Here is a 115,343-nt window from a genome sequence, read left to right as displayed (position 1 = left end):
GCTTTGGGCGTTGAATACCAATAGCCCAAGCCCATAAATAACACCCCAGAAACTAAATTACCTAATGATACCCACAGTAGATTATGTCCAATACCACCTAATGTATAAGCTTCGCTATGATTACCGAACCATGACAGCGCAAAAAGCGTCATATTGGCAACGGAGTGCTCATAACCACACGCAATAAAGGCCAGTAAACACCACCAGATTGCGATGAATTTTGCTGAGCCTTCAACACGGTTTGCCATCCAAATGGCTAAGCACACTAGCCAGTTACACAAAATGCCTCTAAAGAATAATGCGGTAGCTGGTGCTGATGTTTTTGCCAATGCGGCGGTGTGGACTAAACTGGTATCGGTTGATAATAGTGGACTTGCTCCCCAAAAGAACAGTGCCGCTACAAGTATTGATCCTAGCAGGTTACCAAGCCAAGTTTGCGGTAGTACCATCCACATTTGACCTTGCGTTATCGTTTTCGCTTTAACGCCAAACGTTAAAAACATGGTATGACCAGTAAATAATTCTGAACCGGCAATGACCACTAACGTTAATGCGATACCAAATGTGGCCCCCATTACGAGTGGACGGATGCTGGGATCAAGTAAATTACCTAATGTAAAAATTAAGATGATCCCGAGCCCAACATAAGCCCCCGCCATGGCAGAACTAATCCAAAATCCAAATGGATTGGTTTTGGCAAAACGGACTATTCGTGCAGCATTTGCTGCACACTTGTTAATCGTTTCTGTGTACATAGTAGTTATCCTATTAAAAATAACGCTAGTTTGATTGCACTTGGACTACACCATCGTCGTTCACTTTCACGGCATAATGAGGTATAGAGTAGTGTTCATCTTCAAGGCAATAGCCGTCTTTTAAGCGAAAACGTTGTTTTTTAAGTGGACTAGCAACCCAAAGCTCATTTTCATGCTCGGCGACAATTCCACGGGATAAAACACTCGCTTCAGCAAATGGGTCGATATTGCTGATGGCATATAATTCGTCGCTATCATAAGGACGAAAGATAGCAACATGCTTATCACCCACTAAAGCACAGATACCTGTTTCAGGTAAGATTTCATCAAGTTTACAAATTGTTATCCATTGACTCATTGGTTAGCTCCTTACATGACTTTACGTTCTGCAGCAGTCGCAGGGCGATGCTGATCGCGTTCAGGAACGATTTGGACATTTTCATCACGTTGTGGACTGTTGATAAAATGTGCAAATCGGCGTTGATTTTCTGGGTGATCGACGGTTTCTTTCCATTCACACACCACTAATTTACGAATACGAGCAACTTCGCTTTCAAGTTCAGCATTAATGCCTAATTTGTTATCGATAATCACACTACGTAAATAATCAACACCACCTTCTAAGTTTTCGAGCCATACTGACGTACGTTGTAATTTGTCTGCGGTACGAATATAGAACATCATAAAGCGATCGAGATATTGAATCAGCGTCTCTTTATCCAAGTCAGCGGCTAATAAATCAGCATGACGCGGTTTCATCCCACCATTACCACACACATATAAGTTCCAGCCTTTCTCGGTAGCAATGATACCCACATCTTTACCTTGTGCTTCCGCACACTCACGAGTACAGCCTGACACCCCAAATTTCATTTTATGTGGAGTACGAATACCTTTGTAACGGTTTTCTAATTCAACCCCAAAGCCAACACTGTCACCCACACCATAACGGCACCATGTGCTACCTACACAGGTTTTTGCCATACGTAATGCTTTAGCATAAGCATGACCCGTTTCAAAACCGGCTTCGATAAGCGCTTTCCAAATGGCGGGTAAGTCATCTTTTTGTGCACCAAATAGACCAATACGTTGTGAACCGGTAATTTTTGAATAAAGATTATATTTTTGCGCGACTTTACCCACTGCAATTAAGCCTTCAGGGGTAATTTCCCCGCCAGCACTACGCGGAATAATTGAGTAAGTCCCATTTTTTTGAATATTGCCTAAGAAAATATCATTACTGTCTTGTAGTGGTACTAAATCTGGTTTAAGGATGTAGTCATTCCAACATGATGCAAGTAAGGAACCAACGGTTGGTTTACAGACTTCACAACCATAACCTTGACCATGTTTTTTAATGACTTCATCAAAAGATTTAAGCCCTTCGACACGAATTAAATGATAAAGCTCTTGGCGAGAATATTGAAAGTGTTCACATAACGCGTGACTGACTTCAATCCCTTGTTTCGCTAATTCTAAATTCAGAATTTGTGTGACTAGTGGAATACAACCACCACAGCCTGTCCCCGCTTTTGTTTCTGCTTTGATTGCAGCAACAGTGTGGCAACCGGCACTAATGGCATTAACAATTTTTTCTTTTGTGACGTCAAAGCATGAGCAAATTTGTGCGGAATCAGGCAGTGCATCAACTCCCATGGTTGGTTTAGCACCAGCATGAGCAGGTAAAATTAAGGTATCTGGATGATCAGGCAGATCCATATTATTAAGCATAAGTTGCAATAAATTGCTGTAATCAGAGGTATCTCCAACTAGCACGGCACCTAATAATTTTTTGTTATCACATGAAACGACTAATCGTTTATAAACCGGAACACTTTCATCTAAATAGACGTAACTGCGGCAACCTGATGCACGACCTTTTGCATCACCAATACTTCCTACATCAACGCCCATTAGTTTGAGTTTAGCGCTCATGTCTGCGCCTTCAAATTTCGCGTCTTCGCCGTTTAAGTGCGCTAAAGCAACCTGTGCCATTTTATAACCTGGCGCAACTAAACCAAATACACGACCTTGCCATGCAGCACACTCACCGATCGCATAAACATCCGGATCTGACGTTTGGCAGTAATCGTTAACCACAATACCACCGCGTGGTCCAATGTCTAACTCACAGGCTTTTGCCAGTTCATCATGTGGACGGATCCCGGTTGAGAACACAATAAAGTCAACTTCAAGTGCGCTACCATCCGCAAACTGCATCACTTTACCATGCGGTGTATGGATAATTTCTTGGGTGTTTTTACTGGTATGAACACCCACACCCATCTCTTCGATTTTACGGCGTAATTGTTCGCCACCCATAACATCAAGCTGTTCAGCCATTAGCACTGGGGCGAATTCAACAACGTGGGTTTCCATACCCAGATTTTTAACTGCTCCAGCAGCTTCAAGCCCAAGCAGACCGCCACCGACAACGGCACCACTTTTACTTCGGCTTGCACACTCTTTGATGGCATCAAGATCTTCAATCGTTCGATAAACAAAACATTCTGGGCCATCCGAACCTTTAATAGGCGGCACCCAAGGGTAAGATCCTGTTGCAATCACTAACTTATCATAACTGACAATGCGACCCGTTTGAGAATGAACTTCTTTACGTTGGCGATTGATTAAAATAGCACGTTCGCCCATGAGAATATTAACGTGATTTTCTTGATATAATCCTTCACGAACTAATGATAATGCTTCTGCGGTATGCCCTGAAAAATAGGACGAAAGATGTACGCGGTCGTAAGCAACACGTGGTTCCTCACAGAAAATAGTAATATTGAATCGATCAGACTGCATTTTGTCGATTAACTCTTCGACAAAACGGTGCCCAACCATCCCATTACCAATGATAACGAGATTCGTTTTGCTCATAGGAATACTCCAATTGTAATTTTAAATTTATATCTATTTTTTAATTCTAATTTTAATTACCGACATTGTATGAAACCCTGCATAGAATATAATTACTCTTAGGGGTTACTACTTTGGAGGTATTTCCTATAAATTTATACCAAAACAATAGGTTATGTTTTTAAGAAATTTATTCATGTATTTTTTTTACATATTTTTGTTAACAAGATCACTTCATCGATATTTCACAAAGCGGTGTTAGGCTGTTTCTCATGATTTTTTGTACTGAAAAATAAACATCACGATGCGAAAACCTTTATCCCAATATCATCCTATTCTTTACTGGCTACGCGTTTGGCAACGACGTATTGGTCGTTACATGGTCTGGTACTTTGGCTCCCGTAAATTTGCCACACAGCGTCAAATTACACAGCCACTTGCTTATCGCTATAAAAAGCACACCTCAAAGCTGATTCGCCGATTGGGTGAGAGTGATATCCAGTTGCAGTACAATAAGGTGATTAATCTAAAATTAGCGGTTAAACAGCTCACTGGCATCATGATTGAACCTGGACACTATTTTTCATTTTGCCGACTCGTTGGCCGACCCACAACACGTAAAGGTTATGTCGCTGGGATGCAGCTCTCGTTTGGTGAAGCACGCAGTGGAATCGGCGGGGGCATTTGCCAAATCAGTAATTTAATTCACTGGCTGGCTCTGCATTCTGAACTGCAAGTGGTTGAGCGGGCAAATCACAGTTTTGATCCCTTTCCTGATGAAGGGCGTATTTTGCCGTTTGGTTCTGGCGCGGCGATTTTCTATAATTATATTGATTTAGTGTTGTATAATCCAACCCCAAAAACCTTCCAAATCACGTTAAATGTGAGTGAGCACCAACTGGAGGGGGAGCTATTATGCAGTGAACCAAGGCAATACAGTTACCATGTGTATGAGCAGGCTCATGCCTTTACCCGTGAAAATGGTAACACCTACCGTCATAATGAAATATGGCGTGATGTATTAACCAAATACAATGTTGGTGATAGACCTAAATGTTTAAGTTCAACCAAGCTGTATCAAAATCATGTTGTGGTAAAATATCCCGTTGCAGAAGGCGTGATTCAAACCCATGAAAAAAGTTAGTATTCACTTATTTTGTCTTATTTTGGCGCTGTTTTGCACGGCGTTTATGAGTTATGCAAAGCCTAAAGTTATCCGTGTGGTGGTTGCACTGTGCGATAATCAATACCAAAACATTGCCCCTGTACCTACAGCATTGGGGAATGGTCAAGATCCTAAGCATAACTTGTATTGGGGGGCGGCGTATGGTTTTAAAACATTTTTTGCCAAGCAAAAAGAGTGGCAGGTTGTACAGACTCATTCATCACCTAATCCATACATTTTAGATGAGATTATCTACAAGCATCGTACGCAAGATGTTTATATCATTGCTCAAGCTTATAACGGCAAATATATCGATGATACGATCCGCGACTTTATGGCGTACTCTGCATGTCAGCAGCCACTCACTTTTGAGGTTAATCATACGACGATTAATGCTGGTGGACGCGCCGATTTAGTCGTTTATATTGGTCATGATGCGTTAATGGAATGGGCTTGGCAAAACGATTTGCCGGATGATTGGCGTTTTCAAACCCTCGCAAAAGTGCAACAACAGCAACAACAATCCCGTTATGCGGCAGTGTTTGCCTGTCAAAGTCGTCAATACTTTTCCCCAGCGCTATCAGGCACCGGAATCAGTCCATTGATTTTGACCACACAAAATATGGCGCCTGAAGCATACAGTGTACATGCGATGATCGATGGTTGGGTAAATGGATTATCTAAATCACAAATTCGCTACAATGTTGCGGCCAGTTATAGCCAATATCAAAAATTAGCGAAGCCGGCATTAAGTTTGTTTGCTACCGAATATTAGGTGAAGTTTCGTTAAAAAATTATCATAAGGTATAATTCTAGTGTAAAAATCAAGTTTAAAAATTGGTTTAATCAATCTCAATAATAAATTATCAACCTTTTGTTGATTCTTTGAATGATCGTTATATTATTATTCATATCACAATAACGGAGTTTCATAATATGTTAAAAACGATCAATCCTACTCAGACAGCTGCATGGAAGTCATTACAATCACATTTTGAACAAGTCAAAGACACCACGATCAAATCGCTGTTTGCTGATGACCCCAAACGTGCTGAAAAATTCTCACTGACTTTTGAAGATCAAATCTTACTTGATTATTCAAAAAACCGTCTTACTCAGCAGACATTAGATACACTTCAAGCCCTTGCTAAAGAGTGTGGTTTAGCCGATGCGATTAAATCAATGTTCCATGGTGAAAAAATTAACCGTACGGAAGATCGCGCTGTTTTACATATTGCATTACGTAACCTATCGAATACCCCGATTTACGTTGATGGTAAAAACGTGATGGATGATGTCAATGCCGTTTTGGCTAAAATGGAGTCATTTAGCCAGCGAATCATCAGCGGTGAGTGGAAAGGCTATAGCGGAAAAGCAATTACTGACGTAGTCAATATCGGTATCGGTGGTTCAGATCTTGGGCCATTTATGGTGACAGAGGCGCTACGCCCTTATAAAAATCATTTAACCATGCATTTTGTATCGAACATTGATGGTACACAAATGGTTGAAACTTTGAAAAAAGTGAATCCAGAAACGACGCTGTTTTTAGTCGCATCGAAAACCTTTACCACTCAAGAAACAATGACGAATGCACAAAGTGCTCGGGATTGGTTACTCAAATCTGCTAAAGATGACAAAGCCGTTGCTAAACATTTCGTGGCGTTATCGACCAATACCAAAGAAGTCGAAAAATTTGGTATTGATACGGCTAACATGTTTGAGTTCTGGGATTGGGTTGGGGGTCGTTATTCATTATGGTCAGCGATTGGCCTATCGATTGTTCTATCCATCGGTTTTGATAATTTTAAACAGTTACTCGCTGGAGCTCATTCGGTGGATCAGCATTTTGCTCATACTGCACCTGAAAAAAATATTCCCGTAATTTTGGCATTAATTAACTTATGGTATAACAACTTTTTTGATGCGCAAACCGAAGCAATTTTGCCGTATGACCAATATTTACACCGTTTTGCGGCTTACTTCCAACAAGGAAATATGGAGTCAAATGGTAAATATGTGGATCGCAATGGCCATAAAGTTGATTATTCAACGGGTCCTGTGATTTGGGGTGAGCCGGGGACCAATGGTCAACATGCGTTTTATCAGTTGATTCACCAAGGGACAAAATTAATTCCGTGTGACTTTATTGCACCAGCGATTAGCCATAATCCACTCGGTGATCATCACGAAAAACTATTATCTAACTTCTTTGCTCAAACTGAAGCGTTAGCGTTTGGTAAAACCAAACAAGACGTCGAACAAGAGTTTTTAGCCGCTGGCAAAAAATGGGAAGACGTTAAAGATGTGGTGCCATTTAAAGTGTTTGAAGGCAATCGACCAACGAACTCATTTTTAGTGAAAGAGATGACGCCTTATACCTTAGGGGCATTGATTGCGATTTATGAGCATAAAATTTTCACCCAAGGTGTGATTTGGAATATCTTTAGCTTTGACCAATGGGGTGTTGAGTTAGGTAAACAGCTTGCAGGTCGTATTCTACCTGAGCTTGAAAATGACGAATCAATTCATTCTCATGATGTTTCAACCAACCGTTTAATCAATCAGTATAAAACTTGGCGTTAATTGTCGTCGAGAGATAAAAAAAACCGCCAACAGGCGGTTTTTTTATGGGATTAATCGGTTTTATTTTTTGACCTTCATAATCGGTGTTTTGCCTTCTTCAACAGAACCGGATAGTTTAATCAGTTCGTGAATGCTATCCATATTCGATATGACAACCGGCGTTAATACTGATTTGGCTTTACCTTCAAGTAGGGCTAAATCAAATTCAATAATGGTATCACCAGCTTTGACTTGTTGACCTTCTTCTGCAACACGCGTAAAACCTTCACCTTTAAGTTCTACTGTGTCGATACCGAAGTGGACAAAAAGTTCAATACCTTCATCGGATTCGATAGCAAAAGCATGGTTTGTTTCGAAAATTTTACCAATCTTACCGGATAACGGAGCAACAATTTTGCTTCCTTTTGGCTTAATTGCTACGCCATCACCAACGATTTTTTCTGCAAATACGACATCTGGAACATCTTCAATTTTAACAATTTCACCTGTAATTGGGGCTAAAACTTCAATGTAATTTTGATCATCATCAGAAACAAATTGTTTTAATTTATCGAATAAACCCATGGTTTTCTCCTAGCAAACTTGCTTTTCAGCCGTAAACTTTTCAAGTAAATCAGTAATTTCTTTAGCCGTTGCTTTTTGCAGCGCTTCATCAGCCAGCTTTTTCGCTTCGCTAAAGTTAGTATTACGAATGATTTTCTTAATTTTTGGAATTGAGATTGAGCCCATACTAAACTCATCTAAGCCCATACCGAGTAACAATACGGTTGCGCGCTCATCACCACCAAGCTCACCACACATACCTGTCCATTTACCTTCTTGATGCGATGCATCAATCACATTTTTGATTAAGTTTAACACAGATGGTGACATTGGATTGTAAAGATGTGAAATCAATTCATTACCACGGTCAACCGCTAATGTGTACTGTGTTAAGTCATTAGTACCGATACTTAAGAAGTCAACTTCTTTGGCTAAATGACGCGCAATAACTGCTGCTGATGGTGTTTCAACCATAACACCAATCTCGATGTTTTCGTCAAACGCTTTACCTTCCGTTTTTAGTTGCTCTTTAAGAATATTTAATTCCGATTTTAAGATTCTGACTTCTTCAACCGAAATGATCATTGGGAACATGATACGTAATTTACCGAACGCGGATGCACGTAAAATCGCACGTAATTGAGCATGTAAAATGTCTTTTTTATCCATACCAATACGGATTGCACGCCAACCTAAGAAAGGGTTTTCTTCTTTTGGTAAATGCATGTAAGGCACATCTTTATCGCCACCGATGTCCATAGTACGAACAATAACCGGTAAACCATTGGTTGCTTCAGCCACTTCTTTATAAGCTTTGAATTGTTCATCTTCATTTGGATACGCATCACGATCCATGAATAAGAACTCAGTACGGTAAAGACCAACACCTTCGTAACCATTACGCTCAGCACCAGCAATATCACGCACGGTACCGATGTTTGCACACACTTCAACTTGGTGGCCATCTAATGAAATAGCGGGTAAGTCTTTTAATTTAGCAAGCTCTTCTTTATCTTCAAGATATTGTTTTTGAACTTGTTTTAATTTTTCGACAGTTTTGTCGTTTGGATTAATATAAATTTTGTTATTAATCGCATCTAAAACAATAAAATCACCTTGTTTGATCGCTTTCGTTGCATTGGTTGTACCAACGATAGCTGGAATCTCAAGTGAACGAGCCATGATTGATGTGTGTGAGGTACGACCACCGATATCAGTGATGAAACCTAACACCATTTCTAAATTTAACTGTGCGGTTTCTGATGGCGTTAAGTCTTTAGCAACTAACACACACGGTTCTTTGATCGCACTTAAATCAACGATTTCCATGCCAAGCACGTTTTTAAGTAAACGCTTACCGATATCACGAATATCAGCGGCACGTTCTTTTAAGTATTCATCATCAAGACCTTCTAACTCTTTTGCCTGTGCTTCAAATACTGAATGCACCGCAGAATCCGCCGCAGTATGTTTGGTTTTGATGCGTGTGATCACTTCACTCTCAAGATCTTCATCTTCAAGTAGCATGATATGACCTTCAAAGATTGCGGCTTTATCTTCACCTAACGTTGTTTTAGCACGTTCCATAATGGCGTGTAATTGTTGGCTAGATTTTTCACGAGCGTCTTTAAAACGAGCAATTTCTGCATCAATTTTATTATCTGGAATTGGTCTAGTATTAAGAACAATTTCATCTTCTTTTAATAGTAAGGCTTTTGCAAATGCAATACCTGGGGAAACGAGTATACCTGAAACCATAATATTGATCCTTATCTGATGATATTACAGAGATTTAACATTTTTAATTCGGTGGGGGGTTATTCTAGCTCTGGAATGAGCTTCACTAGATGGTCTATGGCTTCTTTTTCATCTTCGCCATCTGCAATGATGGTGATTACGGTGCCTTGTGTTAAACCAAGTGTTTGTAATTTAAATAAACTTTTAGCACTGGCACTTTTGCCATTAGATGTAACAGTGATTTCTGAATTAAATGCTTTTGCTTCTTTTACAAACTGAGCGGCAGGACGAGTATGTAGACCGTTTGGCGCTGTGATTGTAACATCTTGCTTATACATATTAATTTACCCCTAAAAATTATTATAAATTGTGCCCAATATAAATAAATTTGGACAAAAAAACCAGTTAGTTTTTTGCTCTAATCTGGTAATTGGTTATTTTCAATTAGTCCGCTATTATGGCGAGGAATTTAAATTGAGACAAGTATAATTATTAATTGATTGTATTATATCAATTAATTCTATTTAATATCGTCGATTTTTAACTTTTTAGCGTTAAGGTATTGGGATTAAATTCACTTTTTGATGTATCATTTTATCTACTTTGGTATGACCAAACTTTGCCGTATTGTTGTTGATTAACGTCAATAAACCGTTTCATTTTACATGCATCAATATAAAACAAATGTGTTAACGACAACCGTCATGAAAGTCGCTAAAATTAGTGATAAACTGATACTAAAGATGTCTCGAACCCATTAACATGTCATCACGTTATTTTAGATAGTAAAAGATGGATCTGTTGAATAGATTAAAAGTTAGATGAGCAATCAATATGAAACAAGCACTATGGCCCCAATTAATTGAATTAGTAAAACAACACGTAAAACCTGCTTTAGGCTGTACTGAACCTGTTTCAGTCGCGTTAGCCAGTGCGATTGCGCGTCATCATTTATCAATGACACCCGATCATATTGACGTGAAACTATCTCCCAATCTTTACAAAAACTGTATGGGCGTTATTGTGCCAGGTACAGGCGTTGCGGGCGCGAATATTGCGGCGGCTGTGGGGGCGCTAGGCGGCAATCATGAGGGGGGGCTTGAAGTATTAAAAGATCTTTTACCGCAAACGGTTGAGCACGCTAAGGCGCTAGTTGCCGCCGACAAAGTGAGTGTTTCGATTGCCAACGATTGCCATAAAGCTTTATATGTTGAAGTCACCCTGACCGCTAATGGTCAAACGGCGCTTGTTATCATTGAAGATGGCCACATTAATGTCACTACCATTAAACGCAATGATAAAACGATTTTTGCACTTGCTGAAAAAGCCGCCATTGAGTCGTGTGATTTAATTAAAAGCCAGGGCATCAGCTTTAAAGATATTTTTGAGTTCTCGCTTCATGTGCCATTTGACGATATTGCCTTTATTTTACAAGCAAAAACGCTCAATAATCGCTTATCAGAAGAAGGCTTGCAAAACGTGTATGCCATGCAAATTGGTAAAAACTTACAAGCCCAGCAGCAAACAGGGTTATTAGATTCAGGTTTATTAAGTAATATTATTATTCGCTCATCGGCAGCTTCTGATGCGCGTATGGGCGGCGCCGTTTTCCCTGCAATGAGTAATTCTGGATCAGGTAATCAAGGTATTGCCGCGACCATGCCTGTTGTGGTCGTTGCTGAAAAGTTTGCGGCAAATGACGATGAGAAACTGGCTCGTGCTTTAATCTTATCGCATCTTTCAGCTATTTATATTCACTTAAAATTACCTGCGCTTTCGGCTTTTTGTGCAGTGAGTACGGCATCAATGGGTGCGGCTACCGCGATTGCATGGCTCATTACCGGTAAATATGATGTAGCAGAAAAAGCAATTACCAATATGATAGGTGATATTTCAGGGGTTTTTTGTGATGGCGCATCAAGTAGCTGTGCATTAAAAGTTTCCACTGCGTCAGCAACGGCTTATAAAGCGGTACTCCTTGCGATGAATAATAGTGTTGCTACCGAAAGCGATGGGATTGTGTCACAAGATATTGAAAGCACCATTAACAATTTATGTTATATCGCAAGTCAAGGTATGCAACACACTGATCAATTAATTATCCAAACGATGTACGAAAAGCATAAATCAAAGCAACAACCGGTTTAATTGATCGGGAATGAGGGTGTATTTTATCACAAAATACAGGGGTTAATTTGAACGGTGATTCGGGTTGATTTATCGCAAAATAGCCCAATAGTGTTTTATATATAAGCAATCGAACCGATTTTTTAAAAAATATGCTGGACAAAATATAGAGAAATGCGTAATATTGCGTCCTGCTTATATGGTGGCTATAGCTCAGTTGGTAGAGCCCTGGATTGTGATTCCAGTTGTCGTGGGTTCGAATCCCATTAGCCACCCCATTAAGCCTAACGGCGAGTAGCGCAGCTTGGTAGCGCAACTGGTTTGGGACCAGTGGGTCGGAGGTTCGAATCCTCTCTCGCCGACCAATTTAGAAGAAACCGACGTAAGTCGGTTTTTTTGTACCTAAAATTCATCAGGATGAGAACCTCCGAAGGAGGTTGACAAATCGTAGGAACGATTTGCACAACACGAAGTGATGCTCATAGGGCGAGTATCATGGATGATACGAGTGAATCCTCTCTCGCCGACCAATTTAAAAGAAACCGACGTAAGTCGGTTTTTTTACGTCCACATTTTATTTAGACGCAAACAAATTGGGGTTTGTTGCGCCTTATGATTTTCAATATTAATCTAGTCATAATGTTTAGGATGGATAGTATTTGTTAGATAAATACTATTATCATCTTTATTTATCATCCCTTGATGTCTGACAGTATAAACAAAAGAGAATATTGCAGAGCGGGTAATTTGTAATAACTGCTCTAAGTGCTTAATAAATTCACTCTCTTTGATAAATATAATATCTTTCATGTAATTATATGATTTATAAATATCATTTGGTTTCTCTGTTCTATACACTACTAGAAACTCATGTTCTAATTTGTTTCTCCATTTTTTGAAAAAGCTTAATTCTCCTTCTTTTTTTTCATTTAAGTCAGTAGCTATGCTGTATAAAGCGAGTAAACCTGGAGATTTTATTTTCTCAAATAATGCTCTTCTATTGTTTCTATCTAGTTGCCAGAAATTTTGAAAATATATTTTTTTATCTTTGGATGGATATAGGTCATATAATTCACAAATAGCCACACCAATTTTATCCAAAATACCAAAACATAAACGAAATGCAGACCGTAATTTCTCTACTTTAATACCAAGCAATTCATCGTTGTATAATTCAGCAAAGTAAGATTCATTAGATATTACATAATCTTCTTCATGATCATGATAATACTCACGATACAGTTGTCGGGCAAAAATAAATTCTGATTTCAAACGATTTAAAACAGTTTCCATTGGAGCAACAAAGTCCCCAACAATGCCTTCTGTTGTCATTGGAATTGTTAAGTTATCTTTAGAACTACCAATACAAGGACAATATAAACTATGTTTAGAAAGTGTTAGTTTTTTTATTAAAGAAAATTTTCTATACTCACTTAGTTCATTATATTCTTTGGTTGTCATCTCATCATCTAATAAATCACTTTCATCTTCTGTAAGTGATTGTTGAGATTCAGTTATTTTTTTTATCCATTGCTCTTCTTGTGATGCCCATGAGATTTTCCACTGAGGCGGAACCGAATTTGAATTTAAAGCATTTGAAAATCCTTTTTTAATTTCTTTTAACATTTTGATAGAGTAGGTATTTGATATCATATTCAACATTATTAAAGCATCAGAGCGGTTAACCCAAGCTTGAGGTATGTCTAAATTTAAAGAGATAACTTCATCATAATATTTTATAGATTCAACAAGACGAAATTGTTTTTTTAATGCATTAGCTAAATTAACGAGATGCTCTGCCTTTTCTGAATTAGAACTAGTAACAGACTTCCAATAGTAATTTTTTAATTCAACAAGTTCTTCTATGGATGCGAAATCGTTATCAAAAGGGAAGCTAACGCTAATAAGGCTTGCTTTTGCATTTGCAAAATTGTAATAAAAATCACTTTCACCAATAATTTCAATGAAATTCTCTTTATTATCTTTCATCAAATTGAAACCTATTCTTGAGGCTTCTATATTTTTCCCCATCGAGCCAAGGTCTACGAAAAAACCTGCTATATTTGATAATAATGTATAGTAAATAGATTCTTTAGTTTCAATATTATTTAGTGTATTAAGTGACTCTTTTAATAAATTAAAAGCATTATTAAATTCCCCTCTATCGATAAGGTCTGAACAATACTGTATTTTTTCAACAAATTTTTTGTCTATTTTCATATTAAAATTTCCATTTGTTCATATTCTTATTAAATTGGTTCATTAATATAATGTTAAGAATACAATTCTGACTATAATTATATGAATAATATACGAATCAACATAATTTATAAATGTTTTCCACATATCGTTCAAGACGATCACCATGATCCAAATCTATGGAAAATAAAGCCTTTTTCTTCATAGTGCCTTAAAGCTCTTTGAATATCTATTTGCGTTATCTAATCGAGAACGAGTGGTTTGCTTGGTCTACGTTTTTAATCAAACACTCCCCTAATGGCTGATCAGTGATAATCGTTGATTCTGTCCACCTACATGGCCGTTACCCATTTTAAAATAGAGCGAATAGCCGTGATTTAATTTTCAGTTCATATATCAAATTCATTATAAAAAACAATTAGAATCAAACGTTTCGTGAGTAAGATCACAAAATTAAATCTTTATTAAAATTTTACTTTTTAAATTATTTATAACAATGTTAGTGTAATGACCAATTATTGGATTGTTACTGTTTATCAAGGATATACAGGCAAAACCTAAATTCCTCACTGTAGTAAGGGATTTAGGTTTTTTTTTGCCTTAAAAATAGGATGCGCAATGAAAAAAGGACAATTTGCCAAATTACAGATGACGCTAACGGCGAGTAAAAGCCTGATTTTTCATTTTATATATGATGTCAGCACTAGCGGTTTGGCAACGCGATTTTGCACAACATGGCAGGTCGTGACAATGAAAGCCCAGCAAGCGGTGCGTTTGAATCATCCGTTTGATGTGGATTGCAATACGTCTCATCCCGTTGAGCAACGCATGACTATGAATCAGCCGCCTGTTGGCGTTGATCAGTTACTTTCCCCGATTCACCCAATCATTATAACAACCTGAGATCTCAGTCATTTTAATTATTAATAAGGAATAAATATGGATAATATAAAAAACATAACAACCCCATCAATCATGACTAAACGGAGCAAGCCCAGACGAATTATTGTATTAATGCTATTGGGGTTGGCTTACCCAACATTTGCTTGGTCAGCAACCAATCAGGATTTAGAAGAACGCATTGCGTTATTGGAACAAAAATTATTAAGCTTAGCTAGCGAGTCAGTTGAGTTAAAAAAACAACTGATTGAATCAAACAAACAGATCACGTTACTTAGTCAGCAACAAAAACACGATAATGTCACACCAGCACCAAAAGCGCTGGTAAAAAGTCAGCAAAATATCAGCCCTTCTTTGCAATCAACACGTGATGTTAACAATCATGCTGTGGATCAGTCACACGTTGTGACGTTAATTGACGATTCAGCCAATGGGATAACAACACAAGCTAATGATGGTGCAACCTATAGCGGCCACTCACCAACACCATCAAGAGCAATAACGTTAACGGATTTTAAAAACTACTTAAAAGAAGAACTGGGCTTTTCATACACAGGATATTTCCGCGCGGGCTGGGCAACCTCAACTAATGGTAAACCGGTTAATTACGCTGAAGGTGCATTAGGGCGTTTTGGTAATGAATACAGTGGTTGGTATGATTTGCGTTTTGCACAAAAGGTTTACGACCAAGATGGCCGACGTGTTGATGCTATTGTGATGATTGATGGTAATGTGTCTACAGCGAAATCATCGGGTTTATTTAATACCCAAGATGATAACTATATGCAATTCTCTGATGTGTATTTATCCACACAAGGTTTTGTGCCGAACTTCCCAGAAGCCAACTTATGGGTTGGTAAGCATAATTTACCTAATTACGAAATCCAGATGCTGGATTGGAAAACACAAAAAACCCCAGTCGGCGGTGGTGTTGGTATCGAGAAAATGAAACTTGGGATCGGTGAGTTGGATATGGCGCTGACCAGAGCCGATGTTGATACTCAAAACGATGACGTGAATGTGAATGAACTTGAATTGCGCTACCGTGATATTCCACTATGGCAAGATGCCACATTGGGCATTACCGGGCGTTATTCAATGGCAAATAAATCGTCTAACCAAGATAACCTAATCGTCAAAAATGCGTGGTTAGCGGGGTTGATTTTCCGTCAAAATAATTTCTTCAATGGCTTTGAAGAGTTGACATTACAAGTTGCAAATAACTCGGTAGCGAGCCAATTAGCCAACATTAATACCAACAATCCGACATTCTCGTCGAATGGTAATGACTATTTTGGTGAGCATACTGGCGGTACCGCGTACCGTATTGTGTCTCAAGGTGAAGCGTATCTTGCCGATAATGTGATTATGGCACATGCGATGGCGTTAACAACCGGTCATGATGTTTATTCGTATGATATGAAAACGGCACACACCGATTTTTATAGCTTTAAATCTGCGATTCGACCCGCTTATATTTGGAATCAGTATAATCAAACAGGGATTGAGTTAGGTTACTTCCAACAACGCAATGAAGTCAATAGCCGTAAATATAAAGAGCAAGGTTATAAAACAACATTATTCCATTCATTTAAAGTGGGTGAAAGTATCTTAAATTCACGTCCAGATATTCGTTTCTATGCGACTTACTTACGCATTTTGGATAATGAAATTAGTCATTCACAATTAAATGGTAAAGATCATCAGATCAGTGTTGGTGTGCAAACTGAAGTATGGTTTTAGTGCTTACTGTGTTGGGTAAATGACGTTTATTGTTTAAAACGTGATTTGTAAAATGCTTGGCGTGCATTTAAATGATTTAAATGCACGCCTTTTATTTTAGTCATCACTTTTCAAAGAAGGTAAATGTACGTTAATCACCTTGACACGATTACTTTAAATACGAGCGCAAAATACCAATCAACAGATCCGTTTCAGATTGGCGCTGTTCACGAGAAATATCATCAAGATTAAGATGCTCTTGAATATGGCCCTCTAACACTTCCATCATTAAACCGTTTGTTGCCCCGCGAATCGCGGCAATCTGTTGCAAAATCGACGCGCATTCGCTGCCTTTTTCTAATGCCTTTTCTAATGCTTCGGTTTGGCCTTTGATGCGCCTAACGCGAGTTAATAGCTTTTTTTGGTATCGAATCGTGTGTGACATCATGAGCTCCAATTTACATCGATAATATACTGGGGTATAGTATATAAAAATATCAGGAGTCACCGTCAATGTCAATGGAACACAATATCAGCCCAAATCAACATTCGCATATCTTTAATGAAGGTAATCCACTTGCTGAGAAGAAAACCAAACTCGCCGTATTATTAACGGTCATTATGATGATCGCCGAAATTAGTGGCGGTTATCTTTTTAATTCGATGGCATTATTAGCGGATGGCTGGCATATGAGTTCACATGCATTAGCATTAGGTATGTCAGTATTAGCATATGTGTTTGCAAGGCGCTATTCGCGTGATGTTCGTTTTACCTTTGGCACATGGAAAATTGAAATTTTAGGCGGCTATACCAGCGCAGTATTATTGGTGCTCGTTGCTGTATTAATGTTGTTTCAATCGGTTGAACGATTAATTAATCCGAGTGACATCCATTATAACCAAGCAATCAGTATCGCGATTTTAGGTTTGGGGGTGAACTTGATGTGTGCCTGGTTATTAAAAGGCAATGATCACCACCACCATCACCATGATGAACATCATCATCACGACCACCAAGATCTTAACCTGCGCGCGGCTTATGTCCATGTGTTGGCTGATGCTGCAACGTCAATTTTGGCGATTATCGCGTTATTTGCAGGCAAACTATGGGGAGCATTATGGCTTGACCCGGTGATGGGGATTGCGGGTGCCGTGCTTGTTTCGGTGTGGGCATATGGTTTAATCCGCGATTCCGGTAAAATTTTGTTAGATGCTCAAATGGATGCCCCAGTAGTACAAGAAATCAAAGATGTGATCGAACACAGTGCGGTGCAGGCCACATTATCGGATTTGCATGTGTGGCAAGTGGGGCGGGGTCAATATGCATGTATTATTGTGCTTGATAGTGATGACAAGGTGTCAGCGGATTACGTTAGGCAATTATTAGCTATTCATGAGGAGTTAGTGCATATTACCGTTGAAATTAATCGCACGTCGCCCATACCTAATCGATAACCTACCGCGCATTATCTGACTGATGATGCGCGTATTTTTTACACTATAATTGCCTATTATGATAATTATTTAACGAAAACTAGCGCGGCTTATTGGCTAAGTTTTTGCGTGCTTGTACACGTGCTATCGCGTCGGCAATCTGCTGTTTACGCAGATCTTGAGTATTGGGTGATGGCGTATGGACCATCACCGGATTTTCGATTTTAATGGCGATGGGTTTAGTGGCTGATAAGCGATGCTGTTTTTGCATTTTTAACTGCTGCTCACGCTCGGCCGTCATCGGTTGATGAGGGGTTTTCAAACTGATGCAATCTGTCGGGCATGCATTAACGCACTCTTCGCAAGATGTACACAGTTGTGGGATAATCGTATGTAAAACATGCTTTGCACCCACGATAGCATCGGTGGGGCAAACGCGAATACATTTGCCACAGCCAATACAGTTACTTTCATCAACAAACGCGGTAAATATCTGAGTCATTAACTTAATCCAACAATATTACCATTATCATCAATATCAATATGACGATAAGAGGGATTGGTTCCCAGTCCCGGCATGGTCATGATATTACCTGCATAGACACGAATAAATCCTGCGCCTGCAGAAACAGCAAGGTGGCTAATATCGATATCAAAATTGGTTGGGACATTTTTAAGGTTAGGATCGGCACTGATTGACATCGGCGTTTTCGCCATACATAGCGGTAAATGATCCAATTTTAACTGCTCAATATCGGCAATATCTTTTTGTGCTTGCGCAGATAAGTTGGCTTTATTTGCACCGTATTTTTTTGCCATGAGCTGGATTTTATCGGCTAATTTATCCTGATCTTGATACGGTAATTTGACTTGGCTTGCTTGTTCACAGGCTTTAACGACATGTTGTGATAATGCTTGTGCACCGAGTCCCCCTTTCATAAAGACTTCACTGACTTCACAAGCAAATGCACCTTGTTGTAACGCATATTGCTGTAAGAAGGCGAGTTCTTCATCACTATCATGAGGGAAACGGTTAATGGCAACAATCACTGGCATGCCATAGCTTTTTGCATTTTGAATGTGCCAGCCTAAATTGGCCGCCCCGATTTTGAGTAATTCAACATTTGATTCAGAAATCTCTTTTGGAATCGGTTGCCCCGGTTTAATGTTGTATTTACCACTATTGGATTTCAAGCTACGTACCGTCGCCACGAGCACCACACATGATGGGGTGATCCCTGATTGGCGATATTTGATATTAAAGAATTTTTCCATTCCCATATCAGATCCAAAGCCTGCTTCGGTCACAACATAATCCGCTAAAGGGAGTGCAACACGATCAGCAATGACCGATGAATTGCCGTGAGCAATATTAGCAAATGGCCCAGCATGGATTAATACAGGCGTGTTTTCAACCGTTTGCATCAGGTTTGGATTGATGGCATTTTTAAGTAGAACGGTCATGGCTCCGGCGACTTCAAGATCTTCTGCGGTAATGATATTACCGTCAGTATTATACGCAAGAATAACGCGACCAATACGTTTACGCATATCATGTAAGTCGTTAGCTAAAGCCAAAATGGCCATTAATTCAGAGGCAGCTGTGATTTCAAAGCCGTCGCTACGTTCAACGCCATTGAGTCCACCACCGACACCTACTGTGATATGACGTAAAGCGCGGTCGTTGTGGTCCATTACGCGTTTCCAAATAATTCGATTTTTATCGATATTTAAGCGTTTTAAACCCGTTTGCGCGGTAAAGTCTTCACCAAGACGTTCTTCATGATAAAGTCTTGAATCCAGCGCGGCCGAGGCTAAATCATGGGCCGCTGTGATTGCATGGATATCACCCGTTAAATGTAAATTTAGGGTTTCCATGGGTAACACTTCAGCTAGCCCACCACCCGCAGCACCACCTTTGACGCCAAATACGGGCCCTAGGCTTGGTTGACGAATGCAGGCAATGGCTTTTTTACCAATATAGTTTAAGCCTTCGCTAAGGCCAATTGTATTGACGGTTTTACCTTCACCTAAGGGGGTTGGTGTGATGGCAGTCACCAGGACCAGTTTACCTGCTGGCTTATGTTTATTCGCTTCAATAATCGATAAATCAACTTTTGCAACGTATTTGCCATGAGGAATTAAATATTCATTATCGATACCACATTTTTGCGCTATTTGTTCAATAGCCAGCAATTGATCAGACTTTGTCATAATGGTTTTCTCATATTAAAGGAATAAAATAAAGCACATAGGTCGCATAGTATAATAAAAATTGGCGCAAGATTCTAATAACAAATGCAATATTGATAATTTGAGATCAAATTGACTTTCAATATTATCGTTTATAGACTAGCGACGGGAGAAAGGTCTTTTTAAAACTCACCATTCGATGATGCAATTAATAATAAAAAAGAGAATAATCATGGATATACTAAAAAATACACACTATGTGCCAAGTCATCAATACCAATTATCATCTGCAATTTTATTTACACTATTCGGTGTCATTCTCGCTATCCCGGTTGGTGCAATATATGCGGTGATATCTAATTACTCACCCATTATTATTTTAGATCTTGTTTTAATCGTGGGGCTGGTTTTTGTGCTCGGTTATATCATTCGTCAATTGATTGAACGGGCAAAAAGCCGTAACCGCATAGTGAATATGGTCATGGCCATATTGGTTGGCTTATCGGCCTATTATGCCAATCTTGTCATGTTTATTACACTGCAATTTGAACCGGGCTCTGACTTTATATTCTACTGGTTAGAACTCTACATTGATCCGATGGCAATATACCACATTATGTTAGAAGACATTATTCCTTACCGTGAAATCACGATCACCAGTTCAAGTAGTGGGCGACGCAGCAGTGGCTTAGTGATTTCAGAAGGATTACTCGCATTGGTGTATTTTGTTGAATTGATTGGGTTTTTAGCACCAACCGTCCTTGCCACAAAAGTGAACTATTTTTGTGAAAGTTGCCAGCAATGGTACAAAACGTTTTCATTTATTACACGAGATGATGAAGCGTTGACGCAGCAACTATCTAACCGTCAAGTTGGTCACTATGCGGATGCTTTACAAGATGTGCAATTTTACAAAAATCACAAAGTACTGGCCGCGACACTTGATGCTGACACCAAAAGTGTTAATGTGCTGACCTATGAATACAATCTATGTCCAGATTGTTTGCAACAGAGTATTTTAAATATCAAGCCTGCATTGTTGAAAAAAGAGAAAAAGAATTTTGTATTAAAACCACTGCGCAGTAAACCGTTGGCACAAGATGTGTATATTGATCGTCCAACGGATGAATTCTTTAACCGTTTGAAAAATAATTTATATTAATTTTCGGTCTTTTTAGAGACATTAATGGCAAAATAACCCGATTTATTTTGCCTTTTTTTTCTCAATTTTTACCTAGTATAAAGTAAAAAAATCGCTAAATTCATTACATTAAAGCTAAATCTGCTATGATATGAGATTATTTATTGTTTAGGATGACATGAATTATGGAATGGTTTTTACAATACATTGTTTTTTTAGCACAAACAGTGACCGTTGTTATTGCAATTTTAGTGGTATTTCTGTTTATTTTGGTTCAACGAAAAAAATCAGCACCGCAAGGTAGCCTTGAGATCAAAGATTTAACACTTGAGTATCAAGATGTGAAAGAGAATATGCAGCTTAGCATCATGAGCGAAGCTGAAGCCAAACAGTTTCATAAAACCCAAAAGAAAACCAAAAAACGGGAAAAGAAACAGGCTAAGCAAGCACAAAAAATCCCGACTCAAGCGCAAGATACGGATGCAGATAACCCGCCAGAAAAATCAACCTGTTATGTCTTATCATTTAATGGCAGTGTCGATGCCCACGAAGTTGAAGATTTAAGGCAAGAAGTCAGTGCGGTGTTATCTGTAATTAAACCGCAAGACAAGGTTGTGTTAAAACTTGAAAGTCCTGGCGGAGTCGTACATGGGTATGGTCTTGCCGCGTCACAACTGATGCGCTTTAGACAACGGGATATTCATTTAACTGCGATTGTCGATAAAGTTGCCGCAAGTGGGGGGTATATGATGGCATGTACCGCTAATAAAATTATTGCCGCGCCATTTGCGATTGTGGGATCGATTGGCGTGGTTGCCCAAATTCCAAATTTCCATCGCTTACTGAAAAAGAACGAAATTGATGTTGAGCTACAAACTGCTGGACAATATAAGCGCACCTTAACCATGTTTGGTGAAAACACAGAAGAAGGTCGTAAAAAATTCCAACAAGAATTGGAAGAAACTCACCTATTATTTAAAGATTTTGTGGCCGAGAATCGACCTAATTTAAATATTGATGAGGTTGCAACCGGTGAACATTGGTTTGCACTGCAAGCCAAAGATAAAGGGTTAGTCGATGAGATCGGCACCAGTGATGATGTGATTTTGTCGATGATTGAGCAACATAAAATTATTGCCGTCAAATATCAAAGACGCAAGAAATTAGCTGACCGATTTGCGAAAAATGTGGTGAGCGGCGTTGAAAAACTGTTTTTTAGAAATAGTCGTACCATTTACTAAGGTCGTGAGTATAAGATGTCGCAAGATACGGTATTGTTAGAACAATTTTTAGATTCGTTGTGGCTTGAGCGCAATCTGGCCGACAATACCATTGCGTCTTATCGTTTAGATTTACAAGCGTTAACGAAAGCATTTTCTGATCTTGGTGTGACATTTTTAACGGCACAAACGATGCACTTACAGGATTTTTTATTGCAGCGCGTTGAAGAAGGTTACAAAGCAACCAGTTCAGCGCGCTTATTAAGTGCCATTAAGCGCTTATTTCAATACCTTTATCGTGAAAAATACCGTGAAGATGATCCATCAGCCTCGTTATCGTCACCTAAATTACCCAAGAACTTGCCGAAAGACTTAACGGAATCACAGGTAGAAGCCCTGTTACAATCGCCAAATACAGAAGACCCACTTGAAATCCGTGATAAAGCGATGCTCGAATTACTGTATGCAACTGGGTTACGTGTATCAGAACTGGTTGGCCTTGAACTGAATGATGTCAGTTTAATGCAAGGGGTTGTGCGCATTATTGGTAAAGGGAACAAAGAACGCTTAGTCCCGTTAGGGGAGGAGGCCGTTTATTGGTTAGAATATTATTTAAAATATAGCCGTAATGATCTGCTAAAAGCGGGCCCCACTGATACGCTATTCCCGAGTCGGTTAGGCAATAAGATGACGCGGCAGACGTTCTGGCATCGAATAAAATATTATGCAATACTAACGGGCATTGATACGCAAGCATTATCGCCCCATGTTTTACGCCATGCATTTGCAACGCATTTACTTAATCATGGCGCTGATTTACGTGTTGTGCAAATGTTACTTGGGCACAGCAGTTTATCAACAACACAAATTTATACTCATGTAGCAACCGAGCGTTTAAAACAGCTACATAGAAAACACCATCCACGGGCGTGATTAGCGCAAATGAAGACACACAATAGGACTCATTTAATGAAAAAACTAACGATCACTTTAAGCATATTATCAAGTTTATTAATCGGCCAAGCTCACGCATCAGATGCGGATATTATGTCGACTCTCGAAAAACTCGGTTACAGCAAAGAGAATATCCAAATCACCAATACGCCAGTTGATAGCATGAAAAGCGTGACCACGCCAGACGGTGTGTTTTATGTGACTGAAGATGGTAAATTTTTAACACAAGGCCCAATTTATGATATGCGTGGTGCTACACCACAAAATATCGCTAATGCGGACAATTTAAAATTAATCTCAACGATTGAAAAAGACGCGATTGTTTATCAAGCGAAAGATGAAAAATACGCGATTTATGTCTTTACGGATTATACCTGTAGCTATTGTAAAAAATTGCATCAAGAAATCGACAGCTATCTTGATTTAGGTATTTCGGTTCACTATTTTGCGTTCCCACGACAAGGTCTGGATTCACAAGTGGCTAAAGATATGCAGTCGATCTGGAGCACTAAAGATCGTAAAGAAGCTTTCGATAATGCTTATAAAGGCGGTAAAATTTCACCCGCATCAAGCATGGTGCCTTATGTTCAAATGCAATTCAATGTGGGACGTAAATTAGGTATTTCAGGTACGCCAGCCATTATTTTACCTAATGGTCAGCTATTATCCGGTTATGTACCAGCAAATGAATTAATTAACATTCTCAACAGAAATAGCAAATAATCATTTTGATTTGTGATAAATTAAATAATAGAGCTTGATAACAAATTGATAGCTCTATTTTCATAATGATTAAAGATTAAGTAGATTATGAGCGATATTGTAATAAAGCAGCGAGCCGTTCCCACAAAAGACATTCAATTAACATCGATCAATCATCCTTTGTTAGAACGTATCTATATTGCGCGGGGCATTACCTCGGCTGAACAGTTAAACCATTCAACTCAAGCGTTACTCAATTATGGGCAGTTATCCGGCGTGGATAAAGCGGTTGAGATTCTGTATCAAGCAGCAGTAAATGAAAAACGCGTTTTAATCGTTGGTGATTTTGATACTGATGGGGCAACCAGTACGGCATTAATTGTGACCGCCTTAAATCAGTTTGGGATTAAACATGTCAGTTATATTATTCCGGATCGGTTTGAAGATGGCTATGGGCTGAGTGTATCCGTCGTAAAAAGGGCACTTGAAAAGCAAGCTGATTTAATTATTACGGTTGATAACGGTGTGTCTGCGGTTGAGGCTGTTACATTTGCAAAACAGCATAATATTCAAGTAATTATTACCGATCACCATTTAGCGCCAGATGTGTTACCTGATGCCGAGGCGATTATTAATCCCAATTTACCACATTGCCCGTTCCCATCAAAATATTTAGCGGGTGTGGGGGTTACATTCTATTTTATGCTTGCTTTCCGAGCGCATTTAAGGGCGCATGATTGGTTTAATCAACGCCGATTGAAAGAGTATAACCTAGCCAATCTACTTGATTTAGTGGCATTAGGAACCATCGCAGATGTGGTTGATCTCGACCAAAATAATCGCATATTAGTGCAGCAAGGATTGGCGCGAATTCGAGCTGGTTGCTGCTGTGCAGGCATTAAAGCGCTCGTTGCGATTACCAAAAAGAATTTACAACGCATCACGTCGCTGGATTTATCGTATTACTTATCTCCACGCATTAATGCTGCAGGCAGAATGGAACACATGTCATTAGGGGTTGAATTACTGTTAGCAAAAGACGACCAAAATGCCTATGAGTCTGCCGAAATTCTTGAAAACCTTAATATTGCCCGTAAAAATGTTGAGCAGAATATGCATCAAGAAGCCTTGGCATTTATTCAACAGCTTGAACAGCAAACCGATGTCGTACCCAATAGTTTTGTGATTTATCACCCAGAATTTCATCAAGGGGTGATTGGCGTACTGTCTTCTCGAATTAAAGAGCGATTTTACCGCCCCGTGATTTCATTTGCGCGAACCGACGATGGTTACTTAAAAGGGTCAGGGCGCTCTGTGAATGGAATTCATTTACGCGATATTTTAGAACGGGTTAATTTGCGTGATAACAAACTGATTGTATGCTTTGGTGGGCATGCGATGGCCGCAGGTTTAACCATCGCAGAGCAAGACTTGGCCACCTTTACTCAGTACTTTACCGAAGAAGTGGCAAATGTACTCAATAATATTGCGTTAGAAAATGTGGTTGAAACCGATGGTGTCGTTGAAAAAGCATTTTTAAATCTTACAACGGCAAAACTCTTAAAAGACAGCGGACCCTGGGGAGCAAGTTTTCCTGAGCCAGTCTTTGAAGGCGAGTTTAGAGTACATCAACAAAAATTGATTGCTGAAAAACACCTCAAGTTAGTATTAGAGCCACTTGATGGCGGCCCATTAGTTAACAGTATCGTGTTTAATATTGATCGCGGCGTATGGCCCGATCAGTCAGTCAAAAAAGTCAAAATTGTTTATAATCTTGAAATGGACGAATTTAGAGGAAATCAGAGTCTCTCGTTGTTAGCAAGACATCTTTGGGCAATCGATTAAGAAGTAGTACTCAAGATAAATTTGAATGAGTATAATAAGCTTAATAATGATATAACAAGAAAAAAGGAAATAACAATGCACATTCATATTCTGGGTATTTGTGGTACGTTTATGGCAGGAATTGCACTGATTGCTCGTTCATTAGGGCATAAAGTCACGGGATCAGATAAGAACGTTTACCCGCCAATGAGCACGCTACTTGAAAAAGAGCAAATCCAAATTATTGAGGGCTATGACCCAAGCCAATTGTCGCCAGTGCCTGATTTGGTGATTATCGGTAATTCGTTATCACGCGGTAATCCTTGCGTTGAATATATTCTTGATAACAATATGAATTATATTTCAGCACCGCAATGGTTACACGATAATGTTCTTAAAGACCGTTGGGTCATTGCTGCCGCTGGTACACATGGTAAAACGACGACAGCGGGCATGGTCAACTGGATTTTAGAGCAGTCTAATTATCAACAAGGCTTTTTAATTGGTGGTGTACCAGGTAATTTTGAGGTCTCTGCGCGCCTTGGTGAAGGTAACTTCTTTGTGATTGAAGCGGACGAATACGATTCGGCGTTTTTTGATAAACGTTCGAAATTTATGCATTATTGCCCTAAGACATTGATTTTAAATAATCTTGAATATGATCATGCTGATATTTTTGATGATTTAAGCGCAATTCAAAAACAATTTCATCATTTAGTTCGATTAGTGCCAAGTAAAGGATTAATCATTTCGCCGCAAGATGACGTTAACTTGAAACAAGTCTTAGCTAAAGGCTGTTGGAGTGAACAAATTCAAACCGAGTCAACAACCGGTTGGAAAGCTCAAAAAATCAGTAATGACGCAAGTCAATTTAATGTGTATCTGAATAATCAATTAGTGGGTGAGGTGAATTACCAACTGGTTGGTGAACATAATATGCATAATGCGCTAATGGCAATTGCCGCCGCGCGTAACGTGGGGATTCCAATTGAAGATGCGTGTAAGGCTTTATCTTCATTTAATAATGCTAAGCGACGTTTAGAGTTATATGGGCAAGTCGATAGCGTGCAGTTATATGACGACTTTGCTCACCATCCAACCGCTATTTTAGCGACACTTGAAGCCTTACGCAGTAAAGTGGGCTCGAACAAGCGAATTTTAGCCGTCCTTGAACCCCGCTCTAACACCATGAAACTGGGGGTGTGTAAAGATGAAATCGCGCCTTCATTAGGACGTGCAGATGAAGTCTTTATCTATCAACCCGAACATTTACCTTGGTTAGTTTCGGATGTTGTCGATGAGTGTATTCAGCCTGCCCACTGGTCGGGTGACATTGATTTATTGGTTGATATGATTACTAAAACGGTCAAACCAAATGATGTCATCTTAGTGATGAGTAATGGCGGTTTTGGCGGTATCCATAAAAAAATTATTGATAAACTGCTTAAAGAAAAAGCGAAAGCACAAGAGAAATTATAACGGGCTTAAACCGTTCTCATTAGACGGCAAACCACATGGTTAGGAGCTAGATATGGAACGACTTGTTACCGCACATGAAATGCAGCAGTTTGATGCTTATACTATTAACAAGGTCGGTTTACTGTCCTTGGTATTGATGGAACGAGCTGCGTTAGCCTGTCTTACCCAGCTTGAACAGCAATCCATCAATTTAAGACATGTCGCCGTATGTTGTGGTTACGGTAATAATGGTGGCGATGGCATTGCCATTGCCCGTCTACTCAAACTCAGAAATATTGATGTAACCCTCTATTTGATTGGCGATCCAACGCGAAGCACTGCCGAAGTGGTCAAGCAGCTCAACATTGCCAAAGCTTATCACGTTCCCATTATGACGACATTACCTAACGATTTGAGTCAGTATGATGTGCTGATTGATGCCTTATTTGGGGTCGGCTTATCGCGTGATATTGATGGTGATTTTGCAGCAATGATTCATACGATAAACCAAAGCGGTGCTTTTGTGATGTCGGTAGATATGCCATCTGGGATTTCGGCTGATACTGGCCAAATATTAGGCGTTGCCGTTAAAGCTGACATGACAGTGGCGCTTGCTTATAAAAAGCTAGGCTTAGTGCTTTACCCAGGGGCGCAGTATGCTGGCAAAGTGATGTTGGCGGATATCGGGATTTATGCAAATCCGTCTCAGGCAAGTTATTACAGCTATTTACCGTGTGACCTCGCTGAAAAATTGCCTAAACGCGCTGACTATGCCAATAAAGGGACATTTGGCAAAGTGCTGGTTATAGCAGGGTCGAACCATATGAGTGGGGCAGCGTATTTTTCAGCTAAAGCGGCTTATCGAACAGGGAGCGGCTTGGTGCACATTTACACGCCACACGCCAATCGTGATATTTTATCAACACAATTACCTGAAGCATTAATCAGCACTTATCAACCAGACCATATTGATACGTCAAAACTGAGTGAACTTATTCAGTGGGCAAACGTTATTGTCGTAGGTCCAGGTATGGGGGTGAGTGCGGCAACTCAGCAGATCTTAACGCAGCTTTTAGCCATGGCAGACCAACCTATCATCATTGATGCAGATGGCTTAAATGTGTTAGCTCAAGATTTAACATTGTTGGATAAACACCGCGGCCCCATCTTTGTTACCCCACATTTAGGTGAAATGGCGCGTTTACTCAATACTAACATCAAGGGGATCGCAAGCCATTTAGTCGCTTCAGCCATGCAGTTTAGTCAACATCATCAAGTGACCTGTATTTTAAAAGATACACGCACCGTCATTACGTCTGCAGATAATTGTGCTGTCTATATTAATCAAAGCGGGAATAATGGCATGGCGACAGGCGGGAGTGGGGATGTCCTAACCGGTATTTTAGCAGGTCTAATTGCACAAGGAATTGACCTTGATATTGCCGCCCCAGTGAGTGTTTACTTACATGGTTTAGCCGGTGATCATGCTGCTAAAAAGCACGGTCAATATGCGATGCTCGCCAGTGATATCATTGAGCACTTGAGCGATGTCATGACACAATACACATAATTTTTTTATGGATTTGTATAACGAAGCACCAACTGCCATCATTTATCCGAAATAGCAGTGATTTATATCGCTAGCTGTGGTAAAATGGCAGTGATTTTTATAACTTTATGATTAAATAAACTTTTTTATAAAAAATATTATGTTTTTACTCAGAGCGTCAACATTTGTATTTTACATCTCGTCTATCTTAGCTGGTGAATTCCACTGGCGGTCTAAGCTTTAGCTCATTTATTACCTCATTTTTAATGACCGATTTCGATTAGCGATCATAATCTTATTTGATCATTACAATAATTCGCTATTGAAATCCTTTTCTCATTGAATGAATTAAGGAACTATCATGATTTATCGATTATTTTTATTATTAGCTATTATTTTTGAAATTACAGGTACCGTTTCCATGAAATATGGTAGTGATCATGGCGGATATTTTGGTCATGCCATCATGTATATTGCAATTACCTGTTCCTATATTTGTTTAGCCATTGCGGTTAAACGTATCGCATTAGGGGTGGCTTATGCACTCTGGGAAGGTGTTGGTGCATTGTTTATCACTTTCTTTAGTCTGGTTTTATTTGATGAACCAATGAGTGTATTAAAAGCGATTGGCTTAGTCATTTTATTAATTAGTATTGGTCTGGTCGAGTCAGGATCAAAAAAACCAAAAAAGACGGTTGTGCCATCTAAAGCAGGAGGTACAGTATGTTAAATTTTGATTGGTATCACTTTTCATTTTTATTGCTTGCGGCAGTGTTAGATATTGTGGCAAATATTTTCTTAAAATACTCTAACGGTTTTAAACGCATGGGCTTTGGTATTTTATCGATTGTGTTTGTGCTAGCTGCGTTTAGCTGCTTAGCAGAAGCCGTCAAGGGCATTGATTTATCCGTTGCTTATGCACTATGGGGCGGTTTAGGTGTTATTGCAACGGCGACTGCCGGTCTGATTTTATTTGGTCAACAGCTTAATTGGCGTGGTTGGCTTGGTATGATTGGATTAATTATTGGTATGGCAATGATTAAACTTGCTTAACATAGAAAGGCCGAATGATTCGGCCTTTTTTATTGATGTTAAGATGATTATTTGATAACACGTTTATATTTAGCGCGTTTGGGTTCTAATGCTTCAGCACCCAGTGTCCGTTTTTTCCATTCTTCATATTCGGTGAAGTTACCTTCAAAGAATTCAACGTGACCTTCATCTTGATAGTCGAGAATATGCGTTGCAATACGGTCTAAGAACCAACGGTCATGGGAAATCACCAACGCACAGCCAGGGAACTCTAATAATGCATTTTCAAGTGCACGTAGCGTTTCAACATCGAGGTCATTGGTCGGTTCGTCAAGTAATAGTACGTTACCCCCCACTTGCAGTAATTTTGCTAAATGAACACGTCCACGTTCACCACCCGACAATTCACCCACGCGTTTTTGTTGATCAACCCCTTTAAAGTTAAAGCGACCAACGTAGGCACGGCTTGGGATCTCGAAGTTACCAATACGCATAATATCTTGACCGTGTGAGATTTCATCCCAAACGGTTTTTTTGTCATCCATGCTATCACGGAATTGATCGACGGAGGCCAGTTGTACTGTTTCACCTAGACTAATATTACCTGAATCGGCTTGTTCTTTACCCGATAACATTCTAAATAGGGTTGATTTACCAGCACCATTTGGCCCGATGATTCCAACTATTGCCCCTTTGGGAATGCGAAATGAAAGATCATCAATTAAGACACGATCACCATAAGATTTGGTCAAGTGCTCAACCTCAATCACTTTATCACCCAATCTTTGCCCTGTTGGAATAAACAGTTCATTGGTTTCATTACGTTTTTGATATTCACTACTATTAAGTTCATCAAATCGTGCAAGACGTGCTTTGCTTTTTGCTTGACGACCTTTTGGATTTTGGCGAACCCACTCAAGCTCTTTTTCAATCGATTTACGGCGTGCTGATTCCGTTGACGCTTCTTGTGCCAAGCGCTGATCTTTTTGTTCAAGCCAAGATGAGTAGTTACCTTCCCAAGGAATACCTTCACCACGGTCAAGCTCTAAAATCCAGCCTGCTACGTTATCTAAGAAGTAACGGTCATGGGTAACCGCTACAACGGTACCTTCATAGTCGTGTAAGAAGCGTTCAAGCCATGCAACCGACTCGGCATCCAAGTGGTTGGTTGGCTCATCAAGGAGTAGCATGTCTGGTTTTTCAAGTAACAAACGGCATAGTGCGACGCGGCGACGTTCCCCCCCAGATAAATGCTCAATTTTGGCATCCCAGTCTGGTAAACGCAAGGCATCAGCAGCGCGTTCTAATTGGCTATTGAGGTTATGCGCATCATGGGTTTGAATGATGGCTTCAAGTTCGGCTTGCTCTTTCGCGAGTTTATCAAAATCCGCATCCGGTTCTGCGTAAGCCGCATAAACTTCATCAAGACGAGTTAGTGCATTTTTCGCTTCACCCACCGCTTCTTCTACAGCTTCACGTACGGTTTGCTCTGGATTGAGTTTAGGTTCTTGTGGTAAATAACCAATACGTAATCCCGCTTGTGGTACTGCTTCACCTTCGATCTCCGTATCTAACCCTGCCATGATTTTAAGCAAGGTTGATTTACCTGAACCATTAAGACCCAAAACGCCGATTTTTGCGCCATGGAAAAAACTTAACGAGATATTTTTAAGGATATAGCGCTTAGGTGGAACAATTTTGCCCACTCGATTCATTGTAAAAACATATTGTGCCATTGTGTTTTCCTGTCGTTAACATGACAATTGATGGCGTATATTGTAGCCATTTCGCCATTTGAATCTAGTAATATTTTATTATAAATTATTTATCGGTTTTTAAATAATAAAGCCAAATGAATATGCCAAGACAAGCCAGTACACAACCTGCACTGACCACAGCCAACCAACCATAGTGCGCAAATAAATAGGTTGAACTTAATGACCCGAGCATACCACCCGTAAAATAACTCAGCATATAACCGGCATTCATGCGAGTTCGGATTTCAGGCTTACCTTGGTAAATGGCATTCATACACGAAACATGGGTCACTTGCACGGCCAAATCAATCAAAATGACGCCCACCACCAATGCAATAATGGATAGTTGCGCAAGCGATAACGGTAACCACGATACGAGTAATAATGCCAGTCCAATCGAGGTGACTAACCTGCCTTTGCCTTTATCTGATAGCTTGCCGACAATCGGTGAGCCCATTGCACCAGCTGCTCCAGCTAGGCCAAATAGCCCGATGATAACATCAGAATAATGGTACGGATCGGTGCTTAACAAAAATGCCAGTGGCGTCCAAAGTAATGAAAATAATGCAAAAGCGATACCCCCAATCAGGGAGCGAATACGCAGCACGCGTTCTTGATGATATAAACTAAAAATTGAGCCAATCAATGTCCAGTAATGAATGGTATTTTGATTCGAATAACGGGGGAGTGAAATACACAAGAGTATACTGACAATGCACATCATGGCGGCAGCAACTAAGTACACCATACGCCAATCTGCCATGCTCGATACGCTACCGGCAAATGTTCGAGCCAATAATATTCCCAGTAGCATGCCACTCATTAAAATGCCGACCACTTTGCCGCGTTGATTTGGTAAGGCTAGCGTTGCAGCAAAGGGAATGAGTACTTGAGCTACCGCGGAAAATAGACCCGCAATCGCGGTACCCAGCAATAACATGTTTTTTGAATAGGATAAGCCACTGATAATAAGACCTAATGTCGTTAATAGCATTAAAATCATAATCAGTTTTTTACGCTCAATTTTATCACCTAATGGTGCAATAAATAACAGGCCTAAGGCGTAGCTAAATTGTGCGGTTGTGACAATCACACCCGAGCCTTCCATTGAAAGCTGTAAATCTTGCGTGATGGAGTGTAATAATGGCTGAGCATAATAGTTACTGGCAACAGAAATCGCGACAGCCATTGCCATTAAGACTGTCAACCATAGCGATAATATAGGCGATTGTGATGTATTCATTTAATCAATATAATAATCAAGCATCACGGTATTATAATACATGGCACAACAAGTACAATTATATAAAATAACCGATATAAGGAATGATGAATGAAACTATTGCCTCTATTCGCTCTATTAGTCTTTTCATTTTCAGCAATGGCAGAAGATAAAACCAATACGGTAAAAGATGCTGTATCAAATGTGGTATCCGGTATTGTCTCTTTTAGTAAGGATGCGTTAAGTGGTGTTAATGATGGTGTGGAAGAAGGGCGACAAGATGGTGAGAGTATTGATGGTGCCAGAATCATTAGTAGCCAACATACCCTCGCAAAATACAATATTGTGTTATCTATTAGCAAAGTTAATCATATTTCGGCTGAGCGCTATGAAGTTGTGATGGTCATTCGTAATAATGAGGCAGAACCGGTTCGCTTTATTAATCTCTTTGATTCACTTAATGTTATCTTACTTGATGGGGACGGTTTTTCATCTAATTTAGCAAACAATTATCTTGATATTACGGTGCCGGCTAAAGCCGCGATTAAGTCATCATGGCAATTTGATGGTGTTGAAGGTAAACCCGATATATTGCGCATCTATGATCAAGAGATTAAAGTGCCTCACGTTACACCATAATTTGAATTTATATTCATAAATAGTGAATAAATATTTACATCTAAACAATTTGGTTTACAATACAAATTATTATTAAAATGTGTTATCAGGACAATGTTATGACCCAAAAAGAACAATCCCCTATTACGCGAGCCATGTTTGATCAGCTTATTCTGCCGGTTTATGCACCAGCACAATTTATTCCCGTGAAAGGCAAAGGTAGCCGCGTCTGGGATCAAAATGGCGATGAATATATTGATTTTGCAGGCGGTATTGCGGTTAATGCGTTAGGCCATTGTCATCCTAATTTAATCAAAGCGTTACATGAGCAAAGTGAAAAACTGTGGCATGTCAGTAATGTGTTTACTAATGAACCAGCATTACAATTAGCACAGCGGTTAATTGATCATACTTTTGCTGATCGTGTGTTTTTTGCGAATTCTGGTGCCGAAGCCAATGAAGCGGCATTAAAACTTGCGCGTCATTATGCGATTGAAACATACAGTCCATATAAAACGAAAATCATTTCTTTTCATCACTCTTTCCATGGTCGAACATTTTTTACTGTTTCAGTGGGTGGGCAAGCTAAATATTCTGATGGATTTGGTCCAAAACCTGCTGATATTGTGCATATTCCCTTTAATGACCTTGATGCAGTTAAAGCGATCATCGATGATCATACTTGTGCTGTCATTTTAGAACCAGTACAAGGCGAAGGCGGCTTAACGTCGGCAACACCTGAATTTCTAAAAGGTGTGAGAGAGCTGTGTAATCAGTTTAATGCATTATTGATTTTTGATGAAGTGCAATGTGGTATGGGACGGACTGGTACACTATTTACCTACCAACAATACGGTATTACACCTGATATTTTAACTTCAGCCAAAGCGTTAGGTGGCGGTTTTCCGATCAGTGCAATGTTAACAACTGAGGCGATTGCGTCGGTAATGCATCCTGGCGTTCATGGTACAACGTATGGCGGTAATCCATTAGCGTGTGCCGTAGGCTGTGCGGCGTTTGATACCATTAATTCACCGGAAGTCTTGCAAGGCATTAATACCAAACGAGCGCTATTTATTGATGAGTTAGAAAAGATAAATCAGCAGTTTAATATTTTCAGTCAGTATAAAGGCAAAGGGTTGTTATTTGGTGCTGAATTAACTCAGCCATATCACGGTAAAGCACGTGATTTCTTAAATGTGGCTACTGAGTTTAAAGTGATGATTCTTAATGCTGGAACCAGTGTATTAAGGTTCACGCCTTCATTAGTGATCTCGGATGAAGAAATTCAAGAAGGTATGCAGCGCTTTGCTAAGGCGGTCGCGAAAGTAGTCGCGGCTGGCTAAGTCTTGTGTAAAGGTGGCGCAGGTCACCTTTGCTTTATTGGTCAATTATTCAGGCTTAAGTAGGTTTTAACCCATTTAGAGTGCCGTTATGTGCCGAGTTATCGTGCACGCTTTTTTTGCAACTCACATAAGTAGTGGCACTTTTGCTAAAATCATGTCATCATTTGTTCCCATAATGTGTTACGTTTACTCTGTACAATAATGGGTAACAATCGTTTTAATCGTTTAACGTCTGCGTTCTTGCTCAAATTATCTCTCGTTTGTCAGGATAATCGCGATAGTTAACGACAATTAGAGATCGTTGAAAGGCTCATCATGAATCAAAATACTCAACTTAAAGGTGCGACATTATGACCGCTACACCTTTAAATTATGCGAAAACTTATTTTGTCACCAGCGCACCGGATATTCATCATCTACCGGAAGATAGCGGTGTGGAAATTGCTTTTGCCGGACGTTCTAATGCCGGAAAATCGAGTGCATTAAATACATTAACTAATCAAAAAAGTTTAGCCAGAACCAGTAAAACGCCGGGACGAACTCAGCTTATTAACTTGTTTGAAGTTGAACCAAATTGTCGTTTAGTCGATTTACCGGGTTATGGTTATGCACAAGTTCCTGAAGAAGTAAAACGTAAATGGCAAAAATCACTTGCTGAATACTTACAAAAACGGGAGAGTTTAAAAGGGATTGTGATTTTAATGGATATCCGCCATCCTTTAAAAGACCTTGATCAGCAAATGATTGATTGGGCAGTGCAGTCACAGTTATCCGTGATGCTACTTTTAACCAAAGCCGATAAATTAGCATCAGGTGCACAAAAGAAACAACTGAATATGGTCAAAGAGGCCATTTTACCGTTTCAAGGTGATATTACGGTAGCGACCTTTTCATCATTAAAACGTACTGGACTTGAGCAATTAAAGCAAAAGCTCAATGAATGGTATCACCAACAAGAACTAGAACTGTAAGATCACATCTTGCGTTGCCAGCAAGTCGTTAATGGCTTGTTGGCTAATCATCTGCGTATTAATAACCAAATTTTGATGGTGTAAACCACGCTGCTTAAGCGATGTTTCACAGGCATAAATATCAGTAATATCGTACAAGTCCAACATGCCCAGTGTGGCAATATAATCGCGCATTAAGATTTTCTCAGGCTGTTGGTCACGCAATAGATGAAACACACCATCATGGATAAAAAAAACGCTAACGTGATTAATGTCAGAAATGGCTAATGATAGGTCTAACGCTTCACGACCTTTTGCATTTCCATGCGGTACTTGGTTGAACACGATCGCCACGTTTTTCAAAGTTATCCCTCTTAAAATTGAATCACTCTATCGCTTTTTGCAATCGATTCACTCAGCTCACCAAGGCCAACTAATTCAAATTGGGCGGCGATATTATCGCTGGTCGATTCTTGAATCACGCCGCGTCTTTGCGCTGCTGCAATACATAATGCAAGTTTAACTTGATGGGTTTTTGCCAGTGTTTGCCAAGCATTAACGAGATCAAATTCATCATTGGAAGGGTTGGTAAAACCATTGGCATTATAAACACCATCGGCATAAAAGAAGATCGAATTCAGGGTGTGCTCTGAATTAAGCAATGATTGACAAAATTGATAAGCACAATACGCAGCTTGGGTCCCATAAGCGGGACCCATTACAACAACCGTATAATTGAGTCGTTTCACGTTCACTCAATCAAATCTACTTATTGTTGAGCGGCAGGTTGGTCGTCATTAATACCGAATAGTTCCACTTCGAATACTAATGTTGATGCCGGTGGAATACCAACATTACCACCATAAGATGGTTTTTCTTCATCACCATAAGCCAGTTCTGGTGGAACAACTAATTTAATTTTACCACCAACCCCGATTAATTGAATACCTTCTGTCCAACCTTTGATCACGCCAGATAATGGAAAACGGGTTGGTTCGCCGCGATCATAAGAGCTATCAAATTTTTGACCATCAACAAGGGTACCGGTGTAATGTACGATAACCACATCGTCAGCCGTAGGGTGTTTACCTGTACCTTCATCGATAATTTGGTATAGTAAGCCCGATTCAGTTTGTTTTACACCTTCTTGTTTAGCAAACTCTTCACGGTATTTATCACCAGAAGCTACACTAGCTGCTTTTTCTGTTTCAAAACGATCTTTTGCTTCCGTTTGTAAACGTTTATCCAGCTCAGCTAAGATGAATTGGATTTCTTCTTGAGTATATTTGGATTTGTCGCTAAATGCATCATCGAAGCCTTGAATGACTTGTGCTGAGTCTAACGTGACTTTACCTCTTTCAAGGTTACTTTTTAGGTAGTTACCAAATGATGCGCCCACTGCATAAGCTTCTTTTGATGCATCGACTTCAATTTTTCCATCAGTAGCAACGGCTTCAGTTGGTGTTGGTTGCGCCGCAACTGTATTGTCTTTTTTATCATCGCATCCTGCTAATGCAAAAACAATTGCACCGCCAATTAGCGTCATTTTTAGTAATGATTTCATTCTTAATTCTCCAAATATTATGAATATATTTTATTTTCTTATTAGAAAAGCAAAACTTTTACATTATATACAAATATAACACCGATAGTATGTAATTTACAAAATCCTGATGGTTTTTATAAGTTATTATTAAAGGGATAGGGGAAATAATGAGTTGAAACGATTCCCCCAAGGCTTAACATCAGTTATAATGCAACCAGATATAATTATATCATATAGATAAGGATGAATATTTTGAGTACTGAATTAAATTCCCTTGATATTGAAGAGATAATTCATTTATTGCCACACCGTTTCCCATTTTTGATGGTTGATCGTGTTGTCAGTTATGAAAAGGGTAAAACACTTCGCGCGATTAAAAATGTGTCGGTGAATGAGCCTTTCTTCCAAGGTCACTTCCCAAATAAACCGGTGTTTCCTGGTGTATTAATCCTTGAAGCAATGGCACAAGCAACCGGTATTTTAGCATTTAAAAGCATTGAAGAGCTGACACCTGGCCAACTTTATTATTTTGCGTCAGTGGATAAAGCCCGTTTTAAACGCCCTGTTGTGCCAGGTGATCAAATGATCCTTGATGTAACCTATATTAAAGAGCGCCGCGGTATCGCGTTGTTTCACGGTATTGCAACGGTTGATGGTAAACTGGTTTGCGAAGCTGAAATGATGTGTGCGCGTAAATAGGTCATTAGTGAAATCTCGATATTAAGGAATAGTTATGGCAATTGATAAATCTGCTGTCATCCACCCAAGTTCAATTATTGAAGATGGGGCAATCATTGGTGCTAACGTTAAAATTGGCCCATTTTGTTATGTTGGTCAGCATGTCGAAATAGGTGAAGGCACTGAGCTAAAATCACATGTGGTTATCAATGGTCATACGAAAATAGGTCGAGACAACCAAATTTATCAATTCGCGTCGATTGGTGAAGTAAACCAAGATTTAAAATATCAAGGTGAGCCGACACGAACTGAAATTGGCGATCGAAATCGCATTCGTGAAAGTGTGACAATCCATCGCGCTACAGTTCAAGGGTGCGACGTGACTCGAATTGGTAGCGATAATTTATTCATGATTAATGCGCATATTGCACATGACTGTCAAATTGGTGATCACTGTATTTTAGCTAATAATGCAACATTGGGTGGACATGTGGAACTTGATGATTATGTGATTATCGGCGGTATGACTGCAGTTCATCAATTTTGTGTTATCGGTGCTCATGCCATGGTTGGCGGGTGTTCTGGCGTGGCACAAGATGTCCCACCTTATGTCATTGCACAAGGTAATCATGCGACCCCTTACGGTGTGAACTTGGTTGGTTTAAAACGCCGCGGATTTAGTAAAGAGGCATTACAAGCCATTAATAACAGTTACAAAATTTTATATCGTAATGGGCTCTCTTTTGATGATGCGAAAGTCAATATTAGTGATATCGCCCAATCGCATCCTGAAGTCAAATTATTTATCGATTTCTTTACCCGTTCAACACGCGGTATTATTCGTTAATCATAATGCATCGCTTAGCGATGCATTATTTATTTTATCGCCCATAAATACTTACAATTAAACCCATCATGAATGATCAACAGCAACCTATTTTAACTATCGCAATCGTCGCCGGTGAAACGTCCGGTGATATTCTTGGTGCAGGCCTTATCCGTGCATTACGTGATCGTTATCCGAATATTCGATTTGTCGGTATTGCCGGTCCTAAAATGCAAGCTGAAGGCTGTGAAGCTTGGTACCAAATGGATGAGCTTGCAGTCATGGGCATTGTTGAAGTGCTTGGCAAGTTAAGACGAATCTTAGCAATCCGCAAAGATATTACCCAACGAATTAAAGCATTAAAACCGGATCTCTTTATTGGTATTGATGCACCTGATTTTAATCTATCGCTAGAAGGCAAATTAAAACAAGCAGGGATTAAAACCATTCATTATGTGAGCCCATCGGTTTGGGCATGGAAACAAAAACGCGTCTTTAAAATTAAACGCAATACCGATTTGATTTTAACCTTTTTGCCGTTTGAGAAAGCGTTTTATGACAAGTACGACGTTCCGTGCCGGTTTATTGGTCATAAAATGGCTGATGATGTGGCACTATTCCCAGATCAAAATAATATGCGTGAAAAGCTGGGTATTCCGCCTGGTCAACGCGTGTTATCTTTACTACCTGGTAGTCGGCATGCCGAAGTGACGTTACTATCGGCACCATTTTTACAAGCCGCGCAATTAGTCAGTCAATCGATAACCAATTTGCACATTGTGGTGCCACTTGCTAATAGCAAACGTCGACAAGAGTTTGAACAAATCAAAGCACAAATTGCACCTGAGCTCAATGTGCAATTGTTAGATGGCCATGCGCGTGAAGCCATGATGGCCAGTGATGCCGCTATTTTGGCGTCGGGCACCGTCGCTTTAGAATGCATGTTAGCTAAATGCCCAATGGTTGTGGGTTATAAAATGAAGCCATTCACATTTTGGCTAGCCAAAAAATTGGTTAAAACGCCGTATGTGTCATTACCCAATATTTTAGCGGGTAAGCAAATTGTACCAGAATTGCTTCAAGATGACTGTACCCCTGTCAATATTGCTAATCATATTACCACCTTATTGACGAGTGATAATTCATCATTAAAAGAGACGTTTTTAGCGCTACATCAACAAATTCGTTGTCAGGCTGATGAGCAAGCTGCCAAAGCCGTGCTTGATGTGATTGGAGTCGTGCAATGATATTTATCTATCCTGAAAACGCTGGATTGATTGCTGGTGTTGATGAAGTTGGTCGTGGCCCGTTATGCGGCGATGTGGTAACGGCAGCCGTCATTTTAGATCCCAATAAACCGATTACGGGACTTGCAGATTCGAAAAAATTGACTGAAAAGAAACGTGAATACTTATTTGAACTGATCAAAGAACAGGCGTTAAGTTGGTGTATTGCCAGAGCGAGTGTGACTGAAATTGATCAGTTAAATATTTTGCATGCAACCATGCTTGCGATGCAGCGTGCGGTTGCAGGCTTATCGATAAAGCCTGATTTGGTTTTAGTTGATGGTAACCGTACGCCTGATTTTGGTATTAAAGCGCAGCCTGTTGTAAAAGGTGATAGCTTAGTACAAGAGATTGGCGCTGCATCGATTTTAGCCAAAGTCACGCGTGATCGTGAGATGGCTGATCTTGATAAATTATACCCACAATATGGATTAGCAAAGCATAAAGGTTATCCGACCAAAGCGCATTTAGAGGCGATTATCGCGCATGGTGTGAATGATATTTATCGTAAGAGTTTTGCGCCTGTCAGGAACCTACTTTGTCGCTAACCACTCGATAGCAAAGACTATTTTCGGAGAGTTTAGCTTGACGGTTTGTCATAGTAATCGTGTATCCATGTGGCAATTTTGCTCATTTTTACACTATAATTATACCTTATGACAATAATTTAACGAAAATCGCGCCTATTTTCATTAAAAAAAGCCCGATAGGTATCGGGCAATGTGCATTAATTTCAAATGTAGTATCACAATGTGAATCACTTCAACGAGACGGTTTTGACAAAAAACGTCAGTACGGCTGATGCGATAAGCGCAATCACCATAAACATAAAGGCATTGTTGTAACCGCCCGCTGCTCGGTCGATTAAAAACCCAATAATAATTGGAGAAACCACGCCAGCAACTTGTCCGCCAAAGTTAACAATACTTGATGCCCGTCCCATAATCACGGGTGGGATCAGGTGCATTAACATGCCCCAGAATATGGCGAAGGCAATAAACATAAAGAAGGCAGAAATACATTGGAATGTGATGGCTGTTTCAATACTGTTTACGTGGAACATAAAAAATAAGAAGATACCCGATACAATTGAAGTTAAACAATAAATCAGTTTTAACTGTTTTTCAAACTTGTCGGCTAAGTAGCCCCCAGTTAGTGTGCCTAATGCCCCAAATAAAAAGGGGACTGCGGCCCAAATCCCCGTTTTCGCTAATGACAATTGCCGCACTTCTAAAAGGTAGCTTGGTAACCAGGTTGTAAATCCCCAGAAGGTAATATCAAATAAGAACCAAATCAGTGAGAGTTTCCATAAGATTGGCATTTTCAATACTTCAACAAAGCTTAACGTTTTATTGGCTGAGCTTTTTGCGGCTTCACGTTGGGCATCTCGCTCTAATTCAGCCAATTCTTGTGGGCTGATTAAACGGTTATGTTCCGGCTTATTTAAAACGAATCGGTAAATTAGCATCCCTAAAATAAGACCTGGGATACTTAAAAAGACAAACACTTCACGCCAACCAAACATTTCAATGATGGTTGCGGCAACCAGTACCGAGATGGCAGGCCCTAAAGTATTTACTGACGATTGAATGGCGGTTGCTCGACCTCGTTCGTTTGAAGGGAAATAGGTAGAAATGGTTTTCCATGATGAAGCAGGGAAACAGCCTTCGCCGGCGCCAAATAAAAAACGCACAATCAATAATAAGGGTAACAGATAAATTAAACCGGTGATTAAGGTGAAAATTGACCACCAAATAATCGCAAATGCCATCACCTTCCTTGGTCCAAATCGATCAGATAAATATCCGCCCGGAATTTGAAATAGTGCATAACCGATAAAGAAAGCACTGATGATGGTACCTTGTGCCATTTTATCTAGCCCAAGATCATGACCAATAAAAGGCAGTGAAACATTCATTACCATGCGGTCAAGGAATGATAATAACCAGCCAGACCAAAGCAGTAATAAAATGGTGTAACGACCTTTCCATTTCTTAGGAGCTGGCGCCGGAATAGGTTGTGTTGTTGAATTATTCATACAGATCCCTTGCATAAAAATTGATGAAAGGTCAGAGGGGTGTTGTGCTAAAGGCTTATACGAAATAAGCCTTTAGAAAAGTTAAAACCTTACTTTTGTGCTTTACTATAAATATCCCAAGCCGCTTGTAAGCCTGCGCCTTGTACTGTTTTGAAACCAACTTTATTAAGAACCGCTTCAAAGGCACTTAGGGTTTGCATCACACAATCTTTACGCGCGTTATAGCCCATTGTACCAATACGCCATACATTGCCTTTTAATGGACCAAATGACGCACCGATTTCGATAGCAAAGTCATTGAGCATTAAGCTGCGAACTTCCATATCATTGATATGTTCTGGACGCATTACCCCAACAACGTTATTCATTTTGTGTTTAACATCACCAAAGATTTCAAGGCCCATTGCTTGTAAACCGGCTAGCATTGCTGCACCATTGGTTTCATGACGTTTAATAACATCATCAAGACCTTCTTGAAGAACAATACGAGCACATTCTCTTGCTGCAAATAGCATGCTTGTTGCTTCTGTATGGTGGTTAATACGCTCAGCGCCCCAATAACGAATAATCATGTCGAGATCAAAGTAGTTTGAATAGATGATTTCATCTGTACCATCGACATCGTTTTCATTACGAATACCGGATTCAACGCATTTACGTTTTTGAATCACGTCTACCATTTTGTCATTAAGCGTAAGTGGTGCGACACCTGGAGGACCACTCAAACATTTTTGTAGACTGACGGATACACCATCAAGTTGCCATTTATCAACTTGTAAGTCATTACCAACGATTGACGCAGTTGCATCAATGTAGCTTAATACGCCATATTTGTTACAAATTTCACCAATTTTATCTAAGGGTTGTAACATGGTTGTTGATGTATCACCTTGTACACATAAAAGTAAACGTGGTTTGATTTTTTTGATGGCATCTTCGATAACGTTTGGATCAAACACTTGACCCCATGGCACTTCAATTGTATGCACTTCAGCGCGACAACGTCTTGCAATTTCACACAGGAGTAAACCAAAACGACCAAAGTTTGGTACTAAGACTTTATCACCAGGGCGAATCGTTGACATTAAAACCGCTTCAATACCGGCACGTGCTGTACCATCGATCACAAAAGTCTGTTGGTTTTGGGTCTTGAAAATTTCACGATATAATGCCATGGTTTGGTTCATATAATCGGTCATAACAGGATCAAATTGACCAATTAATGGTGCAGCCATTGCACGGGTGACTCTTGGATCCGCATTAATTGGTCCTGGCCCCATTAATAAACGGTATGGTGGATTAATCTGATCGTATTGTGTTATGTCTAACATTCGATTTTCCTTAATATCTGTTAACTAATTTTTTTATCTATATTTTTTAAAAATGGATGCGTTATGGGGTGGTGGTTCCTAAATAGTCCCACAATTTCATTCATGACTTTACCCATATTAGCTTTTTTCCACGCTAATGACAATTGGGATGGTTTCCTTTCATTAACTACATCACATTTTATCAGTTCACCTTTATCAACATACGGCTGGCAAATTGTTTTGGGTATAAAGCCAATACCTAAGCCTTTCAAGTGACATGCTACTTTGGTTTTTAAACTGGGTACAATAATTTCACTTTGTCCTGGCAGCAACCATGCAATTCGCTTTGTCATATGGGTTGATGTATCTTCGACATTGATTGCAGGATAATTACGTAGTACATCGTTGGATAGTTTACCATTGATACGCGTTAATGGATGATTTTTTGCAACGACAAATTCCCAGCTAACCTCGCCAAATGGATATATGTTGATCATATTATCGAGTGATTCCCAGCCAGTGGCGCCAATTGCCATATGAAACTCACCATGCAACAGGGAATCCCAAACCCCCATGTACACTTGCCTAGTAAGATTAAATTGCGTAAAAGGGAAACGCTCTTTGAAGTGCACCAGTAAATCAGCAACTGCATCGGGATCAAAGAGCAGATTGTTAATCGCGATATTAATACGCCTTTCAACGCCATCACTGATTTGTTGTAGTTCTTCAGGCATGGTCGTTAGCCAAGCAAGCCATTGACAGCATCGCTCGTACAGATGTTGTCCTGCAAGGGTTAGGGATACCGTCCGTGTGGTGCGTTCAAAAAGCTGGGTACCAAGTGAGTCCTCAAGCGATTTTATTCGGTAGCTAATGGCGGCAGGCGTTTTATAAAGCAGTTTAGCGGCTTTTGAAAAGCTATTACACTCGACCACCTTCGTAAACGTGCGCATTGTTTCAAGATCTAACATGTTACTCCACCTCATTGTGATGATAGTCTTGCTCTAAAAGCAGCGTACCTATCCAAATACCAAGCAACAAATCAGCTCCTGAACTATGTCCATAGCTGAGTAATTTTTTCATTGCTAAAGTGTTTTGATTATATTGCCTAATTGATGAGATGACTGCAAGTAGATTTAGCGTAAAAGTCCCTTTAAATGCACATGTTAAAAATGCGGCACTAACTTTTGTGGTTAAGGTTTCAAGTTTAGATTCTGGTAAATAGGTGTGCATGTTGACTAATTGTGGGTGCCGCGAGCGGTCGGTATAGAGTGCAGCAAAAATCCCCACTAATATATCGTCGAAGGTTGGTGTTAGCCCTGGCCCTAATCCAATAAAGGGTTCTAAATTAAAGGGTTGATTAGTAAGGAATCGACTAATTTGCTCATAAAATTGCTGTAGTTCTGCATTCAGTGGCTGATTGAGTAGGCTTGCCAGATCACCAAATAATCCTGTTGAATGTTTCAGTGGTGAAAGTAAAGTATAAACAACGTTTTTTTGCAGTGTAAACGGCTGCTGGATAGTAAGATTTAATTGACGGGCTTGACGACACAACGTCGTATCACCAAAAACTAAATCCCCACAGTTTGTTTGTGATATTGCCACATGATCGCGTTCAATGAGATCATAGATATACCAAAAGTCGTCTTGTCTTAATGACCACCCCATGGGGCTTAGACCATTATTAAACGAATGTAATGTAATGATTTGATTATTATTATCGGTTAAATTAATGACTTTGTTATGCAGACTAAAACAAAAAACCTCCCCCGGTGCACACGTAATGTGTGCACTAACGGCAAGAGGTTTTACAATATTACTCATTCACTAGTCAGTGATATTCATCTTTTTAGCTAATGCTTCAAGTGCTTTTTCAAAGCAAGCTAATGGTGCACGTACTGTACCGGCACCGATTTGACCAATACCTGCTTTTTTATGAGCAATCCCGGTGTTGATTAATGGGGTAATTCCCGTTTCAACCACGCGACGAATATCTAAACCTAAACAGCACCCTTGGAAATTCCATGATGGAATTTGGAATAATGGGTTATGTTCTAAGTAGATTTCGCTCATTTCATCAGATGTTTCAATCGCAGCTTCAACACCACCTGCGCCGACGAAGCGGGTTACGCCAGGTGCGGCAACCATAGCGGCGCCACCAATACCGAATGCTTCGGTAATCGCACTGTCACCGATATCTGAGTTAGCTTCATCTTGTGAATAACCCGTAAAGAATAGACCTTGTGGTGTATTAACCGGTGCAGTAAACCATTGATCACCCAGACCACTCACTTTGATACCAAAGTCTTTACCGTTACGTGTCATCACCGTTACGATTGTGCCTGCTTCAATTTGTGCGGCACTGTCCATTGCGGATTTACAAAATGCCATTGCCACGTTTAAGAAGAACTGGTCAGTCACGCTTAAGAATTCAAAAATTTTCGCCATTTCAGCTTTATCACGGTTTAATAATGCTAATTTAGGTGATAAGGTTCTTAATAATAGCGCTGATGCAGCAATGTTACGTTGGTGGAATTCATCACCCATTGTAATGGCTTGGGCCATTAATGCGGTAAGATCAATACCTTTATCAAACAGTTGTAATGCTTCATTTAATGCAGGGCCTAATGAATCACGCATCCAACGGTGACGCGCTTGAACATCTTCACCATAAGCACCAAAACGCATCACTTTACCGATACCTTCGTTCAAGTTACAGTATGCACGGTTACCTTGCGTGATATTTTCAACAACCACAACTGGCATATTGGCAGAGGTAATCCCACCCATTGGGCCAACAGCACTCACTGAGTGACATGGGATAAATTCCACTTTACCATTTTTTAGTAATGTAACGGCTTCATCTTCATTTTTTGCCCAACCTTCAAATAAACATGCACCAATACAAGCACCTTGCATTGGACCTGTCATATCATCCCAGACAATAGGTGGACCAGCATGCAGTAATTTTTGTCCTGTTTGTAGTGTAGGAATGGCTTCTTTAGCTGGAATAACGCCAAGCCAATGTGGTCTGGCTTCTTTGATTCTATCAAGAACGGCTTGGTTTGCTTCATTAATTGATGCGTACATATCTAAACCTCTTACTGTAATTTTTTCAAAATGTTAGCGAGTTTCTGGTTGCCACCTGCAATAGGTGCCCATTGGTAATGAACCACTGGAGTACCTGCAGATTGCAGATCCTCGGCAAAACTACGTAAACCTACATTAATAACACCCACTTTGTCTAATAGCGGGTAAGTTTTACCACTAGATAAGACTTGTCTTGGTGTAATGAGTTTGCTTGCGAGTAAAATCGCTTCCGGTAGATTGTCCATAACAATAATCCCGGCATTTTTAAGTGCTTCAACTTGTGTTGATCGAACTTGTGGGTCTTGTTCTGAACCGGTAACGGTTGCAATCACAACCAGTGGATTGTCCGCTGAACGTTTTTGTCGTGCTTTTTCAACGCCGACGGTTACGGATTCAGCTGGATTGGCATTGGCACCATAACCAATCACCAGATCCAACAATAAAACACCGATGTCATTTTTGGTGCCAAGATTAGCAATTTCTTGTTCACGAATTGATGGATCAATCATTGGGTGAGGACGGCCTACGGTGTAGAAGTCATCACCAAGGTCAATAATTTTATGACCTTTGGCATCTAACATAATACCTTTATCGTGATCTTTGCTGACTGCAACATCCAATTTTTCAGCAAGTAGCATTGCCGCTTCAGAAGCAAGGGTTCCCCCTGTGTACAGACCTGAAATATGTTTATTTGCAACTGATGGCGCTAGGCTCGCTTCTTTTTCAACTTTAGCCAGTTGGGCAGAAATACGCGCTGCTTCATCAAGTGTATTGGCAAAATAGATATTATCATCGTGTGGTTTATCCGCTTTAGCCCCTAAAAAGAGCGCAACGATCGGCTTATGAATTTTCTTCATTGCTTCGATGACTTTGATTCGGACACTTTCCGCTGGCGGTTTTGACACAAACGTAATAACTTGGCTTTGTGCATCGGCATCAAGCATTTTTAAGGCTGTTAGTGCACTGATGCCACCAACATCGGCTGATAAATCACGTCCACCTAAGCCAATGGCTTGTGTGATACCTTGTCCAAGTAGAGCGATTTGAGAAATTACTTCTTGGATACCCGTACCCGATGCGCCAATCACACTAATGTTACCTTGTGGGATGACGTTGGAAAAGGCTAGTGGGGCACCCGCAATAATTGCGGTACCACAGTCTGGACCCATGACGATAAGATCCTTTTCTGCCGCTTTCTGTTTTAATCGAATTTCATCTTGCACAGATACGTTATCTGAGAAAATCATCACGTTTTTGTCATTGTCTAATGCCTGTTCAGCAAGACCCGGCGCATATTCACCCGCAATAGATATCAAGACTAAATTGGCATCTGGCAGTTTTTGTTTAGCACTATCAAAACGACGCGCTTTGAGTAACCGTGCGCCCCCTTGTTGCTGTTGAGCAATATTTTTCAACGCTTCTTCCAAAGAATCGCTGATTAATTTAACGACATCACCCGAATCATTTGTCTTAATGGCAACACAAATGTCGTTAGGGGTCGCGTCGTTAAAAATATCGCTCCAAAAACCCGTATTAGTCAATAATGACTTGTTGGCCGGTGTGCCCATCATGACTGAGACTTCATCGACCTCATCTAAATTACTTAGTTTCTTAGATATCAGCATAAGACTAACTGAATCTTGGAAACTCCCTTTTTTTATAAAAGCTTGAATCATGAGAAATGGCCTCTCAATGTTAATAAATTTATGTAAAAGTATTACTAACGCTAATGTAATTGGACTGTTTATTCTATATTACCGAAAAAAATATAATTAGTTTTGAATGATGTCACAAATTGCCTAATTCCTATTTTAGCAAAAATTATTAAAAATTAATTATTTATCTTTTTATTAAAAATTCTTTCACAAACGGTTGTAATTAGTTGAATTTAATTTTATAAAAAAGAAATAGTTAATTGGATCACAGTATTCTCTGCTAATAATAAGTATGTTATTAAGCGAAACTAATGTGTATGATTGACTGTTTTTAGTAGGGTTCGCTTTAATTTGTATTAGATGAATGATTATGCTTTTGATTTAATACAAATTAATGGTGTTATTTAAGATTCAACACAAGATAGGTAAATAATTATGAATATCTTATATGATGATGTCGCTGACATAGTAAAGTGGATATCAAGTTTTGGTGGTTTAGATAATGGCGGTACAACACGCTTACTTTACTCTAAAGAGTGGCTCGATGCACAAAATGCATTAAAAGAGCGAATGACCAATATCGGTATGACGACCTATTTTGATGATATTGGTAACTTATATGGTCGCTTTGAAGGTAGCAAGCATAAAGACGAAGTGGTGATGTCTGGTTCACATGTCGATACGGTGGTGAACGGTGGTAAATTAGACGGTCAACTTGGTATTGTCGGCGCATTCTTGGCGATGGCTTACCTAAAAGAAAAGTATGGTCAACCACTGAGAACGCTTGAATTGATTTCAATGGCCGAAGAAGAAGGCAGTCGTTTCCCGTTTGTATTTTGGGGGAGTAAAAACGTATTTGGTCTTGCTAATACGAAAGATGTTGAAAATATCAAAGATGCTGAAGGCATCAACTTTGTTGAAGCAATGAAATCATGTGGTTTTAAATTCAACACACAGCAACCACGTAAAGATATTAAAGCATTTGTTGAGTTACACATTGAACAAGGTGGCGTATTAGAACGCGAACAAAAAAGTATTGGTGTTGTGACCAGTATTGTTGGTCAACGCCGTTACAATATTCGTTTAATTGGTGAAGCTAACCATGCGGGAACAACGCCAATGGGATACCGCCGTGATGCAGTCTATGCATTTAGCCGAATCTGTTATGAATCAATTAATAAAGCCGTTGCTGTTGGTGATCCATTAGTGCTTACATTTGGTCGCGTTGAACCAAAACCAAACGTGGTGAATGTCGTCCCAGGTGAAGTGCTCTTTACAATGGATTGTCGTCATACAGACCAAAACGTGATCACCTCATTTACCGAAGAAATCGAAGCTGATATGAAACGTATTGCTGATGAACTCGGTCTTGAGATTGAAATCAACCGTTGGATGGATGAGCCGCCAATTCCAATGGATGCAAAATTAACCAAAATGCTAGAAGAGCAATGCCAAAAAGCGAACTTAAATTTCCGTATTATGCACAGCGGTGCAGGACACGATTCGCAAATTTTTGCACCACGCGTGCCAACAGCAATGCTTTTTGTGCCAAGTATTAAAGGGATTAGTCATAATCCAGCCGAAGAAACTAAAACTGAAGATTTAGTCGAAGGCATTAAAGCGTTAACGTATGCGCTTTACCAGTTAGCTTATCAAGAATAGAAAAACAAAGGAGAGTTGCCATAATGACAACGTCAAAAACAAGTGGTATTCAGTATTGGCATAAAATCGTCGTATTATTGTGTCTGGGTTGGATGGTAATGTGGATTTACCGTCCTGTATTAACTGCAATTTTTCCAGAAGTACAAGCAACGATTGGACCTCAGTCTAATACTGCTTTAGGTTTAATTGCGAGCTGTTATTTCTTTGCTTATACCGCAATGCAAATTCCAGCAGGGATGCTCGTTGACCGTTTTGGTAAAAAAGCGGTTGTGATTCCAGGCTTTACACTTTTTGCAATTGCCGCACTGTTAATTGGTAATGCAACTGACATCACGATGATTTATGCAGGTAGTTTACTTGCAGGTCTTGGTTGTGGTTCTTATTATGGCAGCGCTTGGTCTTTGTCTGCTGAAAACATTCCTTCAGAACACCGTAGCTTTGCTTCGGCGATTATCAATACCGGTTCTGCACTTGGTATGGGGATTAGCTTACTTGCAACAAGCTTCTTCGTTAAATCTTGGGGTATGCCTTGGGAATACATGCTTTACATTATCGCAGCATTACTACTTTGTTTAGTTGCTGGTTTTGCGATAATCATTAAAGATGGTCCGAAAGCAAAACCGGTACAAGAAGCGAAAAAAGCAGAAGAGACAGCAGCAGTTGCTGATGTTTCAGCTAAAAAACACAGCTTCTTTAGTGGTCAAATGATCGCGTCATATATCATGTATTTTGCAACGTGTTATGGTTATTACATGATCGTGAGCTGGTTACCTAACTTCCTTGAAACTGAACGTGGTTTTACCGGTGGTAGCATTGGTTCTGCTTCGTCATTAGTTGCCTTTGCTGCGATTCCGGGTGCGTTAATTATCGCAAAATTTGCTGATAAATTTAGAAGTAAACGTCTACTGTTTATCATCGTACTTGAAATCATTGCTGCCTTTACATTATTAACAGCAGTACAAGCTGCAACAGTTTCATTATTACTAGCTGGTCTTATTTTCTATGGTTTATTTGGTAAGTTAACGGTTGAGCCAATTTTGATCTCTCACGTATCTGATACTGCACCCAAAACTAACTATGGAACAACATTTGGTGTGTTTAACTTCTTTGGTATGAGCTCTTCAGTTATTGCTCCACCATTGACTGGTTATTTAGCTGATGTAACAGGTACTAAAATTACGGGCTTCTATGTGGCTATCGCTATTTTGCTTGTTGCTACAGCAATATTCTTTATTACCAATATGCGTAAAAAGAGTAATTAGTCCTAATTAAGCAATGAATTCCCGTAGGAGAGAATAATGGGTTATATAAATAATAATACTGGTTATCCAAAAGACTTATTAGCATCAAGAGCGATAATCAAACGGAATAATTATGCAGTTATTCCGCCTGATGGATTAGTTAAAAACATCATTCCAGGGTTTGAAAATTGCGATATCACAATTCTTTCGACACCGAAGCTTGGTGCTTCTTTTGTTGACTATATGGTTACCATGCATGCAAATGGCAAAAATGAGCAAGGTTTTGGTGCTGATGGCATTGAAGTGTTTGTTTATGTCATTGAAGGTGATGTTACGGCAAGTGCAGATAAAGCTTCTCATCAGCTAAAAACTGGCGGCTATTTATACTGCCCTGCGGGTGTTAAACTGTATCTGAAAAACAACAGCCAAACATCACGTTTGTTTTTATACAAAAGACGATATCAACCTTTAGCGGGCTATACGCCATATGTGGTTGCCGGTAATGTTAATGATCTGGCTAAAATCAACTATGAAGATATGGACGATGTTATCATTCAGGATTTACTACCCAAAGAACTCGCCTTTGATATGAATTTTCACATTTTGACCTTTAAACCTGGTGCAAGCCATGGTTATATCGAAACACATGTCCAAGAACATGGTGCTTACTTATTGAGTGGCCAAGCTATGTATAACTTGGATAATGATTGGGTGACGGTCAAAAAAGACGATTATATCTTTATGGGGGCTTATGCATTACAGGCATGTTATGCAGTGGGTCACGAGCCTTTAAGTTATATTTATTCAAAAGATTGCCACCGCGACGTGGAACTTTAAGTAAACATAGCTATTAATTTATTCGCTTAATTAATCAATATGATAGAGCAGCATTATGCTGCTCTATAGGCGAGTTTTACCTTTTTTAGACACATGTTATAGGAAAATATTATGGAACTGATTGTTATCGCGTTAGGTGGAAATGCGATTTGTAAGCGCAATGAGCAACTATCGGTTGAAAATCAATATCGCAATATTGATGCAACAACACAATTAATCGCTAAATTAGCGGGTAAGTATCGTTTAGTGATTGTGCATGGTAATGGGCCTCAAGTCGGTTTACTGGCTCTCCAAAATGCCGCTTACCCGAAAGTACCTGCTTATCCATTAGATATTTTAGTGGCAGAAACCCAAGGTATGCTTGGTTATATGATTGGTCGCAGCTTACAACAACATGAAAATGTTAAAAATGTCGTGACATTATTAACACAAGTTGAAGTTGATAAAAATGATCCTTCTTTTAAAGATCCAACTAAATATGTTGGACCGGTTTATCAACCAGAAGAAGAACAAGCGCTTAAGCAACAGTATGGCTGGCAGTTTAAAAAAGACGGTCAGTATTTACGCCGTGTGGTGCCATCACCTAAACCAAAAAATATCCTTGAAATTGATACCATCAAAAAATTGTTAACCGATGATGCCATTGTGATTTGTAATGGTGGCGGGGGTGTTCCGGTGATTAAGGATAATCACGGTTATAAAGGCGTTGAAGCGGTTATTGATAAAGATCACTCTGCTGCGCAATTGGCAATTCAGTTAAAAGCAGATCATTTAATGATTCTAACCGATGCTGACGCGGTTTATGAAAATTGGGGCACACCACAACAAACCGCGTTACATAAAGTGAATACTGAACGTTTAAAACCATTAGCTGTTGATGATGGTGCAATTGGACCAAAAGTGAAATCAGTCATTGAATTTGTTGAAGAAACCGGCAATAAAGCGTATATCGGGACCCTAACGGATATCGAAGCATTAATGGCTGGCAGCAAAGGTACGATTGTCAGTAAAAATTAATAAGTGAGTTTTAATAATTCATGATGATTAATTAAAATTGATTGAATTAATAAAAAATATTTAACTTGATCACAGAATGAATAACTAATTCCGCATATCTTAGAGGGATTATACATGCGGAATTCTTACTAGGAGTTATTGATATGAGAGTTGATAAAAAAACGTTACATGAATTGATTGCAAATAAAATGCACAAAGCGGGTTTAACCAAAGAACACGCGGATGTTGCAGCAGATGTATTAACCTTTGCTGACTTACGAGGTATTCACTCTCATGGCGCTGTGCGTGTTGAGTATTATTCTGAGCGTATTGCAAAAGGTGGTATCACACATAATCCAAATGTGACGTTTAACGAAACCGGTCCATCAAGTGCGATTTTAGATTTCGACAATGGTTGTGGACTTGTTGCGGCAAAAATTGGTATGGATAAAGCCATTGAAATGGCGAAAAAGAATGGCGTTGCAGTTGTGGGTGTTCGTCGCATGTCACACAGTGGTTCGTTAGGTTATTTTACTGAAATGGCTGCTGAGAATGACTTAATTGCATTTTCAGTATGTCAATCCGATCCAATGGTCGTGCCTTATGGCGGTGCTGAAGAGTTTTTTGGTACTAACCCAATCGCGTTTGCTGCGCCAACGGCTGATGATCGTATTGTTTCTTTTGATATGGCAACAACGGTACAAGCATGGGGTAAAGTCCTGTATGCGCGTTCTAAAGGCGAACCAATTCCATCAACTTGGGCGGTAGATGAAAATGGTGAACCAACAACCGATCCCCATAAAGTTAATGCATTGTTACCAATCTCAGGGCCGAAAGGTTATGGTTTGATGATGATGGTCGATATTTTCTCAGGTATTTTACTTGGCTTACCATTTGGTAAACACGTATCATCAATGTATGCTGATTTGTCTAAAGGACGTGAATTGGGTCATTTACACATTGTGATTAACCCAGCGTTCTTTATCGGCTTAGAGCCATTTAAACACGCTATGTCAGCAATGCTTAATGAGCTAAAAGAAGTGAAACCAGCAAAAGGTAACGCAGAAGTTTATTACCCAGGTGAACGCGGTAAAGCGCGTGAAGCCGCTTACCTTAAAGATGGCATTGAAATTGTTGATGATATCTATAATTACTTAGTGAGTGATGATATTCATTATAATCGTTACGATCACAAAAATAAATTTGCTGAATAATCACCGTCAATTTCGTTAAATAACAAAAAAGCCACTTAGTGATAAGTGGCTTTTTTATTGACTGAGTAACACTCAAAAAATACCGACAAATGATGCCGGTATGTGAAAGAGAATGTATTGGTGATTTAATCCGTCTTTTTAGGGCCTTCTTTAACAAACGAGATTGCGGTAATTCCAATTAATGTGATAAATGCGGCAAAATAGAAACCGCTATTTAAGCTACCTGTTTTATCGGCAATAAGTCCTGTGACATAAGGGGCACAAATCGATGCAGCCATACCAAAAAAGTTATACAAACCAAATGCAGTACTTAGCGAGGCTCTCGGTGCATTGTCTGCAACTAAGGCTATTAGCACTGGGTTAAGGCTAATTTTACCAATAAAGCCATATAGAATTAACACGGCAATTAAAACCGCATATGAGTCGGAATACACAATACCAAAAATGGCAACCAGTGATAATGGCATCATAAAGAGGACAACCGGTTTACGGCGACCTAATTTGTCCGAGACATAACTACACAAAATGGTACCAATGATTGAAATCCACGGCACGATAGAGGCAATTTGTGACGCTTCAATCTTATCCATTCCCCTTTCTGCTTCTAAATAGTTTGGTAACCATGTGATGATAACGAAAAAGCCATAAATTGAGCAGAAAATCGTGATATAGGCAAGGACAAGGTTACGGTTTTTAAACAGATCTGCAAAATTTCCTTTCGGTGCCATTTGACTATTCGCGGCGTTGACGGGGGTAATTCTTTCGCGGACAAAAAACAGCATTAATAAGGTGACAATCACAATCGGGATGGCGACCAGCACGAAAGGCATTTTCCATGAGGTATGATAAACCGAGACCATCACACTTGATAGGTAATAACCCATTGCAATACCAAATGACATACCACTTCCAATGATGGCACTACCGACGGTAATCCATTTTTTAGGAATCGCTTCTGATGATAAGGCATATTGTGGACCGTAATAACACCCTTGCGCGGCACCTGCTAGAATCCATAAAAATAAGAATACAGCAAATGAGGGGACAAAATAGACTGATGCAATAAAGATAGCGTATAAAGTAAAGCCGGTTACTAATACGCGCTTACGGCCAATTTTATCGCCCAGAATCCCAGATGGGATTTGTAATAGCGTATAAGCCAAGAAGAACAAGCTCATGATACCGCCTGTCTCAGCTTTCGATAAGCCAAAAGCAGTTTGTAACTCCCCTACAATTGGGCTTAAAACGGAACGACCCGCATAAATCACGACCCAACCTAAAAAGAAAATAACGACGATTCTTATCCAATAAGATGTAGGAATATTTTGTTGCGAAGAGGACTGCATATAAGAACTCCTGTTTTGATGAAATGTGGTGGAGAACTGTTTCAACCAAACTGCTAATGAGCATGGACTGATATACCTTATGATTCCTCTATTATTAAAGCGCTAATTGTCTTCTCTGTCATTAATTATTGCGCTTTTTTAGAAATATTTATTAATGTGAAGACAATATGTTAAATAAAATCAATTTACCGCGATTTTTTATATTGGATAGTGTCAATTTGTACGATTTTTATTACTTGACTAGCTATTTATTGGCCGTTAGTATCCGACAAATTGAGCAGGCTCTGCTCGTTCTAAAAAAATAAACATAACCAAATAATAAATGACAACTCATGATGGAAATTAATATGCTTAGGCGATCTTATCCCCCAAAATCTTTAATTCATTGTTTACTGCTTTCCGCATTGACTTCAGTTGGTATATCAAAAGTCCATGCTGAACAAATTAATATTTATGATGGCCAACCAGGACATGTTGTTGATGGGCAACAACTTGATGGCATTTCGGTTTCCCAAGATGGCACGGGTATTCAAATTAAAGACACCACGGTTAATGGTCGTGTTTCGATTATTAATGGCGCCAATGCTGAAATTGATAATTTAACCCTAACTTGCACAACATCGAATTGTGTCGGGGTCCACATTCAGGGGGTGGGGCATATTGTTGGCAGCGCAGGAACGACAACAGACTTTATTGGTCGTGGTTTAAATATTGATTCAAATGGCACGGGTTTAGCTAGCAGTGGATCGGCGAATATTGATTTAACGGATGTCACGATTAATGCGACAGGTAATGGATTAGATCTTAATGGCAGTGTAACTAAAAACGATATTGCAAACATTACTAAAATTGATGATTTTGATATTACTGCGGGTGCTCACGGTGTGTATGCTTTTTTTAGTGCTGAAGTCTATTTATCCAATGGTACGATAACCACAACATCGGATAATGGGATTGGCGCTTATCTTGGTGGTGCCAATAATACTGGTACAAGCCCGGTTCAAACGAGTGTCAATGCAAATAATGTCACCCTGCATACAAAAGGCGATAATGCCTATGGTATATACAGTGTACAGATGGGGGGAACGAATGGGCAACCAGCTCGCGGTGCCGTTTCCAGTTGGAATAATTCTTATATCATCACCGAAGGTACCGGTAGTTCAGGTGCTATTGCGAATTATAGTTGGAATACGATTGAATTATTAAATGGTTCAACGGTGGCAACGTCAGGGGATAATGCATACGGTTTATGGTCTCGCGGTGGTGCAAAAATTTCGCTAGATAATAGCCGTGTAACAACGCAAGGCACTGGTTCAGTTGGCGTGTATAGTTATCATTATGGTAATAATTACCTAAAAAATGGCTCATCGATTGAAACCTCTGGTCAGGGGGCTCATGGTGCAATGGTCCAATATGCCGGGTATATCTCTTTAGAAGATAGCTCAATCCTGACAAAAGGCACTGATGCTCATGGTATTTATATGTTAGTGGGGGTTGCTGAGAATGGGGGGAGTCGAAACGGTTCTAAAGTTGATTTACAGCGTTCAAGTATTGTGTCTGAAGCGGGATATGGCATCGCTGCACAAGGTGGTACTTTGCAGGTAAATGTGCTTGATGGTAGCTTGTTGTCTGGTGAGTCGGGTTTACTCAAAGTTGAGGATTATACAGGATCTGGGTCACCTTCATGGGATCAGGGTATTACGACTGTCGATATCGTTGTCGATGGTAATTCAACTATATCGGGTCATACTGAAAAAGCAGATACCGCTATCGCCAATATTACATTAAAAAATGGATCATTATGGCAATTCGATAGCGACTCTAATTTAACTGATCTGATTAACGATAACTCAACCATTACATTTTTATCAAATTCGGGATCTCAACGTGCTAACCGCTTTACCACATTAACCGTGGAAGGTAATTACAGCGGAAATGATGGTTTGATTATCATGAATACGGCGTTAAATGGTGATGATTCACTGACCGATAAGTTGATTGTGAATGGTGATACGTCAGGTCGTACCTATGTTCAAATCAATAATGCGGGTGGCCTTGGTGACCAAACAATTGAAGGTATTGAGGTCATTCAAGTGAAAGGTGATTCGTCAGGGAGTTTTGAACAACAAGGTCGTATTGTCGCTGGCGCTTACGATTATACCTTAGCGAGAGGAACGACTGATTCAAACTCAAACAATTGGTATTTAACCTCAAAATTAACAGGTGATAGTGATGAAAGTATATTACGGCCTGAAGCTGGATCCTATTTAGGCAATCTCGTTGCAGCAAATACCATGTTTAACTTGCGGTTGCACGATCGCCAAGGTGAAACATCTTATATCGATTTTATAACTGGTGAACATAAAACGACGAGCATGTGGCTACGTTATCAATATGGGCAAAATGAATTTGGTGCAAGCAGTCAACTTGATGTCACCAATAATTGGTATGTCACACAATTAGGGGGCGATATTGCAAATTGGTCACACCAAGGTGTAGATCGTCTACATGTCGGTATCATGGCTGGATATGGGCGTAGCACTAACGATGTTGGACCTAATAAGCTTGGGAACAGTTCATCCGGTAAAGTTGATGGTTACAGTGTTGGCTTATATGGCACGTGGTATGAAAATGATCTTAACAGAACCGGTCTGTATGTTGATAGTTGGCTCATGTGGAACCATCTGAATGGTAAGGTTAATGGTGAAGGGCTACAATCGGAAGAGTATAAACTAAAAGGTTTTACTGCTTCACTTGAGGGTGGGTATACGTTTTTAGCCGCTGAGTCAGAGTATTATCATTTATGGTTACAACCGCAAGGTCAACTAACTTGGATGGGCGTTGATGCGGATAATCATACTGAGCGAGAAGGTTCAAAAATATCGGGTAAAAGTAATAATCTTCAAACACGATTAGGTTTAAGAACAATTCTTGATTCGAATAGCCCAGTACAAGATTTTAGTGGACAAATCTTTATTGAAACCAACTGGCTTTATAATACCCAACCTTTTTCTATCAAAATGAATGGTGATCGCGTTTATCAGTCAGGTGTGCGTAATCTTGCTGAAATCAAAGGGGGCATTGAAAGTACCCTTCACAAAAATAGCAACATCTGGATTAATCTTGGTTACCAGTTTGGTGAACATGATTATCGTAATATTGGTTTAACTCTCGGGATGCAAGTGCGTTTCTAATTTCGGTTAGACCGATTTCCCAAAAGACTGATAACCACTTCACCGACAAGTGGTTATCAGTGATAGCTTTATCACTTTCTCTCTTAATGTTTTTTTATGATTTAACAAACCCCATTAGTCCCTCTCTTTATCGTCAATATGATGCGCAAAATAACGGATATTATTTGGTACCAATATCATTAGTTTATTTGTGGCTAATTGCCTAAAATCAAACTCATCAGAACGGATAACAACACCGAGTCAGTGGTGAGGATATTAAAAATTTGATTTAGGAGACAGCTATGGGCAAAAATTCAACTAGCGATATGTTTTTTGAGGAGCTTATCTTCTTAGACAAAACATTCCACAATGCTAATGAATTTTTTGATTTTATTTATCCGATTTTACATGACAAAGGATATGTAAAAGCATCATTTTTACCAGCAATTAAAACACGAGAAGCGGCTTACCCTACCGCTTTGCCTACCGAACCATATGTTGTTGCTCTGCCGCATACTGATATAGAACATATTATCAAGCCGTTTATCTCAGTCACTCGTGTTAAGGGCACCGTTGATTGGCATGAAATGGCCAACAATGACCAAATCCTCAATGCTCACTTTATCTTTCTTCTCGGTTTTGTCGAGAAAGATGGCCACATCAATTTATTACAAACATTAATGGCATGTTTTAGTGAAAAAACGTTTTTAGAGCAACTTCATGAAGCCAAAACATGTGATCAGTTTATGCAACTACTCAACTCAAAAGTTAAGTTTTAAAAAGGAGACTGAAGTATGAAAAAAATTATTGTCGCTTGTGGCAGTGGTGTCGCCACGTCACAAACCGTTGCCAGTAAAGCTATGAGACTATTAAAAGAAAAAGGTTATAACGATATTAAAGTCGAAGTGGTCGATTTAAAGTCAGTTGATACACATATGAAAGATAGTGCAGCTTATATCGCAATCACCAAAATTGATAAGGAATATCCTATTCCGGTGATCAATGGGATTGCATTTTTAACAGGCATAGGCATGGATGCTGAATTACAAAAAATTATTGATGCCTGTAAATAATAACTCAATGTAGGAGAACGATAATGGATTTTCTTAGTTCTGTAGTTAGTTATATTTTAAATTTAGGGGCGCCGGTTTTTGTGCCATTTATCATGTTACTTGCGGGTCTCATTGTACGTATGAAATTTAAAGATGCAGCCTCTGCCGCTATCACATTAGGGGTCGCATTTGTCGGGATGAGTATGTTGATTGGTTTTATGGTGGGGGCCATTGGTGCCGCTGCTCAAACCATGATGGAGCGCACGGGTTTAGAACTGAGTATTATTGACGGCGGTTGGACAACCATGGCCAACGTATCATGGGCTTGGCCATATGCTTTCTTAATGTTCCCTTTGCAAGTCGGGATCAATATTTTCATGTTAGTCATTAAAAAGACGGATACCTTTAATGCCGATTTATGGAACGTATGGGGTAAAATTTTCACAGCGTTTATTGTGCTTGCTGTTGCATCACCGATTTTTGGTTCAGTCACCGCATTAGTACTAGCCTTCGTCATTGCCTCATTCCAAATTATTATGGAACTTAACTCTGGTGATATCAATCAGCATCGTATTGAAAAACTTACTGGTATTCCAGGTATTACCTGTACCCATAGAATGTTATTTTTTGCTGCCATCTATTACCCGTTTGATTTACTGTTACGTAAAATACCAGCGTTAAATAAACCGATGGATGCGGCAGCCCTGCGATCAAAAATTGGGGTGTTTGCAGAAAACCATGTGATTGGCTTTATCCTTGGTGTGACCTTCGGTATTATTGCCGGCTATGATGTGGCAACGATTTTAATGCTAGGGGTACAAGCGGCAACAGCGCTGATGCTGTTCCCAATGATTTCGAAATTATTTATGCAAGCACTATCACCGATTTCTGAGGCGATCAGTGATTACATGAATAAACGTTTTGCAGGCCGTAAACTGTTTGTCGGTTTAGACTGGCCGTTTATGGGGGGCTCAAGTGAAATTTGGTTTACCGTCATCGTCGCCATTCCTTTTACGTTGATTTGGGCTGTGATTTTACCAGGAAATAAAATCCTGCCATTTGCCGGTATTATTAATATTGCACTGGTGGTGCCTGCTTATATCTTAACCAATGGTAATACGTTAAGAATGGTTATATTAGCTATCATTGGTGTACCGTTCTTCCTGTTTGTCGGCACGCAGTTTGCACCGATGATCACCGATTTAGGTCTAGCAACAAAAGCGATAGATATCCCAGCTGGTCAACTGATCTCAAATAGCTCAATTGATGCGCCTGTATTTACTTATGCCTTCTCATTTATCACGCAGTTTATGCAAGGTTACTTTATTCCGTTAGCACTTGCTGCATATTGGTGTGTCGGCTACTTCTTTTATGCCAAAGAACTTAGAAAAGAAACAGCTCAAGCACAAACTCAAGATAATACGAATTAAACGTAATTAGTCTAAAAGCTGGTAACACGATGTTACCAGCTGATAAAAGAGGTTTATTCATGGTTGTAGATAAGCGAATTCATCAAGTGTTAGATGCGGTTGTTCAAAATCCGAGTATCACGGGGATTGAACTGGAGGCCAAATTTAGTCTAACACGCAAACAATTAAGTTATACGCTGCAAAAAGTGAATGATTTTCTTGAATCAAATCATCTTGAGCCGATTAAACGTTTTAAAACGGGTAAACTTGGTGTTCCCAAGCTTGTTATCGAAACCTTTCGCCAAGCCGAAGATCCCCTTGCGGTTGGGCGTTATATTTATTCAGAAGAAGAACGTACAAATCTGATCATTTTCTATTTACTCACGCGTATTGAGCGGTTGTCTTTAATCCATTTATCTTCCGCTTTGATGGTGAGTCAAAATACGATCATCAATGACATTAAAAAAGTCCAAAAAGTCATTGAACCCTTTGATTTACAGGTCAATTATGATCGTGAAAATGGTTATCGTGTGATGGGCAGTGAAATCAATAAACGCTATTTACTGTTAAAAATTATTCGCAAAATCATTGTGATGCCGATTGCGCAAAAAGTCTTTTTTGAAAATAACAACATTACGCTAGGGCGACTTGAACACGTTGGGCATGTTTTTAGCGAAATTGAGAAGAAACTGAAAATTTTATTTACCGATGAGCAGTTGCAAGAGTTAACGTACTTTATCTGTTTTATTTTGCATCGTATTGAAACCAATAAAATGATTAAAGATCTGCCAGACAATTATGCGGAAGCAGCGAATAGTCGTGATTTTTTGTTGATGCAAAAATTGATTGAAAAGTTTGGTATTAAAGATCGTAATGAACAGATTTTTTTAACCGTTTTAGTACAAAGTTCTAATATTCAAACTATTGCCGATAAATATTTCCATTTAGATGCCATATTGCTTGAAAGTGCTGTCAAAGTCATTGATAACTTTGAGCAAATCAGCTGTGTGACGTTTAAAGATAAAAATGAATTGATTGAACGGATATATCAACATTGGAAACCCGCCTATTATCGTATTCGTTATCATATCTCTAACATTAACAGTGTCTATGATATTGTTTTGCAAGAATTTGGGCACTTACATGAGATCGTCCGTCGCGCCGTTGATCCCTTTGAGCGCTTATTGCATTGTAAAATGCCTGATGAAGAAGTGGCGTTCATTACTGTTTTATTTGGCGGCTGGTTAACGCGAGAAGGGATGATTAACCAAATTAAAACCAAAAAAATCGCCATTGTCGTGTGTGAAAACAGCGCCACCGTGTCGACATACCTTTATTTGACCTTACAGGTGTTATTGCCCGAGTTACATTTTGCTTCAGCGATGTCAAAACGCGAGTTTGAAAAATACAATCGTTATTACGATATTGTTTTTTCAACATCACACTTAGCTACCAACAAGATGTTATTTGTGATTAATCCTTCGCTCAATAACTTTCACAAAAATGCGTTTCGTAATCAAGTTATCGGTGCCTTACAAGGGGTCGATCCAAGCATTATTCAAGTGGAAGAGTTGCTGTTTATTATTGAAAAGCATTGTCAAATTAGTGATCGTAAGGCATTACAAAAAGAGTTAACAGAATACTTGTATAACGACAGTGATAGCGATCATGCATTACGATTGTCGCAATTAACCACGCCATCGCTGGCTGATTTAATGCCTAAAACGCACATTAATCTTTCTCATACTGCGTCGATTTCATGGGAAACGGCAATCGAAATTGCCGCGCAGCCACTGTTAGATGAACAACTGATTGAACCTTATTATACTGAACGGATGATTAACAAAATTCAGATCGATCAACCTTATATCATGTTGGTTGATGGTTTGATTATTGCCCATGCAGGTATTGATGATGGAGTTAATCAAGTTTGTATGTCCTTACTAAAATTACCTGAACGTATTGATATTTGTGGCTATATGCAAGCCGATTTAATCGTTGTATTAGCGACCAATAACCCACAGAAACATTTAAAAGCATTAGCACAGTTAAATGAATTTTTAGAGTGTCAGCATGGCGCTAGCCGTATTCGTGCAGCGAGTAGCTGTGATGACATTTATTCTTTATTTGCACATTACCAGTAACCGAATCATTAAACAGGAGCATGACTATGTTAGATATACAAAAACAAAATGTTGTTGATATGGCAAAAAAGGCAGCCGCTTGGGGACTTTGTAAGCACAAAGCGGGTAACTCAAGTGTACGTGATAAAGAAACCGGTTATGTGCTTGTCACGCCAACCACCATTGATAAAGAACTGCTCACAACTCGTGACATAGTGGTCATGGATTTGGATGCAAATGTGATTGAAGCTGAATCCGGTTTACGCCCAACTAGCGAATGTTTAATGCACCTTGAAATTTACAAAGCCCGACCGGATGTGTTTGCGGTATCACATACCCACTCTATTTATGCCACGTCGTTTGCTGTACTAGCAAGACCGATTCCAGCGGTCGTGTATGAGTGTGCGATTTTGAATTTAAAAGATGGTGTGATACCTGTTGCACCATACGGCAGACCCGGTACCCCCGATCTGTCGAACAGTGTGATTGAGCCGATCAAACGTGCTGATGCTATCTTAATGGAAAAACATGGCGCAATCGCCGTTGATAAGGACCCGTATGAAGCCGTATTGAAAGCCGCCTATATCGAAGAGATGGCTGAGATTTATTACCACGCATTATTGATCAATGGTGGACGCGATCCTGGTGGCTTCCCTGCGGAAGAGTTAAAAAGCTGGGCTTACCCTACCCAAATTAAATTTAAAAAATAGCATGAACTCACTGATGGCATGGCGGGTGTTATGCCATCAGTAGGGATAGTCATCATCAAGCACGCTGATTTGATATTGAGTTTAAGCGTTTTAAAATCTTGCAAGCGATGGTTATATCGTATTGGAGCAACAACGATGAAAAAAATAATTAATAAGCCAGAAAATTTTATACCTGAGATGTTAGAAGGGATCTATGCCGCACATCCTCATGATGTGACCTATGTGAATGATGATTTGCATTGTTTAGTTACTCAGCACAAAGTGGCGGGTAAAGTCGGGATTTCAACGGGTGGCGGTTCCGGACATTTACCCCTATTTTTAGGTTATGTTGGTAAAGGTATGCTTGATGGTTGTGCGATCGGTGATGTCTTCCAATCACCAAGCGCCGAACAGATGTTTGAAATTACCAAAGCGATTGATGCAGGTGCCGGTGTTTTATATATCTATGGTAATTATAACGGTGATATTTTTAATTTTGACATGGCGGCTGAAATGGCGGATTTTGAAGCCGATATTCGTGTTGAATCTGTCGTAGCTGGCGATGATGTGGCTTCTGCGGCGGCGGTTAATGCCGGGCAAAAAAACACGCGACGTGGCGTGGCCGGCATCTTTTTTGTGTATAAGTGCGCAGGGGCAGCGGCGGCAGAAATGATGGACTTAGACAATGTGAAACGCATTGCTTTAAAGGCATGCCAGAACGTTCGTACGATGGGCGTAGGATTATCGCCATGTATCGTCCCTCGCGTGGGGAAACCGGGTTTTTCAATCGCTGAAGATGAAATGGAAATCGGCATGGGGATTCATGGTGAAACAGGGATTCGTCGCGGTAAATTACTGAGTGCAGATGAAATTGTGAATGAAATCCTCCCGCAAATACTAGACGATATTCCGTATCAAAGTGGGGATGAAGTTGCCGTATTGATTAATGGACTTGGTGGCACACCATTGGAAGAACAATATGTGGTTTATCGCCGTGTACAGCAAATCTTGCAAGCTGAAAACATTAAAGTCTGTCATACCTATGTCGGCGAATACGCAACCGCGATGGAGATGTCCGGTTTATCAATTAGTGTGTTAAAGGTGGATGATGAATTAAAACGCTTACTGAAAGCACAAGCGGATACGCCATTTTTTAAACAGTTCCAATTGTAAGTAAAAGGAGTGCATGATGCAATTTACGACCGCTGATTTAAAACCGTTATTTGCAAACTGGGCACAGATTATGCAAACTCAGCGAGAGACGCTGATCGATCTCGATAGTGTTGTGGGCGACGGTGATTTAGGGCTAACAATGAGTGATGGTTTTTGTGCTGCCTATCAAGCCATCAAAGACAGCGATGAAGCTGATATAGGGAAGTTTTTTTACTTGGCAGGCAAAACGATGTCAACGGCGGTGCCGTCAACAATGGGCACATTAATGGCTTCAGGGTTAATGCAGGTGGGCAAAGTGTTTAAAGGTAAAACAACCATAGAGAGTCATGAATTTGCCGATATTTTTGTTGCCTATTTCGATGGTGTACAAGCACGCGGTAAAGCAAATGTTGGAGATAAGACATTTTTAGATGGCTTGTATCCTGCCGTTCAAACATTAAAAAATGCAGGTGAATCATCTTGGCAGGCACTTGCAAACAAGGCTTATATCAGTGCAGAGCAAGGGGCTAAGGCAACGCAAACGATGCTTGCGGTGCATGGGCGAGCTGCAACCCGTGGAGAAAACTCGCGGGCACTTCTTGATCCCGGCGCGTATGTTGCTCAGCTATTATTGCAAGGGTATTCGGAATTCGCGGCTGGGCACATGACAGCCTAGTTTTTACACTATAATTGCCTATTATGATAAAAAAATAACGAACATTGCCAGCGTATCTTGCTACAAATAAAAAATGGTCATTCACATGACCATTTTTTATTACAACATCAAGCTACTGATTAAGATAATCACTCATATACTGTAAAATATATGCCATAGACACCGAACCGGGATCAACATGACCAATTGCGCGTTCACCGAGGTTTTTTGCTCGTCCAAATACCGCAATCATCTGTTTTGTTTGTTCAGCACCATCCATTGCTGCTTTTGCAATTTGTGGAAGGGCTTGCTTTAACGGCTCATCTTGGGTTTTTTGTGCGGTTTCGGCTGCGGCGGCTAATGCATCAACCATCGTTTTATCGCCGGGTTTGGCATTACCACGTAGATATACTGCTTGCCAACCATCATTAAGCAATTTACAAAGTACATTGCTGTTTAAGGTCATTTCACCGGTAATACTTTTACCACCAGCTCGAAATAAGGTACCAAAAATGGCTCCAGATGCCCCGCCCATTGACGTCATGAGCTTTGTTCCGACTTGTGTAAAAAAATCACCAATATCGTTTGCATGAAAGGCGGGATCTTGCAGTTGTACCATTACGGCGGCAAAACCGCGTTGCATTCCGATACCATGATCGCCATCCCCAATCACTTGATCCAATGCGGTCAACGTTGGTTCACTTTCCACCATTTTTTCTGCGGTATAAAGCATCATTGCTTTGGTTTGTGCTACATTCATATTATTTCCTCCAACCTAACGTATGACATGGCAAGTCATAAAGTGCTTGTAATTCATTATCGAGTTTTAGAAAACTGATTGAGAACCCTGACATTTCAAGTGATGTACAAAAATGACCGGTCACGATATCGTGAGTAATGATGCCTCGCTGTTTTAGCTCTTCACCGACCTTTTTGGTGGCAATTAACAGTTCGGTATTGCTTAAAGCACCTAAATTATTGATCGAGACGCAAATCTTATCGCCAGCGTGATAGGGCAAATCGGTACAAAGTCGATCAACCATTTCTGCAACCGTCTCATCCATGGACGTGATCTTTTGACGGCGTAAGCCTGCTTCACCATGAATGCCAATACCCATTTCAATTTCATCATCAGCCAGTTCAAAGTTAAACTTGGCGGATTGGGGCAGGGCACAGCCATCAAGTGCAACACCAATGGTACGGGTGTTGTGATTGGCTTTTTTCGTTACTTCATAAAGACGGTTTAAATCATATTTTTTAAATTGCGCTGCACTGCCGGCTATTTTGTAAAGGAACATAATCCCAGCAACGCCACGGCGATCGGTGATTCTTTCTAACGGGGCGGAGGCAATATCATCTGTTCCTCTAACCGTTAAGGTTTGAATTCCTTCTTCGGCAAGAATTTCCGCTGCAATATCAAAGTTCATGCCATCACCGGAGTAATTACCGTATAGGAAAAGCACGCCTTGATGGTTATGAGCGGCTTTTGTCACTTCAATAATTTGATCCGGTGATGGAGAGGTAAAGACTTCACCTAGTGCACACGCATCAATGCCACCTTCTCCAATAAAACCGGCAAATGTCGGTTCATGGCCGCTACCGCCACCACTGACAATAATCACTTGTTCACGATCGATAGGTTGGCGATATACTGCGCAATACTCATCAATTGCGTTAAGTTTGCCGTTATATGCATACACAAGCCCATCCATGACTTCACGTCTGACATTATTTGGATCATTGAGTAATTTTTTAGGTTTTCGCATTACTTTCCCTCTTTAGATTGATTTCAGTATCGACTGAAAGATATTTTAAGGAAAGTCAGCATAATGAACGATGATAATTGATAACAAATAGTATCCCATTGATTGCACATCAACGGGATAACCATTTTATCAAGATTGAGTTGGTGTTAGCTCAGCTAAAGAATCAAGAATAAAACACTGCGGATCTTTATTACCATAGCAACAGTCAGCTAAATGATGTAGCGTTTGACACATTGCTTGCATCTGTTTAATTTTATCTTCAAGCTCTGCAATATGCCCTAAGACTAATTGTTTGACATCTTTACTGGCACGATATTGGTTATCCCATAATTTTAATAATTGTTTAATTTGTTCTAATGGAAATCCCAACGAGCGTGCTCGTTTAATTAATATCAGCATTTGGATATCTTGAGCAGAGTAAATACGATAATTAGAGATAGTCCGCTTGGCTTGTGGTAATAAGTCTTTGGATTCATAATAACGAATCATTTTTGCATTAACGCCACTGAGTTTAGCGGCTTCACTAATTTCATAAAATCCGTTTTGTTTTGCTGTATTAAGCTCGAGTTTAAGATTATTTTTACTCATAGTAATCGATAATGGTTTGGTAGATACCCTCAATATAACAGCTAAATGTGTAAAATCAAAAAACGATATTTTTTATTAAGTAGCGACGATATACGCTTAAAATAAAATGCTTTACTGGCCTATTATAATAACGTTTGAACTTTATATTTTATGGTTATAAAAATATAGGTCATTATTCCGTAACGCCATTTTTAAAAATGGCCAGTTCTTTAAATTCATTGCGTTCATTACAACTTGGTCTACCATTGGCAATTTCAACAATTAAGTTAATAAATTGAGCTAATAGCTCATGCATAGGTAGGCCATCAACTAATTGCCCTGCATTAAAATCGATCCATGTTGGTTTTTTATTGGCTAAGGTGCTATTGGTTGCCACCTTAACGGTTGGGACGAATCCACCATAAGGCGTCCCTCGACCCGTTGAAAATAATATCATGTGACAACCAGCTGCAATCAGTGCGCTCGTGGCAACAGCATCATTACCGGGTGCAGATAATAAATTAAGCCCGTTTTTGCTTAAACGTTCACCATACGCTAAAACATCGACCACTTGGCTGTGACCTGCTTTTTGCGTGCAACCTAATGATTTGTCTTCTAATGTCGTAATGCCTCCGGCTTTATTGCCGGGAGATGGGTTCTCGTAAATTGGTTGATCGTAGGCCATAAAATAACGCTTAAAATCATTGATCATTTCGACGGTTTTATTAAACGTGATTTCATCAATACAATGTGACATTAAAATGGTTTCTGCACCGAACATTTCAGGCACTTCGGTTAATACTGTAGTGCCACCATAGCTGATGACGTAATCTGAAAACTGACCCAGTAAGGGGTTAGCTGTAATACCCGATAAACCATCAGAACCACCACATTCTAGACCAAATTTTAGTTCACTTAATTTACCAGTGACCCGTTTGTCATTTTTGAGGTGTTGGTAAAGTTGATTGAGATGTTTGACTCCTGTAGTAATTTCATCGTTTTCTTCTTGTAATATCATAAATTTAACACGCTCAGGAGAATATTCGCCCAAGGTGTCGCGAAATACATTAAGTTGATTATTTTCACAACCGAGTCCAATCACAAGAACGCCACCGGCATTAGGATGATTAACCATATCTTGTAAAATGGTTCGTGTATTTTGATGGTCTTGCCCTAATTGTGAACAGCCATAGGGATGGGTGAGCACGTATACATCACTAAAATTTTCAGTATGTTGTGCTAGCTGTGTGATAAATTTTTTAGCAATTTGTTGGGCAATACCGTTAACGCAACCGACGGTTGGAATAATCCATAATTCATTACGAATACCAACGGAGCCGTTCTCTCGGCGATAAATTTGTATTTCTCGGTCATCATATTGGGTTTTTATTGTAGGACGATTGGGTTGATATTGATATTCATCTAATTGCCCTAAATTAGTTGTAAGATTATGTGTATGAACATGTTCTCCGATCTGTATTGGGGCGGTTGCATGACCAATAGCAAAACCATATTTGATGATATTGTGATTTACAGCTATCGGCTCAATGGCCATTTTGTGACCCTGCGCAATGGCATGTTTAGCCGTAATATGATTTTGCTTAACAACCAAAACATCACCTTGATTAATGGGTTCAAGAGCGATAATCACATTATCGTTATCATTAATATGGATAATCTTTTTCATCTTCACTTCCCCAATATTGTACAAAGGATTGCTTGGTATCTTGGTGTTAAATATCGGTGATATGACGCGATCTGATGTGTCATGCAAGATGTCCAATATCACACTTATCGCTATCTATTATGGTGATAATTAGGTGAATAATCTGTCACTCTTAAGACATTTGCGGGGTGCTTTTTGATGAATGATCGATTATGAAGATGGCATTATGTTACTAAAGTCGGATTTTAGATAAGATCATGAAAAAATATATTATTGATTATCAAAAGGATAAGGTGTTTTATCACATTTATTCGATTATCGATTAAATTAACCACTCGACAACACAAGCTAAAATGGCTATATTCAGGTATCTAGACGTCTAAACGTTTAAATGGATAAATTGATAACATAAAATTAGATTAAGGAGCTCATTTATGCCTATTTGTATTCCTGATACGTTACCTGCGGTAGATGTGTTACGTAATGAAAACGTGTTTGTTATGGCCTCAAGCCGTGCTAAAACTCAGGAAATTCGACCATTAAAAGTGCTGTTCCTTAATCTCATGCCTAAAAAAATCGAAACTGAAAACCAATTTTTGCGTTTATTGTCAAACTCGGCACTTCAAGTGGATATTCAATTATTGCGGATTGATCAGCGTGAATCAAAAAATACCCCGATAGAACATTTAGATAGCTTTTATTGTGATTTTGAAGACATTAAACATCAGAACTTTGATGGCTTAATCATTACCGGTGCTCCACTGGGTAAAGTACAATTTGATGATGTTGTGTACTGGTCAGAATTAGCAAAAATCATTGATTGGGCAAAAGAACATGTCACCTCAACACTATTTGTTTGTTGGGCAGTGCAAGCGGCGCTTAATATTTTATATGGTTTGCCAAAATTGACCCGAGAACATAAGTTATCGGGTGTGTATTGGCATAATATCACTGATCCCAATGCGATTTTGACCCGTGGTTTTGATGACACGTTTTTAGCACCACATTCACGTTATGCGGATTTCCCGAGTGATATTATTCGACAAAAAACCGATTTAGTGATTTTAGCTGAATCAGCAACGACGGGCGCTTACTTGATGGCGACCAAAGATAAGCGTATGGCATTTGTAACAGGACATCCAGAATATGATTCGTTTACTTTAGCGAATGAATATTTCCGTGATCTCAATGCGGGATTAAATCCCGATATTCCTGAAAATTATTTCCCTGATAATAATCCGGATCACCAAGCACGTTCAACGTGGCGTAGTCATGCTTATTTACTGTTTAGTAACTGGCTCAACTATTATGTATACCAATTAACACCGTTCGATCTTAATACGCGTGATTTAACGATTGATTAAGTCTCACCCATATCCCACAGTATGATTACCGCGGGATTACCCATGTAAGGTGCGATTTTGAGTGATCGTTATGTGACGTTTTTAGGTCACAATATTAGTAAGGCAATACGCGTTTATTTTTCTCACCACCAACTTCTCGAGCAAGTTTGGGTACCAAGTAACCTGAAACTTGTGTTGCTAGCTGTCGCATGAGCGTTTGTGCGGTTTTATCATCCACCAAAAAGTGTGCGGCACCTTGTACTTTATCTAGGACGTGTAGGTAGTAAGGCAAAATACCGGCACTGAACAGTTTATTGCTTAAATCAGCCAATACCTTAGCGTCATCGTTAATGGTTCTAAGTAGCACACTTTGGTTGAGTAATGTCACCTGATGTTGTTTGAGTTTTTGCATCGCGTTGATGACGGTTTGATCAATTTCATTAGGGTGATTGATATGGGTGACTAAAATCGTATCTAAACGGCTTTGCTGTAATAGCTGACAAAATACATCTGTAATACGATTTGGAATCACAACCGCTAGGCGAGTGTGAATACGTAGTCGACTGACATGGGGAATCGCTTCGAGTTGTTCGATTAACCACTGTAATTCATGATCTTTCGCCATTAAGGGATCACCACCTGATAAAATGATCTCATTTAGCTGTGTGTGTTGGCGAATATAATCGAGTGCGCGACTTAGATTGGTTTTATTACCGCTATTTTCTTGATACGGGAAATGACGCCTAAAGCAATAACGACAATTAATTGCACAGTTTGTTTTGGTAATAAGTAGCGCCCGATTATGGTATTTATGTAAAAGTCCAGGCACTTCATTACGTTGCTCTAATAATGGATCTGCACTATATCCTTCAACGATATTCATTTCCTGTGCATCACATAATACTTGCCGTAACAGCGGATCATCAGGATTGCCTTTTTCCATTCTAGCAATAAAGCTTAGTGGCACACGTAAGGCAAATTGTTTTTTGGCGGCGAGCATCTTGGCAGATATGACGTTTGTATCGAGTGACAATTGAGATAGCAAGCTTTCCAAGTCGGTGACAACATTGGCTAGATCACAAATCCATGTTTCTTTATTTTGCTGCTGATAAATTTGCTGTATAATGTGGCTCATTTTTTGGGTATTCAGAATTTTTGGAGCTTGTATGGCATCTTATAGTACTAGTGAGTTTAAAGCGGGTCTTAAAATAATGCAAGATGGTGAGCCATGTGCAATTATTGAAAATGAATTTTATAAGCCCGGTAAAGGTCAAGCAATTAACCGCGTTAAAATCAGAAAATTACTTTCGGGTAAGACCGTTGATAAAACATTTAAGTCAGGTGAAACCGTTGAATCTGCCGATGTAATGGATATGAATTTAACTTATCTTTATACTGATGGTGAATTTTGGCATTTCATGAACAATGAAACATTTGAACAATTATCGGCGGACAGTAAAGCTGTTGGTGATAATGCAAAATGGTTAATTGAACAAGCCGAGTGTATTTTAACATTGTGGAATGGTCAGCCGATTGCGGTAACACCACCTAACTTTGTTGAGTTAGAAGTGATTGAAACTGATCCTGGATTAAAAGGGGATACTGCCGGTACTGGTGGTAAACCTGCAACATTATCCACCGGTGCGGTAGTCCGTGTGCCACTATTTGTTCAGATTGGTGAAGTATTAAAAGTTGATACGCGTTCTGGCGAATACGTTTCTCGCGTTAAATAACGCGCTATTGAGCTGCTTTATTCCTTAAGGCAGCTTTCATTTACTCATAGCATGAGTATCAAAGTATTTCCTTCTTTCATTGAATTTGCCGCTAATTTTAGGGGTAGTTTTAATATTGTAAAATTAACGTTAATTTTTTGAAACGATTTAGTTAAAAGCTAATTTTGTATTAGATTTAACCTATCGAAAAACCATCCGCTTTTTTATTGAGTAATGATACTGATTAAATTGTTTGGTAGTCCAATTGGCGCCATGATTCATAAATCGCGACAGCAACCGAATTAGATAAGTTCATGCTACGGCTATTGGCTAGCATTGGAATCCGAATTTTTTGTGTTGCTGATAAGTTGTCTAAAATCGAGGTCGGTAATCCACGCGTTTCTGGACCAAATAATAAATAATCATTTGCCTTGTAACTGACGTCACTGTGTGGTCTTGAACCTTTGGTTGTCATTGCAAATAAACGATTGGTATCATTCAAGTTTAATTGATTGAGTGTTAGGAAATCATTGACGTTTTTATAGCGTTTCGTTTCGACGAACTCATGATAATCAAGTCCCGCTCGTCTCAGCTTTTTATCATCCCAAAAAAAGCCCATTGGTTCAATGATATGCAATTTAAATCCTGTATTTGCGCATAACCGAATAATATTACCCGTGTTGGCTGGGATCTCGGGTTCAAAAAGGACAATATTTAACACTGTAATTCTCTTATGACTTTTTATAAAGTGGTAATTTTATCACAATTCTTAATCCACCAAGATGGCTTTTTTGTGCGTGAACTTCACCATTGTCTTGCGTGATGGCATTCGCGACAATTGCCAATCCTAAACCCGTACCTCCTGATTCGCGATCTCGAGCTTCACTTGTGCGGTAAAACGGTCTAAAAATTTGTTCATATTCGTTTTCGATAACGCCTGGTCCATCATCATCAACCGTAATATATAAATACTGATTGATAACTTGAAAGTTCACTTCAATTTGATGATGAGAATAGCGAAATGCATTACGTATAACGTTTTCTAATGCGCTGCATAGTGCCTGTGGATAACAGAGGATCGCACTATCATCAGGTTTGCTGATAATATAAAACTGTTTACCAATTTGCTCTGCTTCAAATTTTGCATTTTCAAGCACATGCTTCCATAACTTATCAATTTGGTGTGGGGCTTTAACTTCATTATTGGCATACTGCTGTCTAGCCAAGGACAGTAAATCACCAATCATTAGATCAAGTTTTTTACCTTCGATTTCAATGCGCTCTGTTTCTTTTGTTTCACCATATTTTCGCCGTGATAATGACGTTGCAAGTTGTAACCGTGTGAGGGGAGTTCGCAGTTCATGAGAGATATCCGATAATAAACGTTGCTGTAGATCTTGCATACGCTTGAGTTCGCGCAACATATGGTTAAAACTCGCGCCTGTGGCTTTAAATTCTGATGAACCAAATTTTTCAAGTTCAGGCCATTGTTGAAGATTTCCCCTCGCCACTTGGTCAGCCGCTTTTTTTAATCGCCTTGCTGGTTTTGCAAGGCTCCATGATAACCACAGTAAAAAGGGGGTACTTGCTAACATCGTCAACGCTAACAATAAAAAGGGGTGATCAAACACAAGATTAGCAAATTGCGACTGAGTATCTGAAGCCGCTTGCATAATATAAAGATGATAAGGTTCATTGCTATAGTGGAGCGTAAAAGGACCGATAATCTCATAATTATTGTAGATTTTTTTGGCAGGATCATCTGATTTATTCGTGAGTTCAGTGAAATTACGCACCAGATCAACGTTATTGGTATCTGACGTTATGATTTGTTCACTTGGAGTTAAAATATAGAGTGATTGCCCGGGACGCCTCAAGTTATCCATGACGACGATAAAACGCATCCACCAACGAAAGCTATTTTTGGGTACGTTCGTGAGCTCTTTTTCGATTGATGTGGCCAGCGACATTCCTATCTCCTTTTCTTTGGCCGAGAGATAGGTGAGGTTTCTGGAATCAAGGTTGGGTATGGTGACAATAAGGGCGAGAAATAAGGCGACGGTAAATAAAAAAATAGTGAATATCCTTATGGTTAACCTATCAAAAATCCACATTTTTTATCGCCTATTTTGCCAGCACCTGGTTACATTAACTCTTTATCAATGACAAATAAATAGCCTTTTGATCTCAAGGTTTTAATCCATGGTAAGCCATCTTTTCGTGATGGTAATTTTTTACGTAGATTAGACACATGAACATCGATTGAACGCGCAAAAGGAAGAAATTCTTTACCTAATACGGATTCACTGAGCGTATCTCGTGAAATAATATTACCGGGTTCTTCAAGTAATCTTAGTAGAATTTGGAATTCGGTGCCTGTTAAGTCAATATATTTACTATCAAAATACACCGCTTGTTGGCGAACATTAACTTTTAGTCCATCAACATTATACTCTACCGGCGCTGATTCATCTTGTTGACTTGGTGATATATCCCAGTATTTGCGACGTAAAATCGCTCTAATTCTGGCAATTAATTCCCGATCATTAAATGGCTTAATAATATAATCATCGGCACCAAGTTCTAAACCGATTACTTTATCCAATTCATTATCTTTTGCGGTAAGCAAAATAATTGGAACGGTATATTTTGTTCTCAATTGAGTTAGTACACTTAAGCCGTTGATATCCGGCATCATGATATCAAGTAAGATTAAATCAACTGAATTATCAAATTTGGTTAGTGCCTCAGCACCATTGTGCGCTACTTCTACACTAAAGTTTTCTAACTCTAATAATTCTTTTAATAGTGAAATTATCTCGACATCATCATCAACTAGCAGTAACTTTTTGTTCATTACTATCCCCTGCGACAGTGGTCATAAAAATGACATTTTTTATTTCTTATCTCATTTACTTGGTGAATCTTTTTTTATATTTATATGTAAGTTGTTTTATTTTCGTAACTTTACAAGCGGTATTATATATATAAAGCACACTATTAGAAAATAGAATTATATATTTCTCAATAAAATAACTAAATTGTGCTAGTATAAGTCGGTGTTTTTTTTACGCTTAAATGTGAGCATACATGAGCCGTCTCTATGAAAAACTAGTCAAAAAAGCTACTTATTTAGCGGTTATTTTTGCATTAATTTTAATAACAATTAAATTGTTTACCTGGTGGATTACGGGATCAGTCAGCTTATTAGCCTCACTTTTCGACTCTTCGATGGATTTATTGGCTTCGGGGATGAATTTTATTCTTATTCGCTACTCTTTAAAACCGGCTGATGATGATCACCGTTTTGGGCATGGGAAAGCGGAGTCATTAGCTGCGTTGGCGCAAAGTGCCTTTATTATTGGCTCGGTTGTTTTTTTACTGTTAAATAGTGTCAAACTATTGACTGAGCCTGTTGAGGTGAGTTACCCATTATTAGGGATTGTGATTTCGGCGATTTCTGTCCTTTTAACGTTAGGGTTGGTGTTATATCAACGTTATGTGATCCGGCTTACTGATAGCCAAGCGATCAAAGCTGATATGTTGCACTATTCATCAGATTTGTTAATGAATAGTGCCGTGGTGATTGCTTTGCTATTAAGCTGGTTTGGGATTATCTATGCGGATGCCATTTTTGCGTTATTAATTGGCTGCTACATTTTATATAATGCACTTAAGATTGCTTTTATTGCGATTCAAGACTTACTGGATAAAGCCCTACCAGAAAGTGAAAACGAGCGTATTTTAGATATTGCCTCATCATTGCCAGAAGTGCATGGTATTCACGATTTAAAAACACGCCGTTCAGGTCCCATGACTTTTGTGCAGTTACATATCGAATTGGATGATGATATGCCGCTAGTTAAAGCGCATGCGGTGGCAGATAAAATCGAAAAACTTATTTCACAACAATTTACGCCAGCAGAAGTTATCGTTCATCAGGACCCACTTTCTGTTGTACCAAAAGAAAAATCAAGATTGCGAGAGAAATTTAATTGATCAGCACAGCTAGCCTATTGAGCGTGGTAAATTAAGTCTCTATAATAGTTATAAAATCTAATAATTGAGGTTATTTTATATGGTGAAAAAAATAGGTGTACTAACAAGTGGTGGAGATGCGCCTGGTATGAATGCAGCAATCCGTGGTGTTGTGCGAACGGCATTGACAGAAGGATTGGAAGTTTATGGTATTAATGATGGTTATTTAGGGTTATACGAAAATCGTATTACACAGCTTCATCGTTATAGTGTATCTGACATTATTACACGTGGTGGCACATTCTTAGGTTCTGCTCGTTTCCCTGCCTTTAAAGAGAAAGCAACGCGTGAAGTCGCGATTGAAAATCTTAGAAAAAACAATATTGATGCACTAGTGGTAATTGGCGGTGACGGTTCTTATATGGGGGCAGTACGTTTAACCGAAGAAGGTTTCCCATGTATTGGTCTACCTGGTACCATTGATAATGATATTCGCGGCACTGATTACACTATTGGGTATTTCACAGCATTACAAACGGCAGTAGAAGCGATCGACCGTTTACGTGATACGTGTTCTTCACATCATCGTATTTCGATCATTGAAATCATGGGTCGTGGATGTGGTGATCTGACCTTAAATGCAGCGGTTGCTGGTGGTTGTGAATTTATGATCCTGCCAGAAGTTGCTTATACAAAAGAAGATCTTATTGAAGAAATCAAACTTGGTTTTTCTAAAGGAAAACGACACGCGATTGTTGCTGTTGCTGAGCATATGCTTGATGTAAATCAATTAGCAAAAGAGATCGAAATTGCGGTTCATCATGAAACTCGTGCTACGGTACTTGGGCATGTACAACGTGGTGGCTCACCAGTTCCTTATGACCGTATTTTAGGTTCAAGAATGGGTGCTTACGCGGTAGAATTGTTAATTCAAGGTCAAGGTGGACGCAGTGTTGGTGTGCAAAATGGTAAGTTGGTTCACCATGATATTATGGATGCACTTAACAACATGAAACGCCCATTTGATATGGATCTTTATAATACAGCTAAGCGTTTATTCTAACACACTGACCGTTAAGATTATAAATAATATAGAGAGGGTATTATGCAATTTTTAGAAGGCGAAAGCCGTTTTTATGTCCCCAATCCTGATGGTGGTGAGGATATTGCAGAAATGACTTACACTCGAATTGGTAATGATAAAGCATCGATTGATCATACTTATGTCAATATCAACTATCGTGGGCAAGGAATTGCCGATCGTTTATTTGAGCTGGTTATCGAGAAGATGCAGCAAGAAAAGCGTAAAATTATTCCCGTTTGTTCGTACGCAGTTGCTAAGTTTGAGCGTCGCGCTGAGTTACAAGCACTTAAAGCTGAATAATAATCTTAACTCGGTATTTAAAAAATAGGGAAATTGCGTTTGCATTTCCCTATTTTCTTTATTGACTTTGTTGCTCAATATCTTGATCATGCTAAAATAGCCAGCCATTATACGATAATGTATTTAGGAATTATTCCATGAAAGTTAAAACGCGTTTTGCCCCAAGTCCAACCGGTTATTTACATGTCGGTGGCGCCCGTACTGCACTCTATTCTTGGCTTTATGCTCGTCATGCCAAAGGAACATTCGTTTTACGTATTGAAGATACCGATTTGGAACGTTCAACACCAGAAGCGATTGATGCGATTATGGAGGGGATGAATTGGTTAGATCTTTCCTGGGAAGAAGGGCCTTACTTTCAAACGAAACGATTTGATCGTTATAACCAAGTCATCGATGAAATGTTAGCTGCTGGTACAGCTTATCGCTGTTATTGCTCAAAAGAGCGCCTCGAAAAATTACGTGAAACACAAATGGCTAACGGTGAAAAAGCCCGTTACGATGGTCATTGTCGTTGTGCCGATGTTCAAAAAGCCCATGATAGTCGTGAACCGCATGTGGTGCGATTTGCCAATCCAACCGATGGTAGCGTTATTTTTAATGATTTAATCCGTGGACCAATTGAGATTGCTAACAAAGAATTAGATGATTTGATTATTCGTCGAACAGATGGCTCACCAACTTATAACTTCTGTGTCGTTGTTGATGATTGGGATATGGAAATTACCCATGTGATTCGTGGTGAAGACCATATTAATAATACACCTCGTCAAATTAATATATTAAAAGCATTAGGTGCACCGTTACCTCAGTATGGTCATGTATCAATGATATTGGGGGATGATGGTCAAAAATTATCAAAACGACATGGTGCGGTCAGTGTCATGCAATATCGTGATGATGGCTATTTACCCGAAGCATTACTCAATTACCTAGTGCGTTTAGGCTGGTCACATGGCGATCAAGAAATTTTTACTATTCCTGAAATGATTGAGTATTTTACGCTTGATGCAGTAAGTCGTTCTGCAAGTGCATTTAATACTGAAAAATTATTATGGCTAAATCATCATTATATTAATCATTTAGATGCTGACTATGTTGCACAACATTTAATGTGGCACATGCAAAAGCAAGGTTATAATCTTGAACAAGGTCCAGACTTAATAACGATTGTTAAATTATATGCTGAACGTAGTAAAACATTAAAAGAGATGGCTGAATCGTGTGCTTATTGTTATATCGATTTTGATGAGTTCGATGCCGATGCTGCTAAAAAACATTTACGCCCTGTTGCTAAAGAGCCATTAGAATTAGCAAAACAAAAAATAGCGGCGATTGATGAACTTGATTGGCAAATTGAAACAATCCATCATGCAATTCAAGCAACCGCTGATGATTTATCCGTAGGAATGGGTAAAGTTGGGATGCCGTTACGTGTTGCGGTGACTGGGAGTGGGCAATCACCTTCGGTTGATGCTACGATTCATGCTGTCGGTAAACAGCGAGCATTGGCACGTATAGATAAAGCACTCGCTTACATCACAGCAAGAGCAGATCAGTTATAGCGCAATAACGGCTTATTTATGTGCATTGCGCATCAATGTAGTGCGTTAACCGATGGATATGCGGTATTAGTCATTAATCCGTTAATAAATCATTTCAATTGATGATTAGCACTTGTTTTTGTGATCAATATCACATATGTTATAGAAAATAGTACCAGTTAAAGCATTTTTAATTAAGAAATGGGTGAGTATTGTGAAATCGCTTTTTTTTAGTTAGATACACGATTTCTGGTATATTGTTTGCATACTTATTGTTTATTTTTAGATATACATCTATCGCTGAAGCGATATTTATTGGAGAAACTCAATGTGTTCGATTCTAGGTATTCTTGATATTAAATCAGATCCAGAAGCGCTACGAGCCAAAGCATTAGAACTATCTTGTTTAATGCGTCATCGTGGCCCTGACTGGTCTGGTATTTTTGCCTCTGACAAAGCCATCCTTGCTCATGAACGTTTGTCGATTGTTGATGTCAATACAGGTGCACAACCATTATATAATAAAAATAAAACCTTGGTTTTAGCTGTAAATGGCGAAATATACAATCATCAAGCTATCCGTGATAAATACAAAGACCGTTATGAGTTTCAAACAGGTTCTGACTGTGAAGTTATTTTAGCACTTTATCAAGAAAAAGGTGTTGATTGTCTTGACGAATTACAAGGTATGTTTGCCTTTGTCCTATATGATATTGAAAAAAATAGCTATTTTATTGGTCGTGATCATATTGGTATTATTCCTCTTTACACTGGTCATGATGAAAATGGTAACTTCTACGTTGCTTCAGAAATGAAATCATTAGCACCTGTTTGTAAGACATTAGCGCCGTTTCCACCGGGCAGCTATCTATCAAGCACTGATGGTGAGATTAAAACTTACTATCAACGTGATTGGATGGAATACGATAATGTAAAAGACAATAAAACTGATATTAATGAATTGCGTACTGCACTTGAAGAGTCAGTGAAAAGCCATTTAATGTCTGATGTGCCTTATGGAGTTTTACTTTCTGGTGGTTTAGATTCATCGGTTATTTCAGCAATTACTAAAAAATATGCATCACGTCGTGTTGAAGATCATGAAAAAACAGAAGCTTGGTGGCCACAGTTACACTCATTTGCAGTAGGTTTACAAGGTGCTCCCGATCTTAAAGCCGCGCAAGAAGTGGCAAACCATTTAGGAACGGTGCATCATGAAATCAACTTTACGATTCAAGAAGGGATTGATGCCATTCGTAACGTCATTTATGCGATTGAAACATATGATGTCACGACAATTCGCGCATCAACACCAATGTATTTGATGGCGCGTAAGATTAAAGCAATGGGCATTAAAATGGTGCTTTCTGGTGAAGGTGCTGACGAAGTGTTTGGTGGTTACTTGTACTTCCATAAGGCGCCAAATGCGAAAGAGTTTCATGAAGAGACCGTGCGTAAATTAGCTGCATTACATATGTATGATTGTGCGCGAGCCAATAAAGCGATGGCGGCTTGGGGTGTGGAAGCAAGGGTGCCTTTCCTTGACAAAAAATTCCTGGATTACGCAATGCGCATTAATCCAAAAGATAAAATGTGTGGTAGTAACGGCAAAATTGAAAAACAAATTGTACGTGAAGCTTTTGAATCGTATTTACCTGCTTCGGTTGTGTGGCGACAAAAAGAGCAATTCTCTGATGGTGTTGGCTACAGTTGGATTGATACATTAAAAGAGGTTGCAGAGAAGAAAGTTACGGATCAGCAATTAGAAAACGCGAAGTTCCGTTTCCCATATAATACGCCTGCTTCAAAAGAAGCTTACATGTATCGTGAAATCTTTGATGAGTTATTCCCATTAGCCAGTGCGGCAGAAACGGTACCAGGTGGTCCTTCTGTGGCATGTTCAACAGCAAAAGCGATTGAATGGGATGAGTCATTTAAAAACCTAAATGATCCATCAGGCCGTGCAGCGGTTGGCGTGCACAATGATGCTTATAAAAAATAGGCTCAAACTCATATAGTGTAAAGCGGCGTAATGCCGCTTTTTTTACACGATAATCATCGCGTATGATAATATTTTAACGAAAAAAAAGAGAACATAACGTTCTCTTTTTTATAGGGTGAATTGCTATAGCACCATTCTGACAATGTCAATATCGCCTAATTCTTTATAAAGACTCTCGACTTGTTCAATATGTGTTGCGTTAATTGTCACCGATACTGAATGATAGTTACCCTTGCTACTTGGTTTGATCGACGGTGTATAGTCACCAGGGGCGTGACGCTGAATAACCGTAATGACTTTATCAACTAATTCCGGCTTAGCTTCCCCCATCACTTTGTAAGTGAACGAACAAGGAAAATCGAGTAATTCGTTTAATTTAGTTGGTTGCATAATATTCTCTTTAATTTTGACACGTTATATTTAACTTATCTCTTTATATGGTGACAAATTTTATTTTATCAAGAGAGAGGCAAATAAGGTGGAATTTATCCACCTTATTGAGTTCACTATAACATAGATTTAGTTAAACCATTGATGAAATTTAAGTTTAATATAATCCCAAATGCTACCAAAGAATCCTGTTTCATCAACAGCCTCGAGTGTTACTAGCGGTCTTTCAGCAATCACATTACCATCAAGCATAAATTGGATTTTACCAACTTCTACCCCTTGTGCAATTGGGGCACTGAGGTACTGGCCGTTAAGTTGCTGTGTAACGGTGAGATTCGCCGCTTGTCCTCGTGGCACCGTAATATGGATATCTTCGAGTGAACCAAGTTTGACTGAATTATTTTCACCATACCAAATGGTTTCAGTAATCAGCGGATTATTGGCTTTTAATGGGGTCGCTGTTTCAAAGAATCTAAAGCCCCACGTTAGCAATTTTTTACTCTCTTCTTCACGGCCTTTAAAGGTACGCCCACCTAGTACTGATGAAATTAAACGAGTGTTACCTTCAACGGCAGATGCCACTAAGTTGTAACCCGCTGCATTGGTATGACCCGTTTTAATCCCATCGACAGCTAATGATGTATCCCACAAAAGACCATTACGATTGGTTTGTTTAATATTATTAAATGTAAACTCTTTTTGTTTATAAATAGCGTATTCTTCCGGCAAATTTTTGATTAATGCGCGACCTAGAAAAGCCATGTCTTTTGCCGTGGTATATTGACCTGGTGCATCAAGACCATGTACGGTTTGAAAGTGAGTATTGGTTAAACCTAATTGTGCACTATAGTTGTTCATCAGGTTAACAAATGAATCTTGGCTACCTGCAACATGTTCAGCCATTGCAATACAAGCATCGTTGCCCGATTGAATAATGATACCTCGATTTAAATCGGCAACAGAAACTTTATCACCCGGTTTTAAGAACATCACTGATGAGCCTTTTAATACGGGGTTACCAGTCGCCCATGCATCTTTACTAATGGTGACAATATCATTTTCAGCAATCCGTTTTGATTTAATCGCTTCACCAACTACATAGCTGGTCATCATTTTTGTTAAACTCGCCGGGTCACGTTTTGTCTCTGCATTATATTGCGCTAAGATTTCACCTGAATTTGCATCAATGAGTACATAAGCTTCAGCATCAATCTTTGGTGCATCTGGTATAGGGAAATTAATATCTGCATGGGCAGTACTTATTGATAAAGCGAGCAACGCTAGCGAATATTTTAATTTGAGTGATAACTGTTTTTTCATTATACAAACCCGACTATTTAGAGATAAAAAATCATATGTTCTTCGATAACATATTACGATGAGTATGAATTGACATAATAATGCCAAAACCTGCCATTAAAACAACTAATGATGAACCGCCATAACTAATTAATGGTAATGGTACTCCAACCACAGGTAAGATTCCACTGACCATGCCAATATTGATAAAGACATAGATAAATAACACCAGAATCAATCCACCAGCTAAAATTCGGCCAAATGTGGTCTGTGCTTGTGAAGCAATAATCAATCCACGACTGATCAGGCATAAAAATAAAACCAGTAGGACAATTGCACCAATAAACCCAAATTCTTCAGCGATGACTGAAAAAATAAAATCGGTATGGCGCTCTGGAATGAATTCCAGTTGTGATTGGGTTCCTTCTAGCCAACCTTTTCCCCACAGTCCACCTGAACCAATCGCCGTTTTTGATTGTAAAATATGGTAACCTTTACCCAACGGATCTCGCTCAGGGTTGAATAATGTTAAAACCCGCTCGCGTTGATAGTCATGCATCAAAAAGTACCACATGATTGGGATAAAGGCACCGATTGCCGCAATTGATGCTGCAATAAATTTCCAACTAATGCCCGCCAGAAAAATAATAAAGATCCCCGACATGGCAATCAATATTGCTGTGCCCAGATCGGGTTGCATTGCGACTAATAATGTTGGCACAGCAATAATAGCTAATGTCTGTACTGTCGTTTTTAGTGGTGGAGGGCAACCTTCTCGGTTGATGAATTTCGCGACCATAAGTGGTACGGCTATCTTGGCAATTTCAGAGGGTTGGAATCGAATAAACCCAAGATTTAACCAACGCTGAGCGCCTTTACTGGTATAACCAAATACATCAACGATAACCAACACAATTATACAGGCAATATAGAGATAAGGTGCCCATTTTTCGTAAAAACGTGGTGAAAATTGTGCAAAGACTAGCATGACGATAATACCGAGTATTATTTGGGTAACTTTACGTTCGGTCATGGCAAGATCTTGCCCACTTGCACTCCACATAATATATACGCTGTAAGCGAGTAATAATAAAATAAAAAATAAAAATAATGGATCGATATGTAATCGTGTCCAGATAGGGATTTTTTTGCTATGGATCATTAATCTCCCTGCCTCATATTTAATATTGCCTCAGATATTTTAGTCGATTCATCACCGAGTAAATAGTAGTCTAGAATTCGTTTAGCAATCGCCCCACCATTGGTACTACCACCACCACCATTTTCTAAAACGATAGCTAAAGCAATAGTCGGCTTGTCATAAGGCGCATAAGCGATAAATAACGCATGATCGCGTAAATGTTCAGGAATATTATTAGCGTTATAAACATCATCTGCTTTTAAACCATAAACTTGTGCCGTGCCTGATTTACCTGCGGCCTTATAAGTGGCATCAGCGTAAACCTTACGAGCGGTACCTCGTGAACCAAACATCACTTTATACATGCCTTCTTTAGCGATTTGCCAATATTTAGGATCAACCAGTTGTGTTAAACTGGTGTCTTCTACCATGGGTTTTGACATCGGTTGTGGTAACTCATTATCTAACATTGTACTGCGTTTTTGTTTTAACAAATGTGGTGTGTAGGTTTTACCATTATTAATCATGATAGTAAGGGCTTTAGCCATTTGCAGTGGGGTCGTTGTCCAATAGCCTTGCCCGATTCCGACAGGAATGGTATCACCAGGTAACCAAGGCTGTTTGTGCCGAGACATTTTCCACTCTCGATTTGGCAAAATAGCTACACTCTCTTCACTTTTAGAGATATCAATTCCGGTGCGTTGACCATATCCAAATTTGAGCATCCAATAATGTAACCGATCGATGCCTAAATCATAAGCTACTTGGTAATAATATGTATCAACCGATTCTTCAATCGATTTTACCACGTCGACTTTACCGTGTCCCCAACGTAGCCAGTCTCGATACCGTTTTTCGGTACCCGGTAATTGCCAATAACCGGGATCTGACACAATGGTTTTAGGGGTGATGACACCTTCACTTAGTGCGGATACCGCAATAAACGGTTTTACCGTTGATGCGGGCGGGTAAGTACCGAGGGTTGCGCGGTTATAAAGGGGCTTGTTCGGGTCTTCTAGTAGTGCATTATATTTTGCAGAGGAAATACCTCCAACAAACAGATTTGGATCATAACTTGGACTTGAAACCAGCGCTAATACTTCACCAGTATTAGGGTCAATCGCCACCACAGCGGCTCGTCGGTCACCCAGTAAATTTTCAATATAACGCTGTAAGTTAAGATCGATGGTTAAATAAATATCTTCGCCAGCAACAGGGGGGTTATGGTTTAATTGACGAACAATTTTACCTCGATTATTTACCTCAACCTCTTCATAACCGGGGGAACCATGTAACATATCTTCATAAAACCGTTCAATACCGATTTTACCAATATTAAGTGTACCGACATAATCACTGAGTTTATCGTCTTCCTCAAGCCGAGCTTTATCTTGGTTATTAATTTTTGATACATAACCAAGTACATGAGTTAATGTTTTGCCGTAAGGGTAGTAGCGATGCTGGGTTCCAGTAATATTGACAAATGGAAAACGGTGTTGATTAACTACAAATTTTGCAATTTCTTTTTCGGTCAAGTTGTCTTTTAATGGCACAGGGCGATGTGCTTTATAACCGCGGCGCTCTTTTTGAAAATTTTCAATTTCTTCATCGGTCAAATTGACTAATGTCTTAAGCTCATCTAACTGTTGGTTTAGGTTGCTAATTTTGTCTGGGATAATATTGAGTTGGTAAATGGTATTATTAATAGCTAACGGTACACCATTACGATCATAGATAATTCCCCGATTAGGGGGAATGGGGATGATTTCAATACGATTGTTATTCGATTTGGTATTGTAGTAGCCAAAACTTAGAATTTGCAGGTGAGCAAGCGTGACCAATAAGATAACGACCATAAGCAAAATTACCGCAAAAGCAACCAGTGCTCTACGTAAAAATAAATTGGTCTCTGCGCTATGATCGCGAATCTTTGCGCGATCACGCCGATTTAGCTGTTGTATAGCTCGCTACTCCTGATTCGTATTATCATGGGCGCGCTTTTTTTCAGCTCTTTGCTGTTCTTCATTGCGTTCCCATTTTTCATAGGCATTGACAATGCGTGCGACCACGGGATGTCTGACCACGTCTTCACTTAAGAAAAAGTTAAAACTAATGTCATCAACGTTATTCAATACTTCAATTGCATGACGTAAGCCCGATTTTTGATGACGAGGTAAGTCAATTTGAGTAATATCGCCAGTAATCACGGCTTTAGAATTGAAGCCAATTCGTGTTAAGAACATTTTCATCTGTTCAATAGTGGTATTTTGGCTCTCATCTAAAATAATAAATGCGTCGTTTAGCGTTCGCCCTCGCATATAAGCCAGTGGTGCGACTTCGATAATGTTTTTTTCAATCAATTTTTCAACTTTTTCGAAACCGAGCATCTCAAATAGTGCATCATAAAGCGGTCGTAAATAAGGGTCGACTTTTTGGCTTAAATCACCTGGTAAAAAACCTAACTTTTCACCAGCTTCTACTGCTGGGCGGGTTAATAAAATACGTCTAACATGTTGTTTTTCTAATGCATCAACAGCCGCCGCAACAGCCAAATAGGTTTTTCCTGTTCCAGCAGGACCAATACCAAATGTGATGTCATAATTCATCACATTGGCAATATAGCTTGCTTGATTTGGGGTGCGGGGCTTGATCACACCCCGTTTCGTCTTAATCATGACTAATTTACCGCCATCATAAAGCGCATGTGCTGGTAAATGTTGTGCCACTTTTTCAAGCGCGCCACTTTCTTTTATCGCTAAGTGGATTTGCTCTGGTTCGATATCAACAAGCTGCTGTTTGTGTTTAGTCAGCTTATAAAGGGATTGTAGAATTTCATCAGCTGCTTTGACGCAGATTTCGTCCCCAACCAAAGTAAACTGATTACCACGGTAGTTGATTTCAATCCCTAAACGTTTTTCGAGCTGTTTAATATTATCATTATAAGGACCACACAGACTATTTAAACGTTCATTCTCTGCGGGTTCCAATATTGTCTCATGAGTAATAATATTCAAATCACATCCTTTAAAGTAGCGTTGATAAATTAAGGGCGATAAATCCCTACACCTAATGCATCTTCTTTTTGTGTTCGGGCAATAATCGCACTTGGCGACTCATTGACTCGTAGATCCATTTCATCTTCAGTTCGGACAATTTTACCACGTAGCGAGTTTGGATAAACATCGGTAATTTCAACATCAACAAAGTTACCAATCATATCAGGTAACCCTTCGAAGTTAACGATTCGGTTATTTTCAGTACGACCAGTAAGTTCCATCAGATCTTTTTTCGATGGTCCTTCAACTAAGACACGCTGAATTGTTCCGAGCATTTTTCGACTGAATTGCATAGCCTGTTGATTAATGCGTTCTTGCAAAATATAAAGACGTTGTTTTTTCTCTTCTTCAGAGACATTGTCTTCCATATCCGCAGCAGGGGTACCTGGTCTTGCTGAGTAAACAAAGCTATAACTTAAGTCAAAATTGACATCAGCAATCAGTTTCATGGTTTGCTCAAAGTCTTCTTGGGTTTCACCAGGGAAACCGACAATGAAATCTGAACTAATTTGAATGTCTGGTCGAACTTTACGTAACTTGCGAATGATCGATTTATATTCAAGCGCAGTATGTGTTCGTTTCATTAAATTTAATACACGATCTGAACCACTTTGCACGGGTAAGTGCAAGTAACTGACTAATTCAGGTGTATCTTGATAGACTTCAATAATATCATCTGTGAATTCAATCGGGTGGCTGGTTGTAAAACGAATACGATCGATTCCGTCAATCGATGCAACTAAACGTAAGAGTTGAGCAAAAGTACAAATATCATCATCAAAAGTGGGACCTCGGTAAGCATTCACATTTTGACCAAGTAAATTAACTTCACGTACGCCTTGTGCGGCAAGTTGCGCAATCTCATATATCACGTCATCACAAGGTCGGCTCACTTCTTCACCTCGTGTATATGGCACTACACAGTATGTACAGTACTTATTACAACCTTCCATAATTGATACGAATGCAGTTGGTCCTTCGCTTCGAGGCTCTGGTAAGCTATCAAATTTTTCAATTTCAGGAAAACTGACATCTACAATATGTGCATTTTCACTACTGCGAATGCGGTTGATCATTTCTGGCAAACGGTGGAAAGTCTGCGGTCCAAAAATAATATCAACAAACGGGGCTCGTTTACGAATATGTTCGCCTTCTTGTGAGGCTACGCATCCACCCACACCAATAATCACATCGGGATTGTGTTTTTTAAGATTTTTCCAGCGACCTAATTGGTGAAACACTTTTTCTTGTGCTTTTTCGCGAATTGAACAGGTATTGAGTAATAATATATCTGCTTCATCGGCATCATCAGTAAGGGTTAAACCGTGGGTTGATTCAAGGAGATCTGCCATTTTAGATGAGTCATACTCATTCATTTGGCAGCCCCAAGTTTTGATATGTAATTTTTTGCTCATCAATAACTCAGCTATTTGTAATTGTTAAAATGAAAACGGCTTTAAATCCGTGATTTTAGCGAGCTATATTGTAATGCTTTGCTGACGTAGGATCTAGTTAAAAGAGATAATAGTTTGATAAAAATATGTTAAAACGCGCATAAATCGTTTCTTCATATTAATCATCATGCTATTTTCAGCTTTATCACTGAAAAATAGCATGATAAATGGGGGGAATGAGGTTATGTTATTCCTTCAGATTTATGTGATTTGCCATGCAGTGGACGCACAGCATCAATACTGCGTTCAAGTTTGATTTTTGTTCCGCCATAGTCTTTGGTTATCATGGCAATAAACAGGACATCGAGTAAGGTTAATTGAATGATACGAGCCACGGCATTTTGCCCCAATATTGGGCCATTACGCGCAGGACTAAAAATTGATAAGTGTGATATTTCAGCTAATTCCGCCTGATGGTTATTGGTAATGCAAATGATTTTTGCCCCTTGGTTTTTGGCTATCTGCGCAGCATTACATACTTCCGTGGTATTACCCGATTGTGAAATCGCGATAATGACATCATGTTCTGTTAACTGTGAGGCAACCATCATCATTAAATGGTAATCACTGTAAGTGTGACTATGGAGCCCAATACGTAACAGTTTATGTTCAAAATCTTCACCGACCGTTGCTGAACCGCCAACACCAAAAATGACTACATGCTGTGCATTCATGACCCAATCGGCAGCTTGCACGATAATGTTGTGATCCACAATTGATTGTGCTTCTTTTAGGGCTTGCACTGAGCTGTTAAAGACTTTATCAACAAGATCATGAATATTATCGTTTTCAGATATCTCTTGTTCTTTATCAAATGGTAAAACATCGAAATAAGAGATCAGTGCACTACGCAGTTCACGAAACCCCGAATAGCCGACTTTTTTAGCCACTTTGACAAGCAGTGGCTCAGAGACATTTAATTTTTGGGCAACTTCTTTAATACTGGTCTTTGATTGGATGTTACCCTTGGTCATCATCCATTCAATAATCCGCCGTTCTGTATTACTTAAACTGGAAAGTGATATCCGAATCCTCGCGCCAATCGCAAGTGCATTATGGTTATTTTCTATTTCATTCATCTTGTTACCACTTTTTTCAATAATCGTATTGATAAGGTTAATTTTAACCCGAATTTAGTCTATGTATAGCTAAAATTCAGACGGATTGACAAAACTAAATTTGCTGACTGAATAATCTAACTTTACAAAATAATAAATTTACGTTAATTTATTTTATTGTAAAGTTCAAGATGTTTTTGCGTTATTATGCAAATTAAGTTAATTCACCTAACTACAGAGAAATAAAGATGAAAATTGCGATTGGTTGTGATCATGTGGGTATTATTTTAAAACAAGATATTGTTGATTTTTTAAAAACAAAAAATATCGAAGTTATTGATTTTGGTGCAAATTCTACCGAAAGAACAGATTATCCTATATACGCTAAAGCCGTAGCCGAAGCGGTAACGAGCAAGCAAGCTGACTTAGGCATTTTAATCTGTGGTACCGGTGTTGGTATTTCTATTGCTGCAAATAAACATCACGGTATTCGTGCTATCGTGTGTAGTGACCCCTATTCTGCCAAGCTATCACGTGAACATAATAATACGAATGTGCTTGCATTTGGTTCACGCGTAATCGGTTTAGAATTAGCTAAAATGATTGTTGAACAATGGTTAAATGCTGAATTTGAAGGCGGTCGTCACCAAAATCGTATCGACCAAATCGCTCAAATTGAAAAGGAGCAATGCAATGGCTAAATTCTGTCCTTCTCTGATGTGCATTGATTTTGCACGTTTACCAGAGGAACTCAAAACCCTTGAAGAAGCTGGCGCTGATATGTTCCATATTGATGTAATGGATGGTAATTTTGTTCCTAACTTTGCATTAGGTACGGAAGATATTAAGGCTGTTCGTAAATTATCGACGATTCCTTATGATGTGCATTTAATGGTTACTAATCCAACCCCTTATATTGAAAAATTTGCTGACTTAGGTTGTGAAATTATTTATGTACACGTTGAAACGTCTGCTCATATTCATCGTACATTAACGCAAATCAAAGCAACGGGTAAGAAAGTTGGATTAGCAATTAATCCTGGTACGCCTTTAGCTATGCTTGAGGAAGTGATTGATTTAGTTGATGTTGTGCTCATTATGTCGGTCAATCCAGGCTTTGCAGGTCAACCTTTCATTCCACAATCAATTGATAAAATTCAACGTCTTCATCAGTTAATTAAAGAGAAAGGCTTAGCAACAACGATTGCTATTGATGGTGCAATAAGTCCTGAAATTGTTAAAAAATTAGCTCCTTATGTGGAGTACTTTGTTCTTGGTACTGCCGGTTTATTCCGAAAAGATAAGACATATCGTCAAGCTATTGATGATTTAAGACAACTTGTCTAGTTAATATGATGGCCTTTAACCGATAAAGGAGAGAGGCCAAATTTACAAAATCTAGTCTTTTAATGAAATCAGTAGTACTTTTCCCTTGTATTTACCCTCAATTACCTAAATTTATTTCACACAATTAATTATTTTTGTGAATTAAATCACTTTTTCTATTTTACTTTACTGGTAAAATGTTTTTTGTGAACTTTACGAAAATAATAGTAATTTATTAATCTCTATCTAATTAAGTCGGTCATCAAAAGCTGATTTGAGGAAAAGTTGAAATGAAAAGTGTATTTTTTAGTGTCTTACAACGAGTTGGTCGATCTTTCATGCTACCAATTGCATTATTACCTGTTGCTGGTTTAATGCTTGGTATTGGCGCTTCATTCACCAATGAAACTACCATCACATCTTATGGCCTACAAGGTATTTTAGGTGATGGCACAATCCTTCACGCGTTTTTAACCGTTATGAAAAATGCGGGTAGTGTTGTTTTTTCTAACTTACCTATTTTATTTGCAATTGGTGTTGCGATGGGTATGGCAAAAAAAGAAAAAGAAGTGGCGGCAATTTCTGGTGCCGTTGGCTTTTTCATCATGCATTCAACAATCCATGCGATGCTTGAATTAAAAGGCTTATTGGCTGAAGGTGCTTTACCAGAAGGTTCAATTGGTAATGCCGTTGGTATTGAAACACTGCAAATGGGTGTTTTTGGTGGGGTAATTGTCGGGCTGGGTGTTGCCGCATTACACAACCGTTTTTATCGAATTGAATTACCTGCTGTATTATCATTCTTTGGTGGCAGTCGATTTGTTCCGATTATTACCGCATTTGTCTATCTTTTCGTCGGTATTTTGATGTTTTATACTTGGCCTTCGATTCAACATGGCATCATGTTACTTGGCCAATTAGTGAATGAAGCTGGCTATGCTGGGACCTTCATTTATGGCTTTATTGAGCGAGCGTTAATCCCATTTGGTTTACATCATGTGTTCTATATGCCGTTTTGGCAAACAGGCGTTGGTGGTACTGCTATTATTGATGGTCAATTTATTGCTGGTGCTCAAAATATATTCTTTGCAGAATTAGCAAGCCCGAATACAACACATTTCTCTGTTGAAGCAACCCGTTTTATGGCCGGTAAATTCCCATTCTATTTATTTGGTATTCCTGGGGCGGCATTAGCGCTTTACTACACGGCTAAACCACAAAATCGTAAAGCTATTTTTGGTCTATTAGTTTCTGCAACGTTAACCGCGGTATTAACTGGGATTACTGAACCAATTGAATTCTCATTCCTATTTGCGGCACCATTACTTTATGTCATTCACTGTGTGTATGCTGGTTTATCGTTCATGCTGTGCCATATCTTCGATGTGGGTGTGGGGCAAACGTTCTCAGGAAGCTTAATTGACTTTACATTATTCGGTATTTTACAAGGTAATGCGAAAACCCATTGGATCAATGCGATTTTAATTGGTTTACCAATGTTCCCACTATATTACTTTACTTTTAGTTTCTTGATTAAAAAATTCAACTTCAAAACGCCAGGTCGTGAAGATGATACTGAAGAAGTAAAACTTTATACTCGTAAAGATGTTGAAGAAGCAAAACAAAATAAAGCTAACGCGAGTAAAGCTGACTTATCCGCGATGATCGTTGATGGCTTAGGTGGTAAAGATAATATTACTTATGTGGACTGTTGTGCGACGCGATTACGTATCTCTGTCACAGATAATCAATTAGTGAATAAAGAGTTATTACAATCGACGGGTGCAAAAGGGGTATTAATTAATGGTCAGGGTATCCAGATTATTTATGGTCCTCATGTGACGGTGGTTAAATCTCATTTAGAAGATTATATTCACCACTCGGTTTAATATTGTCAGGAAAGTGTTTGGGTCGATGTTTTTAGTGATAAAACATATCGACTCAATTCTTACCACCATTCATATTAAGATCAAATTGAGTTTTATAATGAAGTAAAACTCAATTTACCTAAAACAGCGAGTATTTTATTTTTGCTTTATTGACGATAATAATTCTATCTTTTTATTTTTATCAATTTTATTTCAAAATACATAGATCATAATTTAAGCAAGCTAATCATTAACTATTCAACAACAAACACTATTATCAATATTAACATTTATGTATAATCCTGTTATCAGATCTTAAATTAATCGTTGAGAGATTCTTGATTAGGAATATGTAATGAATTCAATGCGCTTGTTAGCTTTGCCCTTTTTTTGTCTATTTTTCACTAATAGTGTTTATGCTCAACCAGTTTCTCAAAATTTAAATGCACCGGCTGGGATTATTATTGATGATCCTTCCGTATTGATCCCTTCTTTAAGGGCCGCGGCTGAAAAAGGTGAGCCTGATGCGCAATATTCGTTAGCGAATATTTACCAACAAGGATTAGGCGTTGATATCAGCTATGTCCGCGCCGCTTTTTGGTATAAAAAGGCTGCTGACCAAGGAATGGCAAAGGCGCAAAACAACCTTGGCAATTTATATACGGATGGCTTAGGTGTTGAACGCGATTTGTTAAAAGCTTTTGATTATTATAATAAAGCGGCTGCTCAAAATTTACCCTTAGCACAATACAACTTAGCCTTGGCTTATAAAAATGGTATTGGTACTGAAAAAAATATTCTACGCTCGATTGATTTGTTTGCAAAAGCGGGTGAGCAAGGTATCTCAGATGCTAATTTGAATGTTGGGTTAATGTATTTCTTTGGTGATAACGTTCGCCAAAATAGAGCTACTGCGGCAGATTGGTTTAGTAAAGCGGCAAAAGATGGAAATAGTGAAGCGCAATATTATTTAGCTGTCATGTCGGAGAAAGGCGACGGTATTACGCAAGATTATTTAGCCGCGATCTATTTTTATACCGAAGCAGCTGAGCATGGTTATATTCCGGCAATGTACAATCTTGGTATTATGTATGCGACGGGCACCGGTACTAAGCCCAATAATGAAAAAGCAGCCTATTGGTTTACCCAAGCTGCAGAAGCCGGTAATGCCGATGCACAATATAATATTGGTGTAATGTATGATGTGGGGGGCGGTGTACCTCAAAATTTAGCAAAAGCGGTCGAGTGGTATATTAAAGCTGCAGAGCAAGGTAGTGTGGATGCTCAATATAATTTAGCGGTTAAATACCTTGATGGTGAAGGCATTACCAAAAATAAAGGACGGGCGATTTACTGGTTTACAAAGGCGGCCGAGCAAGGCGACGAAGATGCCAAAGCGAATTTAGCTGAGTTGTTAAAAAACGACAGCGATGATGAATAAAAAAATTGGCACGTTATGTGCCAATTTTATCTTGGTTACCCGGAGTTTCGCATTCCGGCGGCGATTCCCGATATCGTAATCATTAATGCTTGTTCTACCGTTGAATTTTCTTCGTGTCCCTTACGCGAGCGGTCAAGCAATTCCACTTGTAATAAATTGAGGGGCTTGATATAGCTATTACGTAATGCAACGGATTCAGCTATCCATGGCAAATCTGCCATTAAGCTGTCATCATCAGTAATCTTTAATACTACCTCAATATCATCTTTTAATAATTGGCACAGTGCTGTGCCTAAATGCCACATTGATGCATCAACCAGTCGTTTTTCATAATGTTGATAGATATTGGTATCCGCTTTTGCATAGACCATCTCTAACATTCCAAGTCGTGTATTAAAAAATGGCCAATTATGGTACATCTCTTTTAAAAGAGTCTCTTTCCCTTCATTCATCGCGATTTTTAGTGCCGAACCTGCGCCTAACCAAGAGGGTAGCATGAGGCGATTTTGGGTCCATGCAAAGATCCATGGAATGGCACGTAAACTTTCAATACCACCACCTTTTTTACGTTTTTGTGGGCGGGAACCTAGCGGTAATCGACCCAGTTCTATTTCTGGTGTAACTGCGCGGAAATAAGGTACAAATTCTGGCTCCTCACGAATATAATGACGATAACATTCACATGATGTTTTTGACATTTCATCCATAATCGTACGCCAGTCTTGTTTAGGATTGGGTGGCGGTAATAAGTTTGCTTGTAAGATGGCTGATGCATAAAGCATTAAACTACTCAACGCAACATCCGGTAAACCGAGTTTAAAGCGGATCATCTCACCTTGTTCGGTAACACGTAAACCACCCTTTAATGAGCCTGGTGGTTGAGATAATAACGCCGCATGAGCTGGAGCGCCACCTCGTCCGATTGTACCGCCACGACCATGAAATAGTGTTAATTCGATACCATTATCTGCAAACAGTTTAACTAATTCTTCTTGTGAACGGTATTGCGCCCAAGAAGCAGCTAGTGTACCGGCATCTTTCGCTGAGTCAGAATAACCAATCATGACCATTTGCTTACCACGAATACACTCACGATACCATGGAATATCAAGCAGCTTTTGCATAACTGATTTGGCATTGTTTAGATCATCGAGTGTTTCAAATAATGGCACAACTGGAATATGTTTTTGACAATTAACTGATTTTAATAATAGATATACGGCTAAAATATCTGATGGTGTTTTTGCCATCGAGATAACATAAGCCGAAATTGACTCTTCACCCGCTTTAGCGATCACTTTACATGTATCAAAGACTTCTTTTACCGACTCGTCAGGCTGCCATTGATAAGGTAATAAAGGTCGGTTTGAGGCCAGTTCATTTAACAAAAATTGTTGTCTTTCTTGTTCAGACCAAGCAGCATAACTACCCAAATTTAACTCTTGAGTTAAAGCATCGAGTGCATCCGTGTGAACTGAGCTGTCTTGCCTAATATCCAAACGCACCAGTTGAAGGCCAAAGCTCTTGATTCGACGTAGGGTATCGAGTAGTGGCCCGTGAGCGATGGTGGACATTCCACATTCAATTAATGAATTGTAACAGCTATAAAGTGGCTGCCATAATTGAGCATTGTTTAATAGAACATCTGATGGCGCTAAGAGCTCTTCTTCATTAAGTAATGAAGTTAAATAAGTATGAGTTTTGACTAAGCGTGAACGTAGCATTTTCATGATGACACGATAAGGTTCTGCATACTCTTTACCAGCATCTAAATAATCCAGTACTTCTTGAGTACATTCCGACATTGATAATTCGCGTACCAATATTTGAATGTCTGCTAGAAATAATTCAATGGCTTTAATTCGTGCTTGCAACATGACTTTAGCTGTTACCTTAGCGGTAACATTTGGGTTACCATCGCGATCCCCCCCCATCCAAGAGGTAAATTTGATCGGTACATGTTCAACAGGTAACTGTCTATCAAATGCATCAACAAGTTGATCATTAAACTCTCTTAAAAAGAGTGGTACCCCTTCCCATAGGCTATCTTCAATGACTGAAAAGCCCCATTTAGCTTCATCAATGGGCGTTGGTCTTTGTTTGCGGATTTCATCCGTATACCAAGCTTGGCAAACCAGTTGACGTAATCGACGCATAATACGGTCTTTTTCATAATCGGCTAAATCATCATGATCTAATTGGGCTAGGCAAGTATTGATCGATGTGTAAGTATTAATCAGTGTTCGACGATTAATTTCGGTTGGATGTGCCGTTAGAACAAGCTCGATTGAAAGCTCGCGAATCGCTTTACAGATTTCAGCACTCGCAATATTTTGTGTTTTCAGGTTATTAAACAACTCAGTTAATTTTTGTGGGCTGCTTACAGCTTCGCCATGTGGTGAAATGCCATAGTATTCAGCCGCTGTATTGGCTAAATTAAGAAACTGGTTAAATGCTCTGGCAACAGGAAGCAACTCTTCATTACTAAGGTTTTTAATTAAATTGAGCAATTCATCGTGTGCGGCACTGTCACCTTGTTGGCTCACTTTTGCAAGTAATCTGATATTTTCTACGCGATCTAATGTCTCTTGACCTGCAGCTCGAGTAATGGCGTCACCTAAAAGCGTGCCGAGCATATTGATATTACTTTTCATTAATGAATAATCAGTCTTCATGGAGATCCTCATGATTAACGTATCGCAATCGTTGGTGTTGCTATTAAGTGTTATGTACTATTTAGTTAGTACCTTTATTTTTTTATAAAAAATGTGATGTCTTATGTTTGTTTGGTCGCTATGGAAGAGGGAGAGGGTGTACATCACTCCAAAACAAAGCTCAATATTTGTCCAAAATTAAACGTATTACCTACATAATATTCTTATTTATTTGATACTTTATAATATTGTAATGACAAAATTAAATCATAAATATTTATATTGGCATATTGGTTACTAATTTTAATTATGCTGATTCAATGTTGATGATGAAAAATGCTATCGAATCACCCTCCTCAACATTTTTTTTATCCTGTTTATTTACGTTAACGGCGATCCTTGAACGTAAACTGGAATCTTGAATCTTGAATAAAAACAAATATCAGCGTATTTAATGATAGTTTAAACGTTATTAACAATAAATTTACTAGACTTTTCGGTCAATAAGCATAAAAATAACTCAATAAATTCAATTATGCTTTAATTTATACCTGATATTTTATATTTAGGTAAGATTATTTGCGTATAAATTCTACATACTATAGTAAATAAAGTGCTATGTTATCGAACATGTATTTTATTTATCTTAGCCACTTAAAATATAGAATAACATGGATAAATAGATGGTTTCTGTTTTTTATATTGCAGCAATTATTACTGTTTTAGCTAGTGCGAAAGCGATTAGCGGAACACAGTCAATGAATGCACTTTTGTACTTTGTTATTTCACTTCTGGCCACTGCCGTAGTCTTTTTTATTATGGGCGCTTATTTTTCAGCCGCTTTAGTTGTGATGTTATTCGTCGGAGCTGTGTCTTTACTTTTCCTATCCGTCTTATCGCTAACCAATATTCGTAAAGATATGGTCGAACAAAATAAACGTGGTATTAGTCCTAAAATTTGGTTAGGACCGTTAATTTTAGTTTTTGTGTTATTTGTGACGTTAATTTATGGCATTGCGAGTAATGATTATCCATTTTTGTCGTCAAGTCGCATGGAAGAAAGTAATATTACCGATATGTTATTGGGAGCTTATATTTTAGTTATTGAGTTGGCCGTACTATTATTACTTTGCGCACTGGTCATTGCTTATCATTTTATTTATCGACTTTATCTCAATAAAGATAATGAATTAATGCCAACATTAGAACATCAGGAAGGGGAAACGCATGATTCCACTAATGCATAGCTTAATATTAGCTACTACACTGTTTGTTATTGGTTTGTTTGGTGCGATGATTCGCCGTAATTTCTTATTTTTATTATTAAGTTTAATGATTATGATTAATGGTGCAGTCATTGCTTTAGTTGCAGCTGGTTCTTATTGGCTACAACCCGATGGACAAATCATTTCAATTATTGCGGTAAGTGCCGCGTTGGCAGAAGGGTGTATTGGTTTAGCCTTGCTTGTCAAAATGTATTACCGACGAAAAACCGTAAATATTGATGCATTGAGTGAAATGAAAGGATGAATTTACTTTATTTAACGATTATTATTCCACTGATCTCTTTTTTAATTTTGGTTTGTTTAGGACGCCATATCCGTAAAGAGAATATTCTGGTGATTGGGATCAGTACCATTGGGCTATTATGCTTATTGATGTTGTTTGTCTGTATTGATTATCAGGCTAACACGGTTCCAGATACGTCATTAATTTATTCCCGTTTCTTATGGGAATGGTTTACAGTTGGTACAACTAAAGTTGCAATTTCATTGCAATTAGATGGTTTATCTTTAGTCTTTTTAATCATTATTTCATTCTTTAGCTTACTCATTTATTTTTTTGCAGCCTGTTATCTCACCTCTTCAAATGACATTTATACTTTTTTTGCTTATGGCAATTTATTGATTTCAAGTCTATTTTTATTAATTTTAGCCGATAATTTGTTTGTGCTATTTGTTGGTTGGGAAGGCGTAAGTATTAGTTGTTACTTATTGATCGGCATTTATTTCCAAAAACGTAAAGTCAACTTTTCTGCTGTTAAAGCATTTTTAGTCATGGTGGTTGCAGATACGTTTTTACTGTTTGGCATCTTTTTAATTTACAATGAATTAAATACCTTAAATATTCGCGAACTAATTGAACTCGCAAATGAAAATTTAGCGGTGGATTCCGAAATTATTTTTTGGATAACGTTAATGTTTTTTATTGGGGTAATGGGGAAAGCAGGGTTATTTCCATTCCATACAGGCTTTACTGAAACGGCAATTGCACCCATGCCTGTGATGACATTGTTACAATCGGTTACGATGGTCTTATCGAGTGGGTATTTTATTTTACGTTTTAGCCCTCTGTTTATGATGTCTAATGATATTTTTGACATGATAAGTATCTTAGCGGGGATTACGATTATTTTTGCTGGTTGTGTATCGCTAGTACAAAACGAGATAAAAAGCTTAATTACCTACATTAATTTAGGGCAGGTGAGTTATATCTTTTTTGCTTTTGTGATACAAAACTGGGTGTTGTCACTTAACTTTATGATTAGTTATAGTGTCACAAGTGCCTTATTATTGCTTTCGAGTTCACTATTAATCAAGGTGTGTAATGGTGAGCAAAACATTTATAAATTAGGCGGTTTATATCGTCGTTATCCTTTGCTTTATGGGGCGTTCTTGCTCTCTGCTGCCTCATTATGTGCAATGCCTTGGTTAATGTCTGCTTTTTACACAAAAGGCGATATCATCTGGGGTTTAATGATGAACAATAAAATGGGATTAGGTACCATTGCCCTAATTGGGATATTACTGTCAACATTAAGTATTTTAAGACTTATTTTTACGGTATTTCACCACAAACAAAAACTGGAACATTTTACTACCGTACCAAGATCAAGTTATATTCCGTTGATTGTGCTTGCTATTATGTCAACGGCAATCTTTATTTATTTACCATTGCCTATCGAGGGTATTGTACCCGTAATTGATTTGGATACTAAAAATCAATTAATGTTGCAATTACTATTAGCAGCAGTCACGATCTTAGGCATTTTGATTGCGTACATACTATTTTTTGATTCAAATTCTGAAATTAATGAAATCGCACATGCGCCTATTGGTCGAGCTCTGTTTAAACTTTGGCGAAGTGAGTGGCGTTTTGATCAGTTATTACAACTTTTATTTGTCACGCCTTACTTGTATTTAGTTCAGTTAATCAAGAAAGATCCTATTGCACAGTGGAATCGCGTGATTAATTGGGGGGTTAGAAAGGTTAACTTCCAAATAGAGTCGTTAGAAAATGGTCGTTTACGCTGGTATATGATGTCAATTGTTGCTGGTAGTATATTGATTTTATTATTACTTATTTTAATTTAATTGCATTTTAGAAGGATTTTCTGTGTTATTTTGGCTGGGGTTTTTACCATTATTGGGTGGATTTGTTGGATGGCTTCTTGAAGCCTGTCTACAGCGCTCATTTACGAAAGTAGAACAGTGTAGAATAGAACATAATAGCCGTTTCTTTCTATTAAATAAACTGAGCAATGAATTATGCAACTTTGGATCAGGTTGGGTTGCTTTGTTTACAATGCTCGGTGTGTTTATCATTATTTGTGTGTTTGGTTGGCAAGCACTTACTGCATTTTATCTAGGGCAGGATTGGATAGAGATCGTTGACCTTGATTGGATCCCCTTACTTGGGATTCGTTTCCATTTAGTGATGGATGGTTTATCGATCTTGATGAGTGCATTAACTTCATTGATTGTGGTTATTGCAATCTTATATTCTCGCAAAGAAAGTCCAGGCAGTTCTGGGTTATTTTATTTTTGTTTGTTATTTATGGCATCAGCCGTCATGATGCTCTTTATGGCAATGGATCTATTTTTATGGTTCTTCTTATGGGAAGCCGTTGCCATTCCACTTTATTTTCTGATTACTTTATGGGGAAGACGTGAATCCAGTGCTCAGCTGCGGATTAATGGGGCAAGTAAATTCTTGATTTATACTCAAGTGAGTAGCTTACTCATGCTCATCTCGATAATATCGTTAGCACTTACTAACTGGCAATTAACCAATCAATGGACGTTTGATTACAATGTGTTAATGAAAACGCCAATATCCAGTTATGTTGAGTTTATGCTAATGCTAGGTTTTTTGGCTGCTTTTATCGTTCGATTACCTTTAATACCATTACACAACTGGTTTATTGATGCACACATTGAGTCATCGACAACGGGTTCAATCATGATTAGCGGCTTATTAGTTAATACTGCGATTTATGGGCTGTTGCGTTTTGTTATGCCCCTTTTCCCGAATGCATCATTAACCATTATGCCTTTTATGCTGATACTGAGTCTATTCACGCTGTTTTATACAACCTTCCTATGTTTTAGTCAGACTGATATTAAGCGTCTTGTTGCTTATACGCATATTGCATTAATCAGTTTTATGACAACCGTCATATATAGTGGTTCGCTACTTGCCTACCAAGGTGTGATTTTACAAATTATCTCAGTCAGTTTGGTAATCGTTGGATTATTTATTATTAGTGGTATCTTGGCTGAACGCTATCTGACTCGAAATATAAACCAGTTTTTAGGATTAAAATCTCATGTTAAATATTTATCTACATTAACATTATTCTTTATTCTTGCAGTATTTGGTGTACCAGGTACGGCCAATTTCGTGGGTAATTTTATGGTGTTATACGGTAGCTATACCAATTCAGTGCTATCGGCGATATTTTTAATGGCGGGTTTAATTTTACTTTCAGTCTCTATCATTATTCGTTTACAGCCCATGTTTTATGGCGCGGTTGATAAATCGCTACTCAATAAAGACAAAGATTCGCTTGCGTTTAGTGATCTCTTTTTACTTATTTTTATTTTGGCTATTTTAATTTTTATTGGATTATATCCTCAGTGGGTTCTTGATATGTCTTACCCTGCAGTAAACAAAATTCAACAAATTATCAGCAGTGCCCAAACCAATCTCATTAAAGGGGATGTTTAACAGATGATGGCGATTACGATATCTGAATTTATCTATTTATTGCCCATGTTAATCTTGGGGCTAGCAATAGTTATTTTATTATTTTTACTGCTTTTATGGCGAATCAATACAAAGTTATCAGCAATATTTACTGTAGCAAGTTTAACCGTGGCACTGATGACGTCTTCTTTTGTGGGGTATCAAATCATTTCGCACTCTGGCGAACCACAGACAATCGCCAAAGCACAGACGCCAGCTGAACAATTGGAAGACGTTGACGGGCCACAACAAACGACGGATTCACTACCCTCATTGACTCAAGAGGCAGACCTACTTGACGAAACCCTAAATGTTGAGCAAGACACAAGTGCCTTTTGGAAACCAACCTATGTCACGGCGTTGTTTACCAGTGATGGGTATGGGGCTTTGTATACAAGTATTGTATTGTTACTTTCTATTATTGTTTCTACGCTTGCCTTTAAATGGTTCCAAAATGACCCACAAACGCATCATGGTCTATTTTATTTAATGGTGCTATTTTCGGCATTAGGCGGTACGACACTCATTTATTCAAGTCACCTTATTTCATTGTTTATTGGTATTGAACTGCTATCGATTCCTGTTGTGGGGTTGATTGGTTATCAATATACACAACAATATGCGCTCGAAGCAGCGATAAAATATATGGTCTTATCCGTTATTTCAACAACATTCTTGTTAATGGGGATTGCCTTTTATTATGCCGCAACTGGCGAATTAACATTTAGTGGATTGAGCTTTCAATTATCAACACTGGTTGCACCCAGTATTTTATTATTACTTGGTGTATGCTTAATGCTAGTGGGGATTGGATTCAAACTATCACTAGTGCCATTCCAACTTTGGCTACCCGATGTTTTCCAAGGTGCACCGGCTTGTGTCGCATTACTACTAACAACAGTCGGTAAGGTTGCAATATTTTGTGCGGTTGCCCGCCTATTTTTATTAGCACCCGTTGTCAATAACGAAACGATTCGCATAATTATGGTGATTATGGCATTTTGCTCAATTATTTGGGGGAATGTTTTTGCGATAACCCAACGTAATATTAAACGCTTATTGGCCTATTCTTCGATTACTCATTTCGGTTATTTATTGATAGCGCTCATTGCTGTGCAATACCAAGTATTAGCTTTAGAAACAATCGGCGTTTATTTGATTGGTTATATTTTAGCTAATATTTGTGTACTAGGCGTCATTAGCCTTGAATCTCACTCTAATGAAAATGAAGATCAAGATGATGACATTGATCTTTGCGGGTTATTTTGGCGCAGACCGATTATAGCACTCGCCATGGGAATTGGCTTGTTATCCTTAGCCGGGATACCATTAACTGTTGGATTTATTGGCCGTTTTTCATTAGTTTTATTAGGCGTTACCGCTGAACTGTGGTGGCTTGTCGGTGCGATTGTTGTCGGTAGTGCATTTGGCTTATATTTTTATTTAAGGCTGGTCATTAATCTTTATATAAGACCACCACACTTACAAGCAGGGCAAAGCCTTATACCAGCTATGACGTTTAAATCTGGGCATATTGGTATTAATGAAATTTTTATCGTGGGTTCTGCGTTGTTAATTTTATTCTGTGGAATGTACCCAAGTTGGCTATTTAATTTAGTCAGTGTGGCACAATATTTGATGCCTCAATAGTAGATAGAATAACGAGAGATCAATATTTTAAATTAGTGTGCTATAATTCGATTTCTCGTGTATTATTGTTCACCAATTTTTATTAATCATTAAATGAGTTAAGAGGAAGTATATGGACTTTTTTATCAGTAAAGCTTTTGCAGATGCAGGGGACGCTAGCGAAACAAATCCTTATTTTTTACCAATCATGTTAGTTGTATTTGGTTTGTTTTTCTACTTTATGATTATGCGCCCACAACAAAAACGCGCTAAAACTCACCGCGAACTGATGTCATCTATTGCTAAAGGTGATGAAGTTTTAACAAATGGTGGTTTAATTGGTCGCGTTGCTAAAATCAGTGAAAATGGTTATGTTTCATTAGAACTTAATGATTCTACTGAAGTTGTGATTAAACGTGATTTTATTACTTCAGTTCTTCCAAAAGGAACAATGAAGTCTTTATAATTCATTGTTTGATAAATTAAACAATAAACCACAAGAGAATACGTCGTGTTAAATCGCTATCCTTTGTGGAAGTATATTTTGTTGGTCGTCGTGATTTTCGTCGGCCTTCTTTATGCACTTCCTAATATTTATGGTGAAGATCCTGCCATTCAAATCTCTGGTTCTAGAGGCGCTGATGTTACAGTTAAAACTCAAGAACAAATTCAAACCGTTTTAAGCAATAACCAAATTGAAGCAAAATCGATTGTCCTTGAGAACAATTCTATTTTGATTCGAGTTGCAAGTAACGACACGCAGTTAAAAGCGAAAGAGTTAATCAGTGACTCATTAGGTGATAAATACGTTGTGGCATTAAATCTTGCTCCAGCAACGCCTGCGTGGTTAAGTGTTATTGGCGCTCAGCCAATGAAATTAGGTTTAGATCTGCGTGGTGGTGTCCATTTTCTAATGGAAGTTGATATGACAACGGCATTAGATAAGTTGCTTGACCAAGCAGCTGAAGCACTAAAATCAGATTTTAAAGACAATAAAATTGATTATCGTTCATTAACTAAAAACAATGATCAACAAATTGTTGTGACATTTGACTCAAGTGATGCACGTAATGCTGCAATTACCCGAATTAATCAATTAGCCGATTATGATGTTGTCTCGCAAGGTAATAACCAACTTGTTATTGGTATTAGTGAAGCTCGCTTGCAACAAACCAAAACAGATGCAGTTGTTCAAAATACGAATATTTTAAGAAACCGAGTTAACCAACTAGGTGTTGCTGAGCCGATTGTTCAACGACAAGGTGCGGACCGCATTATTGTTGAATTACCGGGTATTCAAGACACGGCTCTGGCAAAACAAATTTTAGGGGCGACGGCAACGTTAGAATTTAGGCAAGTTAATGATTCAACAGCCTATAATGTTGCAGATATTGTTTCAGGGCGGACACGTGCGCCTTACGGTTCTGAGATTAAATATACGCAAGATGGTCGACCTGTTTTACTTTATAAAAACGTTGTGTTAACAGGTGATCACATCACGGATTCATCATTCCGTCTAAATGAGTACGGTCAACCCGAAGTATCAATCTCATTAGACAGTGAAGGTGGTAAAAAGATGCTAGCCTTTACGCAAGCCAATCGTTATAAACCAATGGCGACATTGTTTGTTGAATATAAGGACTCAGGCAAACTTGATAAAGACGGAAAACCAATCCTTGAAAAACAAGAAGAAGTGATTAACGTTGCGACCATTCAAGGTATTTTTAGTGACCGCTTTCAAGTGACGGGCATCAGTAGTGTTGAAGAAGCAAAACAATTATCACTTTTACTCCGTGCCGGAGCTTTAATTGCGCCGATTCAAATTATTGAAGAGCTCACTGTTGGGCCATCAATGGGGCAAGAAAACATTACGCAAGGGTTAGAATCTTGTTTATGGGGTCTTTTAATCTCCGTTGCCTTTATGTTAATTGTTTACCGTTTATTTGGTGTGTTTGCAAGTTTAGCGCTAGTGGCTAACTTAATTCTTATTGTTGGTATTATGTCCTTATTGCCTGGGGCGACACTGAGTATGCCTGGTATTGCTGGGATTGTATTAACCGTGGGCATGGCGGTTGATGCAAACGTACTGATTAATGAGCGAATAAAAGAAGAGTTACGTAATGGGCGTGGTGTTCAGCATGCAATTAGTGAAGGGTATGCCGGTGCATGGAGCAGTATTTTTGACGCCAATATTACAACACTCATGACTGCCGTTATTTTGTATGCAGTCGGTACGGGTTCAATTAAAGGGTTTGCAATAACACTGGGTATTGGTATTTTAACCTCGATGTTCACCTCGATCGTTGGAACCCGGGCATTGGCTAATTTAATATACGGCGGGCGCCGTGTTAATAAGCTATCAATCTAGGAGTATAGGGTGGCAGATTCACAGTTAACAAAGAATAATACTGCAGATGCGCCAGTGAGCATTGAATCGCTCAATAATGGACGTCGTGTTATTGATTTTCTTCGCGTAGGCTTTGTTGCATTTGTTATTTCAATGCTATTAGTCGTCGCTTCAATCGTGGTTGTTTTTACCAAAGGATTTAACTTAGGACAAGACTTTACTGGTGGTACAACGATTGAAGTAACCTTAAGTAAATCAATTGAATTGGATGATATTCGGGCTAGCCTCAAACAAGCGGGATATGGTGAACCAGTCGTACAATATTACGGAAGTAGTCGTGATATCATTATTCGTTTACCGGTTATCACTCAAGATGATTCAATTGAGGTTGGTAAAGAACCTAATGCAAAAGAAATCCAAAAGATTAATAGTGCCGTTGGTTCAAAAATTTCTGATTTAATGCATAAAGATATTGATTCACAAGCTCAAATTAAGCGTGTTGCATTTGTTGGGCCGACAGTTGGTTCTGAACTTGCACAAGATGGTATTTTGGCAATCTGCGCAGCGTTGATTTGTATTTTGATTTATATCGGTTTTCGTTTTGAATGGCGTTTTGGTACTGGTGCGGTTGTTGCATTAGCACATGACGTGATTATTACGGCGGGGTATTTATCATTATTCCAACGAGAACTTGATCTAACAATCGTTGCGGCAATGCTATCAATTATTGGCTACTCATTAAATGATACCATCGTAGTATTTGACCGTATTCGTGAAAACTTCCGAAAAATTCGTCGAGCTTCACCTTATGACGTGATTAATATTTCATTAACCCAAACATTAAGCCGTACATTAATGACATCCGCAACAACGCTTGCCGTGGTCATTATTCTGTATATTTTCGGAGGTAGCATGTTAAAAGGCTTCTCTGAGACATTAGGCGTTGGTATCTTACTTGGTACCTTATCATCGATTTATGTTGCTGCTTATATGGCATTAAAAATGGGTATTAAGCGCGATCACTTCATTCCACAAAAAGTGGAAGTTGAAGGTGCAGATCAGGCGCCGATTATTCGTTAATATAAAGTATATCGTCTATTTATTATGCACAAATAGGCGATATACTTAATTGTGTATTGACATCAGTTGTTCAGTTGCATATTATTGCGCGAGCATTATATCTTTATGGGGCCATAGCTCAGCTGGGAGAGCGCAACGCTGGCAGCGTTGAGGTCAGGGGTTCGATCCCCCTTGGCTCCACCAATTCATTATTTTACACCATTTTCATATCCTTCAAAATTCTCTTTAGGCCTCATTTGGAATCGCTTTATATTTATCTTTTTAGGTAAGCGTAATTTTATTTCATAAAAAGTACGTAACGGTGTTTATTTATCTAAAACTCAGTAAACATTTTATATAAGTCACTTTGTAAATGCTTTTATTGCCTATTCTCTTTAAATTAACATTACTTTACCATTCCGATTTGAGTGAAAATGATTATTTAAGAGCTTGTTAAGTCGATTGAATATCTTTTTGGCGTGTTTATTATTAAAAGGGATTAATCGTTAATAGGGTTGTATGATGAAAATATTGTTTAGCTTCAGTTTAGCAATAATATTATTTGGTGGAACGGTGAGTGATGCTTATTCTCAAAATGTTGAACCATCCGCTAGTCAACAAATGATCTTCCATAGTAAAGCCATCGTTGAGCATATTGATGATTTTGATAATCAAAAGTTTTCACTTGATCAACATATCGAAGAAGCTGAATTTGTGTTTGAAGATGAGATTGTAAACCGCAAAACCCTTTATAAATACCATTCTAACTGAAAACAAGGTTCAATATTGTTTCAGTTAGGATGGATGTTACAGCGATGATGTATCAGTTGAGGTTTTTCAGTACCGCTAATGGAGGCTGATTAAGATCAATACCCAATGATATTAATTTCTGAGTATAAAACTGTTTAACCGCTTGCCATTCATAGTAAGGATAGTGATTGGTTTTTATGGGTAAATGAACTTCCCTTTCATTCAATAACACTTTAACTAATATAGGCTGTGTTGGTTGCTGACTCTTATAAAAAATAAATTGGATATTTGCACCCATAGGGATAATTTTTTCAGCCTGCCAATACTTAGGGTAAGCATCGATAGCATCAGTAATCTGAGTTGTGCCATCCAGTTCTAATAATGTTGCTAAGGGAGATACCGTTTCAGCATGGGCAAAACGAAAATTAGCATCAATATTTTGATTGGTTATTGCATTGTCCGTAGTCTCAATAATATCGAGTAGCAATGGTGCAGCAATTTTTATTTGAATACCGTTGGCGTTAAATGCAGGACCGATTTGTAAATAGTTTTTAACCGTGATGACTGTTGTCAGCCATTGTTTTTGTTGATCATTAAAATAAGCATCAAAATCAAGTTGGTTGTTTGTTAGCAATTGTGGCGTAAATGACAGCAATTCTTGATAAAGGGCAAATAAAGCTAAAGTAAATTCATGGGTTTTTATTTTACCTTTATCTATGCCCACAATGCCTTCATCCAGTTGTGCTATAAACTCTGGCGTAAATATTTTACTGACAACATTTTGACTCATTAGTTTAGTTTGTGCCGATTTTTCGAGTAATTTGCTCAAGTCTTTGAGTGACTTACTCTCTTTATAGTTTTCAAAAGCAGGTGAATATTCAAAAAAACGAAGGGTGGTTTGAGCATCTTCAGGTTGTTGTTTAATCGTTATGGTCGGATAAAGCGAATGAAATGATACTAAAAAAGCATTAGCACTTGCGATTGCTCGTGGAACCGTTGTGGTTAGTACTTCAATATGCTTACCGCTAAAGACCGTTTTGTTATTGTCCAGAACACGAGCACCCATCTCTTGCATATCTTGTTTGCCAAGTTCACTTAACTGACCATAATTATGTTGATTCAAAGAGATAATACGATTTACTTGTTGTCGTAAAATTTCACCTTGTGGTGTTAACTGCTGCTCCTGATTTGCTAAATTGAGTATTTTTAGCGTAATGTCTTCATTTTTGGGTTTACTAATGTAGCGAGAACCGTGACGACCAATATGATTAATATAAAAAGCCGTATAGCCTTGTGGTGCTGATGTCAACGCTGGTATGTCATCATGTGGATAGGCTGATTTAGAACCTGACGCAACATTTTCTGCAAAACAGTTAAATGATAAAGCGAAGGACAACAAAATAGTGATGAGTCTTTTCATGATGGGCCTTATAAGTAAATTGTTACACAGACATCATAAACGATGTTGTGTAACAATTTTAGCGATATTTATATTAGAATTGGTACATAATGCCCAAAGCGAGTACATCTTTGGTGTTCGCTTCGATATTTTTGGCACCAATATCCTCTTTATCCAGTAAATTAAACTTGTAATCAATAATGATTTTTATATTTTTATTAAAATCGTAGGTTGCACCAAGTTCGATATATTCCGATAAATTTTTATGACTGACATTTGCAGATTTATCTTGATGACGAATATAAGCGAGGGATGGCGTTAATTGGCCAAGCTCAGTTTTAATCCCATATTGTGCCACAAATTCATAACCACTGTATTTTATATCGCTATCATTTTGTTTTGATGAAATATAAAGAGCACCTAAATAAAGATCATTAGCGTTATATTTTATGCCTGTTGCCCAAGTTTTAAATTTATTACTGTTGGCGGTTTGTGTATAAACCCCGGCTAATGATATACCGGAATCACCTATTGTATAGTCTAAACTCATACCATAAGCTTCTGGGCCTTTTTTAAGATTACCAACTTTTGTGTCTGATGAGTTATCGGCATATTGGACAGTCCAGCGTAAATTATCAACCAGTCCGAAAAAATCATGATTACGATAAGTTAGCACTGCACTTGTCCGTTTGCTCAGTAAATAGCGGTTAACATTCCCTGCATCACCACCGAACTCAGGTAATACGTCAGTATAAGATATAACGCCTTTCACGATCCCATCATTACGGCCGTAATCGATTGCGCCAAATCCAGAAAATCGAATTCCTGCATAGGCATATCGTGTATCAACGGCAGTGCCACTAGTTTTGGTTTCCCATTCGGCACGCCCATATCCAGTGATTGAATCTGTGATTTTAGTATGACCATCAAATCCTATACGTGCTTTGGTTTTGTCGCCTTCACCATCATTACTATTATTTTGATCAGTTAAATAATTCATCGCTTTGACTCGACCTTTTAAACTGATTTTATGGCCCTCTTTATTATATAACTCAATTGAGCTGTTAGCGGCAAACGTTAAACATAACATTGAGATGAGTGCGGTTAATTGATACTTCTTCATTGTTTTCCCTCTTATTATTGAATGGTGTTTTTTACAGAAGTTCGTGTAACGAGCTGTATAGTAATCGATAAATTTGACAAAAATATGAATCGAAAAAGCATTAAATTCGTCGCTAAGGGAATTTGATAACGTCGGGTTATCTTTTATGATATGGATGTTTTATGAGATTAATGGTTTTAAGTCAGCAAATTTTATTCAACACTTAAGATTGTGGCGATATCATCTTCCACCTTAAAACGGATATTGGCATTTTGTAATGTGATGCCAAATTCTTGCGTGGATAGCGATTTCTTTTTGTAAGCAGGGCGAGGATCTTGGGCAATCACTTGTTGAATAAGATCTTTCAACTGCGGTTTTAACAACAGCTGTTGATCTGCAAGTTCGGAAAATAAAATAGTGAGCATAATAGCCGGTTTTTCACTGGCGTAACTGGCTTTCGCTAATGGGTAACTATCACTATAGGGAAGATAAGGTTTAATATCAATTATTGGTGTTTTATCGACCAGATCCACACTACCAAGTTTTAAAATGGTACAGTTATCTTGAATCACAATGTCATGTAGCTCAACCGCTGAAAGCCCAATCGGATTAGGACGAAATGTTGAACGAGTCGCAAAAATACCCATTTTTTCATTACCACCTAGTCTTGGCGGCCTCACCATATTTTGCCAGCCTTGGTGAGCTGTATGGTTAAACATAAATAATAGCCATAAATGGGAGAATTGTTCTAATCCTCGTACGCAGTCTGGATGATTGAATGGGGCGATGAGATGCAACTCACCCGTACCAAGTGGGACTAAATTGGGTTGACGAGGAACACCAAATTTTTGCTGATAGGGGGTATGAATAATACCAATGGTTTTTACATCAAACATAGTTTTTTTATGATTAAAAAAATCAAATGGTATTTACACCATTTGATTTTAATTTATAAGATTAAACACATTCAATTAAGGACAGATTACCAGCCTTTAATTGCGCCACCATTGAACACTTGATCCGCTTTTTGCGCGACAGTATCAGTTTGGTAAGATTTTACAAAGTTAATAACATTTTGATTATCTTTGTTATTTTCTCTAGCAACAATGATGTTAACATATGGAGAGTCTTTATCTTCCACAAAGATACCATCACGGCTCGGGGTTAAATTAACTTGACCTGCAAATGCATTATTGATAATTGCAAAATCGACTTGTGCATCGTCTAATGAACGAGGCAACATTGGTGCTTCAATCTCAAGAATATGTAAATTGTATGGATTGCTTGTTACATCAATCACGGTTGGTAATAAACCTTTTGCAGGATCAACCGTAATTAAACCTTGTTTTTGTAGTAACAACAAAGCACGACCTAAATTGGTTGGGTCATTTGGAATAGCAACGACTGAATTTGGTTCAATAAGGTAAGATTCACCACGAGGAGACGTTACCACGACGCCATTATCGTGTTCGGTTGTGCCAGTAAATGGCTTTAATTTATGTGAATAAGCTGCAATAGGATAAACAAACGAGTTACCCACAATGGCAAGTTTATAGCCACGTTCAGCAATTTGTTGATCTAAATACGGTTTATGTTGGAAAGCATTCGCGTCAATCAGACCATCATTGAGTGCTTGGTTTGGTGTTACGTAATCATTAAAAATAACAAGTTCAACATCTAAATTATATAAATCTTTTGCTTGTTGTTTAACGACTTCTGCGATTTCTTGTTCAGGCCCTGAAATAACACCCACTTTAATTGATGAGTTTGCAGCTGCATCAGCGGTTACTGTTGCTGATTTATTATTATCGCAAGCGGTTAGGAAGAAAGCGCTTGCTAGAGTTGTGATAAGAGCTAATTTTTTAAATGTCATAATCTTTCTCCTTGAAAGGTTAGTGATGAGTAACACGTTTAACAATTGCATTACCAATAAATTGAATGATAAAAATTAAAACAACTAATATAATTAAAACGGTATTCATAATTGCTGGTTTATAGCCTTGATAGCCATATTGAACGGCTAATTGCCCAAGTCCTCCAGCACCTACTGCCCCCGCCATTGCTATGTAGCCAGTCAGGGTGATTAGTGTAATTGTCATACTGTTAACAATAACGGGCATGGCTTCAGGTAATAAGACTTTACGAATAATCTGTAATGGTGTTGCTCCCATAGAACGAGCAGCTTCAATTAACCCTTTTGGGACTTCAAGCAAAGCATTTTCAATCATTCTTGCAATAAGTGGCGCAACACCAATACTTAACGGAACAATCGCTGCTTGCTTACCAAGAAAGCTTTTGGTTCCCGTTAAAAGATCCATTGCAATATAGGTAAAGGGAATAATCCAGACAATTAAAATAATAAATGGGATGGACCTAAACACATTGGTAAAAAATGATAAAATGCTATTTGCAATTGAGCAATCTAAAATCTGCCCTTTACGCGTAGTATAAAGCATAATACCAATTGGTAAGCCAATTACGGTTCCCCAAAAACCGGATAAGATCACCATATAAATAGTATCATCGGTTGCCTGAGCCATTTTAAAAATCATATTTTCATTGAAGCCATTAAATGAAGAACAAAATTCAACAAAACTTGGCCAAAAATCAAAACCAGATAGATAACGCAACAACGTTTCAAATGGTTTAAAAGAGGGTAAAAAATTAAACATAACCAAGAACCTCTACTTTGGCATTATTATTTTGTAAAAACTGAATTGCATTTTTGGTATTTAACGGGCTACCAATCATTTCTGTCAACATAATGCCAAACTTCACGCCACCGGCATAATCCATTTGAGCGCTGATAATATTATTATCGATATTAAACTCTTTTGCTGCTTGTGACAGTAGCGGCGCATCAACAGAAACACCCGTAAACTCAAGACGTAATAATGGGTGTAATCCTTCGTCTGGAACCGGTGATAATTTGTGTAAGTAATCATCAGGGATATTAAGGTGTAATGTTGATTGAATAAATTGTCTCGCTGCTTCACTTTTAGGATTTGAGAACATTTCACCAATCGGTGCTTGCTCAACTAACTCGCCATTATGAATGACGGCGACTTGATCACAAATCTGTTTTACCACATCCATTTCATGCGTAATAAGTAAAATGGTTAATCCGAAGCGTTTATTAATATCTTTAAGTAATTCAAGAATAGAACGCGTGGTTTCCGGATCAAGTGCACTGGTTGCTTCATCGCATAGTAGAACTTTTGGATCATTAGCCAGCGCCCTGGCAATTGCCACGCGTTGTTTTTGCCCACCAGATAGGTTTGCTGGGTAAACATCGGCTTTGTCTTGTAATCCAACCAATTCCAATAATCCGTTGACTTTCTCTTTAATCTTTTTCTTAGATGTATGATCAAGCTCTAACGGTAAGGCGATATTGTCAAATACCGTTCTTGAGGAGAGTAAATTAAAATGCTGAAAAATCATACTTATCTTACGGCGAGTATGAATAAGTTGACGGTTAGATAGTTGTGTGATGTCTACATTATCAATAAATATATTACCACTCGTCGGTTTCTCGAGTAAGTTAACGCAGCGGATTAAGGTACTTTTACCCGCACCCGATTTCCCGATAACGCCATAGATTTGACCTGCCGGTACATGGATATTAATGTTTTTTAAAGCATATATCGGCTTTTTATCGTGAATAAATGTTTTAGAGATATTTTCAAGTCTTATCATAACAAAGAATTCAAACATAAAGTTAATTACAGAATGTTAAGACGTCTAGACATCTAAGTCAATAAATATTATGCTACGCAACAAATATAAATATTGAAATTGAGTAATAAAAATGAAACCTGCTATTTTCTTAGATCGCGATGGTACTATTAATATAGATTATAATTATGTTCATAAAATCGATGATTTCCATTTTATTGATGGTGTGATTGATGCGCTGGCTGAACTAAAAAAAATGGGATACTTATTAGTTGTCACAACAAATCAATCAGGAATTGCACGGGATATCTTTACCCAAGAGCAATTTGATACTTTAACTGAGTGGATGGATTGGTCTTTAATTGATAGAGGGGTCGAGATTGATGGTGTCTATTATTGCCCACATGATCCAAACCATACTGATTGTGAATGTCGCAAGCCAAATCCAGGTATGATTTTAGCGGCTAAAAAAGATTTAAATATCGATATTGCAAATTCCTATATGGTTGGCGATAGAGTATCTGATCTTTTATCCGGTAAAAATGCAGGCGTGAAAAAAACCGTGCTTGTACGCACCGGCGATCCAATAACGGCAGAGGCTGAGAGCCAGGCCGACTGGGTTATTGACAGCTTAGCCGATTTACCAAATAAGATAAAAAATGAGCAAACGAAATAAAAATTGCAAATTAGGCTTGAAGAAAGTGAGAAGATGTCTATAATGCGCTTCCACTGAC

General features: G+C 38.8%; 101 protein-coding genes and 3 tRNA genes (1 of these 104 running past the window's edge). 60 read left to right on the top strand and 44 right to left on the bottom strand.

Annotated elements, in window-relative coordinates; translation table 11 throughout:
- The 3 genes in view from nirC to nirB are tightly spaced (at most 25 nt apart) and all read right to left on the bottom strand, a layout consistent with a single transcriptional unit that may run on beyond the window.
- Positions 1–755, bottom strand: the 5' portion of a protein-coding gene (gene nirC / locus ABEA36_RS09705; protein WP_345491577.1) for a nitrite transporter NirC. The gene continues 31 nt to the left of window position 1, outside the view; the window shows 755 of its 786 coding nt (coding positions 1–755); the start codon lies at positions 753–755; its stop codon lies beyond the left edge, outside the window.
- A 25-nt stretch (positions 756–780) separates the two neighbouring features.
- Positions 781–1,113, bottom strand: coding sequence for a nitrite reductase small subunit NirD (gene nirD, locus ABEA36_RS09700; protein ID WP_345491575.1), 333 nt, complete (start codon positions 1,111–1,113; stop codon positions 781–783).
- Between the two features lie 11 nt (positions 1,114–1,124).
- Positions 1,125–3,638 (bottom strand): nitrite reductase large subunit NirB, encoded by a 2,514-nt coding sequence (gene nirB / locus ABEA36_RS09695; protein ID WP_345491573.1) that lies wholly within the window; start codon positions 3,636–3,638, stop codon positions 1,125–1,127.
- 283 nt (positions 3,639–3,921) lie between these two features.
- Here nirB and ABEA36_RS09690 point away from each other — a divergent pair, with 283 nt between their 5' ends.
- From ABEA36_RS09690 to pgi, 3 genes are all read left to right on the top strand, one after another.
- A complete protein-coding gene (locus tag ABEA36_RS09690; RefSeq protein ID WP_345491570.1) occupies positions 3,922–4,761 on the top strand; it encodes a VanW family protein in 840 nt (279 codons plus the stop codon).
- Complete coding sequence (locus ABEA36_RS09685; protein WP_345491568.1) at positions 4,748–5,557, top strand: hypothetical protein; 810 nt, start codon at positions 4,748–4,750, stop codon at positions 5,555–5,557. Before ABEA36_RS09690 ends, ABEA36_RS09685 begins: the two co-directional genes overlap by 14 nt.
- Before the next feature lie 161 nt (positions 5,558–5,718).
- Positions 5,719–7,368 carry a glucose-6-phosphate isomerase gene (pgi, locus tag ABEA36_RS09680; RefSeq protein WP_345491566.1) on the top strand — a complete coding sequence of 550 codons (1,650 nt, stop codon included), beginning with the start codon at positions 5,719–5,721 and terminating at the stop codon, positions 7,366–7,368.
- Between the two features lie 60 nt (positions 7,369–7,428).
- Here pgi and crr read toward each other — a convergent pair whose 3' ends face one another.
- From crr to ptsH, 3 genes are read right to left on the bottom strand one after another with little or no spacing between them, the layout of a single operon-like run.
- Entirely contained in the window at positions 7,429–7,932 is a 504-nt protein-coding gene (gene crr, locus ABEA36_RS09675; protein WP_345491563.1) for a PTS glucose transporter subunit IIA, read from the bottom strand.
- A 9-nt stretch (positions 7,933–7,941) separates the two neighbouring features.
- Entirely contained in the window at positions 7,942–9,669 is a 1,728-nt protein-coding gene (gene ptsI, locus ABEA36_RS09670) for a phosphoenolpyruvate-protein phosphotransferase PtsI (RefSeq protein ID WP_345491561.1), read from the bottom strand.
- 59 nt (positions 9,670–9,728) lie between these two features.
- Entirely contained in the window at positions 9,729–9,986 is a 258-nt protein-coding gene (gene ptsH / locus ABEA36_RS09665) for a phosphocarrier protein Hpr (RefSeq protein ID WP_345491559.1), read from the bottom strand.
- A gap of 496 nt (positions 9,987–10,482) precedes the next feature.
- On the opposite strand from ptsH, the gene ABEA36_RS09660 reads away from it, so the two are divergent.
- The 3 genes from ABEA36_RS09660 to ABEA36_RS09650 all read left to right on the top strand — a co-directional run bounded on the left by ABEA36_RS09660 (position 10,483) and on the right by ABEA36_RS09650 (position 12,140).
- On the top strand, positions 10,483–11,796 hold the full coding sequence (locus tag ABEA36_RS09660; protein ID WP_345491557.1) for an L-cysteine desulfidase family protein: 1,314 nt from the start codon (positions 10,483–10,485) through the stop codon (positions 11,794–11,796).
- Positions 11,797–11,977: 181 nt separating this feature from the next.
- Positions 11,978–12,053: transfer RNA gene (locus ABEA36_RS09655), tRNA-His, on the top strand.
- Positions 12,054–12,063: 10 nt separating this feature from the next.
- Positions 12,064–12,140: transfer RNA gene (locus tag ABEA36_RS09650), tRNA-Pro, on the top strand.
- Between the two features lie 265 nt (positions 12,141–12,405).
- On the opposite strand, the gene ABEA36_RS09645 is transcribed toward ABEA36_RS09650, so the two are convergent.
- Positions 12,406–13,995 carry an LA2681 family HEPN domain-containing protein gene (locus tag ABEA36_RS09645; protein WP_345491555.1) on the bottom strand — a complete coding sequence of 530 codons (1,590 nt, stop codon included), beginning with the start codon at positions 13,993–13,995 and terminating at the stop codon, positions 12,406–12,408.
- Positions 13,996–14,592: 597 nt separating this feature from the next.
- Between ABEA36_RS09645 and ABEA36_RS09640 the strand changes: the two genes are divergently transcribed.
- Positions 14,593–14,877, top strand: a complete 285-nt coding sequence (locus ABEA36_RS09640) for a hypothetical protein (RefSeq protein ID WP_345491553.1) — start codon at positions 14,593–14,595, stop codon at positions 14,875–14,877.
- A 36-nt stretch (positions 14,878–14,913) separates the two neighbouring features.
- A complete protein-coding gene (locus ABEA36_RS09635; protein ID WP_345491551.1) occupies positions 14,914–16,617 on the top strand; it encodes a carbohydrate porin in 1,704 nt (567 codons plus the stop codon).
- Between the two features lie 148 nt (positions 16,618–16,765).
- Here the strand turns inward: ABEA36_RS09635 and ABEA36_RS09630 are convergent, their stop codons facing one another.
- Positions 16,766–17,041, bottom strand: coding sequence for a metal/formaldehyde-sensitive transcriptional repressor (locus ABEA36_RS09630; RefSeq protein ID WP_345491549.1), 276 nt, complete (start codon positions 17,039–17,041; stop codon positions 16,766–16,768).
- A 68-nt stretch (positions 17,042–17,109) separates the two neighbouring features.
- On the opposite strand from ABEA36_RS09630, the gene dmeF reads away from it, so the two are divergent.
- Positions 17,110–18,051: a CDF family Co(II)/Ni(II) efflux transporter DmeF gene (dmeF, locus tag ABEA36_RS09625; protein ID WP_345491547.1), complete on the top strand. Its 942-nt coding sequence runs from the start codon at positions 17,110–17,112 to the stop codon at positions 18,049–18,051.
- Positions 18,052–18,130: 79 nt separating this feature from the next.
- On the opposite strand, the gene ABEA36_RS09620 is transcribed toward dmeF, so the two are convergent.
- The gene (locus tag ABEA36_RS09620; protein WP_345491545.1) at positions 18,131–18,532 is read right to left on the bottom strand and encodes an RnfABCDGE type electron transport complex subunit B; all 402 of its coding nucleotides are present in this window, start codon (positions 18,530–18,532) and stop codon (positions 18,131–18,133) included.
- Positions 18,532–20,244, bottom strand: a complete 1,713-nt coding sequence (locus ABEA36_RS09615; RefSeq protein WP_345491543.1) for a formate--tetrahydrofolate ligase — start codon at positions 20,242–20,244, stop codon at positions 18,532–18,534. The genes ABEA36_RS09620 and ABEA36_RS09615 overlap by 1 nt, the downstream gene beginning before the upstream one ends.
- A 211-nt stretch (positions 20,245–20,455) precedes the next feature.
- Here ABEA36_RS09615 and ABEA36_RS09610 point away from each other — a divergent pair, with 211 nt between their 5' ends.
- From ABEA36_RS09610 to mdtI, 9 genes are all read left to right on the top strand, one after another.
- On the top strand, positions 20,456–21,385 hold the full coding sequence (locus tag ABEA36_RS09610; protein WP_345491541.1) for a hypothetical protein: 930 nt from the start codon (positions 20,456–20,458) through the stop codon (positions 21,383–21,385).
- 164 nt (positions 21,386–21,549) lie between these two features.
- Complete coding sequence (gene sohB / locus ABEA36_RS09605; protein ID WP_345491539.1) at positions 21,550–22,605, top strand: protease SohB; 1,056 nt, start codon at positions 21,550–21,552, stop codon at positions 22,603–22,605.
- Positions 22,606–22,620: 15 nt separating this feature from the next.
- Positions 22,621–23,517: a site-specific tyrosine recombinase XerD gene (gene xerD, locus ABEA36_RS09600; protein WP_345491537.1), complete on the top strand. Its 897-nt coding sequence runs from the start codon at positions 22,621–22,623 to the stop codon at positions 23,515–23,517.
- A 36-nt stretch (positions 23,518–23,553) separates the two neighbouring features.
- Entirely contained in the window at positions 23,554–24,261 is a 708-nt protein-coding gene (gene dsbC, locus ABEA36_RS09595) for a bifunctional protein-disulfide isomerase/oxidoreductase DsbC (protein WP_345491534.1), read from the top strand.
- Positions 24,262–24,348: 87 nt separating this feature from the next.
- Positions 24,349–26,085: a single-stranded-DNA-specific exonuclease RecJ gene (recJ, locus tag ABEA36_RS09590; RefSeq protein WP_345491532.1), complete on the top strand. Its 1,737-nt coding sequence runs from the start codon at positions 24,349–24,351 to the stop codon at positions 26,083–26,085.
- 75 nt (positions 26,086–26,160) lie between these two features.
- Positions 26,161–27,543: a UDP-N-acetylmuramate:L-alanyl-gamma-D-glutamyl-meso-diaminopimelate ligase gene (gene mpl / locus ABEA36_RS09585; RefSeq protein WP_345491530.1), complete on the top strand. Its 1,383-nt coding sequence runs from the start codon at positions 26,161–26,163 to the stop codon at positions 27,541–27,543.
- A gap of 52 nt (positions 27,544–27,595) precedes the next feature.
- The gene (locus ABEA36_RS09580) at positions 27,596–29,092 is read left to right on the top strand and encodes an NAD(P)H-hydrate dehydratase (RefSeq protein WP_345491528.1); all 1,497 of its coding nucleotides are present in this window, start codon (positions 27,596–27,598) and stop codon (positions 29,090–29,092) included.
- Positions 29,093–29,432: 340 nt separating this feature from the next.
- A complete protein-coding gene (gene mdtJ, locus ABEA36_RS09575) occupies positions 29,433–29,801 on the top strand; it encodes a multidrug/spermidine efflux SMR transporter subunit MdtJ (RefSeq protein WP_345491526.1) in 369 nt (122 codons plus the stop codon).
- On the top strand, positions 29,795–30,124 hold the full coding sequence (gene mdtI / locus ABEA36_RS09570) for a multidrug/spermidine efflux SMR transporter subunit MdtI (protein WP_345491524.1): 330 nt from the start codon (positions 29,795–29,797) through the stop codon (positions 30,122–30,124). Before mdtJ ends, mdtI begins: the two co-directional genes overlap by 7 nt.
- A gap of 47 nt (positions 30,125–30,171) precedes the next feature.
- Here mdtI and ettA read toward each other — a convergent pair whose 3' ends face one another.
- Together ettA and ABEA36_RS09560 are read right to left on the bottom strand one after the other, a co-directional pair.
- Complete coding sequence (gene ettA / locus ABEA36_RS09565; RefSeq protein WP_345491522.1) at positions 30,172–31,839, bottom strand: energy-dependent translational throttle protein EttA; 1,668 nt, start codon at positions 31,837–31,839, stop codon at positions 30,172–30,174.
- Between the two features lie 85 nt (positions 31,840–31,924).
- Positions 31,925–33,103, bottom strand: a complete 1,179-nt coding sequence (locus tag ABEA36_RS09560) for an MFS transporter (RefSeq protein ID WP_345491520.1) — start codon at positions 33,101–33,103, stop codon at positions 31,925–31,927.
- Positions 33,104–33,193: 90 nt separating this feature from the next.
- On the opposite strand from ABEA36_RS09560, the gene ABEA36_RS09555 reads away from it, so the two are divergent.
- The 3 genes from ABEA36_RS09555 (at position 33,194) to yihA (ending at position 36,017) form a co-directional block, all read left to right on the top strand.
- Complete coding sequence (locus ABEA36_RS09555; protein WP_345491518.1) at positions 33,194–33,721, top strand: hypothetical protein; 528 nt, start codon at positions 33,194–33,196, stop codon at positions 33,719–33,721.
- A 98-nt stretch (positions 33,722–33,819) separates the two neighbouring features.
- Positions 33,820–35,046 carry a bifunctional acetylornithine/succinyldiaminopimelate transaminase gene (argD, locus tag ABEA36_RS09550; protein WP_345491516.1) on the top strand — a complete coding sequence of 409 codons (1,227 nt, stop codon included), beginning with the start codon at positions 33,820–33,822 and terminating at the stop codon, positions 35,044–35,046.
- Between the two features lie 350 nt (positions 35,047–35,396).
- The gene (gene yihA / locus ABEA36_RS09545) at positions 35,397–36,017 is read left to right on the top strand and encodes a ribosome biogenesis GTP-binding protein YihA/YsxC (RefSeq protein WP_345491514.1); all 621 of its coding nucleotides are present in this window, start codon (positions 35,397–35,399) and stop codon (positions 36,015–36,017) included.
- Here the strand turns inward: yihA and tusC are convergent.
- Genes tusC through fkpA form a run of 3 tightly spaced genes read right to left on the bottom strand, consistent with a single transcriptional unit; the run spans position 36,006 to position 37,560 of the window.
- Entirely contained in the window at positions 36,006–36,350 is a 345-nt protein-coding gene (gene tusC / locus ABEA36_RS09540; RefSeq protein ID WP_425571931.1) for a sulfurtransferase complex subunit TusC, read from the bottom strand. The genes yihA and tusC overlap by 12 nt on opposite strands.
- A 20-nt stretch (positions 36,351–36,370) precedes the next feature.
- The gene (gene tusD / locus ABEA36_RS09535) at positions 36,371–36,745 is read right to left on the bottom strand and encodes a sulfurtransferase complex subunit TusD (RefSeq protein WP_345491510.1); all 375 of its coding nucleotides are present in this window, start codon (positions 36,743–36,745) and stop codon (positions 36,371–36,373) included.
- Positions 36,746–36,765: 20 nt separating this feature from the next.
- Complete coding sequence (fkpA, locus tag ABEA36_RS09530; protein ID WP_345491508.1) at positions 36,766–37,560, bottom strand: FKBP-type peptidyl-prolyl cis-trans isomerase; 795 nt, start codon at positions 37,558–37,560, stop codon at positions 36,766–36,768.
- A gap of 234 nt (positions 37,561–37,794) precedes the next feature.
- Here fkpA and fabZ point away from each other — a divergent pair, with 234 nt between their 5' ends.
- The 4 genes from fabZ (at position 37,795) to rnhB (ending at position 40,880) form a co-directional block, all read left to right on the top strand.
- Positions 37,795–38,241 (top strand): 3-hydroxyacyl-ACP dehydratase FabZ, encoded by a 447-nt coding sequence (fabZ, locus tag ABEA36_RS09525; RefSeq protein WP_345491506.1) that lies wholly within the window; start codon positions 37,795–37,797, stop codon positions 38,239–38,241.
- 34 nt (positions 38,242–38,275) lie between these two features.
- Positions 38,276–39,067 carry an acyl-ACP--UDP-N-acetylglucosamine O-acyltransferase gene (lpxA, locus tag ABEA36_RS09520; protein ID WP_345491504.1) on the top strand — a complete coding sequence of 264 codons (792 nt, stop codon included), beginning with the start codon at positions 38,276–38,278 and terminating at the stop codon, positions 39,065–39,067.
- A 68-nt stretch (positions 39,068–39,135) separates the two neighbouring features.
- Entirely contained in the window at positions 39,136–40,293 is a 1,158-nt protein-coding gene (gene lpxB / locus ABEA36_RS09515) for a lipid-A-disaccharide synthase (protein WP_345491502.1), read from the top strand.
- Complete coding sequence (rnhB, locus tag ABEA36_RS09510) at positions 40,290–40,880, top strand: ribonuclease HII (protein ID WP_345491500.1); 591 nt, start codon at positions 40,290–40,292, stop codon at positions 40,878–40,880. The genes lpxB and rnhB overlap by 4 nt, the downstream gene beginning before the upstream one ends.
- Before the next feature lie 209 nt (positions 40,881–41,089).
- Here the strand turns inward: rnhB and ABEA36_RS09505 are convergent, their stop codons facing one another.
- The 6 genes from ABEA36_RS09505 to fdrA form a co-directional block, all read right to left on the bottom strand.
- Complete coding sequence (locus tag ABEA36_RS09505) at positions 41,090–42,370, bottom strand: MFS transporter (protein WP_345491497.1); 1,281 nt, start codon at positions 42,368–42,370, stop codon at positions 41,090–41,092.
- A gap of 89 nt (positions 42,371–42,459) precedes the next feature.
- Complete coding sequence (locus tag ABEA36_RS09500) at positions 42,460–43,701, bottom strand: pyridoxal-phosphate-dependent aminotransferase family protein (RefSeq protein ID WP_345491493.1); 1,242 nt, start codon at positions 43,699–43,701, stop codon at positions 42,460–42,462.
- 20 nt (positions 43,702–43,721) lie between these two features.
- A complete protein-coding gene (gene allS / locus ABEA36_RS09495; protein WP_345491491.1) occupies positions 43,722–44,648 on the bottom strand; it encodes an HTH-type transcriptional activator AllS in 927 nt (308 codons plus the stop codon).
- A gap of 1 nt (position 44,649) precedes the next feature.
- A complete protein-coding gene (locus tag ABEA36_RS09490) occupies positions 44,650–45,501 on the bottom strand; it encodes an oxamate carbamoyltransferase subunit AllH family protein (protein WP_345491489.1) in 852 nt (283 codons plus the stop codon).
- Between the two features lie 3 nt (positions 45,502–45,504).
- Entirely contained in the window at positions 45,505–46,767 is a 1,263-nt protein-coding gene (locus ABEA36_RS09485; protein ID WP_345491487.1) for a YlbE family protein, read from the bottom strand.
- A gap of 11 nt (positions 46,768–46,778) precedes the next feature.
- Positions 46,779–48,443, bottom strand: a complete 1,665-nt coding sequence (gene fdrA / locus ABEA36_RS09480) for an acyl-CoA synthetase FdrA (RefSeq protein ID WP_345491485.1) — start codon at positions 48,441–48,443, stop codon at positions 46,779–46,781.
- 414 nt (positions 48,444–48,857) lie between these two features.
- On the opposite strand from fdrA, the gene allC reads away from it, so the two are divergent.
- The 5 genes from allC (at position 48,858) to allD (ending at position 54,372) form a co-directional block, all read left to right on the top strand.
- On the top strand, positions 48,858–50,084 hold the full coding sequence (gene allC, locus ABEA36_RS09475; protein WP_345491483.1) for an allantoate deiminase: 1,227 nt from the start codon (positions 48,858–48,860) through the stop codon (positions 50,082–50,084).
- Positions 50,085–50,107: 23 nt separating this feature from the next.
- Entirely contained in the window at positions 50,108–51,346 is a 1,239-nt protein-coding gene (locus tag ABEA36_RS09470; RefSeq protein WP_345491481.1) for an MFS transporter, read from the top strand.
- Between the two features lie 36 nt (positions 51,347–51,382).
- Complete coding sequence (gene allE / locus ABEA36_RS09465) at positions 51,383–52,162, top strand: (S)-ureidoglycine aminohydrolase (protein WP_345491479.1); 780 nt, start codon at positions 51,383–51,385, stop codon at positions 52,160–52,162.
- Positions 52,163–52,273: 111 nt separating this feature from the next.
- On the top strand, positions 52,274–53,179 hold the full coding sequence (locus ABEA36_RS09460; RefSeq protein WP_345491476.1) for a carbamate kinase: 906 nt from the start codon (positions 52,274–52,276) through the stop codon (positions 53,177–53,179).
- A 143-nt stretch (positions 53,180–53,322) separates the two neighbouring features.
- Entirely contained in the window at positions 53,323–54,372 is a 1,050-nt protein-coding gene (gene allD, locus ABEA36_RS09455) for an ureidoglycolate dehydrogenase (RefSeq protein WP_345491474.1), read from the top strand.
- Between the two features lie 125 nt (positions 54,373–54,497).
- On the opposite strand, the gene ABEA36_RS09450 is transcribed toward allD, so the two are convergent.
- Entirely contained in the window at positions 54,498–55,763 is a 1,266-nt protein-coding gene (locus ABEA36_RS09450; protein ID WP_345491472.1) for an MFS transporter, read from the bottom strand.
- Between the two features lie 287 nt (positions 55,764–56,050).
- Here ABEA36_RS09450 and ABEA36_RS09445 point away from each other — a divergent pair, with 287 nt between their 5' ends.
- From ABEA36_RS09445 to ABEA36_RS09410, 8 genes are all read left to right on the top strand, one after another.
- Positions 56,051–58,912: an autotransporter outer membrane beta-barrel domain-containing protein gene (locus tag ABEA36_RS09445; protein WP_345491470.1), complete on the top strand. Its 2,862-nt coding sequence runs from the start codon at positions 56,051–56,053 to the stop codon at positions 58,910–58,912.
- A gap of 281 nt (positions 58,913–59,193) precedes the next feature.
- Positions 59,194–59,670 carry a PTS sugar transporter subunit IIA gene (locus ABEA36_RS09440; protein WP_345491468.1) on the top strand — a complete coding sequence of 159 codons (477 nt, stop codon included), beginning with the start codon at positions 59,194–59,196 and terminating at the stop codon, positions 59,668–59,670.
- Between the two features lie 15 nt (positions 59,671–59,685).
- Complete coding sequence (locus ABEA36_RS09435; protein ID WP_345491466.1) at positions 59,686–59,964, top strand: PTS sugar transporter subunit IIB; 279 nt, start codon at positions 59,686–59,688, stop codon at positions 59,962–59,964.
- 23 nt (positions 59,965–59,987) lie between these two features.
- Positions 59,988–61,373, top strand: a complete 1,386-nt coding sequence (locus ABEA36_RS09430; protein ID WP_345491464.1) for a PTS galactitol transporter subunit IIC — start codon at positions 59,988–59,990, stop codon at positions 61,371–61,373.
- 59 nt (positions 61,374–61,432) lie between these two features.
- Complete coding sequence (locus ABEA36_RS09425; RefSeq protein ID WP_345491462.1) at positions 61,433–63,496, top strand: BglG family transcription antiterminator; 2,064 nt, start codon at positions 61,433–61,435, stop codon at positions 63,494–63,496.
- A gap of 26 nt (positions 63,497–63,522) precedes the next feature.
- Positions 63,523–64,185 carry a class II aldolase/adducin family protein gene (locus ABEA36_RS09420; protein ID WP_345491460.1) on the top strand — a complete coding sequence of 221 codons (663 nt, stop codon included), beginning with the start codon at positions 63,523–63,525 and terminating at the stop codon, positions 64,183–64,185.
- Positions 64,186–64,320: 135 nt separating this feature from the next.
- Positions 64,321–65,337: a dihydroxyacetone kinase subunit DhaK gene (locus ABEA36_RS09415; RefSeq protein WP_345491458.1), complete on the top strand. Its 1,017-nt coding sequence runs from the start codon at positions 64,321–64,323 to the stop codon at positions 65,335–65,337.
- A 16-nt stretch (positions 65,338–65,353) separates the two neighbouring features.
- On the top strand, positions 65,354–65,992 hold the full coding sequence (locus ABEA36_RS09410) for a dihydroxyacetone kinase subunit L (RefSeq protein WP_425571922.1): 639 nt from the start codon (positions 65,354–65,356) through the stop codon (positions 65,990–65,992).
- 112 nt (positions 65,993–66,104) lie between these two features.
- Here ABEA36_RS09410 and dhaL read toward each other — a convergent pair whose 3' ends face one another.
- The 4 genes from dhaL to ABEA36_RS09390 all read right to left on the bottom strand — a co-directional run bounded on the left by dhaL (position 66,105) and on the right by ABEA36_RS09390 (position 69,991).
- On the bottom strand, positions 66,105–66,731 hold the full coding sequence (dhaL, locus tag ABEA36_RS09405) for a dihydroxyacetone kinase subunit DhaL (protein ID WP_345491454.1): 627 nt from the start codon (positions 66,729–66,731) through the stop codon (positions 66,105–66,107).
- A 1-nt stretch (position 66,732) separates the two neighbouring features.
- On the bottom strand, positions 66,733–67,737 hold the full coding sequence (locus ABEA36_RS09400) for a dihydroxyacetone kinase subunit DhaK (RefSeq protein ID WP_345491452.1): 1,005 nt from the start codon (positions 67,735–67,737) through the stop codon (positions 66,733–66,735).
- A gap of 129 nt (positions 67,738–67,866) precedes the next feature.
- Positions 67,867–68,325, bottom strand: a complete 459-nt coding sequence (locus ABEA36_RS09395) for a MerR family DNA-binding protein (RefSeq protein ID WP_345491450.1) — start codon at positions 68,323–68,325, stop codon at positions 67,867–67,869.
- 172 nt (positions 68,326–68,497) lie between these two features.
- Entirely contained in the window at positions 68,498–69,991 is a 1,494-nt protein-coding gene (locus ABEA36_RS09390; protein WP_345491448.1) for a UxaA family hydrolase, read from the bottom strand.
- 413 nt (positions 69,992–70,404) lie between these two features.
- Here ABEA36_RS09390 and metA point away from each other — a divergent pair, with 413 nt between their 5' ends.
- The gene (gene metA / locus ABEA36_RS09385; RefSeq protein WP_345491446.1) at positions 70,405–71,334 is read left to right on the top strand and encodes a homoserine O-acetyltransferase MetA; all 930 of its coding nucleotides are present in this window, start codon (positions 70,405–70,407) and stop codon (positions 71,332–71,334) included.
- Positions 71,335–71,428: 94 nt separating this feature from the next.
- On the opposite strand, the gene epmB is transcribed toward metA, so the two are convergent.
- A complete protein-coding gene (gene epmB / locus ABEA36_RS09380) occupies positions 71,429–72,448 on the bottom strand; it encodes an EF-P beta-lysylation protein EpmB (protein WP_345491444.1) in 1,020 nt (339 codons plus the stop codon).
- A gap of 31 nt (positions 72,449–72,479) precedes the next feature.
- Here epmB and efp point away from each other — a divergent pair, with 31 nt between their 5' ends.
- Complete coding sequence (efp, locus tag ABEA36_RS09375; RefSeq protein ID WP_345491442.1) at positions 72,480–73,046, top strand: elongation factor P; 567 nt, start codon at positions 72,480–72,482, stop codon at positions 73,044–73,046.
- Between the two features lie 223 nt (positions 73,047–73,269).
- Here the strand turns inward: efp and trmL are convergent, their stop codons facing one another.
- The 3 genes from trmL to ABEA36_RS09360 are packed head-to-tail and all read right to left on the bottom strand — an operon-like array spanning position 73,270 to position 75,882.
- Positions 73,270–73,746, bottom strand: coding sequence for a tRNA (uridine(34)/cytosine(34)/5-carboxymethylaminomethyluridine(34)-2'-O)-methyltransferase TrmL (gene trmL / locus ABEA36_RS09370; RefSeq protein ID WP_345491440.1), 477 nt, complete (start codon positions 73,744–73,746; stop codon positions 73,270–73,272).
- A gap of 10 nt (positions 73,747–73,756) precedes the next feature.
- The gene (gene cpxA, locus ABEA36_RS09365) at positions 73,757–75,133 is read right to left on the bottom strand and encodes an envelope stress sensor histidine kinase CpxA (protein ID WP_345491988.1); all 1,377 of its coding nucleotides are present in this window, start codon (positions 75,131–75,133) and stop codon (positions 73,757–73,759) included.
- 35 nt (positions 75,134–75,168) lie between these two features.
- Entirely contained in the window at positions 75,169–75,882 is a 714-nt protein-coding gene (locus ABEA36_RS09360; RefSeq protein WP_345491438.1) for a response regulator, read from the bottom strand.
- A 233-nt stretch (positions 75,883–76,115) separates the two neighbouring features.
- Here ABEA36_RS09360 and ABEA36_RS09355 point away from each other — a divergent pair, with 233 nt between their 5' ends.
- The 5 genes from ABEA36_RS09355 (at position 76,116) to asnB (ending at position 81,933) form a co-directional block, all read left to right on the top strand.
- Positions 76,116–77,024 (top strand): cation diffusion facilitator family transporter, encoded by a 909-nt coding sequence (locus ABEA36_RS09355; protein ID WP_345491436.1) that lies wholly within the window; start codon positions 76,116–76,118, stop codon positions 77,022–77,024.
- A 79-nt stretch (positions 77,025–77,103) separates the two neighbouring features.
- A complete protein-coding gene (gene pfkA / locus ABEA36_RS09350) occupies positions 77,104–78,066 on the top strand; it encodes a 6-phosphofructokinase (protein ID WP_345491434.1) in 963 nt (320 codons plus the stop codon).
- A 42-nt stretch (positions 78,067–78,108) separates the two neighbouring features.
- Entirely contained in the window at positions 78,109–78,387 is a 279-nt protein-coding gene (locus tag ABEA36_RS09345; protein WP_345491432.1) for a GNAT family N-acetyltransferase, read from the top strand.
- A gap of 137 nt (positions 78,388–78,524) precedes the next feature.
- Positions 78,525–79,952 carry a glutamate--tRNA ligase gene (gltX, locus tag ABEA36_RS09340; RefSeq protein WP_345491430.1) on the top strand — a complete coding sequence of 476 codons (1,428 nt, stop codon included), beginning with the start codon at positions 78,525–78,527 and terminating at the stop codon, positions 79,950–79,952.
- A 307-nt stretch (positions 79,953–80,259) separates the two neighbouring features.
- Positions 80,260–81,933, top strand: coding sequence for an asparagine synthase B (gene asnB / locus ABEA36_RS09335; protein ID WP_345491428.1), 1,674 nt, complete (start codon positions 80,260–80,262; stop codon positions 81,931–81,933).
- Positions 81,934–82,056: 123 nt separating this feature from the next.
- Here the strand turns inward: asnB and ybeD are convergent, their stop codons facing one another.
- From ybeD to ABEA36_RS09300, 7 genes are all read right to left on the bottom strand, one after another.
- Positions 82,057–82,323 (bottom strand): DUF493 family protein YbeD, encoded by a 267-nt coding sequence (gene ybeD / locus ABEA36_RS09330; protein ID WP_345491426.1) that lies wholly within the window; start codon positions 82,321–82,323, stop codon positions 82,057–82,059.
- Between the two features lie 129 nt (positions 82,324–82,452).
- Complete coding sequence (locus tag ABEA36_RS09325) at positions 82,453–83,643, bottom strand: serine hydrolase (RefSeq protein WP_345491424.1); 1,191 nt, start codon at positions 83,641–83,643, stop codon at positions 82,453–82,455.
- A 31-nt stretch (positions 83,644–83,674) separates the two neighbouring features.
- Complete coding sequence (gene mrdB / locus ABEA36_RS09320; RefSeq protein WP_345491422.1) at positions 83,675–84,784, bottom strand: peptidoglycan glycosyltransferase MrdB; 1,110 nt, start codon at positions 84,782–84,784, stop codon at positions 83,675–83,677.
- Positions 84,784–86,724 (bottom strand): penicillin-binding protein 2, encoded by a 1,941-nt coding sequence (gene mrdA / locus ABEA36_RS09315; protein ID WP_425571930.1) that lies wholly within the window; start codon positions 86,722–86,724, stop codon positions 84,784–84,786. Before mrdA ends, mrdB begins: the two co-directional genes overlap by 1 nt.
- Positions 86,725–86,730: 6 nt before the next feature.
- Positions 86,731–87,777: a PhoH family protein gene (locus tag ABEA36_RS09310; protein WP_345491420.1), complete on the bottom strand. Its 1,047-nt coding sequence runs from the start codon at positions 87,775–87,777 to the stop codon at positions 86,731–86,733.
- A gap of 29 nt (positions 87,778–87,806) precedes the next feature.
- Positions 87,807–89,234, bottom strand: a complete 1,428-nt coding sequence (gene miaB, locus ABEA36_RS09305; RefSeq protein WP_345491418.1) for a tRNA (N6-isopentenyl adenosine(37)-C2)-methylthiotransferase MiaB — start codon at positions 89,232–89,234, stop codon at positions 87,807–87,809.
- 221 nt (positions 89,235–89,455) lie between these two features.
- The gene (locus ABEA36_RS09300; RefSeq protein WP_345491415.1) at positions 89,456–90,352 is read right to left on the bottom strand and encodes an SIS domain-containing protein; all 897 of its coding nucleotides are present in this window, start codon (positions 90,350–90,352) and stop codon (positions 89,456–89,458) included.
- Between the two features lie 227 nt (positions 90,353–90,579).
- On the opposite strand from ABEA36_RS09300, the gene rpiB reads away from it, so the two are divergent.
- From rpiB to ABEA36_RS09280, 4 genes are all read left to right on the top strand, one after another.
- A complete protein-coding gene (gene rpiB, locus ABEA36_RS09295) occupies positions 90,580–91,032 on the top strand; it encodes a ribose 5-phosphate isomerase B (protein WP_345491413.1) in 453 nt (150 codons plus the stop codon).
- A complete protein-coding gene (rpe, locus tag ABEA36_RS09290) occupies positions 91,025–91,678 on the top strand; it encodes a ribulose-phosphate 3-epimerase (RefSeq protein WP_345491411.1) in 654 nt (217 codons plus the stop codon). The genes rpiB and rpe overlap by 8 nt, the downstream gene beginning before the upstream one ends.
- A gap of 269 nt (positions 91,679–91,947) precedes the next feature.
- Positions 91,948–93,546 carry a PTS transporter subunit EIIC gene (locus ABEA36_RS09285; RefSeq protein ID WP_345491409.1) on the top strand — a complete coding sequence of 533 codons (1,599 nt, stop codon included), beginning with the start codon at positions 91,948–91,950 and terminating at the stop codon, positions 93,544–93,546.
- Between the two features lie 334 nt (positions 93,547–93,880).
- Complete coding sequence (locus ABEA36_RS09280) at positions 93,881–94,966, top strand: SEL1-like repeat protein (RefSeq protein WP_345491407.1); 1,086 nt, start codon at positions 93,881–93,883, stop codon at positions 94,964–94,966.
- Between the two features lie 35 nt (positions 94,967–95,001).
- On the opposite strand, the gene ppc is transcribed toward ABEA36_RS09280, so the two are convergent.
- Positions 95,002–97,641 (bottom strand): phosphoenolpyruvate carboxylase, encoded by a 2,640-nt coding sequence (gene ppc / locus ABEA36_RS09275; protein WP_345491405.1) that lies wholly within the window; start codon positions 97,639–97,641, stop codon positions 95,002–95,004.
- Between the two features lie 662 nt (positions 97,642–98,303).
- On the opposite strand from ppc, the gene ABEA36_RS09270 reads away from it, so the two are divergent.
- The 10 genes from ABEA36_RS09270 to ABEA36_RS09225 all read left to right on the top strand — a co-directional run bounded on the left by ABEA36_RS09270 (position 98,304) and on the right by ABEA36_RS09225 (position 108,454).
- Positions 98,304–98,867: an NADH-quinone oxidoreductase subunit J gene (locus tag ABEA36_RS09270; protein ID WP_345491403.1), complete on the top strand. Its 564-nt coding sequence runs from the start codon at positions 98,304–98,306 to the stop codon at positions 98,865–98,867.
- Positions 98,848–99,150, top strand: a complete 303-nt coding sequence (gene nuoK, locus ABEA36_RS09265; protein WP_345491401.1) for an NADH-quinone oxidoreductase subunit NuoK — start codon at positions 98,848–98,850, stop codon at positions 99,148–99,150. Before ABEA36_RS09270 ends, nuoK begins: the two co-directional genes overlap by 20 nt.
- Positions 99,147–100,994 (top strand): NADH-quinone oxidoreductase subunit 5 family protein, encoded by a 1,848-nt coding sequence (locus ABEA36_RS09260; protein WP_345491399.1) that lies wholly within the window; start codon positions 99,147–99,149, stop codon positions 100,992–100,994. Before nuoK ends, ABEA36_RS09260 begins: the two co-directional genes overlap by 4 nt.
- A gap of 22 nt (positions 100,995–101,016) precedes the next feature.
- Positions 101,017–102,630, top strand: a complete 1,614-nt coding sequence (locus tag ABEA36_RS09255) for a complex I subunit 4 family protein (protein ID WP_345491397.1) — start codon at positions 101,017–101,019, stop codon at positions 102,628–102,630.
- A 3-nt stretch (positions 102,631–102,633) separates the two neighbouring features.
- Complete coding sequence (locus tag ABEA36_RS09250; RefSeq protein WP_345491393.1) at positions 102,634–104,298, top strand: NADH-quinone oxidoreductase subunit N; 1,665 nt, start codon at positions 102,634–102,636, stop codon at positions 104,296–104,298.
- Between the two features lie 112 nt (positions 104,299–104,410).
- Positions 104,411–104,743, top strand: a complete 333-nt coding sequence (gene yajC, locus ABEA36_RS09245) for a preprotein translocase subunit YajC (protein WP_345491391.1) — start codon at positions 104,411–104,413, stop codon at positions 104,741–104,743.
- A gap of 45 nt (positions 104,744–104,788) precedes the next feature.
- Complete coding sequence (gene secD, locus ABEA36_RS09240) at positions 104,789–106,645, top strand: protein translocase subunit SecD (protein ID WP_345491389.1); 1,857 nt, start codon at positions 104,789–104,791, stop codon at positions 106,643–106,645.
- A 54-nt stretch (positions 106,646–106,699) separates the two neighbouring features.
- Positions 106,700–107,704 (top strand): protein translocase subunit SecF, encoded by a 1,005-nt coding sequence (secF, locus tag ABEA36_RS09235; protein WP_345491984.1) that lies wholly within the window; start codon positions 106,700–106,702, stop codon positions 107,702–107,704.
- Between the two features lie 107 nt (positions 107,705–107,811).
- A tRNA-Ala gene (locus ABEA36_RS09230) sits at positions 107,812–107,887 on the top strand.
- A 318-nt stretch (positions 107,888–108,205) separates the two neighbouring features.
- Entirely contained in the window at positions 108,206–108,454 is a 249-nt protein-coding gene (locus tag ABEA36_RS09225; protein WP_345491387.1) for a hypothetical protein, read from the top strand.
- A 52-nt stretch (positions 108,455–108,506) separates the two neighbouring features.
- Here the strand turns inward: ABEA36_RS09225 and ABEA36_RS09220 are convergent, their stop codons facing one another.
- From ABEA36_RS09220 to metN, 6 genes are all read right to left on the bottom strand, one after another.
- Positions 108,507–109,853, bottom strand: a complete 1,347-nt coding sequence (locus ABEA36_RS09220; protein WP_345491385.1) for a histidine-type phosphatase — start codon at positions 109,851–109,853, stop codon at positions 108,507–108,509.
- Positions 109,854–109,926: 73 nt separating this feature from the next.
- The gene (locus tag ABEA36_RS09215) at positions 109,927–110,955 is read right to left on the bottom strand and encodes a porin (RefSeq protein ID WP_345491383.1); all 1,029 of its coding nucleotides are present in this window, start codon (positions 110,953–110,955) and stop codon (positions 109,927–109,929) included.
- 191 nt (positions 110,956–111,146) lie between these two features.
- Positions 111,147–111,830, bottom strand: a complete 684-nt coding sequence (tsaA, locus tag ABEA36_RS09210) for a tRNA (N6-threonylcarbamoyladenosine(37)-N6)-methyltransferase TrmO (RefSeq protein WP_345491381.1) — start codon at positions 111,828–111,830, stop codon at positions 111,147–111,149.
- A gap of 86 nt (positions 111,831–111,916) precedes the next feature.
- On the bottom strand, positions 111,917–112,807 hold the full coding sequence (locus ABEA36_RS09205) for a MetQ/NlpA family ABC transporter substrate-binding protein (RefSeq protein ID WP_345491379.1): 891 nt from the start codon (positions 112,805–112,807) through the stop codon (positions 111,917–111,919).
- A 19-nt stretch (positions 112,808–112,826) separates the two neighbouring features.
- The gene (locus tag ABEA36_RS09200; RefSeq protein WP_345491982.1) at positions 112,827–113,486 is read right to left on the bottom strand and encodes a methionine ABC transporter permease; all 660 of its coding nucleotides are present in this window, start codon (positions 113,484–113,486) and stop codon (positions 112,827–112,829) included.
- Positions 113,487–113,598: 112 nt separating this feature from the next.
- Positions 113,599–114,630 (bottom strand): methionine ABC transporter ATP-binding protein MetN, encoded by a 1,032-nt coding sequence (gene metN, locus ABEA36_RS09195; RefSeq protein ID WP_345491376.1) that lies wholly within the window; start codon positions 114,628–114,630, stop codon positions 113,599–113,601.
- 112 nt (positions 114,631–114,742) lie between these two features.
- Between metN and gmhB the strand changes: the two genes are divergently transcribed.
- Positions 114,743–115,285, top strand: coding sequence for a D-glycero-beta-D-manno-heptose 1,7-bisphosphate 7-phosphatase (gene gmhB / locus ABEA36_RS09190; RefSeq protein WP_345491374.1), 543 nt, complete (start codon positions 114,743–114,745; stop codon positions 115,283–115,285).
- Positions 115,286–115,343 lie beyond the last annotated feature (58 nt).

The sequence above is a fragment of the Orbus sasakiae genome (assembly GCF_039542345.1).
GTDB lineage: Bacteria > Pseudomonadota > Gammaproteobacteria > Enterobacterales > Orbaceae > Orbus > Orbus sasakiae.
This window is presented reverse-complemented; position numbering and strand designations above follow the sequence as displayed.

Bases quoted from the DNA above. Each gene is read 5' to 3' on its own strand.
- allE (WP_345491479.1), top strand. From the start codon at position 51,383: ATGGGTTATATAAATAATAATACTGGTTATCCAAAAGACTTATTAGCA.
- pfkA (WP_345491434.1), top strand. From the start codon at position 77,104: ATGGTGAAAAAAATAGGTGTACTAACAAGTGGTGGAGATGCGCCTGGT.
- ybeD (WP_345491426.1), bottom strand. From the start codon at position 82,323: ATGCAACCAACTAAATTAAACGAATTACTCGATTTTCCTTGTTCGTTC.
- ABEA36_RS09555 (WP_345491518.1), top strand. From the start codon at position 33,194: ATGAAACTATTGCCTCTATTCGCTCTATTAGTCTTTTCATTTTCAGCA.
- crr (WP_345491563.1), bottom strand. From the start codon at position 7,932: ATGGGTTTATTCGATAAATTAAAACAATTTGTTTCTGATGATGATCAA.
- ABEA36_RS09345 (WP_345491432.1), top strand. From the start codon at position 78,109: ATGCAATTTTTAGAAGGCGAAAGCCGTTTTTATGTCCCCAATCCTGAT.
- ABEA36_RS09220 (WP_345491385.1), bottom strand. From the start codon at position 109,853: ATGAAAAGACTCATCACTATTTTGTTGTCCTTCGCTTTATCATTTAAC.
- ABEA36_RS09390 (WP_345491448.1), bottom strand. From the start codon at position 69,991: ATGAAAAAGATTATCCATATTAATGATAACGATAATGTGATTATCGCT.
- ptsI (WP_345491561.1), bottom strand. From the start codon at position 9,669: ATGGTTTCAGGTATACTCGTTTCCCCAGGTATTGCATTTGCAAAAGCC.
- nirD (WP_345491575.1), bottom strand. From the start codon at position 1,113: ATGAGTCAATGGATAACAATTTGTAAACTTGATGAAATCTTACCTGAA.
- dsbC (WP_345491534.1), top strand. From the start codon at position 23,554: ATGAAAAAACTAACGATCACTTTAAGCATATTATCAAGTTTATTAATC.
- ptsH (WP_345491559.1), bottom strand. From the start codon at position 9,986: ATGTATAAGCAAGATGTTACAATCACAGCGCCAAACGGTCTACATACT.
- lpxB (WP_345491502.1), top strand. From the start codon at position 39,136: ATGAATGATCAACAGCAACCTATTTTAACTATCGCAATCGTCGCCGGT.
- ABEA36_RS09470 (WP_345491481.1), top strand. From the start codon at position 50,108: ATGACAACGTCAAAAACAAGTGGTATTCAGTATTGGCATAAAATCGTC.
- ABEA36_RS09225 (WP_345491387.1), top strand. From the start codon at position 108,206: ATGAAAATATTGTTTAGCTTCAGTTTAGCAATAATATTATTTGGTGGA.
- ABEA36_RS09615 (WP_345491543.1), bottom strand. From the start codon at position 20,244: ATGACAAAGTCTGATCAATTGCTGGCTATTGAACAAATAGCGCAAAAA.
- nuoK (WP_345491401.1), top strand. From the start codon at position 98,848: ATGATTCCACTAATGCATAGCTTAATATTAGCTACTACACTGTTTGTT.
- nirB (WP_345491573.1), bottom strand. From the start codon at position 3,638: ATGAGCAAAACGAATCTCGTTATCATTGGTAATGGGATGGTTGGGCAC.
- fdrA (WP_345491485.1), bottom strand. From the start codon at position 48,443: ATGATTCAAGCTTTTATAAAAAAAGGGAGTTTCCAAGATTCAGTTAGT.
- mpl (WP_345491530.1), top strand. From the start codon at position 26,161: ATGCACATTCATATTCTGGGTATTTGTGGTACGTTTATGGCAGGAATT.
- gmhB (WP_345491374.1), top strand. From the start codon at position 114,743: ATGAAACCTGCTATTTTCTTAGATCGCGATGGTACTATTAATATAGAT.
- ABEA36_RS09280 (WP_345491407.1), top strand. From the start codon at position 93,881: ATGAATTCAATGCGCTTGTTAGCTTTGCCCTTTTTTTGTCTATTTTTC.
- metN (WP_345491376.1), bottom strand. From the start codon at position 114,630: ATGATAAGACTTGAAAATATCTCTAAAACATTTATTCACGATAAAAAG.
- ABEA36_RS09580 (WP_345491528.1), top strand. From the start codon at position 27,596: ATGGAACGACTTGTTACCGCACATGAAATGCAGCAGTTTGATGCTTAT.
- ABEA36_RS09430 (WP_345491464.1), top strand. From the start codon at position 59,988: ATGGATTTTCTTAGTTCTGTAGTTAGTTATATTTTAAATTTAGGGGCG.
- dhaL (WP_345491454.1), bottom strand. From the start codon at position 66,731: ATGAATGTAGCACAAACCAAAGCAATGATGCTTTATACCGCAGAAAAA.
- ABEA36_RS09420 (WP_345491460.1), top strand. From the start codon at position 63,523: ATGTTAGATATACAAAAACAAAATGTTGTTGATATGGCAAAAAAGGCA.
- metA (WP_345491446.1), top strand. From the start codon at position 70,405: ATGCCTATTTGTATTCCTGATACGTTACCTGCGGTAGATGTGTTACGT.
- ABEA36_RS09685 (WP_345491568.1), top strand. From the start codon at position 4,748: ATGAAAAAAGTTAGTATTCACTTATTTTGTCTTATTTTGGCGCTGTTT.
- rpe (WP_345491411.1), top strand. From the start codon at position 91,025: ATGGCTAAATTCTGTCCTTCTCTGATGTGCATTGATTTTGCACGTTTA.
- ABEA36_RS09300 (WP_345491415.1), bottom strand. From the start codon at position 90,352: ATGAATGAAATAGAAAATAACCATAATGCACTTGCGATTGGCGCGAGG.
- allS (WP_345491491.1), bottom strand. From the start codon at position 44,648: ATGTTAGATCTTGAAACAATGCGCACGTTTACGAAGGTGGTCGAGTGT.
- ABEA36_RS09645 (WP_345491555.1), bottom strand. From the start codon at position 13,995: ATGAAAATAGACAAAAAATTTGTTGAAAAAATACAGTATTGTTCAGAC.
- ABEA36_RS09505 (WP_345491497.1), bottom strand. From the start codon at position 42,370: ATGAATAATTCAACAACACAACCTATTCCGGCGCCAGCTCCTAAGAAA.
- mdtI (WP_345491524.1), top strand. From the start codon at position 29,795: ATGTTAAATTTTGATTGGTATCACTTTTCATTTTTATTGCTTGCGGCA.
- ABEA36_RS09260 (WP_345491399.1), top strand. From the start codon at position 99,147: ATGAATTTACTTTATTTAACGATTATTATTCCACTGATCTCTTTTTTA.
- ABEA36_RS09200 (WP_345491982.1), bottom strand. From the start codon at position 113,486: ATGATTTTTAAAATGGCTCAGGCAACCGATGATACTATTTATATGGTG.
- ABEA36_RS09630 (WP_345491549.1), bottom strand. From the start codon at position 17,041: ATGTCACACACGATTCGATACCAAAAAAAGCTATTAACTCGCGTTAGG.
- yajC (WP_345491391.1), top strand. From the start codon at position 104,411: ATGGACTTTTTTATCAGTAAAGCTTTTGCAGATGCAGGGGACGCTAGC.
- ABEA36_RS09205 (WP_345491379.1), bottom strand. From the start codon at position 112,807: ATGACATTTAAAAAATTAGCTCTTATCACAACTCTAGCAAGCGCTTTC.
- allD (WP_345491474.1), top strand. From the start codon at position 53,323: ATGAGAGTTGATAAAAAAACGTTACATGAATTGATTGCAAATAAAATG.
- ABEA36_RS09410 (WP_425571922.1), top strand. From the start codon at position 65,354: ATGCAATTTACGACCGCTGATTTAAAACCGTTATTTGCAAACTGGGCA.
- efp (WP_345491442.1), top strand. From the start codon at position 72,480: ATGGCATCTTATAGTACTAGTGAGTTTAAAGCGGGTCTTAAAATAATG.
- ABEA36_RS09425 (WP_345491462.1), top strand. From the start codon at position 61,433: ATGGTTGTAGATAAGCGAATTCATCAAGTGTTAGATGCGGTTGTTCAA.
- ABEA36_RS09395 (WP_345491450.1), bottom strand. From the start codon at position 68,325: ATGAGTAAAAATAATCTTAAACTCGAGCTTAATACAGCAAAACAAAAC.
- rnhB (WP_345491500.1), top strand. From the start codon at position 40,290: ATGATATTTATCTATCCTGAAAACGCTGGATTGATTGCTGGTGTTGAT.
- lpxA (WP_345491504.1), top strand. From the start codon at position 38,276: ATGGCAATTGATAAATCTGCTGTCATCCACCCAAGTTCAATTATTGAA.
- ABEA36_RS09620 (WP_345491545.1), bottom strand. From the start codon at position 18,532: ATGACTCAGATATTTACCGCGTTTGTTGATGAAAGTAACTGTATTGGC.
- ABEA36_RS09250 (WP_345491393.1), top strand. From the start codon at position 102,634: ATGATGGCGATTACGATATCTGAATTTATCTATTTATTGCCCATGTTA.
- ABEA36_RS09400 (WP_345491452.1), bottom strand. From the start codon at position 67,737: ATGCGAAAACCTAAAAAATTACTCAATGATCCAAATAATGTCAGACGT.
- ABEA36_RS09435 (WP_345491466.1), top strand. From the start codon at position 59,686: ATGAAAAAAATTATTGTCGCTTGTGGCAGTGGTGTCGCCACGTCACAA.
- recJ (WP_345491532.1), top strand. From the start codon at position 24,349: ATGAGCGATATTGTAATAAAGCAGCGAGCCGTTCCCACAAAAGACATT.
- ABEA36_RS09215 (WP_345491383.1), bottom strand. From the start codon at position 110,955: ATGAAGAAGTATCAATTAACCGCACTCATCTCAATGTTATGTTTAACG.
- ABEA36_RS09415 (WP_345491458.1), top strand. From the start codon at position 64,321: ATGAAAAAAATAATTAATAAGCCAGAAAATTTTATACCTGAGATGTTA.
- rpiB (WP_345491413.1), top strand. From the start codon at position 90,580: ATGAAAATTGCGATTGGTTGTGATCATGTGGGTATTATTTTAAAACAA.
- ABEA36_RS09560 (WP_345491520.1), bottom strand. From the start codon at position 33,103: ATGAATACATCACAATCGCCTATATTATCGCTATGGTTGACAGTCTTA.
- ABEA36_RS09270 (WP_345491403.1), top strand. From the start codon at position 98,304: ATGGTTTCTGTTTTTTATATTGCAGCAATTATTACTGTTTTAGCTAGT.
- sohB (WP_345491539.1), top strand. From the start codon at position 21,550: ATGGAATGGTTTTTACAATACATTGTTTTTTTAGCACAAACAGTGACC.
- xerD (WP_345491537.1), top strand. From the start codon at position 22,621: ATGTCGCAAGATACGGTATTGTTAGAACAATTTTTAGATTCGTTGTGG.
- ABEA36_RS09460 (WP_345491476.1), top strand. From the start codon at position 52,274: ATGGAACTGATTGTTATCGCGTTAGGTGGAAATGCGATTTGTAAGCGC.
- ABEA36_RS09690 (WP_345491570.1), top strand. From the start codon at position 3,922: ATGCGAAAACCTTTATCCCAATATCATCCTATTCTTTACTGGCTACGC.
- ABEA36_RS09285 (WP_345491409.1), top strand. From the start codon at position 91,948: ATGAAAAGTGTATTTTTTAGTGTCTTACAACGAGTTGGTCGATCTTTC.
- ABEA36_RS09325 (WP_345491424.1), bottom strand. From the start codon at position 83,643: ATGAAAAAACAGTTATCACTCAAATTAAAATATTCGCTAGCGTTGCTC.
- fkpA (WP_345491508.1), bottom strand. From the start codon at position 37,560: ATGAAATCATTACTAAAAATGACGCTAATTGGCGGTGCAATTGTTTTT.
- ppc (WP_345491405.1), bottom strand. From the start codon at position 97,641: ATGAAGACTGATTATTCATTAATGAAAAGTAATATCAATATGCTCGGC.
- ABEA36_RS09500 (WP_345491493.1), bottom strand. From the start codon at position 43,701: ATGTTAGACATAACACAATACGATCAGATTAATCCACCATACCGTTTA.
- ABEA36_RS09490 (WP_345491489.1), bottom strand. From the start codon at position 45,501: ATGAGTAATATTGTAAAACCTCTTGCCGTTAGTGCACACATTACGTGT.
- ABEA36_RS09660 (WP_345491557.1), top strand. From the start codon at position 10,483: ATGAAACAAGCACTATGGCCCCAATTAATTGAATTAGTAAAACAACAC.
- ABEA36_RS09640 (WP_345491553.1), top strand. From the start codon at position 14,593: ATGAAAAAAGGACAATTTGCCAAATTACAGATGACGCTAACGGCGAGT.
- epmB (WP_345491444.1), bottom strand. From the start codon at position 72,448: ATGAGCCACATTATACAGCAAATTTATCAGCAGCAAAATAAAGAAACA.
- allC (WP_345491483.1), top strand. From the start codon at position 48,858: ATGAATATCTTATATGATGATGTCGCTGACATAGTAAAGTGGATATCA.
- mrdB (WP_345491422.1), bottom strand. From the start codon at position 84,784: ATGATCCATAGCAAAAAAATCCCTATCTGGACACGATTACATATCGAT.
- ABEA36_RS09360 (WP_345491438.1), bottom strand. From the start codon at position 75,882: ATGAACAAAAAGTTACTGCTAGTTGATGATGATGTCGAGATAATTTCA.
- ABEA36_RS09355 (WP_345491436.1), top strand. From the start codon at position 76,116: ATGAGCCGTCTCTATGAAAAACTAGTCAAAAAAGCTACTTATTTAGCG.
- ABEA36_RS09635 (WP_345491551.1), top strand. From the start codon at position 14,914: ATGGATAATATAAAAAACATAACAACCCCATCAATCATGACTAAACGG.
- ABEA36_RS09440 (WP_345491468.1), top strand. From the start codon at position 59,194: ATGGGCAAAAATTCAACTAGCGATATGTTTTTTGAGGAGCTTATCTTC.
- ABEA36_RS09445 (WP_345491470.1), top strand. From the start codon at position 56,051: ATGATGGAAATTAATATGCTTAGGCGATCTTATCCCCCAAAATCTTTA.
- mdtJ (WP_345491526.1), top strand. From the start codon at position 29,433: ATGATTTATCGATTATTTTTATTATTAGCTATTATTTTTGAAATTACA.
- argD (WP_345491516.1), top strand. From the start codon at position 33,820: ATGACCCAAAAAGAACAATCCCCTATTACGCGAGCCATGTTTGATCAG.
- pgi (WP_345491566.1), top strand. From the start codon at position 5,719: ATGTTAAAAACGATCAATCCTACTCAGACAGCTGCATGGAAGTCATTA.
- tsaA (WP_345491381.1), bottom strand. From the start codon at position 111,830: ATGTTTGATGTAAAAACCATTGGTATTATTCATACCCCCTATCAGCAA.
- ettA (WP_345491522.1), bottom strand. From the start codon at position 31,839: ATGGCACAATATGTTTTTACAATGAATCGAGTGGGCAAAATTGTTCCA.
- ABEA36_RS09610 (WP_345491541.1), top strand. From the start codon at position 20,456: ATGGATATACTAAAAAATACACACTATGTGCCAAGTCATCAATACCAA.
- asnB (WP_345491428.1), top strand. From the start codon at position 80,260: ATGTGTTCGATTCTAGGTATTCTTGATATTAAATCAGATCCAGAAGCG.
- miaB (WP_345491418.1), bottom strand. From the start codon at position 89,234: ATGAGCAAAAAATTACATATCAAAACTTGGGGCTGCCAAATGAATGAG.
- yihA (WP_345491514.1), top strand. From the start codon at position 35,397: ATGACCGCTACACCTTTAAATTATGCGAAAACTTATTTTGTCACCAGC.
- dmeF (WP_345491547.1), top strand. From the start codon at position 17,110: ATGTCAATGGAACACAATATCAGCCCAAATCAACATTCGCATATCTTT.
- ABEA36_RS09485 (WP_345491487.1), bottom strand. From the start codon at position 46,767: ATGTACGCATCAATTAATGAAGCAAACCAAGCCGTTCTTGATAGAATC.
- gltX (WP_345491430.1), top strand. From the start codon at position 78,525: ATGAAAGTTAAAACGCGTTTTGCCCCAAGTCCAACCGGTTATTTACAT.